Source organism: Streptomyces violens (assembly GCF_000717745.1).
GTDB classification, from domain to species: Bacteria; Actinomycetota; Actinomycetes; order Streptomycetales; family Streptomycetaceae; genus Streptomyces; species Streptomyces violens.
The window spans coordinates 281,842-392,761 of record NZ_JOBH01000006.1 but is presented as its reverse complement, the minus strand read 5'-3'; the positions used below and the strand labels follow the sequence as shown (position 1 = coordinate 392,761).

The following is a 110,920-nucleotide window of genomic DNA, read 5'->3' as shown; positions in this document are numbered from 1 at the left end:
GGCTGCCGGTCCTGGCCTTCGTACGGCTGCGGTATCCGGACGCCGACTACAAACCGCTCCACGACCTGCTGGGGAACACGCCGGAGATCCTGGAGGCGCACCACGTCACGGGCGACGACTGCTTCGTCATCAAGGTCGCGGCGCGGTCGATGCGACACCTGGAGGAGGTGGCGGGGCGGATCGGCGCGCTCGGCGCGGTGACGACCAATGTGGTGTACTCGTCGCCGCTGCCGGGCCGGCCGTTCAGCCCCTGACGCACTGTCAGCCGGCGCTCTCGGGGGTGCGGAGGCGGACGGACGAGCCCGCGCGGTTCTTGACGACCTCCAGCTGGGCCGGGATGCGTTGGCGCAGGTCGGCCACGTGGCTGACGATGCCGACGCTGCGGTCGCGCTCGCGGAGCGAGTCCAGTACGTCCAGGACCTCGTCGAGGGTCTGTTCGTCGAGGCTGCCGAAGCCCTCGTCGATGAAGAGGGTGTCCAGGCGGGTGCCGCCGGCCTCGTCGGTGACGACATCGGCGAGGCCGAGCGCGAGGGAGAGCGAGGCGAAGAAGGTCTCGCCGCCGGAGAGCCCGGCCGTGTCGCGTTCCTGGCCTGTCCAGGCGTCGATGACATGCAGGCCGAGGCCGGAGCGGCGGGCGCCGCCGGCCCGTTCGTCGGAGTGCACGAGCGTGTAGCGGCCACCCGACATGCGGGTGAGGCGGGCGCTGGCGGCGGCCGCCACCTGTTCGAGGCGCGCTGCCAGTACGTACGACTCCAGGCGCATCTTGCGTTCGTTGTCCGCCGAGGTGCCCGCGGTGAGCGAGGCGAGGCGGGCGACGCGGTCGTACTCGGCGCGCAGCGGGGCCAGTTCGCGGGCGTCGTGCTCGGCGCGCGCGGAGAGCCGGTCCAGTTCGGCGCAGCGTTCGCGGGCGGTGACGTGGGCGGTGGCGGCCTCGCGGAGCCGACGGGCCGTCAATTCCGCTTGGAAACGGGCCTGTTCGGTGTCGGCGGGCGGCAGGGCAGCGGCGTCCGCGGTGCGCGGGTCGGCGAGCTCCGCCGCGACCGCGGTCTCCTCGGCCTGCCAGGCATCCAACTGCCCCTGCACGCGCCGCCATTCGTCGTCACTCAGCAGGGCAGCGGCGGCGTCCCGTGGGGTGTCGAAGCCCGCCTTGTACGCGGCGTCGGCGAGGGCCGCGTCGGCTTCCTTCAGGCGCTCGGCGGCGGTCTCGGCGTCCCGTACCGCGGTCACCGCCTCGGCGAGCAGCGCGGTCTGCCGTTCCAGGCGGTGGGCGCGCTCGGCGACGCTCGCGCTGTCGCCGCGTGCCCGGCGCAGCCCTTCGGTCAGCGCGTTCTCCTCGCGGTCCAGGGCCTCGCGGCGGGAGTCGCGGGCCGCGGTGCGCTGCTGGGCGGCCTGCTGTTCGGCGCGGCGCCGCTCGTACTCGCGCTCGGCGCGGGCGAGGGCTTCGCGGGCGGCGTGCAGCCCGGCGCCGGTGGCGTGCGCGGCCTTGTGTTCCGCCCGCAGCTCCTCCAGTTCCTGGGCGAGCGCGGCGACCGGCGCGTTGCCGGCGCCCGCGGTGGCGGCGGCCAGCTCCTCCTTCACGGACTGCCCGGCCCGCTCGGCCTCCTCGCGGGCGGAGACAGCACACTCGTACGCGGCGAACGCGGCCTCCTCCCGGTCGCGGTCCACGTGATCGGCTTCGGTACGGGCGGGTGCCGGGTGTTCGGTCGCGCCGCAGACGGCGCACGGCGCGCCGGCCTCCAGGTTCTTGGCCAGTTCGGCGGCGATGCCGTGCAGCCGCGCTTCCCGGAGCTTCAGCCACTCCTCGTGGGCCGCGGTCGCAGCCTCCCTGGCCCGCAGCAACTCCCGCTCGGCGTCGGCCAGTTCGGCGGTGGCACGGTCGCGGCGGCGGGCGGCGGCCAGCCGGGCTTCGGCCGGTTCGAGGCGGGCGCCGAGCTGTTCGGCGCGGGCCGCCGCCTCCTGGGCGGTTTCGATGCGGTGCTGGTGCTCGGTGCGGGTGGCTTCCCAGCCGGTCAGCCAGTCGTCGGCGTCCAGGAGGGTCTGTTCGTCGGCGCGGGCCTCGCGGTCCAGTGCGGCGCGTTCGGTGGCGATCTCGGCGGCGCGGCGCTCGTCGCGGCGGGCTGCATCGAGGGAGCCGAGCTCGCCTCTCAACCGGTGTTCCAGCGCGGCCAGTTGGTCGCTGCCCGCGTCCACGAGGTCGGGGCGCAGCCGCTCGCGGGAGCGGCGTTCGGCGGCCTGCGCCGCTTCGTGGTCGCGCCAGGCGGCGTCGCGCAGGGCGAGCCCGGGGGCGACGCGCTGGGCCTTGCGGGCGCGGTCCAGCCGCTGCCGGGCCCGGTCGCGGTCGGCCGTCTGCGCGTCGAGGGCGTCGGCGCGGCGGCGGGCCTCGGCGTGCCGCTGCTGGAGCCGGGCGCGTTCGAGGGTCTCCTCCAGGGTGCGGGCCGCCTCGGTCGCCGCGGTCTCGGCCGTGGCGGCGGCCGCCTCGGCGATCTCCAGCCGCTCGCGTGCGCCGGCCCGGGCGACGGCCGCCCAGGCCAGGACGGTGGCGGCGAAGCCCGGTTCGCCGGGCGCGGGCGCGGCGTCCGTCCGTACGGCCGGCTTCACGGCGGGCTTCTTCGCCCGCGTACGGGAGCCGCGAGCCGTCCCGGTAGCGGAGCCACGACCCGTACCGGTGGCGGGCTCCTCCCCCGCCCCCGGCGCCGGCACCGACGCATCACGCAGGTCCGGAGTGTCGCCCGCCGCCTGCGCCATCCGGTGGGCGAGCGCGAGCAGCCGGTCGTCGGCGGCGGTGACCCGGTCGGCCGCCGTCTTCCGCAGCCCGGCGAGCCGTTCCTCCAGGGCGGCGAAGCGCCGGGTGTCGAAGAGCCGGCCGAGCAGCTTGGCGCGGGCCTCGGCGTCGGCCCGCAGGAACTTCGCGAACTCGCCCTGCGGCAACAGCACGACCTGGCAGAACTGCTCCTTGCTCATGCCGAGCAGCTGCTGGATCTCCTCGCCGATCTCCTGGTGGGACCGGCTGAGCGCCTTCCACTCCCCCGCCGCCGGGTCGTACTCGCGCAGCGCGCTGTACGCCTTCTCCATCGTCGTGCCCGTGCCGCGCTTCTTCAGGCGGGGCTGCTCGGGCCGCCGGGTGATCTCCAGCCGGCGGTCGGCGACGGTCAGGTCGAGGACGACCTCGGTGGACGTGCCGGGGGCCGCGAGGGCGCTGCGCAGGGACTGCCCGCCGGGGCGCGCGCCGGGCACGGAGCCGTACAGTGCGAAGCAGACGGCGTCCAGGACGGAGGTCTTGCCGGCGCCGGTCGGGCCGTGCAGCAGGAAGAGTCCGGCGCCGGAGAGCCGGTCGAAGTCGACGGTCTGGGCGGCGCCGAACGGCCCGAAGGCGGTGAGCGTCAACCGGTGCAGCTTCACGCAGACTCCTTCGCCGCCTGGTCGGTCCGTACCTCGTCGAGCGCGGCGCCGAGCAGGGCGCGTTCGGCCGCGTCGGCGGCGCGGCCCGGCCGTACGTGGGCCACGAAGTCCTCGGCGATCTCCTGGTCGCTGCGGCCGCGCAGCCGCTGCGCGTAGGAGACCTCGGGCCCGCCGTCACGCGCTTCGGGCTCGAAGGCGAGGGCAAGGGTGTGCGGGAAGCGCTCGGTGAGCCGGGCCATCGGCTCGTGCGGGCGCGCGGGGTCGGTGAGGGTGGCCTCGATCCAGGACTCCTCGTGCTCGGCGAGGTCCGGGTCGGCGAGCAGGTCCTCCAGGCGGCCGCGGAGGCGGGCGAGCGGGCGCGGCACGGGGCACGGCAGCCGCTCGGCCTCCACGGCGCCGTCCGCGCCCAGGTCGATCAGCCACATCGACTTGCGGTGGTGCACCTCGGAGAAGGAGTACGCGAGCGGGGAGCCGGAGTACCGCACCCGCTCGGTGATCGTCTGGCAGCCGTGCAGATGGCCGAGGGCCGCGTAGTGCACGCCGTCGAAGACCTCGGCCGGTACGGAGGCGACGCCGCCGATGGTGATGTCGCGCTCGCTGTCGCTGGGTGCGCCGCCGGTGACGAAGGCGTGCGCGAGGACGACGGAGCGGGTGCCGTCGGGGCGGGTGGCGAGGTCGGCCCGTACCCGGTCCATGGCCGCGCGCAGCACCTGGGTGTGGCGGGCCTTCTCGGCGCCGAGGGTGTCGCGGACCAGCGCCGGCTCCAGGTACGGCAGGCCGTAGAAGGCCACGTCGCCGTGGTCGTCGGCGAGCACGACGGGGGTGCCGCAGCCGGCCGGGTCGGTGCGCAGGTGGATGCCGGCCTTCGCCATGAGGCGGGCGCCGACGCCGAGCCGGCGGGCCGAGTCGTGGTTCCCGGAGATCATGACGGTGGGCACGCCGAGGTCGGCGAGGCGGTGCAGCGCGTCGTCGAAGAGCTCGACGGCGGCGAGCGGCGGGACGGCCCGGTCGTACACGTCGCCCGCGACGAGCACCGCGTCGACCTGCTGGTCACGGACGGTCTCGATGAGGTGGTCGAGGAAGGCGCGCTGGTGACCGAGCATGTTCACGCGGTGGAACGAGCGCCCGAGGTGCCAGTCGGAGGTGTGCAAGATTCTCAAAGATCCGCTCCGGCCTGCACGTCGTCCCCTTCACGAGCCCCTGGGCCACCCCGCCCCTCACCGGCCTCATTCTTGCATCAGCGGAGTGCGCGGGGGGACGGGGGCGGCAGGTGCGTACAGGTCCGTACAGGCGCGGTCAGCGGCGGTCAGCGCTGCGGGAAGACCTTGCCGGGGTTGAGGATGCCGTGCGGATCCAGCGCGGCCTTGATCGCGTGGTGCATGTCCAGGACGGGCGGGGACAGCTCCTGTGCCAGGCCGTCGCGCTTGAGGAGTCCGACGCCGTGCTCGCCGGTGACCGTGCCGCCGAGGTCGATCGCGTCCGCGATGATCTCGTGGAAGGCGGCCTGGGCGCGCTCCGGGGCCGCGGTGTCGCCGGGCGGGGTGATCAGCAGCGGGTGGAGGTTGCCGTCGCCTGCGTGCGCGATGTTGGCGATGAGGGTGTCGTGGCGGGCGGCGGCACGCTCGATGCGGGCGAGCATCTCCGGTACCGCGGCCTTGGGGACGCAGACGTCCTCGGTGAGGACCGGGCCGAGGCGTTCCAGCGCCGGGTAGGCGAGCCGCCGGGCGGCGAACAGCGCGTCGGCCTCCTCCTGGTCGGTGGACTGTGCGGCCCACGTGGCGCCCGCCTCCTCGAAGCAGGCCAGCATGTGCGCGGCCTCCTGCTCGCCCGCCGGCCCGGGCGCGTCCGTACGGCCGAGCAGCACCACGTCCGCGTCGACCGACAGGCCCATGTTCTTCCACTTGTCGACGGCGGCCAGGCAGTGCCGGTCGATCAGCTCCAGCGCCGAGGGGGTGAGCCCGGCGGCGCCGACCGCGGCGACGGCGCGGCCGGCGTCCACGACGGAGGAGAAGTACCCGGCGACCGTGCGCTCCGGCTCGCGCTGCGGGCGCAGCCGTACGGTGATCTCGGTGATCACGCCGAGCGTGCCCTCGGAGCCGACGAGGAGCCCGGCGAGGTCGTACCCGGCGACGCCCTTGGCGGTCCGCCGCCCCAGCCGGACCAGCTCGCCGGTGCCGGTGACGGCCTCCAGCCCGAGTACGTAGTCCCGCGTGACGCCGTACTTCACGCAGCACAGGCCGCCCGCGTTGGTCGCGACGTTGCCGCCGATGGTGGACCAGGGGGCGCTGGCCGGGTCCGGCGGGTACCAGAGGCCGTGCTCGGCGCAGGCGGCGCGCAGGTCGTCGTTGACGACGCCGGGCCCGACGACCGCGAGCCGTTCCACGGGGTCGATCTCATGGATCGTGTTCATGTGCTCCGTCGACAGCACGACACAGCCCTCCACGGCGTTGGCGCCGCCGGAGAGGCCGGTGCCGGCGCCGCGGGTGACGAGGGGGACGCCGTGCCGCAGACAGGCGCGGACCACGGTGCGTACTTCCTCCGCCGTGCGCGGCCGGACGACGGCGCGGGGCGTGCCGTGCGGCGCCCACTCCGCCTCGTCGTGCACGAACCCGGCGGCGACCTCCGGGTCCTCCACCAGCCGCCCGTCCGGCAGTTCCTGCCGCAGTTCATCGGTCAGCACGCCAAAACCCCCTTGCCCGCGCGCCACTCCGGGGCGAGGACCGACCAGACCTCCATGTCGTGCCGCTTGCCGCGGTAGGGGTAGCTCTCGCGCAGGACGCCGTCCTTGGTCATGCCGAGCCGCCGGGCCACGGCGATGCTGGGCGCGTTCGCCGAGGAGACGTGCCACTCCACGCGGTGGATGCCGCGCTCCTCGACTGCCCAGTCGATGAGCACGCGAGCGGCCCTGGTCACCAGTCCCCTGCCCGCCGCCGACGGCTCCAGCCAGCAGCCCGCCTCGGCGGTGCCGCTCGCGAGGTCCATCGTCCGGAGGAGGACCCCGCCGACCAGCTTGCCGTCCGTCCAAATGCCGTGGATACGCCCGGTGTCGGCCGCGGCCTTCTCCGCGTACGAACGGAGGTACGCGCGGCTCGACTCCAGGTCCGTGACGACGTCCGGCAGGCCGACGTACTGCCCGATGAACTCCCGCCCCCGCTCGATGTGGGCGAGGAACTCCTCGGCCTGCCACGGTTCGAGCGGGCACAGCTCCGCGCCGTCGTCCCCCAGGGACCTCGCGTACATCGTCATCCTCCCCATTACCCGCGGTTCACGGCCGGGAGAGCTGTCTGCTGATCACCAGCCGCTGGATCTGGTTCGTCCCCTCGAAGATCTGCATGATCTTGGCTTCGCGCATGTAACGCTCGACCGGGAAGTCCCGCGTGTAACCGTAACCGCCGTAGACCTGCACCGCGTCAGTGGTGACCTTCATCGCGGCGTCGGTGGCGATGAGCTTGGCGACGCTGGCCTGGCGGCTGTAGGGGTGGCCCGCGTCGCGGCGGCGGGCCGCGTCGAGGTACGTGGCGCGTGCCGAGTCGACGGCAGCGGCCATGTCGGCGAGGACGAAGCCGAGGCCCTGATGGTCGATGATCTTCCGGCCGAAGGCGGTGCGTTCGTTGGCGTAGGTGACGGCCGCGTCCAGGGCCGCCTGCGCGACGCCGGTGGCGCAGGCCGCGATGCCCAGCCGCCCGGAGTCCAGCGCGGACAGGGCGATCTGCAGGCCCTGGCCCTCGCTGCCGATCAGCCGGTCCGCCTCGATGAGCGCGCCGTCCCAGTGCGCCGCGGTGGTCGGGATCGCGTGCAGGCCCATCTTCTCCTCGGGCCGTCCGAAGGTCAGTCCTTCGGTGGCGCCGGGCGCGAGGAAGCAGGAGATGCCGCGGCTGCCGGCGGCGGTGCGGGCGAAGAGCGTGTAGAAGTCGGCCTTGCCGCCGTGGGTGATCCACGCCTTGCTGCCGGTGATCCGGTAACCGCCCGTCTCCCGCACGGCCTTGCAGGTCAGCGCGGCGGCGTCGGAGCCGGCCTGCGGCTCGGAGAGGCTGTAGCCGCCGACCAGGCCGCCGCCGAGGATGTCCGGCGCCCAGCGTTGCCGCTGCTCCTCGGTGCCGTAGGTCATCAGCGCGTACGCGGACATGGTGTGCACGCTGGTGGCCACCGCGACGGCCGCCCAGCGGGCCGCCAGTTCCTCGATGACCTGGAGGTACACCTCGTACGGCTGACCCCCGCCGTCGTACTCCTCCGGGTAGGGCAGGCCGAGCAGCCCGGCCGCGCCCAGGGTGGCGAACAGGCCCTCCGGGTACCGCTCTTCGCGCTCGTGTTTGTCGACGTGGGGCGCGAGCTCCTTGTCGGCGATGTCGCGGGTGAGGTCGAGCAGATCCTCGGCCTCCTGGGTGGGCAGCAGCCGGTCGACGGTCATCGTGCCTCCGTGTGCGTGCCCGCTGAGGCGCGGGCGGGGGTGGTACCGAGCGCCGCGAGCGCGGCGCGGGCCTGCTCGCGGAAGTCCGCGACGCGCGCGAGCTTGATGTCCTCGTACCCGCGTACGAGGTCCGGCAGTTCCGCGACGGCGCGCACGGCGTCGGTGTTCTCCGGCGTGAGCTGGGCGAGCGCGCCGCGCACCAACTGGCGGTACTCGCCGATCAGGGCGCGCTCCACGCGGCGGACCTCGGCGTATCCGAAGAGGTCCAGGGAGGTGCCGCGCAGCACGCGGCCGGCGCGCAGGGCCCGGAAGGCGGCCGGCGCGGTGCGGCGCAGCCGGATCTTGCGCTTCATGCCGAGGGCGCGCAGGACGGGCGGGTGGAGGAGGACGGAGACGGCCGATCCGGCGCCGAACTCGTCGCGCAGTTTGGCCTGTTCGGTGGCGTCGAGGTGCAGCCGGGCGACCTCGTACTCGTCCTTGTACGCCATGAGCTTGTGCAGGCCGCGGGCGTAGGCGAGGGCGATGGAGGTACCGGCTTCGGCGCCGGCGCGCTCCTGGGCGAGAGCCGCGACGCGGGCGACGTCGTCGGCGTACCGGCGGGCGTAGCGCTCGTCCTGGTAGTCGATGAGGTCGGCGGTGCGGGTGGCGACGGCCTTGCGCAGCTCCTCGTCGGAGGTGTGCGCGGCGGCGATCGACGCGGCAGCCGGGGTGATCTCGACGACCGGGCGTTCGGGGGTGGCCAGTGCGGCGGTGACGGCTGCGCGGTCGAGTACCGCGGCGCGGCCCCAGCGGAAGGCGGCGAGGTTCTTCTCGACGGCGGCGCCGTTGAGGCGGATGGCGTCCTCGACGGCCTCGGCGGTCAGCGGGAGGCAGCCGTGCTGGTAGGCGGCGCCGATGAGCACCATGTTGGCGGGCATGTGGTCGGCGAAGAGGGCTTCGGACAGGCCCTGCGCGTCGAGGTAGAGGTTGTCGTCGCGGCGGGTGACCGACTCGATGCGTTCGAGGGCGTCGTCGGGCGAGCCGGGGAGCACGACGCGGCCGGTGACCATGGCGGCGGTCGGTACGACGGCGGTGTTGACGACGGCGACGGTGTGACCGGCGCGCGCCACCGCCATGTTGCTGTCGGAGGCGGCGCCGAGCAGGTCGAAGCCGACCAGCACGTCGGCGGTGGAGCGCGAGGCGCGCAGCGAGCCGGTCACCGGCGTCTTGTCGATCCGCAGATCGCTGAGGACGGGGCCGCCCTTCTGCGCGAGGCCGGTCTGCTCCAGCCCGGCCGCGTACAGGCCGTCCAAGCGGGCCGCCATCTGGAGGATCTGGGAGACGGTGACCACGCCGGTGCCGCCGACGCCGGGCATCCGCAGCAGGGTGCCGCCGGGGCCGAACCGGCGGGCGGGTTCGCGCAGTTCCACCGGCAGGTCGGGGATCTTCCGGGGCTCCTTGCGGCCGGGCTCGACGAGCAGGAAGGACGGACAGTCGCCCTTGAGGCAGCTGAGGTCGGTGTTGCAGGACGCCTGGTGGATGCGGGTCTTGCGGCCGAACTCGGTCTCGACGGGCTGGACGGACAGACACGTCGACTTCTCGCCGCAGTCGCCGCATCCTTCGCAGACCCGCTCGTTGATGGCGACCTTCTCCACCGGGGTGGGCAGTTGGCCGCGCTTGCGCAGCCGCCGCTCCTCGGCGGCGCACCGGTCGTCGTGCAGCAGCACCGTCACACCTTCGACGGCGGACAACTCCCGCTCCACATCGGGTAGTTCATCGCGGTGCCGCACGGTCGCGATCGGGTCCAGCCGCACGCCACGGTAGCTGCCGGGGTCCGCGGTGGTGACGACGACCTTGCGTACGCCCTCGATGGCGAGCAGCCGGATGACGGCGGGGATGTCGAGGCGGCCTTCGGCGCGCTGGCCGCCGGTCATGGCGACGGCGTCGTTGTAGAGCAGCTTGTACGTCATGGTGACGCCGGCGGCGACGGCGGCGCGCACGGCGAGCGAGCCGGAGTGGTGGAACGTGCCGTCGCCGAGGTTCTGCACGAAGTGCGCGTCGTCGGTGAAGGGCGCGATGCCGATCCACTGGGCGCCCTCGCCGCCCATCTGGGTGAGGCCGATCTGCGTACCGCGCCCGGCGCCGTCCAGCGCGATCATCGCGTGGCAGCCGATGCCGACGCCGACCAGCGTGCCGTCGTCGGTGCGGGTGGAGGTGTTGTGCGGGCAGCCGGAGCAGAAGTACGGGGTGCGGGCCGCGACGGTGGGCAGGGCGATGCGGGCGGGGCGGGCCGGGGCGAGTGCCTCCAGGTGCGCGCGGGCCCCGTCGGGCAGCCGGTCGGCGCCGATGCGGCGGGCCAGCGCCCGGGCCACGTCCTCCGCGCCCAATGTGGAGCGCGCGGTGAGCAGCGGCCGCCCGTCCTCCTCCCGGCGCCCGACGACGACGGGCGCGTCCGCCGTCCGGTACAGCGCCTCCTTGAGCAGACCTTCCAGGAAGGGCACCTTGTCCTCCACCACGAGGACCTGCTCCAGGTCGCCGGTCATGGCCACCAGGTCCTCGTCCGCGACGGGGAACGGCATGCCCATCCGGATCAGCCGGAGGCCCAGCGCCTCCATGGCCGCCTCGTCCAGGCCCAGGTCGTCCAGGGCGCGCTGCACGACGGCATAGGAGGTACCGGAGGCGAGCACGCCGAGGGTGGCACGGCGGGCGCTGAAGGTCACCTTGTTGAGCCCTGCCGTACGGGCGTACGCGCGGGCCAGATCGAGGCGGCGGGTGAGCATATCGTGCTCCGCGTCGAGCGCGGCGGGGCCCACGAGGGCCGGGGCCGTGGGGCGCGCGGCGCGGTCCGGCTCGGGGATGCCCTGGCGCACCGCGTCGAAGTCGACGGTCGCCGAGGCGTCGGCGATATCGGCGACGATCTTCAGGCCGGTCCACAGTCCGGAGGCGCGGGACAGCGCGACGGCGTGCAGCCCGAATTCGATGATCTCCGCGACGGACCCGGGCGCGAGGACGGGCATCGCCAGGCTCTGGCACATCCGCTCGCAGGAGCTGGGCACCGTGGAGGACTTGCTGCCCGGGTCGTCGCCGATCCAGGCCACCGCCCCGCCGAGCGGCGCGGTGCCGGCGAGGGTGGCGTGCCGGATGGCGTCGGCCGCGCGGTCCAGGCCGGGATTCTTGCCGTACCAGTAGCCGGTCACGCCTTCGTGCCGGCGCCCCGGCACCTGACCGAGCATCTGGGTGCCGGCCACCGCCGTGGCGGCCAGCTCCTCATTGACGCCCGCCCGGAAGACCACGCCCGCCTCGTCCAGGAAGCGGGCCGCGCGCCCCATCTCCAGGTCGACGCCGCCCAGCGGCGATCCCTGGTACCCGCTGACGAAGGCCCGGGTGTCGAGGCCGCGGGCCTCGTCCAGCCGGCGCTGCTCCAGCGTCAGCCGTACCAGGGCCTGAACGCCCGAGATCAGCGCGCGGCCGTCGGTGGCCGTGTACCTGTCGTCGAGCGACACCGCAGCGGGTGAGGTGCTCACGCAAGCCTCCTCGACATCGTTGTGAAGGGACCGGAAACCCGGAAACAGGGAGCGGAAATGAGGTGGTGACGAACGGCCCACAGCACAGCAACAGGAAGCGGAACACACAAGACTCGAAAGGAAACTCGCCGCCAAGCCGCAAACTATTTACGAATGACAGCCTCCGACATACATTCCTTTGCATGACTGAGGTCGACGACATCGATCACCGCCTGCTGCGGCTGCTGCGCGAGGACGGCCGCCGGACCTTCTCCGAGATGTCCGCCGAGGTGGGTCTTTCGGTCGCCGCGGTCAAGCGGCGCGTGGACCGGCTCAAGGACATCGGGGTGATCACCGGCTTCGCCGCGCAGATCGACCAGAGCAAGCTCGGCTGGGGCATCGAAGCCTTCGTGGAGCTGCGCTACGCCGGCACGACGCGGGTCAACGAGATCGTGCGCTCGGCCTACAACGTCCCCGAAGTACAGGCGGTCTTCACCATCGCCGGCGATCCCGACGCCCTCATCCAGGTACGGGTGCGCGACATCGCCCATCTGCAGCAGGTCATCGACGGGCTGCGCAGCGCGGGCCGGGTCACGGGCACGAAGACGCTGATGGTCCTGGGGTCGTGGAGCCGGACCTGAGCGCCGCTGTCACGTCTCGCCGCAGAGCCGCTGTACGACGTCGCGTGCGCACTGTGCCACCTCACGGGATCGTTCGGCCTGGCGCCGGTGGTCGTCCGCGGCGTCCGGGTCCTCCGCCATGAGGCAGTCGTGGCGGCGGGCGACCTCGTCCTCGGCGTCGGCCAGCCCGACCGCCGCCGCGAGGAACTGCGCACGCAGCCGGGCCACCGCCTCGTCGGGACTCGTCCCCTCGCCGAGGACCCCCTCGTCCGCCTCGTCGGAGAGGTCCGCCCCCGGTGGCTGTTCGCCGCCGCCGGTTGCCGCCTGCCGCTCCGAAGCCCTGAGCTCACGGTCGACGGATTTCTGGTCGCGGTCGTCGCTGGCGTCCGCGCGGCGCAGCGCCGCGCGGCTCCGGTCGAGGCCCGCGGCGGTCGCGTCGAGCAGGGCGCGGGATCGCTCCACCGCCTCGTACGACCGCTGCCGGCTGCCGGCCGTCATCACCCCCATCTGCTGTGCGCGGTGGTCCAGCCGGCGTTCCAGCTCGGAGAGGCGCAGCTCCCGGTCGTCCAGGGCACGCTCCCGGTCGTCGGCGAGGCGTTCCCGTTCATCGGCCAGGCGCTCGCGCTCGTCCGCGGCGCGGTCCCGCTCATCGGCCAGGCGGTCGCGTTCCTCCGCTGTGCGGTACCGCTGCTCGGCCTCGTGCTCGCATGCGTACCCGTCGCCCCGGTCGGCGCCTGATGTGTCCGACGGCTCGCTGTCCATGCCGCCAGTATGCGTCGCTCCACCGCCCGCCGGGCTTACGTTCAAGCGCGTTCGGGGGAGCCTGTCTCGTTACCGCTCAGGGCATATGCCCGGATTGACGTCACCCGCCCGCGGGAAGCCGTGGGTACATGGCACAGGATCACACGCAGGCCCCGGTTCTCGAAGCGCTCGCCGACTACCGCGAGCTCGGGCGGCTCTCCTTCACGCCGCCCGGACACAAGCAGGCCCGCGGCGCCGACCCCCGGGTCCGCGAGGTGCTGGGCGACGCCGTCTTCCGCGACGACGTGCTGGCCAGCGGGGGCCTGGACGACCGGCGGACGTCGGGCCGGGTGCTGGAGCGCGCCGAGAACCTGATGGCCGAGGCCGTACACGCGTCGCACACCTTCTTCTCCACCTGCGGCAGTTCGCTGTCCGTCAAGGCGGCGATGCTGGCCGTCGCGGGGCCGCACGAGAAGCTGCTGATCGGCCGGGACGCGCACAAGTCCGTGGTGTCCGGCCTCATCCTCTCGGGCGTCAACCCGGTCTGGGTGGAACCGCAGTGGGACGCGGAGCGGCACCTGGCGCACGCGCCCTCGGCCGAGGCGTACGAAGCCGCCTTCGACGCCTGCCCGGACGCCCGCGGCGCGCTGGTCACCAGCCCCACACCGTACGGAAGCTGCGCCGACATCGCGGCCATCGCCGAGGTCTGCCACCGCCGCGGCCGGCCGCTGATCGTGGACGAGGCGTGGGGCGCGCATCTGCCCTTCCATCCCGATCTGCCGTCCTGGGCCATGGACGCGGGCGCCGATGTCTGCGTGACCAGCATCCACAAGATGGGCAGCGGTCTGGAGCAGGGTTCGGTGTTCCATCTGGGCGGCGACCTGATCGACCCGGCGCTGCTGAAGTCCCGCGCCGACCTGCTCGGCACGACCAGTCCCTCGGTACTGCTGTACGCGGGCATGGACGGCTGGCGGCGGCAGATGATGCTGCACGGCGAGGAGCTGCTCGGCCACGCGCTGGAGCTGGCGGCGGAGGTCCGGACCGGGATCGAGAAGATCGACGGGCTGCACGTCAACGACCGTGCCGACTTCTGCGGGCCCGGGCTCGGGCACGACTTCGACCCGCTGCCCGTGGTGATCGACGTCAGCGAGCTGGGCACGACGGGGTACTGCTGCGCCGACTGGCTGCGCGCGCACCGTGGCATCGACGCCCACCTCTCCGACCACCGCCGGATCAGCACACAGATCACGCACGCCGACGACCGCTCCACCGCCGACCGGCTGCTTGCCGCGCTGCAGGATCTCAGCCGGGCGGCGCCGGAGCTGCGCCCGGCGCCGGAGATCGAGATCCCGCCGCCGGCCACGCTGCGGCTGGAGCAGGCGTGCCTGCCGCGGGACGGGTTCTTCGGGGCGACGGAGGACGTGCCGGTGGCCAGGGCGGCCGGGCGGATCGCGGCGGAGATGCTGACCCCGTACCCGCCGGGCATCCCCGCGGCGCTGCCCGGCGAACGGCTCACCGCGCCCGTACTGCACTACCTGCGGACCGGCATCGAGGCGGGCATGAACCTGCCGGACGCCAGGGACACCACGCTCGGCACGGTCCGGGTACTGCTGGAGGAGACGCACCCGTAAACGTGTGGGTGCATCCGTGAACGCGCTCGCGTGCGTCCTCAGATGCCTTCCGTGACCGTGAAGAGCCCGCCCTCCGGGTCGCGGAGGGTGGAGCGGTGGCCGCCGCCCTCGGTCTCCACCGGCGGGGAGACGACCGCGCCCCCGGTCTCGGTGGCGGCCTCGGCGGCCGCCTTCACGTCCGGTACGCAGAAGTGCACGTGCCAGCGGGGCCGGACGTGCGGGTCGGGCGCCGACTCGATCGCTCCCCCGCGCAGCTCGGCCACCGTGTGGTCGCCTTCGCGCACGATCACGCGCTCCTGCTCGTACGCCACGTCGCAGCCCTTGCCCTCCTCGGCCGCCCACTGCAGGACCTCGGCGTAGAAGATGGCGGCGTCGAACGCGTCCCGCGTCCGCAGCTCCAGCCAGGCCGGCGCGCTGCCCTGGCCGACGGACCAGCCGGCGGGGACGCGCCCCTCCCAGATCCCGAAGGTGGCACCGTCCCGGTCGGCGGAGATCGCGGCGCGGCCGGGCCCGAAGGACCGGGGGCCGACGGCGACCGTGCCGCCGCGCTCCCTGATCCGGGCGGCGCAGTCGTTCGCGTTCGCGACGGCGAAATAGGGGGTCCAGGCGACGGCGACGTGCAGGGCGCCCGCGAGCTCGCCCAGGCCCGCGACCGGGTTGCCGTCCATGAAGGCGACGGAGAACTCCTCGCCCAGCGCCCCGGGCCGGAAGGTCCAGCCCAGTACCGCGCCGTAGAACTCCTCGGCCCCCTTCAGGTCGCGCGCGCTCAGGCTGACCCAGCACGGAACTCCTGGCACAGGTTCGGTCGACGCCATGCTGGACGTCACTCCTTTCGCTCCGGCCGGGCTGCCCCGCACCGGCCTCCCGCTCCGCGGCGCACGGGGCCCGGGCCCGGCCTGATCCGTTCGCCCCACAGTGTCATCCGTGGGCCGGGAACACGCGTGGACGACACCCCGGTACCTCCCGTCCGAAACCGCCGGAAGTACGGACCGCGGGACGGATCCCGTGCGCGGCCGCTCAGCGCACCGGCACTCCCGAGGCTACGCCTGCGAACGGAAAGTGGCAGGCCACGCGGTGTCCGGGCTTCGTCGACGCGGCGGTCTGGGTCGAGTACGCATGGGCACGCGGCGCCGTACGAACCGACCGGTACGGTCACGGCGTTGGAGGTGCAGCCGCGCGGGACCGCGCTCAGCGGTCGCCGTTGCGCCGGGAGCCGCACAGCGCGCACACCGGCAGCACGAACCAGCACAGGATGAACCACACGAACACGCCGCCCACCAGCCACAACGCACCGGTGCCATGCAGCGCGACCCGCAGGATGAGCAGCATGGCCGACACCATCGTGCACAGCAGCAGCACCAGCCCGAGCACGGTGAGGCGGGAGGCCCACGTCACGGTCTGCGGCTTGAGGCGGTGCCCGGTCACCAGCCGGTGCAGTGACACCGGGCCGATGAGGGAACCGGTCGTCGCGGCGCCGAGCACGACCGTGACGATGTAGATGTCCCGGCCGATGTCGTCCAGGCGCGCGAAGCCGGGCTGGAAGACGACCGTGAGCAGGAAGCCGAAGAGGATCTGTACGCCCGTCTGCGCGACACGCAGTTCCTGGAGCAGCTCGGCCCATCGCCGGTCCGCCCGCTCCTCGGGGGTCTCGCGCCGGCCTCTGGCCACGCCGTCCGGCCCACCACCCTCGGTCATCAGTCCGGCGGCTCCGGCGCGGGGGCGCCGGGCGGGGTCTCCGGCTGCTCGTCCGGAGGCGCGTCGGGCGCGCCCGGCCCGGGGGCGGGCGCCGGCTCGTCGGGGGTCTGCTCGGGCGGTTCGGGGTCGCGCGGTACGGGTTCCGGGTCGCGCGGAGCGGACCCGGGCGCGGGCCCGTACCCGTCGGTTTTCGGTGCAGCGGTGCTGGTCATCGCACCTCCTCACTAAAAGGTGTGCCGTGACCGGTTACCCCGCACCGCAGGGCTCAATCAGGACAGCCGCCGGGCACCGCTCTCCGGCTAGAGGCGTTCTAGCCCTCGCCGTACGCCTCGCCGCCCAGCTCCAGCGTGGCGGTCCCGGCCGTGGCGTCGGCGAGCCAGGCGCGGAAGGCGGGCAGCTCGCTCTCCGGGAGGCCGATCTCGATCGTGACGGCCTCGGCGTAGCGGACGTCCCGGACGTCGCGCCCGGTGGCCCGCAGGTCGTTCTCGACCTTGCCGGCCCGCTGGTGGTCGACGGTAACCGTGACCAGCCGGAACCGGCGGCGGGTGACCGTGCCCAGCGCGTCCAGGGCCTCCCCGACCACCCCGCCGTACGCCCTGATCAGCCCGCCGGCGCCGAGCTTGATGCCGCCGAAGTAGCGGGTGACGACGGCGACGACGTACCGCATCTCGCGCCGCACGAGCATCTGGAGCATGGGGACGCCCGCCGTGCCGCCCGGCTCACCGTCGTCGCTCGCCTTCTGGACGCCGCCGTCGGCGCCGATGACGTACGCGAAGCAGTTGTGCCGGGCGGTGGGGTGCTCCTTGCGGATGCGGGCGATGAACTCCTGCGCCTCGGCCTCGGTCGCCACCGGCGCGAGCGCGCAGATGAAGCGAGACTTGTTGATCTCGATCTCGTGGACGCCTTCGGCGGCGAGGGTGACGTACTGCTCCTGCATCACGCCACCCTAATGGGCGCCACGGGCCCTCCTGCAGGCGGACGGACGGCACGGGCCCTACAGGCGAACCGGCAGGGCGGTCAGCCGCCAGCTCCCCGGTACCGCCGCCCGCTGCAGGTCAGCGGGGTCGACGGCGAGGGAGAGACCGGGATACCGGGCGAGCAGCCGGCCGAACGCGACCTCGCCCTCCTGGCGGGCGAGCGAGGCACCCAGGCAGTAGTGCATGCCGTGGCCGAAGCCGACGTGGTCCTCGCCGCGCCCCGTCGGCTGGCGGGTCAGGTCGAGCCGTTCGGGGTCGGCGTAGTGGCGGGGATCGCGGTTGGCGGCGACCAGGAGCAGCTGCACGGCCTCCCCCTTACGGATCAAGGTGCCGCCGATCTCCGCGTCCTCGGCGGCGTACCGCAGCTGGGTCATGTGCACCGGCCCGGCCCAGCGCAGCAGCTCGTGGACGGCGGACGGGAGCAGCGCCGGGTCCGACCGGAGCAGATCGAGCTGGTCGGGGTGGGTGAGCAGCGCGGCCGTGCCGTTGGTGATGAGGTGCGCGGTGGTCTCGTGCCCGGCCAGCACCAGGGTGAGGATCATGGTGACCATCTCGACGTCGCTGAGCCGGCCGCCGTCGTCGTCATGGGCCCGGATCAGCTCGCTGATGAGGTCGTCGGTGAGCGCGCCGCGCCGCTCGCTCACCAGCGCATGTATGTGCTCGATCATGGCGGGGAACACCCTCCCCACCCGCTCCGGGTCCATCGTGATGAGGTCGGCGCCCCAGGTCCGCCACTGCGGGCGGTCCTCCTCCTCGATGCCGACCAGCTCGCAGATGACGGTGATCGGCAACGGGTACGCGAAGTGCTCGAGCAGGTCGACGACGCCGTCCTCGGCGTGCTCGGGGAGGCGGTTCAGCAGGTCGTCGGCTATCTCCTCGACCCGCGGCCGCAGATTCGTGATCTTGCGCGCCGTGAACGCCCGCGACACCAGGCGACGGAGCCGGGTGTGGTCGGGGGCGTCGTTGTTCAGGATGGAGCCGCGCATGTAGACGTGCAGGTGCTCGGGCATGCCGAGCATGTCCAGCAGCCTGGCCAGCGGGTCTTCGCGCGTGCCGTCCGCCGACACCACCGCCGGGTTGTTCACGAACCGCTGGTCCCGCAGGACTTCCCGTACCTCGTCGAAGCGGGTCACGAACCACACGGGCGAGTCGTCCACGAACCGGCCGCGGACGACGGGCCCCTGCTCACGGAGCGCGCCGTAGCCGGCGAACGGGTCGGCGAGGAGCGCCGGGTCGGCGACGTTCGGCTCGCCGGGGTGCTTGCCGACGTTAGCGGTTATCGGGGAGGTCTGGGTGGCGGGTGCTTCGGTCATCGTGCGTTCCTCCAGGTCGTGGGGGGTCGGTCACGTCAATGACGCAATTGCCGCCGCATTTCCTGCTCGCTGAGCTCTTCGAGGCGCTCGTAGAGCGGGATGATCTCCAACGCGGCGGCTTCCGCGGCCGCGCGGGTACGGACGGCGGCGGTACCAGTACTGGCGGTACCAGTACTGGTGGCGGGGTCGGCTGAGGTCTCCAGCGCGCTCCGCAGGGTGTGGGCGAGGATGCGGGCCCGTTCCTCCGCGGCGTGCGGGGCACGGTCCTGGAGCAGCGCTTCGGTCAGGAAGAAACCGGAGGCCGTGGCCAGCAGCGCGTACTGCTGCTGCACGACGTCCATGTCCAGCCGTATGAGCCCGTGTTCGCGCAGCACTTCGAGCCAGCGGCGCACCACCTGATCTCCGTACGACGTGAGTTCGGCGAGCTCCTTCTTGGCGATGTCGTTGAACCGGCCGAGGATGTCGGCGTCGTCGTTGTAGAAGGCGCGCAGTACGGGGTCCGCCAGGAAGTCCTGGTACAACCCGCTCATCATGCGGCTCGGCAGGACCTCCAGCGGGTCGGTCCGCATACGGGCCAGCTGGGAGCGGTGGCTGCGGAGTTTGGACCGCAGGACGACGGCGAGGAAGAGCGCGTCCTTGGTCTTCCAGTGCAGATAGACCGTGCCCTTGCCTACCTGGGCGCGGCGGGCGATCTCGTCGATGGTGACGCGCCGGTACCCCCATGCGACCAGCAGCTCCCCCGCCGCCTCCAGAATCCGCTCGCCACGCTCCACGTGTTCGCCGCCCCCATGCTGCTCGTCCTGGCCGTCTGACTCCATGACCAATTTCGAAATCTGGTCACGAGGTCAACGTAGAGCGGCCGGAAAGCTGTCCGTAAGGCGCTTTCCGGCCACGAACCGGGAGCCGGGAGCCGGGAGCCGTAAAAAACGAGGTGCCCGTACCTCCCGGTACGGGCACCTCGTCATGTCATCTCATGCCATCACTGGCTCAGAGCGCGCGGACATCCACGGCCTGCGGGCCCTTGGGGCCCTGGACGACGTCGAACTCGACCTGCTGGTTCTCATCGAGGCTGCGGAAGCCCGCGCCGTCGATCTCCGAGTAGTGCACGAAGACGTCCGGGCCGTCGGCCTGGGCGATGAAGCCGAAGCCCTTCTCGGCGTTGAACCACTTCACGGTTCCCTGAGTCATTTGCTGCTCCTTACAGGGGCTGTGTCGGAACTCGCACCGTGCGAGATCCCGGCCGCCTCACGACGCGACTGCTCCTGGAAGGAAAGCTCCGCGCTCGCAACATCGTTTCTCTGCGAGCATGCGACTGCACAAACACAAGCAAAAACTGCGACCGCTCTCTTCAACGAACGCCCTGGGAGAATCATTCCCGACCGGAAAACCCCCTGGTCAGCGAGGGGCAATCATGAGGAGGGGCAATCATGAGGGGGGCAACCGTGAGGCAGGCACCGCACGACAACCGCCAGGAGGCACCCATGTACGGCGATGACGACTCGGCGACCATTCGCAGGATCCTGACGGAGCTCGGGGACACCTGGGCCATCGTCGGCCTGTCCTCGAACCAGCGGCGGGCCGCGTACGGCGTCGCGGAAGTACTGCAGCGATTCGGCAAACGCATCGTCCCCGTGCACCCGAAGGCCGAGCCGGTGCACGGGGAGCAGGGCTACCCCTCCCTCGACGCCATCCCCTTCGAGGTCGACGTCGTCGACACCTTCGTGAACAGCTCCCTTGCGGGCCAGGTCGCCGACGAGGCCGTCGCCATCGGCGCCAAGGCGGTCTGGTTCCAGCTCGGCGTCATCGACGAGGCGGCCTACGAGCGCACCCGCGCCGCCGGACTCGACATGGTCATGGACCGCTGCCCCGCGATCGAGATCCCCCGGCTGGGCTGACAGCCGTCCGCGCCCCGGCCTGGAGGGGCCGGGGCGCGGACAGCGGACGGGACTTTGGGTGGTCGACGGGCTTACGGGTGGTCGGGGCGCTGATCAGCAGGTACACCGCCGCCCGGGCCACCGCCCTTGCGGCCCTTGTCGGTACCGTGTGCGTGCTCGGCGCCGCCGGGGCCCACCTTCCGGTCGGAGCCCGCCTTGGCTTCCGCCGCGTCCTGTACGGCCGCGCTCTTGCCACTGCGGCGCAGTTCGTTCGACTGCGGGTTCTTGCTCTTGCTCACCGCGTCCTCCTCAGGAGTTCGCCGGCTCAGGGGTTCCGCCGGCTCAGGACTTCCGCTGGTCGTCGCGCTCGTTGCGCTGCCCCTTCGGGCCGAGCCCACGCTCCGTCCGGGGGCCGTGGGTCTGCCACTGCGGATCGTCCTCGAGCCGCCCCTTCGCGTCCTCGTTCGCGTGCTTGTCCGGGATTCCCTGGTCCTCGGCTTCCCGACGGAGCTGCGCCCGTCGCCTGTCGAACTTCTTGCTCCCTGGTTCGGGCATGGTTTCCACACCTCCACTGGACCGGTTCTCCGCTCCCAGCGTCCCAAAACACCCAAAAAGCCGCTAATGGCCAGTGCGCCGCGCTGCATGACACACGCGACAACACACGCGCGTGCTCGCGCGCACGTGCGCTAGCGTCCGGCCATGATCGAGATACGACAGGCAGGCCCCGAGGACGCCGAGGAACTGGTACGGCTGCGTCGGCTGATGTTCGCGTCGATGAACGGCTCCGACGAGCCCGGCAGCTGGGAAAAGACCGCCGCGGAGATCGCCCGCCGGCAGCTCTCGGGCCCCGACCCGGTACTGGGCGCCTTCGTCGTGGACGCGGACGGCGCGGCGGACGAAGGCGCCGCTCCCCGGCTGGCCGCCTGCGCGGTGGGCACGGTCGAGCAGCGGCTCCCCGCACCGCAGCACCCCACGGGACGCTTCGCCTTCATCTTCAACGTGTGCACGGATCCGGAGTACCGCGGCCGCGGCTACGCCCGCGCGACCACCGAAGCGCTGCTGACCTGGCTGGCCGAACAGGGCGTGTCCCGCGTCGACTTGCACGCCACCGACGAGGCGGAGGCCCTGTACCGCGCCCTCGGCTTCGCGGAGCACTCGACGCCGTTGTCCTTGGACGTACGTACCTACGCCGCCACGCGACGCCCCTGACCTGCCAGTTCGGCCATACACTGCCACCAGTTCCCGTTCCGGCACCACCTGAAGGAATCCACCACCGTGGCCGACTCCCCTGCTGCCTCGCCTTCCCGCGCCGATCAGGCGCACCGTACGTCCGTCGTCATCATCGGCGCCGGCCCCGCCGGGCTGACGCTCGCGAACGTCCTGCACGCCGCGGGCGTCGACTGTGTCGTACTGGAGGCGGAGAGCCGGGAGTTCATCGAACAGCGGCCGCGGGCCGGCTTCATCGAGGAGTGGGTGGTACACGCCCTGGACCGGCACGGGCTGGCCGGCGGACTGCTGGAACGGGCCGAGCGGCAGCGGACGTTCGAGTTCCGGTGGGACGGCGAGCGCCACGTGGTGGAGCCGGGCCGGTTCTCCGGGCAGAGTCATTTCGTCTACCCGCAGCCGCTGTTGGTGACCGACCTGGTCGCCGCCTACGCGGACGCGGCCCGCGGCGACATCCGCTTCGGCGTACGGGACGTCCGGCCGGCCGACATCGACACGGACCGGCCGTCCGTCTCGTACACCGATCCGGAGACGGGCGAACGGCACCGCATCGACTGCGCGTACATAGCCGGCTGCGACGGCGCGCGGAGCGTGGCGCGCGCCGCGATACCCGCCGATCAACTCCGCATCTCCCGCCTGGACTACGGCATCGGCTGGCTCGCGCTGCTCGCCGAGGCCCCGCCGTCCGCCGAGGGCGTCGTCTTCGGCATCCACGAGCGCGGCTTCAGCGCCCACATGGCGCGCACGCCCGAGGTCACCCGGTACTACCTGGAGTGCCCGCCGGGCGACGACCCCGCGAACTGGCCGCACGAACGGATCTGGAGCGAGCTGCGCACCCGCCTCGCCGCGACCGGCGCGCAGCCGCTCACCGAGGGCCGGATCATCGAGAAGACGGTCCTGGACATGCACAACTACGTGGTCGAGCCGATGGGTTACGGCCGCGTGTACCTCGCCGGCGAGTCGGCCCACCTGGTCGCGCCGATCGCGGCCAAGGGCATGAACCTGGCAGTGCACGACGCGCTGCTGCTCGCCCAGGCACTCATCGCGGCCTGCACGTCCGGGGACGAACAGCCGCTCGCCCGCTACTCGGACGCCTGCCTGGGAAAGATCTGGCAGTACCAGGAGTTCTCCCAGTGGCTGTCCGAGGTCATGCACGGGGCTTCGTCCGGCGACCCCTTCCGCGCGGGCACGGCGGCGGCCCGGATGCGGCAGCTCCTCGCGTCGGACGCCGCGGCGGCGGCCTTCGGCGAGACGTACCTCGGCACGGCCACGGACATCGCAGCGCTCTGAGAGCCTGTGGCTACGTCCCTGCCGGGCGCCCCAGTCCCTCCAGTACCCGCGCCCCCAGCAGGTTCGCGAGCGCCTCGCCCGGGACGATGAGCTTGCCGCGCCGGGCGCCGCTGCCGATCAAAAGGTACGGGGCCTCGGCGACGGCCGCGTCCACCAGGAGCGGCCAGTCGGCGGGCAGCCCGATGGGCGTGATGCCGCCGTACTCCATGCCGCTGCGGCCGACCGCGGTGTCCATCGGGGCGAACGACGCCTTGCGGGAGCCCAGTTCGCGGCGTACGACGCCATTGACATCCACGCGGGTCGTGGAGAGCACCACGCAGCCGGCGAGGGTGACGGTGTCGCCGCGCTTGCCCGCCACCACGACGCAGTTCGCGGACTGTTCGAGCAGCCAGGAGCCGTAGTGCTCGACGAGCAGCGCGGTGTCGGCGATGGCCGGATCGGTGTCCACGTGCAGGAGCTGCTTGACGTCCACCGGCCCCTGCCAGTCGCGGATCGCGGCAGCGACGGGCTCGGGCAGCAGATCCAAACACTCAACGGCGGGCCGGACCTCCTCGAAAGCGTCCATGGGCGTGGCAGCGGACGAAGAGGAGGAGGGGGTGGGCGAAGGTGTTGATGTCGGCATGCCCGTCAAGCTAACAGGATCATGAGCACGGCTGACTCCTGTCACGGCCCCTGTCTCACTTTCCGGACTCAGCGGCCGGACCCAACGCCCGGGCTCAGCGGCCGGACGGGACAATCACCGCCATCGTCATCTCCACGACCTCCTCGCCGTCATTGCGGTACGCGTGCGCGGCCGACGCCTCGAAGGTGGCCGAAGCACCCTCCGGTATCGCATGCTCGTCCCCGTCCACGACGAGGATCAGCTCCCCGCGGCGCACATGGAGCAGCTCCTTCGTCCCCGCCGGATGCGGGTCCGACTCACTGTGCTCACCGGGCATCAGCCGCCAGTCCCACATCTCGAACGGGCCGGGCGCCTCCGTACCGACGAGCAGCGAGGTGTGACTGCCGGCCTCGGTCGACCACATCCGTACCGCGTCGCCGGGCGCGACCGTCCGCACCTGCGGCCCCTGGTCGTACTCCAGGAGCGTGGTGATGCTGATGCCGAGGGCATCGGCGAGCTTCACGGTCGTCCCCACGCTCGGGTTCGTCCGCGCCTGCTCGATCTGGATGATCATGCCGCGGCTCACGCCCGCACGGGCGGCCAGGGCATCGAGCGTATAGCCCCTGTCGGCGCGCCAGTGCTTGAGATTGCGCGCCAACGACTGCGTGAGCTGATCGAGATCCGTCACCGTTCCGTTCCGTTCCGTCCGTCGTCCGTCCAGCCCGCTGGAGAAGGCAGCGAGGCAGCGATGGCATCGAGGTCAAATATATTGGATGACGCGGTGCACCATCCTGAACTACGCTGTCCTGTACTACATCGTTCATCACACTGTACTTGCGAGGACTGACACCATGACCGCGGTATTCGCCCTGGCCAGCAGTTTTCTGTGGGGAGCCGCCGACTTCGGCGGCGGACTGCTCACCCGCCGCATGCAGGCACTGACCGTCGTGGTCGTCTCGCAGGTGATCGCCGCGGCGGTGCTCGGCGCGATCGTCGTCGCCACCGGCGCCTGGCACGCGGCAGCGCCGGAGCTGTGGTTCGCCGTCGCGGCCGGCGTCATCGGCCCGGCGGCGATGCTGTGCTTCTACCGTGCGCTCGCGCTCGGCCCGATGGGCGTGATCTCACCGCTCGCCTCGCTGGGCACCGTCCTCGTGCCGCTCGGCGTGGGCTTCATAGGCGGCGAACGGCCGGGCGTGGTGCAGATCGCGGGCATGGTGGTGGCCGTCGTCGGCGTGGTGCTGGCCGGTGGACCGCAGCGCGGCGGCGGCGCGGTCACGCGCGAGGCCATCGTCCTCACGCTGATAGCGGCGTTCGGCTTCGGCGCGGTGATGGCGTTCATCTCCGAGGCGTCCACGAACGTCACCGGGCTCTTCCTCGCCCTGTTCGTACAGCGCGTGTGCAACGTCGCGGTCGGCGGCGCGGCCCTGTACGTGGCGACCCGGCGCGGCACCCCCGCGCTGCCCGAAGGCGGCATGGCCGTCATCCGCGCCGCCCTCCCGGCGCTGGCATTCGTCGGCATCGCCGACGTCGCGGCCAACGGCACGTACGCGATCGCCACCCGGAGCGGCCCGGTCACCATCGCCGCCGTACTCGCCTCCCTCTACCCCGTCGTCACCGCGGTCGCCGCGATGGGCGTACTCAAGGAGCGCCTGCGCGCCATCCAAACGGCAGGCGCCTCACTGGCCCTCGCGGGAACGGCCCTGCTGGCTGCCAGCGGGTGAGGCGACGGAGGTAGCGGGGACTGATGGAGGTAGCGGGGACTGTCGTGGCGGTCTAAGGCTCGGTCACGCCGGTCGCTCCTGCCTACCGGGCGTGCCCGACCCCGCCCCGGACTCCGTCAGCGCCTCCGACTCCGGCTCCGTCTCCGACTTCGACTCCGCCAGCGCCAACAGCTGGTCCGGGGTGACGCCTTCGGGGATCGGTACCGGCGGCGGCGTACGCAACGGGGGCTGCCAGCCCGCCGCCGGGTCCCACGTGCGGACGACCTTGGCGGGCGCCCCGGCGACCACCGCGTGGTCGGGCACCTCGCCACGCACGACCGCACCAGCCGCGACCACGACGTTCCGGCCCAGCCGCGCGCCCGGCAGGATCACCGCGCCCGCGCCCAGCCAGGACCCGCTGCCGATCTCGACGGGCGCGGTCCGCGGCCACTGCTTGCCCACAGGCTGCGCCGGATCGTCGTACGAATGGTTGTCGCTGGTGATGTAGACGTACGGGCCGCAGTAGACCTCGTCGCCGATGGTCACGGTCTGCGAGGCGACGACGTGGCTGCCCCGGCCCAGCACGACCCCGTTGCCCAGCCGCAGTACGGACTCCGGGCCGAGATCGAGCCCCGGCATCATCCCGGCGGTCAGCGTGACCTGCTCGCCGATGATGCAGTACTCGCCCAGCTCGATCCACCGCTCACCGAACACCGTGCCCTGGGGATAGGCGAGCCGGGTTCCGCCCCCAATACGGCGGAAACGGTACGGCCCGGGCCGCTCGGCCGTCACCGCGCCGGCCTCCTGGACCCAACGCGTACCCCGGTGCACGACCCACGACGCGGCCCGGCGCCGCCAGGCCCCGACAGATGAGAACACGTTCTTCTTCGCACGCACCCGCTCACCGTACTCACGAGTAAGACCAACGCACCCCGCCCCGACCTGTGATCTTCACCCCATGAGCGGGCGGCGGTGTGATCGGCAGGGGAAGCGCTAGGCCATAGGGCAGATGACGTGGGGTGGGTGCGGGATGGGACGAGCGGGATATGGCACGGTGCAGGTGCGTCTCATAGCTGGGACCGCCCGTGCGGTGCCCGAGCCGCGGGACGTGAACACAAGCACAACGAGGAGGAGAGTCCATGTCGAATCCCCCGCTTCCCGAGGCCGCTGTCACCATGCTGAGGAAGCCGAATCCGGCTGTCATCACCACGCTCCGGTCCGACGGCCAGCCGGTGTCCACGGCCACCTGGTACCTCTGGGACGACGGACGGGTGCTGGTCAACATGGACGAGGGCCGTAAGCGGCTGAGCCATGTGCGTAAGGACCCGCGAGTGACGCTCACCGTGCTCGACGAGGAGAGCTGGTACACGCACATCAGCATCATCGGGCGCGTCGTCGAACTGCGCGACGACGAGGGGCTCGCCGACATCGACCGGCTGGCCCAGCACTACATGGGAAAGGAGTACCCGCAGCGGGACCGCAAGCGGGTCAGCGCCTGGATCGAGATCGACCGCTGGCACGGCTGGGGCACCCTGAAGGACAGCAGCCAGCCGGGCTGAATCACTCGGTCGGGAGGCCCTCGCCCGTCGTGCGTCGGGTCGGCCCCGTCAGCAGTACCCGCCCGGTCCGCGGTAGCGGCCCGGGCCGGGCCCCTGCCGGAGTCACGGTTCGGCGCCCGTCACCGACGGCTGCAGCTGCGTCTACAGCTACACCTACAGCGACAGCTACGCCTCGCCAGTCTCTGCCGACTTGCCCGGGCCGTTGCCCGGCCGGACCGTCTCACGGTGGCGGATGGCGAGGTCGACATAGACCGCGGCGTTCAGCTTGATGGACTCGCGTTCTTCGTCGGTCAGCTCGCGCTTGACCTTGGCCGGTACTCCGGCGACCAGCGAACCGGGCGGCACCTGCATCCCCTGCGGTACCAGCGCCTGCGCGGCTACGAGGGAGCCGGCGCCGATGCGGGCGCCGTTCAGTACCGTGGCGCCCATGCCGACCAGGACGTCGTCCTCGATGGTGCAGCCGTGCAGCACCGCGTTGTGACCGACCGACACGCGCTCGCCGACCGAGACCGGGAAGCCCGGGTCGACGTGGACGGTGCAGTTGTCCTGGATGTTGCTCTCGGCACCGATGGCGATGGAGCCGCCGTCGGCCCGCAGAACGCTCTGGTACCAGACGCTCGAACCGGCAGCCATGGTGACCTCGCCGAGTACGACGGAGGTGGGAGCGGTGAACGCCTCGGGGTCGATCGTCGGCTCCGGCCCGCCGACCCCGGAAATCAATGCCTGTTCCGCCATCGCTGTCTCCTCATCGCGTGTCGTCGCGCCTCGACGCCTACACGGCAGTCGCCGATCGTGCTGCGCCGAGAGCACCGTAGGCGACGTACGCCAGGGCCTCGCCTCACTGGGGCGAAGATCACAACAAGAAGATCGCCGTGTCATGTGAGGCGCGCGAGGCGCGTACGCAAAAAGGAGGCGCGCACGCAAAGAAACGAGCCGGGGTGATCCGCGACAGCGATCAGTCCGTTGCCGCGACAGCGATCAGTCCGTTGCCGCGGCGGTCGCCGGCTGACGGTCCTGCTGGTCGGCCGTGGCCGTGGCCGTCGCCTTGGCCGCGCGGCGCTTCATGACGATCAGCGAGCCGAGGCCGAAGAGGACCGCGGCGACCAGGCCCAGCCAGGAGAAGCGCTTCAGCCAGGGCTCCGCGACGATGCCGACGCTGTAGATCAGCGCGGTGGTACCGCCTGCCCAGACGATGCCGCCCAGGATGTTGGCGATCAGGAACTTCCAGTACGGCATCCGCAGTACGCCCGACAGCGGCCCGGCGAAGATCCGCAGCAGGGCGATGAAGCGCCCGAAGAAGACCGCCCACATGCCCCACTTGGCGAACTTCGCCTCGGCCATCGCGACGTGCTCGGGCCCGAAGTGGCGCGGGAATTTCCGCCCGGCCCAGTCCAGCAGCGGCTGGCCGCCCTTGCGGCCGATGACGTACCCGATGGAGTCGCCGACGATCGCGCCGACCGTCGCGCACGTGCCCAGCACGACCGGGTTGATGTGGTCCTGCGTCGCGGCCAGCAGCGACGCGCTGACGAGAACGATCTCGCCCGGCAGCGGAATGCCCAGGCTCTCCAGCCCGATGATCACCCCCACCAGGAGGTAGACGCTCACTGCCGGTACGGACTCGAGCCACTCCTGGACGTGCAACGCGGCTTCCTCCACCTCATATCGGGCCCATCCACGGGCCGCCCCCTGACGCGCGACGCCGCACGTCAGGGAAGGGTACTCGATGACCTGGTCACGCATGCGGCCGCCGCGCGTGGCGCGCGGCAGCCGGCAGTCGCTGTTCAGCGGCCTCGGCCACTGTTCATCAGAGGGTGGGACGCAACGTGGAGCACATCAGTTGCCCACGGCCGCCGGCAGATTCTCCAGCGCCGTTCCCCAGCGCCATCTATTTGCCGTCCCCAGCACTATCGATTTATCGATTAGCCGTCGCGGATCAGTGCCTGAGCAGCCGCCCGAGGCAGAGGCTCACCCGGTCCACGATGGTGTCGGAGACCGCTGCGTTACCCGTCCCTGCCCAGGACCATCCACTGTGCGGGAAGGTCGATGCGCGAACCGTCCGCGCGGTGTTCGGTCATCACCAGGTCGGTTTCCCCGCTCGCCAGTACCGTCAGGCCGAGCGAGCGGAAGAGTTCGGGTATCAATGCGTCGTCCGCCTCGGCCGGGGTGAGGCCGTGGTCGAAGATGCTGGCCAATTTGGGTGGCGGGCCGGACGGCCCCTGTGCCGCCTGCGCCAGCACACTCTTGCTCCGGGACAGCAATTCGACCACGAACGCCCGGCCACGGGAGCCGATCAGTGTCGCGACCGCGGCGGCGATCGCCGGGCGTGCCGACGGTTCGCTCTGATGGACCACCGCACGCATGTAGACGTTGGCGTCGCCGAGGTTGTTGTGGAGTTCGTCCACCGCTGCCGGATCGGCGGCGTTGAGCTGCCTGAACTCTGCCACCTTGCCGGCGTCTGCCCGCCGGGCGTGGGCGACGGCTTCCTGTGACAGGTCCACTCCGACGGCCCGGTTGAAGTGCGCTGCCAGGTACCGCGTTTGGGTGCCGGTGCCGCAGCCGATGTCCACGATCGGCAGCGTGGCGTCGGCGAAGGGCTGGAGCAGCGGCAGGTGGGTTCCCGCGGCGAGTTCGGCGTCACAATCGAAGATGGCCGCGCCCGGGCCCTCGGGAGTGTCGCGCCAAAAACCTTCCCACGCTTCGCAGTACGCCGTTGACACGCTCATCCGCACTCCCGGAACCCGGCCGTCCGCCATCTTCCCTCCTTGCTACCGTCCGGCCAGGTCATGCGGCAAGTGGTGTGATCAGGGTTACCGGGCGTCGGCTCGCGACAGCAACTGCTCGAACCAGACCGTTTTACCGAGCGACTCGAGGTTCGTCCCCCACTTGTGGGCCAGGCGGTCCACGATGCGCAGCCCGCGCCCGTACTCCGACTCCGGTCCGCGATCGAGGAGGACCGGGGCTGCCGGGTCGTCGTCGCTCACCTGGCACAGCAGCGTGTCCGTCCGCACCAGCCGCAGCTCGATGCGCTCAGTACGGGCATGGCGTACCGCGTTGGTGACGAGCTCGCCGACGAGCAACTCGGCGGTCGGCGCGCGGTCTGCCGCTCCCCAACGGTGCATCACCTCGCGGACCAGGGCACGTGCCCGCGCCGCCTCCCCCGGCTGAGGGGCAAGACGCCAAGTGACAACGTCGGAACGTGGAATGCCATTCAGGCGGGCCATCAGCAAGGCCACGTCGTCCTTGCGGCCGCCTGCGGGGTTGAGCGTGCGGATGATGGCGTCACAGGCGTCGTCCATGGAGGCGGCCGGGTGGGCGGCGCTCTCGCACAGGGCGGCGAGGCCGGCGCCGATGTCCTGGCCGCGCACCTCCACCAGACCATCGGTGCACAGCACCACACGGTCGCCCGGCGCCACCGGGTACGAGACCTCTTCGAAGGCCACTCCCCCGACGCCGATCGGCGCGCCGCTGGGAACCGCGAGCAGCTCGCTGCTTCCGTCCACGGCTCGTACCACCACCGGTGGGATGTGGCCGGCGTTGGCGATGCGCAGCGTCGACGCAACCGGGTCGTAGACCGCGTACAGGCATGTCGCGAGGTAGTTCTCGCCGAGCCGTTGCGCGAGGTCGTCGACGCGACGCAGCAGTTGGGCGGGCGACAGGTCCAGTGAGGCCAGGGTCTGCACGGCGGTACGCAACTGGCCCATGATGACAGCCGAGTTCAGTCCGTGGCCCATGACGTCGCCCACCACGAGCGCCAGCCGGGATCCGGGCAGGGTGATGGTGTCGAACCAGTCGCCGCCGACCTTGCCGAGCCTGGTGCCCGGCAGATAGCGGGTGGTGACGTCGCAGCCGGGCATGCGCGGACTGACGCGCGGGAGCATCTCCTCCTGGAGGGTCTCCGCGACGTTCTCCTGGCGGGTGTACATGCGCGCGTTGTCGAGTACCAGGCCGGCCCGGGCGGCGAGTTCGGCTCCGGTGGTGCGGTCCATGTCGTTGAACGGCTGACGGCCCGGGCGGCGCAGCAGCACCATGAAGCCGAGGACGACCTGACGTGCCTTCAGCGGGACGATGAGGATCGAGCGGCCGTTGATGAGGGGGCGCAGGTCCCGCTTTTCGAACTGGCCGGCGATGCGGTCGCCCAGCTCGTCGCTGATGTGCGGGATGAGCACGGGCTCGCCGGTAACCATGCACTGGAAGAAAGGCGTGTGTTCGGGGAAGGCGATGGCTTCGCCGACCGGGACGGTGTCGTCCCAGCGGCCCGGCTCGTCGTTGTGCTCGACCCAGACGCGGTGCCAGACGGTGGTGACGTCGGGCGGCCCGTCGGGAAAGCTGTCACCCGCGAGCACTTGGGCTCGCAGATGGGTACCGGCGAAATCGGCGAATCGTGGCACGGCCGCGCTGGTCACTTCACGGATGGTCACCTCCAGGTCCAGGGAGGTGCCGATGTGCCCGGAGACCTCGTTGAGGAATTCCAGGCGTTCCCGTACCGCGGAGTGCTCCAGGTCGAGTGCCTCTTGGGCCGCCATGTCCGTCGCCGCGGAAGCACCCGCATCGAGGCCGACGCGCTGCGGAGTCCGGCGCTTACGTGCCAGATACTTCGGTACGCCCCAGTCCGGCGTCACCGGAATCCGCTCATGGCTCCTGAGCTCGAGGACCGGGTAGCCCATGTCCAGGACCTGCGCGACGATCCGGGCGCCGGCGGCGGGGCCGGTGTTGGGCAGGATGTCCGGCAGCCGCCGGGCGAGCAGATCCGCTTCGGGGAACTCGGTGTACCCGGCGAAGCCGGGGCATGCCTGCTCGCGGGCCGCGTTGCCACCCCGGTGCTCGGCTTCGGCCCGGGCAGCATCGGCCACCAGTACCAGCAGGCGCTCGGGCCCCGGACCGATCAACGGGTACGCCCACCACAGCACGTCGAGGGAGTCGTTGCCCGGCCCGGGCAGACGGGCGCGGCCGGCGGCCGGTTCCGGCGTCGCATCCGTGAGCCAGGTATCCAGCTCCCGGTCCGACAACGGGCCGTCGGCTGCCGGCCCGCTCTCCTCCGGCGTGGGCAGTGCGCCGAAGACGGGAAGCAGATCGAGCACCGGGCTGCCGAGGGCGTCCTCGCGCGGAACGCCGAACAAGTGGCTCGCGCGACTGCTCCAGTGAGACACCAGGCCGCCTGCGCCCGCGATGACCACAGCCAACGGCAGCCGCCCGGACACGGCGGCACCGGCGCCGGATGGCAGGCAATCGTCCATCGTCCGCAGAACTCCTCACTCTCGTGCCGGCGGCCGGACCGGTCGCTCACGAGAGCCCTCCGCACCAGCGCTACGCGACCACGGTACGACTCAGAGACAGAAAGCGACTGCACAGTCACATATTTCCCACTGCGCACAAGGAAGACCGGGCGCCCCAGAGGTGAACGAAGCCGGCCGCCCTGCTTCCCCAGTGCCTCGAGGTCTACCTGAGAGCGGCGGCGACCAACCCTTCGAGGGCTTCGCGCCGTACATCGCCGCCGTTCACCAACTGGCGGCGGCGGCCCTCGCCGCTGAGCCGGCGCCCGGCGAGCAGCGCCATGCCGTCGACCAATTCTTCGGCGGTGCGCAGCGCAGTTCCGCGTGGTCGAGCTGTACGAGACGGGTGACGAACGCGGTGAGCAGTGCGGCTCGTGTGCGGAAGTACGCCGACGTGGTGCCGCGACTGGCAGCCGCGATCGGTCTGCACACGGTCGACCCGGGCAGCGACTTCGAGCTGACCTGGGGGCGCGGGGCCGAGTTCGGGCACATCGGACTCCAAGACGGGCGGGCCGAGTGGCACGCCGTTCTCAACGTGCCTGCCGGTACGCGGTTCGCTGATCCGCTTGCCGAACTGCGGAGGCGCTTCCGTACCTGGCACGATCCGATTCCGGCCCGGCTCGATGCGACTCGTGCCGACGCCGTGCTGCACCACGACGTCAACGAACTCCGCACGCCGCTTTCCCATCCACTGGCCGTCGGTCTGCGCAACACGGCGATGCGGCTGCCCCCCCGCCCGGGCCACCATGCGCATGCTCCTACGGCACCACAGCTGGGTGCCGCCTCAGGTGAGCCTCAGCCGTTCAGCCGCAGCGTCCACACCACGGTCATCTCGCCCGAGACGGCCTCGTCCTCGCGCTGGATGGCGATGCTGACCGGGAACTCCGGGCGGCCGCCCGCATCAAGTTCGGCGACGACCTCGGACACCGGGCGGCCCAGGGTCGCCGTGGCCGTCACCGTCCCCTTGGCGACCTTCTTGTAGTCGATCTCCGCCCGCACCGCGAGCGGCACCGCGCGCGAGAGCTGGTCGCCGAAAGCCTTGAGGACGATGGCACCGCTGGCGGACTCGGCCAGGGTGAACATGGCGCCCGCGTGGGGGCCGCCGATGTGATTGTGGAAGTCCGGCTGGTCCGGGAGCCGGAGTACCGCACGTTCCGAGGTGACCTCGACGAACTCCAGATTCAGGGTCCGCACCATCGGGACCGCGGCGGCCAGCATTTCACCCATCGAGGCGTTCTCAACTGTCATGAGCGGAGATGTTACCGATGAGTAGCCCAGTTGGCCACCCTGGTCACACCCCGCCCCCGGCTCGGAAGAAGCCCCTTGAGTCGCCGCCAAGTACATGCCAAACTCCCCCGAAGTACCCGCGAACGGCATGAGCGAACGTCAGGGTTCTGTCACGCTCCCTGGGGCAGCTGTGACACCTCCCACCTCGGACCTTTATCGTTAGCGCCCATGTGGCCAGGACAGCAGCCGCCCGGGGGCGAGCAGAACCCGCAGGATCAGAATCCGTATCAGCAGCCGGGTTACCAGCAGCCGAATCCGTACCAACAGCCGGGTTATCAGCAGCCGGGCTACCAGCAGCCCAATCCGTTCCAGGGCCAGCAGCCCATGCAGCCTCCGCCACCGCAGTGGCCGGCGCCGGGCGGACCGCAGTCCCCCAAGGGCGGCGGCAACAACAACGAGAAGAAGACCACCGTGACGATCGCCGTCGTCGCGGCGGTCGCGGTCGTGGCGGCCGCCGTGGTCACCGGTGTCTTCGTCCTCCAGGGCGACAAGGACGACAAGGTCGTCGCCAAGGACGACCCGAAGCCCACCCACTCCCGGTCCGCGACGGCCGAGCCGACGGAGTCGGCGAGCGGTGGCGCGGGTCCCGGTGGCGATCCGAACGCTCCCGATCAGCCGGTGATCAAGGGCTGGCAGACGGTGGTCAATGCCAAGCGGCACGTGGCATTCGACGTCCCCACCAAGGACTGGACGACCACCTCCGCGGACACCTACACGGGGTTCCAGGACGAGAAGGACAAGTCCGGTTTCCCCAAGACCCTGATCTCGATGACCGCGCCGGCCTACCTCAAGGAGGACTGGTGCACCATCAAGGACAAGGACGGCAATGAGTCCACCGCGGCGCTGGCCGGCACCGGCGTCAAGGGCGCGCAGGGCGCGAAGAGCCAGTCCGAGGCCGCCCAGAACGAGGCTCTGAACTGGGTCTGGGCCGGTTACGATCAGAAGAAGACCGGTACGTTCAAGGGCACCAAGGCGAAGTCCTTCAAGAGCGATCACGGCATCACCGGAAAGCTGTCAACGGCGACCGTGACCGGCGTGAAGAAGGACAACAAGTGCGACTCGGACGGCAAGGCGTATGCGGTCACGTACACCGACACCACCGGTGAGTACGCGACCTGGATCCTCTACGCCGCCAAGGACGTCAAGGGCGAGATCGACGAGGCCACGGTCAAGAAGATCATGAGCTCCCTCCGGCCGCTCGAATAACCCCTCGAACAATGGAATGACGCCTCCGGGCAAGAACGCGAGGCTGCTGTGATGAAGATGCTGCTGTGATGAAGATGAAGCGCCCTGCCTGGGCGGGGCGCAATTACACGCTGCTGACGGCCGCCGCCGTGGTCACGGGTCTCGGAAGTTCCGGGGCCCTGATCGCGGCGGCGTTCGCCGTGCTGGCAGCCGGCGGTTCGGCGACCGACGTCGGTCTGGTCGCCGCCGCCCGTACGATCCCCCTGGTGATCTTCCTCCTCGTCGGAGGAGCGATCGCCGACCGGCTGCCGCGGCACCGCGTCATGGTCGCCGCCAACGCCCTGAACTGTGTTTCCCAGGGCGCGTTCGCGCTGCTGGTACTCACCGGCGAACCCCGGCTGTGGCAGATGGCGCTGCTGTCCGCGCTGGGCGGCACCGGCCAGGCGTTCTTCGCGCCCGCCGCCGAGGGCATGGTCCTCGCCAGCGTCTCCGGCGAGCATTCGGGACGCGCCTTCGCGTTCTTCCGTATGGGCATGAACGGCGCGAACATCGGCGGCGCGGCACTGGGCGGCGCGCTGATCGCGGCGGTCGGGCCCGGCTGGGTACTGGCCATCGACGCCGTTGCCTTCGCGCTCGCGGGTTTGCTGCGGGCATTCCTCGACGTACGGGGCGTGCCGCCGCGCGAGCCGGGCCACGGCCTGATCGCCGACCTCCGGGACGGCTGGCGGGAGGTGGTCTCCCGGCCCTGGCTGTGGGCGATCGTCCTGCAGTTCGCCGTCGTCAACGCGGTGGTGGCGGCCGCCGAGGCGGTGTACGGACCGCTGGTCGCGCAGGATCATCTCGGCGGTCCGGGCCCGTGGGGGCTGGCGCTGGCGGCGTTCGGTGCCGGTACGGTCTGCGGCGCGCTGCTGATGACCCGGTACAAGCCGCGCTACCTGCTGCGCGTGGGCGCGCTGTGTGTCTTCCCGCTCGCCCTGCCGTCCGCCGCGCTGGCGGTGCCGGTGCCGGCCGGTGCGCTGACGGGCGTGATGTTCGGTGCGGGCATCGCGGTCGAGGTGTTCGCGGTGACGTGGATGATGGCGCTGCACCAGGAGATACCGGAGGAGAAGTTCTCCCGGGTCTCGTCGTACGACTGGCTCGGCTCCCTCGCCATGGTGCCGCTGGCCACGGCGCTGGCGGGCCCGGTCCAGGATCTGGTGGGCCGTACGACCGCGCTGTGGGGGTGCTCTGCGCTGGTCGCGCTGCTGACGGCGGCGGTGCTGTGCGTACGGGATGTGCGGTGGCTGCGGCGGCGGACGGAAACGGTGCCGACGGGGTCGTCGCCGGGGACCTCCCCGGCGCGGGCCGCTGACCAGGCTTCGGCCGAGGCACCCGGCCAGGTTCCGGTGACCGGTCTTCCGGCCCCCACCGCGCCCGACGACGTCACCCCACGCTGAACGCGCCCGCCGGCGGCTCCGGCGACGGGACCGACTCCGCGTCCCGTACCGGCTGCGCGTCGCCGATGAGCTGCCGCAGCCGGTGGCCGTGCTCGACGCGGGCCGGGAAGGCATCGGCCGTCACCCGCCGCGCGATGTCGGCCAGCGGCAGCTCTTCCTGGGACGCGACCAGGACGGCGTTGCCGAACCGGCGCCCGCGCAGCATCGACGGCTCCGCGATCAGGCAGAGCCGCGCGAAGACCGCGGTGAAGTTGGCGAGCTGACCGCGCAGGAAGGCGAAGGGCGCGCTGTCGGCGAGGTTCGCGACGTAACAGCCGCCCGGGCGCAGCACGCGGCCGGCGGCCCGCGCGTACTCCGCCGAGGTCAGATGCGCCGGCACCCGCGATCCGCCGAAGACGTCCGCCACCACGATGTCCACGGAGGCCGCCGGCGCCGCTTCCAGTGCGGTACGGGCGTCGGCGGCGTGCACCGATATCCCGCTGTCCAGGGGCAGTGGGAGATACCGGCGTACGAGATCGAGCAGGCCGCGGTCGGCCTCGATCACCTGTTGCCGGGAGCCGGGGCGGGTCGCGGCGAGGTAGCGCGGCAGGGCCAGTGCGCCGCCTCCCAGATGCAGCGCGTCGAGCGGGCGGCCGGGCTCCGCGGCCGCGTCCAGGACGTGGGCGATCCGGCGGGCGTACTCGAATTCCAGGTACGTGGGCTCGTCGAGGTCCACATACGACTGCGGAGCGCCGTCGACGGTGAGCAGCACGGCGCGCGGCCGGTCCACGTCGGGCAGCAACTTGGCGGTGCCGCAGTCCACTTCCTGGGTGACGGGCACGAGGGCTGCGGGTGCAAACGAACTCGGGACGTCGGGTCGGTGGTCTGCCACCGTCCCATTGTGCGGTGCGCAGGCGGTGAACCGTACCGCTCGCCGCCCGCCGATGCCGCCCTTCATCCGCCATCCGTCCACACCCGGGCCGCCTCCGCGGCGTGGGCGGTCGCCTGAATGCGGCCGGCGCGGGCCGCGGCGGCGCGCTTGGACGGGTCCAGGACGTTGCGGCCGAAGGCGGCCCGCGCGGCACGGTCGGGCGTGATGACCAGTACCTCCGCTCCTTCCGCCGCGAGCCGCGCGGCCTGCGAGCGCGGGGTCGCGACGGGGCCGCCGCCCGACGCCATCGGCGCGATCACGACGACGCGCCCGTATCCGGCGGCGAGGTCCGCGTTCGCGCACGAGTGGACGCCGCCGTCGATCCAGCGGCGGTCGCCGATCGTCACCGGCGGCCAGACGCCGGGCACCGCGCAACTCGCGGCGACCGCGTCGGCGAGCTTCACCCCGCTCCCGCCGTCGAACGCGCTGCGCTCCCCCGTGAGCGCGTCCACCGCCGTGATCATCAGCCGCCGGGCAGGCCACTCCTGCGAGAGCAGCCGTCCGGCGATCACGGCCCGCTGGGTGTTCTCGGGACCCGTACGGGCGGCCAGCGCCAGCCGCCCCATCCGTGCGCCGAAGCTCACCGCGTCCCGCGACCGCAGCGCTATGGCCGCGAACCGGGCCATCGACACGGCACCCATCCGCGCCGGCGCGCCACCCCCCTGCGCGATGCCGACGCCGCCTGCGGATGCACCGACCGACGGGCCGCCCGAAGGCCCGGCCAGCTGCCGCTCGTACAGCTCCTCCAACGTCAGCTGCCCGGAGGTGAGTTGCGCGCCGACCAGGGAACCCGCCGACGTGCCGATGACGACGTCGGCCGTGGAGAGATTCACCCCCGCCTCGGCCAGTCCGGCGAGCATCCCGATCTCCCAGCCGATGCCCGTCAGCCCGCCACCGCCCAGCACCAACGCCGTACCCGCCATGCGTGCCGCTCTCCCATTAGTCGATGGTTCAACGTTCCTCGATGGTCCGGCGTCCCCCATGCTCCAAGACTCCAAGGGTCCGCCGGACGTGCAGTCTTCCATCGAGAACGCGCCGCCGACAGGCCCCATCCGGACCCCGCCCGCACGCCCTGACACCCGCGTCCTCGCACAAGAAACTGCACGTGAACGCGGGTGTGCAGGTGCACGTGTGGCCGCACGGTACGGACTTCCGGAACATGTCCCAACGGCCTCCGGAACTCGTCCGAACGGCCCTCGGCCCGGTCCCTCAGCCCGCGTCCGTGACCACCTCACGGACCGTCCCGGCGCCCACCGTGCGCCCGCCCTCGCGGACGGCGAAGCCGAGGCCCGGCTCCAGCGGCGTGCCGCGGCCCAGCCGTACCGTGACGTGGACGGTCTCGCCGGGACGGGCGGTGCCGCGCTCGCCGAGGTCCAGCTCGCCGACCACGTCGGCCGTGCGGATGTAGAACTGCGGCCGGTACCCGGTCGACAGCGGGGTGCGCCGGCCGCCCTCCTCGGCGGACAGCACGTACACATCGGCGGTGAACGCGCGGCGCGGCGTGACGCTGCCCGGCGCGGCGATCACCTGCCCGCGGCGGACCGCGTCCCGGGGTACGCCGCGCAGCAGCAGCGCCACGTTGTCGCCCGCCTCCGCGTGCTCCATCGGCTTCCCGAAGGTCTCCAGGCCGGTGACCACGGCCGTGACGCCGTCGCCCGTCTCGCCCACGATCTGCACGCGGTCGCCCATGCGTACGGTTCCGCGCTCGACCGCCCCGGTGACGACCGTCCCCCGGCCCGTGATCGTCAGGACGTTCTCGACGGGGAGGAGGAACGGCGCGTCCACGTAGCGCTCGGGCGTCGGGACGTATGTGTCGACGGCGTCCAGCAGCGCTTCGATGGCCGCCGTCCAGCGCGGGTCGCCCTCCAGGGCGCGCAGCCCGGAGACGCGGACGACCGGAACGTGCTCGCCGTCGTAGCCATGCGCGTGCAGCAGCTCGCGGACCTCCAGCTCCACCAGGTCGGTGAGCTCGGGGTCCCCGGCGTCGGCCTTGTTGAGGGCGACGACGAGGTGCCGCACGCCGACCTGCTTGGCGAGCAGCACGTGCTCGGAGGTCTGCGGCATGACGCCGTCGAGCGCGGAGACGACCAGGATCGCGCCGTCGAGCTGCGCCGCCCCGGTGACCATGTTCTTGATGAAGTCGGCGTGGCCCGGCATGTCCACGTGCGCGTAGTGCCGCGTGCTCGTCTCGTACTCGACGTGCGAGATGTTGATGGTGATGCCGCGGGCGCTCTCCTCCGGGGCCCGGTCGATGCGGTCGAACGGGACGTACGTGCCGCTGCCGCGGTCGCTGAGGACCTTGGTGAGGGCCGCGGTCAGGGTCGTCTTGCCGTGGTCGACGTGCCCGATCGTGCCGATGTTGAGGTGCGGCTTGGTGCGGACGTAGGCCGTCTTGGGGCTGTGGGACATGGGTGTCTGTCTCCCTCGCGCGGGCCGCGGCGGACGGCGTGCGTCGGCTGCGGTGCGCGGTGCGGAAGCGCTGGAGCAGGTGCGGCACCCAGGCGGTACTCACCTGCTGCTGCAGCGCTGTGCTGATCACGGCGGCTCGGCGCCGTACGGACCCCTCGACCGGCCCGACCCTCCCCCTGCGGGGCCCGCCGGACGATCCGGGGAGGGTCAGCTTCGGACGCCGTCGAATGCGGCGGTGGCCCTGGTGGGGGCGGTGACGGCAGCCTTCGGCGCGTCCGCGGCGGCGGACGTGAGCGCGAAGAAGGCGAACCGGGTCATGGGGAAAGGATCGCGGGCGGACGGCGCCGCGTCGACCGATTTACCGGGCCCGCGGCGAGCGGCGAGCAACCGGCAGGCCCCTCCCCGTACCCCGTTTATTACACCGCTATTACATCGCTCCGACGCCCAGTCGGTTAGGCTCCCCTGATGCTCGACTCCGCTACCCCGCCCGACGCCCTCGCCGTGCGCTGTACGCGGCTCCTCCTGTCGCCCTGGTCGCGGCTGGCGCTGCTGGTCGCGCTGCTCGCGTGCGCCGCGACCGCCATGTTCGTATGGGAACCGCAGCGGCTGCTCGCCAACGGCTGGCCGCCGCACCTCTCCGGTGGCGTGGCCGTGGTGCTCTTCACGGTCGCGTACGGGCTGTGCACGACCGCGTTCGTCCCGCGCCCCGTACTGAACGCCGCGGCGGGCGCCCTCTTCGGAGCCCAGATCGGGGTACCGGCCGCGCTGCTGGGAACGGTACTCGGCTCCGCGCTCGCCTTCGGTCTCGGCCGGCTGCTGGGCCAGGACGCCCTGCGGCCGCTGCTCCGTACCCGCTGGCTCTCCGCTGCCGACCAGCAGTTGAGCAGGCACGGCTTCCGCTCGATGCTGGCCATCCGGCTCTTCCCCGGCCTGCCCTTCGCGGCCACCAACTACTGTGCCGCGGTGTCCCGTATGCGGTGGCCCGCGTTCCTCCTCGCGACCGCGCTCGGCAGCATTCCCAACACCGCCGCGTACGTCGTGGCCGGCGCCCGCGCGTCCACGCCCACGTCACCGGCATTCCTGATCTCGATGGGCTTCATCGCCGTCACGGGACTCGCGGCGGTCGCCGTCGCATGGTGGAAACGCGGTGCACTGCGCGGCGGTTCGGATTCTTGAGCGCGTTGGATTGCTGAGCGCGTTGGATTGCTCAGCGCAATCGCATACGCGTTTGCCGATGCACCTGCACAGGTATCTGCATCCGCACGTGCATACGAGGTTTCCTTTACCGTCCCCGCATAGCGGCGGTAACGGGGTTGAGGGATATCAGGAGACAAGAAGAGCGACCGCGTGCTGCGGGGGCCAGGCAGCACCAGTCGCGCTTTCCCATTCACCGTCATCGACGGCGACGGTCATTCCCCTGACCGATACTGAGCAGTAGAACTCGACCTCAATCAATTCCGGTCAAGTGCCTGCCCGGTACGAGCCATTCCCTTTATCGTCCGCGCGGCGTCGCCGACGTGCCCTCAGACACAGCGCAGTGGAACGCGTGCGCCGGCGAGGTGCGCCGCTGCGCCGCCTCCGGCCGGAGCGGTCGTACGTGGCGTCCAGCTGACCGCGAGCTCCGCCCAGCACCGCTTGCCCGTTGGCGTGCGCTCGGCTCCGTGGTCGACGGATAACGCCGCGACGAGGAACAACCCTCGCCCGCCCTCGTCGTCCATGTCCGCGAAGCACGCGCTCGGAAGCTCGGTACTGGAGTCGGAAACCTCGATCAGCAGGGTCGCGCCGTTCAGTCGCGCGCTGACGGCGACGGGGCCGCCGCCCGCGTGCTGGACCGCGTTGGTGATCAATTCGCTGGTTACCAGTTCGACGTTATCGAGTGACTGGGCGTCGAATTGCACGCTCCAGCCCCGTAAGTCGCTCACTACCCGGCGCCGCGCTGCTGCTGCGGCGGCGGGCGTACCAGGCACGGAGAAGGTGAGCCCGTGCGCTTGCATGAGTGGCCTCCTGACTGAGTGGGCACCTCAGGCAAGCAGCGATACGGCCGCGATGGCCAGATCGGACGCGGCGGCTGCATGACTCATGCAGGAGTTGCATCACTCTCGATTATGGTTTCATTACGCTCGGTTGAGCAGTCAGGATCGGCGACGGCAAAGGGGCCGTGGCACACATGGTCGACGCACAAAGTGAAGCGAAGAGGCTGGGCGAAGTGATCCGCCGGGCGCGAGTGCTGAAGAAGCGCTCGCAAGCGGATGTCGCCAAAGCCCTTGGCTATCACCAGTCGAAGGTGAGCCGCCTTGAAGGCGGCCGGGGTACCGAAGACACCCGCCTGTTGCGTGAAGTCGCACAGGTGCTCGGTATTCCGTTGGACAGTCTCGGCCTTGCTGCCTCCCCGGATGTAAGCACCGCCGACCCTGAGGCAGAGGACATGTACCGCCGCACCTTCCTCGCCGCGAGCATTGCTGCGCTCGCGACACCGGACGTACCGGCCCCCGTCGCCCATGACGACCTGGTCCGTTCGCTTCTTCCCGGACCGGGCAGGACAGCCGCCCGGCCGACCCTGAAATTCGCCGAGCTGCGCGAGCGGGTGGCCACCGTGCGCCGGCTGTTCAACCACTGCAGCTACAAGGAACTGGAGGGTGCGCTCCCCGATGTGATCGCCGATCTCCGGCATGCCACCGACGGCAATTCGGCCGAGCTTTCGCAGATTTCCGGCCTCCTTGCCACCGCGTACCAGACCGCTGCCGGGCTGCTTCTGAAGCAGAGCGACCACGGGAACGCCTGGCTCGCGGTCGGCCGCGCGATGGCGGAGGCGGAGCGCTCGGAGGACCCGGTGGTCCTGGCGTCCAGCGTCCGCGTCCATGCGCACGTCCTGGTCCGCGAGAAGCACGCCGCGCAGGCCGTGGCGATCGTCCGGCACACCGCCGACCAGCTGTCGGGCTCCTACGACCGCCGTTCGCCGCGCTATCTGGCCGCGTTCGGGCTGATGCTGCTGCGCGGGGTCACCGCCGCCAGCAGCAGCGGAGACCGGGCCGCGACGCGCGAAATGCTCGACGAGGCACGGGAGGTCGCGCGGTACGTCTCGCACGACCGGCCGGACGCCTGGGCCAACTTCAGCCCCACCAACGTGGAGCTGCATACGGTCAGCGCGTCCGTCTCACTCGGTGACGCGGGGCAGGCGCTGGAGGCCGCGCGCCCCCTCATGCGCCGGCACATCCCCGTACCGGAGCGCCGCGCCGGTCTGTGGGTGGACGTGGCCCGGGCGTACAGCCAGCAGGGCAAGCTCGCCGACGCCTTCCAGGCACTGCGGATCGCGGAGCGCTGCGCGTCCCAGGACATCCGCCGGCCCGCGGTACGCGAGATGGTCGCCGACATGGCCGCCCGCGACCGCCACCGCGCCCTCCCGGAACTGCACCTCTTCAGCCGCCGCCTGGGAGCCCCGGCGTGAACGGTCCGGCCGTTCCTGATGGGGTCGCGGACGCGGAGGTGTCCGGCAGTCGGCGCCAGAAGCCGTTCCTGTACGTCGTGCTCTGCGCGGCGGGCATCGCCGACGACGTGGACAAGCTGATCGCCTCCGCGCAGCAACGCACCTGGCATGTCGGCGTCATCGCCACGCCGCGCGGTCTGGAGTACATCGACGCCTCCGCGATCGAGGCCCAGACCGGCTATCCCGTGCAGTCGGCCTGGCGCGCGCCGGGCGAGCCGCGCCCGCTGCCGCCCGCCGACGCGATCGCGGTCGCCCCGGCGACCTTCAACACGATCAACAAATGGGCCCAGGGCATCGCCGACACCCTGGCGCTCGGCATCCTGTGCGAGGCGCACGGCTTCGGCATCCCCGTCGCCGCGCTGCCCTACCTGAACGCCGCGCAGGCCGCGCACCCCGCCTATGCACAGAGCCTGGCCCGGCTGCGCCGCATGGGCGTCCTGCTCGGCGACTACGTCCCGCACCCGCCCCGGACGGGCGGCGGCCGCATCCGCTTCCGCTGGGAACAGGCACTCGACCTGCTGGCCCCGGCGCTCAAGCGAGGCTAGGCGCGGAGCGAGGCACAGCCCCGGCTCGGGCCCCGGCTCGGGCTCGGGTCCCGGCGCCGGGCCGGGGCCCGCCCCCTCACCCGTACCGGGCAGGGGCAAAACCGGGCCAGAACCGGGCCGATCGCCTGTCGGTCACTTCGGGACGCTACGCTGCCCTACGACCGGCGCAAGATCGCGCCGCAGCCCACCCACGAGCCACCGGATTCACCAGCTGTGCCATCAGTGTTCCGCACGTGCGTCTGCACGCGTTCGCGCCCAGCGTCCCGTGTCGTACGCCTCGCGCCCTGCGCGTGATGCCCGAGGATCGCTTGATGCGACATCAGCTCCGCCCGCCCCCGCCAGCAAACGGCCGAGCCCAAGGACGACGACCACGACGCCGACCCAGATCCCGATCCACTCCCCCGAACCGGCACGCACCGCGGCCGCACGCATGACGGCCGCCACCCCGAATTCCCTGCCGACCTGCACGTTTGCTGGTAGCGGCAAAATCACCTTCCGGATGGCGTACTACCCATGTCTTGGTTTGAATCATTCATCCTTGGACTTGTCCAAGGCCTGACCGAATTCCTTCCGATCTCTTCCAGCGCGCATCTGCGCCTGACCGCGGCCTTCGCCGGCTGGCACGACCCCGGCGCCGCGTTCACCGCGATCACCCAGATCGGTACCGAGACGGCCGTACTGATCTACTTCCGCAAGGACATCGTCCGGATCATCTCGGCCTGGGCCCGCTCTCTGGGGAACAAGGCGATGCGGCAGGACCACGACGCCCAGATGGGCTGGCTGGTCATCATCGGCTCCATCCCGATCGGCGTCCTCGGCATCACCCTCAAGGACGCGATCGAGGGCCCGTTCCGCGACCTCCGCCTGATCGCCACCACGCTCATCGTGCTGGGCATCGTCCTCGGCATCGCCGACCGCCTGGCGGCACGCGACGAGACCGGCGGCCGCCACCGGGCCGCCAAGCAGCGCAAGACGCTCACCGACCTCAGCGTCAAGGACGGCCTGCTCTTCGGCGTCTGCCAGGCGATGGCCCTGGTCCCCGGCGTCTCGCGCTCGGGCGCCACGATCAGCGGCGGCCTGCTCATGGGGTACACCCGGGAGGCCGCCGCACGGTACTCCTTCCTGCTGGCCATCCCCGCCGTACTGGCCTCCGGCGTCTACGAGCTCAAGGACGCCGGCAAGGGCCACGTGTCCTGGCCCCCCACCATCTTCGCCACGATCATCGCCTTCGTCGTCGGCTATGCGGTCATCGCGTGGTTCATGAAGTTCATCACCACCAAGTGCTTCATGCCGTTCGTCATCTACCGGGTCCTGCTGGGCATCGCCCTCTTCGCCCTGATCGCAGCGGGCGTACTGAGCCCCCACGCGGGAGAGTCGGCCGGCTGACCCCGACCGAGGCCTGAGCCCCCCCGCCAGCCTCCTCCCCCACCCCGATACGCCCCGCCCGGCCCCGCCCGAGGCGGGGCGTCGGCGTCAGAGGCGGGACGTCGGCGTCAGGAGACGACCGGTGGCGCCCACCGTCGACCAGGCGCCCACCGGTCCAACGCTCGCCATCGCCCTGCTTGGGCGGGAGCTGCGGACCGGTCGACTCCGGTGGCCTGTCGAGCCTCGTGGCCGTACTGACTCCGGACGACACCAACCGTGCACGTGCGTATGCACTGGACGCCGCGGTCACGGTCCTCCCCCTGCACCACACACCGGGGCGGCGGCCTGCTGATGACCGTCTTCGCGGTCGGCGCGCTCGCGGGGTCACTGCTCCTCGCCCACCGCAAGCCGGCCTTCCCGCCACAGCGTCGCGTCACCTACAGCCTCGTCGGCACCGGACTCGCTGAGACCGGCGCGGCGACCGCGCTGCCGGATCCAGTACTCCTCCTGATCATCGCTGCCCTCCAACTCTGCGCTGCCGCGGCTTACATCGTCATGCGATCGCGGACCCCCGTGGCCCCGCGATCGACCGTTCCCGGTGGCCCCACTCCCCGCGCTGTCAGGGAGTGGGGCCGGTCCGAGTAGCGCCAGCAGCTCGGATAGGAACATTGCTCACGGTAGCGGGGGCCACTGACAATCGCGGGCGCGCTGCCGGCCGGCGAACCGTTTCCGACCGCTCAGGTCACCGCGTCCGCCCCGCAATTCCAAGGTCTCGGCCGCCGGCAATTCGCCCGTAGGAGTGAACTCGCCACGCCCCCTCGCTCCTTGACGCCCAAGTCCCCGCTCGGGAAACGTAGCCGCAGCCCGACCCGACCCCGGCCCGGGCTCCGGGACCTGCCGACCGAAGCCTTCCGCATTCCTACCGAAGGAGCCCCGTGGCCGAGCACAAGGACCGCATGCTGGCCGGTGACTGGTACATCCCCGATGACCCCGAGCTCCTCGCGGACACCGAGCGCCGCATCGAACTCTGCGCGGCCTTCAACGCGGCCGCCGGACACATGCCCGGCACGTACGACCCGGCCCGGCGCGACGCGGTCCTGGCGAAGCTGCTCGGTTCGGTGGGTACGGACGTACGGATCCGCCCGCCCTTCCACTGCGACTACGGATACCTCATCAGCATCGGCTCCGGCACATTCATCAACTTCGGGGCGGTCTTCCTCGATGCCGCGCCCATCACCATCGGCGCCCACGTCCAGATCGGCCCCAATGTGCAGCTGCTGACCCCGACCCACGAGCTCGACGCCGAGCGACGCCGGGCCGGCTGGGAGAAGGCCCTGCCCGTGACGATCGGCGACAACGTCTGGCTCGGGGGCGGGGTGATCGTCTGCCCGGGCGTGACCATCGGTGAGAACACCGTGGTGGGCGCCGGTGCGGTGGTCACCAAGGACCTGCCGCCGGGCGTTCTCGCCGTCGGCAACCCCGCCCGCGTGCTGCGCAAGCTGGACGAGCCGACGAACTGACGGCCCCGGGAGCCCGGCAGCCCAGCCGTCCGCCCCCGGGACATAACTCGCGGTCGATTGTCAGTGCCTCCCCCTAATATGTGTTCCATGTCCGCAACTCATCTCCTTCCGGGCCAAGTCCGCCCCTCTGCCGCCGAAGTGAACGACTCCATACGGCGGTTCGTCCGGGCTCGGCGAGGCTGCGCCTGGACGGCCGAGGACCGCGAGGAGTACGCACACCTTCTCGCGGCATGGACCTCGGCGATGCGGGACGAGATCGTCACGGCGGCCTGAGCCGGGACGCCCCCGGACGGGACGAGCCGGCGACGTACACGACGACAGGCACGGGGATGGGCACGACGACGGGCACAGGACGACACATACGGACACAGGTCGACGACACCGCACGTCGCGCGCCCGGCCGGGTGACGAGGGAGACTGGCCCCATGTGCCGCAGTATCAAGACGCTCCGCCCACCGACCACCCCTGACGTGACAGAGGAGGACATCCGCGCGGCGGCCTTGCAGTACGTACGCAAGGTCTCCGGATTCCGCACGCCCGCCGCACACAACCGCGAGGTGTTCGACCAGGCCGTGGACGCCGTAACCGCCGCGACCCGTGACCTCCTCGCGAACCTCCACGTACGCGGCAGCAGCCCGACCCCGCCCTCACACCCGACGGCCTGAGCCCCTCACTCGCCAGTCACCAATTGGTCACCACTCCAGGTCTGCCTGTACCGGCAAGTGATCGCTCGGATACTGTCCGTCCTTCGCGAAGATGTTGATCTCGGCGCGCAGCGTCCGCACCGACGGGGAAGTGAGCAGCCAGTCCACGCGGTCGCCGTTCGGGACGAGCGGCCGGTAGCCGTGGAACGTGGCGTACTGCGCGCTGCGCTCCTCCGCCGCGTCCCAGGAGTCCACGAGCGAGCCGACGCGCAGCATCGTCTCGTACACCGGATTCTCGTGTGCGGCTACATTGAAATCGCCGGTCACGATCCGAGGCAGCCCCGTCTCCAGGCCGCGCAGCCGGTCGGTGATGAGCCCGGCGGAGCGTTCGCGCGAGCCCTGGTGCGCGTGATCGAGATGCGTGTTGAGGGCGTAGAAGTCCGTACCGGTCAGCAGGTCGCGGAAGCGCACCCACGTCACCATGCGGATGACGGTATTTCCCCAGGTCGCCGAGCCGATCACGTACGGCGTATCGGACAGCCAGAAGTGGTCGTACTCGACAGGCCGCAGTCGCCGCGTGTCATAAAAGATCGCCGCGAACTCGTCCCGACTGCCACCCGCACGCCCGGTCCCCAGCCAGGAGTACCGCGCTCCCAGGTCCTCCGCGATCTCCTGCAGCTGCCCGTACAGTCCCTCCTGCGTCCCCAGCAGGTGCGGCGCCTCCCACCGCAGCAGCTCGCGCATGACCGGACGGCGTCGGCCCCAGGAGTTCGGCTCCTCATCCGAGGCGTACCGCAGGTTGAACGTCATCACCCGCAGCCGCCGCCCGGCGCCCCCTTCCGAGGCGGCCCGCCGTTCCGGAGCCACCGCCTGAGCGGCCCCGCCGGCCCCCACGACGGGCACCGCCGCCGCGGCAACCACCCCCGCAGCCCGCAGGGCCAGCCGCCGCCCCACCCAGTCACTGCCGACCCCGGCGACAGACACACTTGCACGTGCGGATGCAGTTGCGTTCACATCTCCTCCAGCCGGCCGCCCGAGCCCTTCCGCGCTCCCACCCTTCCCCTCCAGCACACCGGAGAGTCTCAGCCCTCCCCGTTATACGGAAGTGGCCACCGCCCGACGCCCTCCGGAATTCGCCATGACGCCTGACGCGATGAGTCGCTGACGCCGTCCTTAGCCACCGTCGTCCTCAGTCACCGCTGCCGCTCGACGGCCCCTCCCAGTCCGCGTACCGAATGCGCGAGATCTCCCGTACCTCCCCCACCGTCCCCCACTCATCCCTGCCCAGCCGGGACAGCGGGCGCAGCTTACGAATGTCCGGATGCCCATCGGTCATGACGTCCTCGGCGACCACGGCATGCACGACCTGCCCGAAGACGACCGTGGAGTCCCCGAAGCGCAGCGTGCTGTGCAGCCGGCACTCCAGCGCCACCGGAGAAGCGGCCACCCGCGGCGGCTTCACACACCGACTCGGCTCCGTAGCAATCCCCACCTCCTCGAACTCACTCACTCCGTGCGGAAAATCCGTCGCCGTCTCATTGATCTGCTCAAAAAGCCCCTCAGGCGCGAGGTTCACGACGAACTCCCCGCTGGCTTCCACATTGAGCAGCGAGTCCTTCCGCCCCACGGAAGTGAACTGCACGATCGGCGGCGAGACGGCGGAGATGGTGAAGAAGGAGTGCGGGGCGAGGTTCGCGGCGCCGCCGTCCGCGGCGATCGTCGACACCCAGGCGATGGGGCGCGGCACCACCGTCGCGGTCAGCAGCCGGTAGAAGTCGTTGCGGGACGTGGTCCGGGGATCGATCTCGATACGCATGATCGCCAGTATCCACGGAGCCAAACCCGGCAGGCTAACCGCAGATCGACGGCATCACCCAACCCCTGTTCTCGGCAGACAGTGCCCGGTATCGGACTCGTCCAGCACCATCAGGAGCCGACACCGTGCCAGCCGTCCAACCCCGCTGGGAGGACTCGCGCAAGCGCCTGCGCTGGGGACCGTTCGCCAAGGCCTACTAAGGAGAACGACACCTCCGCCTCAAAAAGCGCAAGGTCATCCGCCCGACGGAACGATCGACTGGATCGTCCTGCGCCCGGAGTTCCGGCAGCTCCTCGCCGCCCTGTCAGCCGGCGTCATCGACGGGGTCATCTTCTACGACCTCGACCGCCTCGTACGCCAGCCCCGCGACCTCGAAGACCTCATCGACATCGTCGAGTACGTCAAGCGGCCGGTCACCGGCGCCACCGGCGGCCGCATGAACCTGATCAACGACAGCGACCGCCACATGGCCCGGATGATCGAGGGCGAGTTTGCCCTCGGGAACCAAGGGCGTACGGTACTTGCGGCGGCTGCGGGGCGGCGGGCACCGTACATTGATGGGCGATCACGTTCGGGTGCGGGCAGTCGGCGCGGTGACTTGGGCCGGACCACACCAGGTCGGGCCCGTGCGATCTGGCGTGTAGGCGCCAGTCGAGGCGGTTCGGTGCGGTGCCGGGCCCACAGACCCGGCAAGATCCAATCGAGTGGCCGTACCATCTCCGGCATGTCTATTTACGAAGTCCACATCGACGCTCTCCAGGGCGGTCCCGCGGACCTCGCCCAGTACCGGGGCAAGGCGGTCCTCGTCGTCAACGTCGCCTCCAAGTGCGGCCTCACCCGGCAGTACACCGAGCTGGAACAGCTCCAGAAGAAGTACGCGGCACGGGGGTTCACCGTCCTCGGCGTCCCGTGCAACCAGTTCGCGGAGGAGGAGCCCGGAACACCCGAGGAGATCGCCAAGTTCTGCTCGTCCACGTACGGGGTCACCTTCCCGCTGACCGAGAAGGTCGAGGTGAACGGCCCCCGGCGGCACCCGCTGTACGCGAAGCTCGTGCGCACCGCGGATGCGGACGGACACAAGGGCGACATCCGCTGGAACTTCGAGAAGTTCCTCCTCGCCCCCGACGGCACCGTCGCCGCCCGCTTCTCCCCACAGACCACCCCGGACTCCTTCGAGGTCGTAGAAGCCCTGGAGGAAATCCTTCCCGCCTGACGCGCCTGCTGGTCGGGGGCGGCCGCGCAGCCGACCGCCGGGCCGACGCCCGCTCCCGCCGCCGTCGCGCGCCGCCTGCCGTCGGAGGACCGACGCCAGGCGCTTACCACTGTGCATCCTTCAGCAGCTCGCCCATGTCCACGTCCCCGTTCTCGTCTGTCCAGCCCTCGTCCTTCATCGTCTGGCTCATCACAAGGGCGGTGTAGTCCTTGCGCCTGAGCGAGGCATGCCCGGGGCGCCAGTGACGGGGGCGCGGTGGTTCGCCGTACGCGAGGCGCTACGTGGACGGCACTGCCCACTCCAGCACGTCGCCGTCCTGCGGTGCGTACACCACTCGCTCCGGACGCTGATCACCTGGGACCGGGAACACGATCTTCCCACGTACGCAGTCGCCCGCCCGCACCAGCGTGTCGCCGATCGGGTACTCCGGCTTGGGGAAGTCGCTGTAGGTGGTGCCTGAGGGCTGGACGCGGGCGCCGTCGGCGTACGCCAGCGACCACGGTGTGTCGTTGACGTGTACGTCGGCGCCTTCCTTGTTGCACACCTTGACCTCTAGCGCTACCCATACGTAGTCCGCATTGTCAGTCCCGAATTCCTCGTCGGGCTGTACGGAGCCTTTGGCAACGGGTTGTGCGTAAGTGGCGGCGGTGGTGGTGACGGAGGTCTTTCTCCCCTCGAATTCGCCCTCCCACTTGCTGACCTTGCCCAGTGCCAGCGGCCTGGGTGGCGTGGCGGTCGGCTTGGTTTGGCTGCTGTTGCTTGCCTTGCTGCGCTCGGGCTTCGCGACATTGCTGGAGCAGGCGGTGAGCAGTGCGACGAGCGCGGCCAGTGCGGTGGCGAATGTGCGTGAGTACGGTGATGGAAAGGGCTGCGCTAAGCGGAGGGCAATGCCCACTCCAACATCAAATAGCCGGGCTGCGGGGCATACACCGTCTGCTCTGGGCGCTGATCTCCCGGCACGGGGCAAACGTTCTCCCCACGCACGCAGTTGAACGCGGGCACCGTGGGCCGAATGTCTCCTCTGGCTGGGGCGACCACAGCGCGAACCGGTTGTTCGTAGCCGCGAACAGTGGTGGTTCCGACAACTCGGCCGCCGGCTCCGGCGCGAACTCATCGGAACGCGGTGCCGAGGAGGAGAGGGGGCGGCGAAGGCGGGGGTTGTCGTGGTGGCTGTCGCCTTAGCTGGTTTTGGCGCGGTCTGGGCGGTGGTCGTCTTTTCTGGCTGCGGTGTGGTGTTGATGCCGGTGCCGTTGTCGGTACAGGCGGTGAGAAGTAGGGCGGCAAGTGAGGCGGTGTTCGTGATGGCGCGGACGCGGATGGTCCCTCTGGGGTGGTGTTGGGGAGCATCATCGGGCCCGTAGGGGTTACGTGAAGCGAGAGTGACGAAATAGTGACACGAGGCTTTACGGCGCGGCCGGGTGGCAGGGGGCAGTCCACCAGTCATCGGTGACCTGGACCCACCGGCATTGATTCTCCCGTCCTGTTGGGCGCGGCTGTCGATGACGAAGCAGCAGGCACGACTAATACGTCGGCAGCAGGCATCCGCTCAGTCGCCACTGACTTCAGTTGGTGGATCTGCGGTAGCTGATGAGAGCTGCGGCGATGTCGACGGAGGCGAGGACTGAGCCGGTTCGGCGCCGTGCGGCGCTTGGACGCCAACGCTGGGGAGAGGGGCCCCCAGTGCACGGGAGATTCCCCGAGCGGCCACCTGGACGGGGGGGATCAAGACGTGGGCGTGGGCGGTGTCGGCATGCGCGACGATCGAGACCGCCGCGACCACACCACCTCCTGGGCCGTACACGGGCGCGGCGACCGACATGCTGTCCATCGTGATCTGCCGGTCGCTGACGGCGACGCCGGTTTGCCTCACCTCGGCGAGGACACGCCGCACCTGGGCGGGAGAGCAGAGAGTCTTTTCCGTGTAGCGAGTCAGGGGCTGGCTGAGGACCTGTTCCTGCATCGCAGCGGGGGCATGCGCGAGGAGCACCAGTCCGACCCCGGTGGGGGGAAGAGAGAAACGGCCGCCTACCCGGGTCAGTACCGGCACGGCTCCTCGTCCGGCAAGCCGCTCCACGTACACGACCGACAGATCCTCGCGCACGGCCAGCTGGACGTTCTCCCGTGTGAACTGATTCAAGTCCGCGAGATAGGGCAGGGCCAGCTCGCGCAGTCCCAGCCCACGTGGTGCCAGTGCCGCTGTCTCCCAAAGTCTGAGGCCGATGCGGTAGCCACCGCTCTCCTCACGCTCCAGTGCGCCCCAGCATGTGAGCTCTTTGACGAGGCGGTGCGTAGTAGTCAGAGGCAGGCCGCTGTACCGGGAGATGTCCGTGAGACAGAGCACCGGGTGGGCGCTCGTAAAGGCCTCCAGCACCCGCAGCGCCCTTCCCGTTACCGTGCCGGTCGTCCGCTGTCCGTCTTGCATGCGGCTCTCCTCGTCTCGGGCGCCTCGCTGCATTCAACCGGACCCCGGACCCGGTGGTTTGCCGGCCGCGTCGCACACGCATCAGCCACCACGGGATGGGAAGGCAGTCGGTTCCGGCGATGAGGCGACGACGGCCCGGAACAGAGTGCGCGACGGTCTCGGAGCGGGGCCGACTGCGGCTCATGACCGCAACCGCACCGTCCCTCCTCGATGTCTGCTCCGGCCATACCCGCCGCATCCTGATTCGCCGAACCGATGGATCACACCAGCTCTTCGTGAGAAAGACCGGCAGTTTTTGGAGCACACACCTCACATCAGACAGTACGGCCAGTGGTTTCCACTGATGCCGCTCCCTGACGCATTCCCTGAAGTTAGGCACCGGAGACACGCGCGTCAACGGCTTGTTAACCCTTCATGGCGGCTGGGACTGCCACGAGATGTGGAGGGAGCCGACAGCGACTCGGGGGCTGCTCATGAGATTCCGCAACGCAGGAGTCCCGAAGTCGTCGGCCGGACAGTGCGGTTGTCGAGGAACGGGAAGAGGGCCGGGCACGGACTCACGGGAATCTCTGGAAGCAGCTGGAGAAGCCCACCCACGACGCTTTCGACGAGCCGGCCGGTCCGGAGCGCTAGACCGGCGTCACGCGGACCGGGATGCTTGCCCAGCCCTTGAGGGTGTTGTTGAGCTTCGGCACCGGCTCGCCGGCGAGTTCGATCCCGCGGATCCGGGTGGCGAGTGCGGTGAGCACGAGATCCGCTTCGAGGCGGGCGATGGGCTGGCCGACGCACTGGTGCACCCCCATGCCGAAAGCCACGTGACCGCCTGCCTGGTGGGTGATGTCGAAGCTGTCCGCGTTCTCCCCCCAGTGCCGCGGGTCCCGGTTGGCCGACCCGAGGAAGAGCAGCACCTTGGTGCCCTCCGGGATGCGGACCCCGGCGATCTCGGTGTCGTGGGAGGTGGTGCGGAAGAACGTCTGCACCGGCGATTCGAAGCGCAGCGCTTCGTCGAAGGCGAACTTGGCAAGGGGCGGCTCGGCGTGCAGGCGCTGCCACTGCTCGGGGTGCGTGGCCAGTGCGTACAGGGAGTTGGCGATGCCGTACACGGTGGTGTCGACGCCGGCGCTGAGCAGGGAGCGTACGAGCAGCGGCGCCTGCTCGTGGGTGATCTCACCGCGGTCGGCGGCCTCCCAGATCCGGGCACCGAGTCCACCGGGGGCCAGCGACTCCCGGCGGCAGCTGTTCATGATCCATTCCTGGACCGGGGCCGCCGTCGCCAGTGCGGCTTCGAGCAGGTCGTTGTGCGGACCGAAGGCGTTGAACGCCAGCGCGCCGTAGGGCAGCAGGTTCTCCCGGCCGCGCTCGGGCAGGCCGACGGCGTCGGGGAACACCTTCAGCGGGTAGACCTCGGCGAGGTCGGTGACCGCGTCGAACGTGCCGCGCGCCACCAGCCGATCGGCCAGTTCCTCTGCGAAGGGCCGGAAAGCTGCCCGCAGTTCGCGCACGGCGCGGGGCGAGATGACCCCGGCCATCGCTCCGCGTGCCGCGGTGTGCTCCGGCGGGTCGGCCTCCAGCAGCAGGCTCGGCGCCCGCCAGGGCTTCTCCTTCTTGAAGTCGGACAGCCCTGCCCCTCGGCTGGAGACGAAGGTTTCCCAGTTCTGCAAGGAGGCGTGGACCTCGGCGTACCGGCCCATCGCGAGCACGCCGTAACGGGGCAGGCCGACCACGGGTCCGGTGTCCCGCAGTCGCGCATGGAATGCGTACGGGTCGGTCAGGATGTCGTGCCCGAAGGGATCGTCGTCCAGGGCGGGTGTCTTGGCATCGGCCATGGTGTCGCTGTTCATGTCGTGGGTCTCCCCGGGGTCAGAGGTCGAGGACGAGGCGCGGGCAGGCGGCGCGCGAGACGCAGATCAACATGGTGTCCATGGCGGCCTGTTCGGCGGTGGTCAGGAGAGAGTCCCGGTGGTCGACCGTCCCGGCCAGGACCGGTGTTTCGCAGGTGCCGCACGTGCCCTCCTGGCAGGAGGACAGGACCTGCACGCCGGCCTCCTCGACCGCCTGCAGGACCGTCTTCTGCGGAGGCACCGTCACCGTGACACCGGACTGGGCGAGTTGCACCTCGAAGGGCTCGCCCAGAACCGGGGCGTCGGGTCCCTTGGGCGCGAAGCGCTCCACATGCAGCGCCCCGGCAGGCCACGCCGCACAGTGCTCGTCGACGGCCGTCAACAACGGTTCGGGGCCGCAGCAGTAGACCAGGGTGCTCTCGTCCGGCGTGCCGAGCAGGGTTCCGAGATCGAGGAGCCCGTACTCGTCCTGCGGACGGAGCGCCACGCGCTCTCCGTACGTCGCCGCGAGGTGGCCGCTGAAGGCCATGGTGGCCCGGCTGCGGCCACCGTAGGCGAGGGTCCACTCCGCTCCGGCCGCCTCGGCTGCGGCGACCATGGGCATGATCGGCGTGATACCGATGCCTCCGGCGATGAAGACGTAGCGCTCGGCCTCGGCCAGCGTGAAGTGGTTGCGCGGTCCGCGGACCCGTACGGCACTCCCTTCCCACAGCTCGTCGTGGACCCGCCGGGACCCGCCGCGGCTGTCCGGCTCGCGCAGGACGGCGACCCGCCACACGGAGCGGTCCGCGGGATCGGAGCACAGTGAGTACTGCCGCACCAGATCCGGGGCGAGAACCACGTCGAGATGGGCGCCCGGGGTCCAGGCAGGGAGGTCTGCGCCCTTCGGGTCGCGCAGCTCCAGGGAGATGACGCCGTCCGCCTCAGCGGTTCTGTGGGTGACCACCAGGTCGAGTTCGGCCTCCTCGTACGTGCCGTTCATGACTCGGATCGTCTCCTCGCAGATCTCGGGGCTGATGTGGGCGAGCGGTCGGCGGGGCTGAGATGAGCCCCGCTCCCCGTGCCGGCCGAACTGTCGGCATGAGTGTCGGGATGGGTGTCGGGGTGGGCGAGCAGCCACTCCCACAACTCGACCGGCCCCTCGGTTTCGTGGGACGTGCCGCACCAGCACCAGCCCCGCAGGCGGTCCGTGCCGGGGACCCAGACGACGCGGTGGACGGTGGCGCCGGTGAGCATGGCGGTGGGGGCAGGGTGGGACGTGTTCATGACGCCGTGAGGGCTTGCCGCCCGGCTGCGCCCGCCTCCGCACCGGCCTCCACCAGCCGCTTGAGGATGCGACGGGCGGCCAGCCCACCGGTGTCGATGTTGATGCTGAGCTCCTGCGCTCCGGCCGGCTCGGAGGCGATGACCTGCTCGAGCTTGTCGAGGGCCACGACGTCCTGGAGAACCACGGTGCGGTTGTTCTCCCGCAGGAAGTCGGAGACCTCCTGGTCCTCCAGGGCGAAGTCGCGGGCCACGGCCCAGAAGTCGTGCGTACTGTGCTCGGTCTCGGGGGTGATGGCGTAGACGACCTCGACGTGGAAGGCGTGCGGGTCGGTGCCGTCCGGGTTCGGGCCGGGCGCACCGACGGGGGCGATCCGGGAGTGCAGCAGGTACAGGCACGGGGCGTGGTACTCGATGTCCTGCCAGCGGGTGATGCGGCCCTCGATGCCGGTGGACTTGGCATAGAAGGGCGGGCACGCCGCGTCGTCCATGTGCCGGCTGACGTAGACGACACCGGCCGCCTCGTCGACCTCGGTGGTGATGGGGGTCTCCGCGACCTCGGGGGTGCCGATGTAGCCGCCGTGCAGGTACGTCTCGTGGGACAGGTCCAACAGGTTGTCGACGAGGAGTCCGTACCGGGCCGCCAACGGCTCCATGCCGCAGACGGTGGTGTAACCCGGCGAGTCCAGCCAGGGACTACGGGGGATCAGGGCCTCGTCGGCCTTCTCGCGCTCACCGATCCAGACCCACACGAAGGAGTCCTGCTCCTTGACGGGGTAGGTGGTCAACCGGGCCGTGCGCGGCACGCGGGCCTGGCCGGGAACCGCCGTGCACACGCCGTCCGCGCCGTAGGTGAAGCCGTGGTAGCCGCAGACGACGGTGTCACCGACCAGCCGGCTCGGCGCCTCCGACAACGGGAAGCGCCGGTGAACACAGCGGTCGGCCATCGCGGCGACCTCGCCGGCTTCCGTACGCCACAGGAGGACCGACTCCCCGCAGACCGTGCGGGTGAACAGCTCGCGGCCCACCTCATGGGCGTACGCGGCGACGTACCACTGATTGCGGGGAAAGGGTGACACGGCTCCTCCAACAAGGCGGCGTGAACAGCTTGTGGCGCGGGCAGCCCACAATGCCGTCCGCCGCCACGCCGAAGCAGCGCCGCTTCCGGATAACGGAAGCAGTGGGGGGATCTCATGCGCGGATGCAGCTCGATACGCTTGCGTCTTGCGGCTAGACGAGAGTCTAGCCAAGGCGGTACAACGATGTGCGCCACGACGATCGAATAGGGCGCGGCCCGGGCCGGAATGCCACTCGCATTTCCGCCAACGGCGACGCCCCCCAGCGAAAGCAGCTGCCCATGAAGAACCACGCCTGGATCGTTGCCGAGCCAGCCTTGGGGGCATACGACCCCAAGTGCCTGCAATGGGAGGAACGCGAGGTTCCCGAAGTCAGGGAGGGGCACGTCCTCATCAGGACCAAGCTGCTCTCCATCGATCCCACATCCCGCAACTGGCTGAAGCTGGACCCGGCCACGACGTACATCCCCATCGCAGTGGGCGATGTCATGATCGGTGCCGCAGTGGGTGAAGTGGTGGAGTCCCGTGCCGAGGGCTTCGAGCCCGGCGATCTGGTGAGTGGCATGTGGGGTTGGGAGGAGTACTCACTCGCCACACCCGAGTACCTCCAACGCCATGACCGCGACGACCGGATCCCGGACGAGGCGTACGTGTCCGTCTTCTCTCACATCGGGAGGGCCGCCGCGTTCGGCCTCATGGAGATCGGCCGTCTGAAATCCTCCGATACGGTCGTCGTCTCCGCGGCGGCGGGAGCGACAGGCTCGATCGCGGTGCAGCTCGCCAAGGCGAAGGGCTGCCGGGTCATCGGAATCGCCGGCGGCGAGCACAAGTGCCGTTATGTCGTGGAGGACTTGGGCGCCGACGACGCCATCGACTACCGGGCGGTGGACGTACGGGAAGCACTCGCCGAGAAGTGCCCCCAAGGAGTGGATCTCTTCTTCGACAACGTCGGCGGCGCCGTGCTCGACGCGGTGCTGGCGAACATGGCCTGGAACTGCCGGATCGTCGTCTGCGGCGCGATGTCGCAGTACGACCTCCCGAATCCGGACGCGGCGTACGGCTGCACCAACCTGCATCTGCTGATGTACAAGTGCGCGCGGATGGAGGGGTTCGTCGCGGGTGCCTACACCGGCCGGTACGCGGAGTTCGACGACATCCTCCGCCCCCTCTACATCGACGGCTCCATCGTCGCGCGCTCGCACATTGTCGACGGGCTGGACAAGGCGCCGGAGTCCATCTCGCTCCTGCTCGACGGAAAGAACAACGGAAAGTTGATGGTGCGGGTGTAGGCGCACGGACGATGGGGTGCGGCCGAGGGAGGTCCCTGAGGGAGGTGTCCGGCGTCTCAACTCGTCGGCACAGGAGCCTCATTGACTCCCCGCCCTTGCCGCACTCGCCTGACCGGATCGCAGTGCGACCCGGTCATGACTGCTTCAGTACGGCCCACCACTGCTCGGTGAGTACGTCCACCAGCTGCTCGCGGTCGTGCGGAGCCTGACGTACAGCCGTGAAGTACATGGTCCTCTCCATCTGAGTGATCAGCGTGACGAGGCGCAGGTGCGCCCGGTCGCGGTCCGCCCCTTCCGCGAACGCGGCCAGATGCCTTGTCATGGCATCCGCCGCACGGTAGACACTCTCGAACCAGCGGGCCGCCACCTTGGGCTCGACGGCCACGGCCTGCTCGAAGGCTTCGAAGCGGAGCCGGTCGCGCTCCCACCAGCCGACAGCGCGTTCAACCCACTCACGGACCGACTCCAGGGAAGGCTCCGCGATCTCATCGAGGCTGCGGTGGAACGCCACCACCGTGGGCTCGATGCGTTCCAGCAGGGCGATGACCACTTCGGCCTTGCTCGGGAAGTGCAGGTAGAACGTGGCCCGGCTGGCTCCCGCCGCCGAGGCGATGTGTGCCGTACTCACCGCCGCGTAGCCCCTGTCACGGAATGCCTCGAAGGCCGCATCGACGAGCCGCTCCCGCGTGAGTCGTTTCTGGGCCTCCCGCAGGGACTCACCGGCCGACCGACCCGCTTCGCTTGCTTCCGTCACTTGTGTCCCGCCCCTGCGTCCGCCGACTGCCCGCTCCGGCGAGGGTACGGCGTCGCCCCACCTGCCGAAGTCGCGATCATGCCAGCAAATTTACCACTGGACCCTCGCCTCTTCACTAGACAGTCGTCTAGTCGAATGGCATGGTGGCCCGCACCACACCAGTCCTGCCGCTTTCCGGCAGGGGGCTCTAGGAGGAGTCGGATGAAGCTGGAAGGAAAGGTCGCTTTCGTCACCGGAGCGGCTTCGGGGATCGGGGCCGCGACGGTCCGACTGTTCGCCGCCGAGGGAGCTACGGTCATCGGAGCGGACCTGTCCGCCGAGAAGGTCAAGGACGCGCTCAAGGGCGTCGACGGGGCCAACGGCATCGCTCTGGACGTCAGCGACAGTGCCGCGGTGAACGCCGCATTCGCCGAGGTGGAACGCGAGCACGGGCGTCTCGACGTCCTGGTCAACGCTGCGGGCGTCAACGCACCGACCAAGAAGGCCAACGACCGTCTGGTCGAGATCAACGTAGCGGCGTTCCAGGCCGCGGGCCGCGGGGAGGCCTACCACCCCGACTTCCTGAGCGAGACCACGGACGAGGACTTCGCCAAGGTCCTGGCGGTCAACCTGGTCGGGCCGTTCTACTGTCTGCGCGCGGCGGCTCCACTGATGCGCAGGAGCGGCGGCGGATCGGTCGTCAACATCGCCAGCGTGGCCGCCCTGGTGGGCGCGCCCATGCCGCTGTACTACCCGGCGTCCAAGGCGGGAGTCCTGGGGCTCACCCGGGCCGCGGCCGGCGAACTGGCCCCGCACAACATCCGGGTCAACGCAGTCGCCCCCGGCGCGGTGGACACCCCGCTCCTGAACGCACAGCCGCCCGAGATCGTGGCCGGCCTCGTTTCGATGCAGCCCATCAAGCGGCCCGCCACGCCCGACGAGCTGGCCCGCACCATGCTCTTCCTCGCGTCCGACGACGGCGCCTACTACACGGGCCAGACGCTTTCGCCGTCCGGCGGCCTGCACATGTGACCGAGCGGTCTTCTCGTCATGAACCTTCTACACAGGAAAGGCAGAAGCGTGATCAACGAAGACCACAGCGGACTGGACGCCGCAGCCCTGCGCAGGATCCAGACCGCCATCGAGAGCGACATCGAAGCCGGGCGGTACGACGGCGCCAACATCATCGTCTCGCGTCGCGGTGAGATCGGTCTGCAGGCCTCGATCGGCTGGTCCGACCGGAAGGCGGGACGCACCGCCGCTCCCGAAGACATATACCGGATCTTCTCGATGACCAAGGCGTTCACCAACGTCCTCGCCCTGCAGGCGATCGACCGCGGCGAACTGGCGCTCACCACCCGGGTCGTCGACGTCATACCCGAGTTCTACGGCCGCGACCGCTTCCGCACGGCGCGCAAGGACAGGGTCAACCTGGCCCATCTGCTCACCCACCGCGCGGGCCTCGTGACCACGCCGACGCCCCTGCCGTACGACGAGCTGGGCGACCTCGGCGAAGTCGTCGACGCCATCTGCCAGCTCGACGTCGTGGGCGAACCCGGTACGACCCTCAACTACTCCCCGGCGCTCAACCACGCGCTGATCGCCGAGATGGTCCGCCGCGCCACCGGAGCCGAATGCGTGCGTGACCTGATGAAGCGGGAGATCTTCGAGCCCCTCGGCATGGACAGCACGGCGCTCGGCGCCCCCCGGAAGTGGGCCGAGCACTACGTGCCCGTCCGCGCGAGCTTCCCGGACGGCGGCTGGCTGTCCACCGCGGACATCGAGGTGATGGAGGAGATCATCACCGAGGAAGCCGAGATGCCCTGGGTCGGTGCCGTGTCCACGGTCGAGGACATCCACTCCTTCGCCGAGATGCTGCGCCGGCGCGGTGAGTACGACGGCAAGCGCGTCCTCTCCCCCGCGATCCTGGATCTGGCCACCACCAACCAGACCGGCGACCTGCCCAACGACCTCTACCGGGGGCTGGCCGAGGCGCGCGGCTGGGACGTGCCGCCGGGCAACTTCGGACTCGGCTTCGCCCTGTCCGGAACCGGCACACACGCGTCCTTCTTCGGCTCGGCCACCAGCCCGCGTACACACGGCAACTACGGTGCCGGCTCCACTCTGTTCTGGGTGGACCCCGAAAGGGACCTGACCTTCGCCTGCCTGACCGCGGGCGTCATGGAGGAGAGCGAAAACGTCCTCCGCTTCCAGCGACTGTCGACCTTGGCCGCGGCCGCCGCGCTCTGACCCGGTCGCTCCCTGCCGACCTCTCCCCCGGCGGGTCGGCGGGAAGTGCCCCCTTCCTCTGCCGGGGAGCTCGGCGCCCATGCCGATGAGCCCCTCCTTCCCCTCATCCCTCGGAGTGATCAACAGATGACTCAGATCGCCGGCCGACCGGCCCCACCGCCGGAGTTCGACCTGTTCAGCGACGCGTATCTGCGCGACCCGGCCTCGGCCTTCGTCCGTGCCCGTGAAGAAGCCCCGGTCTTCTGGAACGAAGCGCTCGGCACCTGGGTGGTCACCCGCCGCGCCGACATCGACGCCGTCCTCATGGACTGGGAGACCTGGTCCTGCCAGGCCAACGGCGGACGACTTCCCGTACCCGACGAGTACGCCGATGTCGTACCGCCGGAGCTGGTGGCCGAAATCATGATCGGTATGGATCCGCCGAAGCACACGGCGGCCCGCAAGGTCGCCCAGCGCGGATTCCTCAAGCCGGTCATCGAGGCCCTCGCCCCGGAGATCGAGGCCCGCGCGCACCGGATCCTCGACGGCTTCGCCCACCTCGGCGCCGCCGAGCTGATGGAGACGTACTGCCTGGAGCTGACGACCCAGACGCTGATGGCTCTGCTCGGCCTGTCCGCCGAGGACGAGCCGATGATGCGCCAGCTGCGCGACGATCACTTCCGGGTGCTGGCCAGCGGCCGCGAGCCGATGCCGGAGCCCGAGCGCAGCGAGGTCTGGACCCGCTACGTCGCCGCCCAGCTGCGTCTGCGGCAGCTCGCGCAGGAGCGCCGGGACGGTGACGGCGGCGACATCATCACCCTGATGGCCCGGGCGAAGGACCGGGAAGGCAACCATGCGCTGTCCGTGGAGCGCATCGCCATGCACCTCACGGAGTTCGCCGCGGCCGGCACCGACACCACGGCGCAGGCCATGGCCAACGCGATCCTCTTCCTGTCGGACGCCCCCGAGCAACGTGCCGAAGCGCAGGCCGATCCGACCCTGTGGGCCCGGGTGTTCGAGGAGACCGTACGGCGTCGCCCCTCCGCGCCGTTCGCGTCCCGCGTGGCCACCCAGGACGCGGAGATCGCCGGAGTGACCATCCCCGAAGGGGACATGGTATGGCTGGCGCTGGCCAGTGCCAACACCGACCCGGCCGCGGTCGTGGACCCGCTGCGCTTCGACATCCACCGCGACGGGCTCGATGACCACGATCACTACGCCTTCACCAAGGGCCGCCACACCTGCCTGGGCGCGCCCCTCGGCCGTACCCAGGGCGCCATCGGCCTGCGCGTGGCCTACGAGCGGCTGCCCGGTCTGCGCGCCGTGCCCGACCAGAAGCAGGACTTCCTCCCCCTGGCCATGCTGCCCATCCGCCGCATCCTCCAGGTCACTTGGGCCCCGAGCGACGCCAAGGCCCCCGAGAGCAAGGAGCACTGAGATGACCGCCTTCGTCCGCAACCAGTGGTACGTCGCCGCCTACGGCCGTGAAGTGGGCCGCGAGCTGCTGGGCCGCACCATCCTGGGCGAGCCGATCCTGCTGTACCGCACCGAGGACGGCCGCGCCGTGGCCATGTCCGACCGCTGTGTGCACCGGCGCTTCCCGCTCTCGCAGGCGCCGAGCCGCCTGGACGGTGACCGGGTGGTCTGCGGCTACCACGGCTTCACGTACGGCACCGACGGCGGGTGCGTGTACGTTCCCGGGCAGCAGCGCATCCCCCGTACGGCCCGGCTGAACACCTACCCGGTGATCGAGCAGGACTCCTTCGTCTGGGTGTGGATCGGCGACCGGGAGCCGGGTGACACGGTGCCGCCGCGCGCACCGTGGATGGACTCGCCCGACTACACCGTCGTCTCCGGTATGGAGCCCATCGACGGCGACTACGGGCTGCTGGTCGACAACCTCATGGACCTCTCCCACGAGACGTACCTGCACGGCGGCTACATCGGCACCCCCGAGGTCGCGGAGACCCCCATCACCACCGAGGTCGACGAGGCGGCCGGCGTCGTCTACGTCAGCCGGCACATGCACGACGCGGAATGCCCGCCGTTCTACGCCAAGTCCACCGGCATCGAGGGCCGCATCACCCGCTGGCAGGACATCGAGTACCACGCGCCGGGCCTGTACCTGCTGCACTCCCGCATCGCGCCGGTCGGCGCACCCGGCCCGAACCCGGACGGCACCGACCCGCACGCCTTCCACACCGAGGTCGTCTACGCCATCACACCATCGACGGAGACGACCACGTACGACTTCTGGGCGGTGGCCCGCGACTTCGCCCTCGGCGACCAGCAGGTCACCGACTTCCTGCGGGAGAACAACCACACCGTGGTCATGCAGGACGTCGTCGCCCTCAATGTGCTCCAGCAGTCCCTGAACACCGAGAAGGCCGGCTACCAGGAGCTGTCCATCAACATCGACACCGGCGGCCTGGCCGCCCGCCGCATCCTCGCCCGCCTGGCGCAGGCCAACACCGAGCAGACTTCGGCGACGACGACCCGATGAACCCGCTGCACCCGGCCGTTCTCAACGGCGACAGCGTCTTCCGTATCCACTGGATCCTCGGCACCGACAGACTCCTCGCCGTCTGCCACTGCGGCGCCGAGCGCGAATTCGACGATCCGGTCCCGCTGTGGGACTGGCTCCTGGGCCACTCCGACGACCACCAGGCCGGTCCGGAGTCCGGGCCCGCCGTCACCCCCCAGCCCCTCCACGAGGTCTTCGCCTGAAGACCGCCCGGCTCAGCAAGGAAAGCACCATGACCACCACGACGTCTGCGCGCACCGAGGTCGAACTCGACCTGCGCCTGGAGCGCAAGGAGACCCTCGCCGACGGGGTCGTTCGTCTCACCCTGAACCACCCCGCGGGCGAGCCGCTCCCCTCCTGGGAACCCGGCGCCCACATCGACCTGCTCCTCGGCCCGGACCTCGTCCGCCAGTACTCCCTGTGCGGCGACCCCGCCAACCGCTCCGTCCTCCAGGTGGCCGTCCTGCGCGAGGCAGCGGGCCGCGGAGGCTCCCGCCATGTGCACGACGCGCTCAACGAGGGCGCCACGGTGCGGATACGCGGGCCGCGCAACAACTTTCCGCTGGTCGACTCCCCGCGCTACCTGTTCATCGCGGGCGGCATCGGCATCACCCCCATCATCCCGATGATCGCCGAGGCCGAACGGCGAGGAGCGGGCTGGCGGTTGGTCTACGGCGGACGCACCCGCACGACCATGGCCTTCGCCGGCCAACTGGCCCAGACCTACCCCGACCGAGTGGAACTCTGTCCCCAGGACGAGACCGGCCACCTCGACCTCCAGGCGCTGCTCGGGGCGCCTCGGCAGGACACGGCGGTGTACTGCTGCGGCCCCGAGCCGCTGCTCAACGCGGTCGAGGAAGCGTGCGCCGACTGGCCCGAAGGCGCCCTGCACATTGAGCGGTTCGTCCCGAAGGCACGCACGGACGAGGCGGAGGACACCGCCTTCGAGGTCGAACTCGCCCAGTCCGGCGTGACCCTGACGGTGCCGGCCGAGCGCTCCATCCTGGAAGTGGTCCAGGAAGCAGGAGCCGACGTCCTGTCCTCCTGCCAGGAGGGCACCTGCGGCAGCTGCGAGACCGCCGTGCTGGCAGGCGAGCCCGACCACCGCGACTCGCTGCTCAGCGAGAAGGAGCGAGCGGCCGGAGACGTCATGTTCCTGTGCGTCTCCCGGTCCCACTCCCGCCGCCTGGTCCTCGACCTGTGATTCCACCGTCACCGCGCGGCCCGGGCCCGGCAGAGCCAAAACCTGATGCCGCGCGGTGACGGTCCACAGGATGGAGACCATCGTGGTGCCCGACCCCGGGCCGGGCGAAGCCGTGGTGCGCGTCCAGGCCTGCGGCGTCTGCCACACCGATCTCCACTACCGCGAAGGCGGGATCAATGACGACTCCCCCTTCCTCCTCGGCCACGAGGCCGCCGGAGTGGTCGAGTCGGTCGGCGACGGCGTCACCGTGATCTCACCCGGCGGCGTCACCGACCACCGCAGGGCTGCGGCGTGATGGCCGGGCTTGGAGCGGCCATCAACACCGGCGAGGTCGGCCGGGGCGACTCGGTCGCCGTCATCGGCTGCGGTGGCGTCGGAAACGCCGCTGTCGCCGGCGCCCGCCTCGCCGGAGCATCGAAGATCATCGCCCTCGACCTCGACGACCGCAAGCTCGCCTCCGCACGGAAATTCGGCGCCACGCACACCGTCAACTCCGGCACCACCGACCCGGTCGCGGCCGTGCGGGAACTCACGGGCGGATTCGGGGCCGACGTGGTCATCGACGCCGTCGGCCGACCGGATTCTCCTGCACCCGGAGGATCACGTCCTGTGGAGACAGGAGCACCCGGAGCGGCTACCGGGCGGTCGGCTCACCGACGGCCGCGGCTTCACCGTCGCCGGGACCGAACTCGTCGTGCTCCACACACCAGGGCACAGCCCCGGTGGCGTCTGCCTCTACATCCTTCGCTCGATCCGGGACCGGCTGCTGGTCCTGCCCCCGGAAACCGCGGTGCGTACCGGGCACGGCGAGACCACCACGATCGGGGCGGAGGCGGCCCACCTGGAAGGCAGCACCACGAACAGCTGGCGTCCTTCAGTCGACGTGACTGTGCGCAACGGCCCGCTCTGCGGAAGCGGGCCCCGTCGCCTCGTATGCACGGGTCTGACGGCGCGTCTCGGCTGTGTAGGTGTCGACATCGCCGCGTTGGCGAGCGATGAGCCGGCGGCGCGCCCGGGGTGCTACATGACACAGACCGGGGAAGACTCGGAAACCCTGAGCGGTTCCGCTACGGGGTCAGGTACTCCAGCCCGGCGCTGCCGTGCACGGCGGTCGCGCCGCCGCGGTGACGGGCAGCCACTGCTGGAGGCCACGCTCGGTGGACCGGGTGACCTGCTCCTCGGTGATGACCGCCGCACCCTGCACGGGGTGTCGCCCATCCGCACGCTCGACGGCCACCAGCCGGCCCGTCGGGGACGTCCTGGTGACGTCCTGGTGACCACGCTCGTCCCGGCCGAGAACTGAGTCGCCCCATACGGTCTCCCCGCAGGGTCTGGGCGGAAAGACCGCTGGCCCCCAGGGGCGTAGGAGCCACGAAAGCGCATATATCCGCGCGAAGGAACGGTCCTGCGCCGCGCCACCCGAACGGAGGACGCGAAACCCCCGCAATCCGGACCGGCCGAGCCCGCGCTGCCTACCGGATGTCGGCTGAGTCGGCCGCCCATCGTCTCAACGTGCGGGTGGATGGACTGTTCGTTCTCCTCAACCGAACCTGCACAGCCCTGGGGTGGAGGGTGCCGGCCGGCGCGGACTGAAGTTCGGCTCGACGGAGTCAAGATGGCGGATGTGCTGCCGTGGCGCTGGCGCTGGCGCTGGTCGGCGCGCTCGCCACCGACTTTCTGCCTTCACTGTGGGTCCCGGCCGTGGTGGGCGGCGAGTACGGACAGCATCTGCCGGGTCTCCACCAGCAGTTCCCCGCTGACCGCGGCGGCGGGGCCGGTCTCCTGGCCGAAGGCGTCGGCCAGGCTGTCGTAGTAGCGCCAGGCATCCTGCGCAGCCTGTTTCTGCCGGTCCCGGGCCGACGCCTCGTCCTCGCTCTGATCGAACAGGTCGGCTTCGGCCGCGCAGACCTCGGCCGTCCGTTCGGCCAGTACCGCGTACCGGTCGAGGAAGGCGGGGGTGGGACGGGCGAGGTCGCTGTCCTCGCCCGTTGTCCTGGCCAGTGTCCGGGCGATGACCGTCAGGTGCTCGGCGATGTCGTGCCAGCGAACGTCCTCCGACTCCGGCGGGGGCTGCGGGCTCCTCCGGCGGAGATTCCAGGCCGGGTTGAGGCGCAGGCTCTCGTTGGTCCACTGCCGCGCGTCGGCCAGCGAGCGCAGGATCGGCTGGAGGCGCCGGGCGCGGTCCCGCCACTCCTCGGCCTCGGCGGAGCCCCAGTCCTCACGCAGGCCGTCGGCCATGTGCCGCAGCAGGTCGGCACTGTCGCGCGGCAGGCGCTGCAACTGGTCGTACACTGACCGCAGATGGATGGGCGGGAAGACGAACGCGTTCACGCTTATGCCGATGACGGCGCCGATGCAGGTCTCCAGCAACCGGTGCCCCACCTCGGTGAGCGAGTAGGCGCCGTACGTGATGACGAACAGCGCCGTTGTCGAGCCGTAGACGCCCTGCGCGCCGAAGCGGCGGTAGGTGCCCACCAGTGCCAGCACCGGCAAGGCGATGATCATGGCGCCCAGCGTGCTGCCGCCCGCCAGGGCCATCGCCAGGGACGCCCACACGGCACCGATGACAATCACGGAGATCTGCTGCAGGCCGGAGCGCAGGGAACGGTAGACCGTGGCATCGACCAGGGCGAGCGCCGTCCACGGCGCCATCAGCGCCAGTGGCGCCTTCAGCCACCACCCGGCCAGCGCCCACGCGGCAATCGCGGCACCGGCCATCTTCAGCGCCTGCACCATCGTGTCGCGCTCCGGGCCCGTACCGCGTATCGCGTACCGGACCGTCCGCCCGACCGCGGCCGCCTCCCACCCCAGCCATCGCCACCCCACCCAGAGCTGCTCCCACACCGTCAACCACCCATTTCTCGCCGTACCCGGCCGGTCACCGTGCCTGCGTCAGCACGTGCTGAATGCCGCTGTTGAGTACCCGAATGCGTGCTGTGACACCAGTGAAGCCAGCCACCTCGCACGACAAGCGGCCTCCAACGCCCGTGATGGGGCGGTGATTATGCTGGTGACCGTCGGCTGACGGGGCGCCGTAGTGCCGCTCTTCTCGGGTGGTTTCGGCGCGAGTGACGCTCTGCGAGACGGGAGGAGCCTGATGGCGAGCGGACCTGGACCTTATGTTTCTCCTGCGCTGGGCGCGCCCTGCTGGGTGAGTCTGGCCGCCCGCGACCTGCCGGCCACGGAAGAGTTCTACGCCGCGGTGCTGGGCTGGAGCTTCCGCCCCAGCAGCTTCGGGGACGGATTCCGGATCGCGCTCTCCGACGGGCAGCCTGTCGCCGGTATCGGACCCCTCGCCGGGCAGTGGCAGATGGCGGTTGCTTGGATGCCGTACTTTGCCGTGCCCGATGCGGATGAGACCGCGGCGCGTATCCGCGAACGCGGCGCGACGGTCGCGATCGGGCCCCTCACCCTGGGCCACGGCCGCGCCGCGCACGCCGCCGACCGTGACGGAGCCGCCTTCGGCATCTGGGAAGGGCAGACCCTGGCCTGGCCTGTGGGCCACGACGACGCACCCGCCCACTTGGAGCTGCGCACCCGCGACGTCTTCGACTCCGCCGTGTTCTACGCGGAGGTCTTCGGATGGGCGGCCGACCACAGCGCGTGCTCCGTGGCGTATGAGAGAGACGAGGTGATCGTCCGCCAGGGCGGTCACACCGTGGCAGCCCTCCACGGCGGTGGTGTCGAGGCGGCGCCGGACCCCAGGGTGCGGCCTCGGTGGCATGTCCACTTCCACGTGGGCGATGTAGAGAAGGCCAGCGCTGCGGCCGTCGCCGCCGGCGGAACGGTCACCCCCGGCACTTCGGCCTCCGGCGCGCCCGCAGCGCATGTGATCATCCGCGACCCGGACGGCGGCCTTTTCACCGTCACCGAGCCGTAGGGCACCTGGCCACCAGCTCGTTCCTCTCGACTGGCTGCGGCCCCACCCGGCTGCGATCTCGGGGTGTCAGTGTCAGCAGGGTGGCTGGGTCTCGGGGTGGCAACAGGGTGCCTGCCGAGTCCTGGGTACCCGTGCGGGCATGATCGAGCGCGCACTCTCGAGCGCGCACTGCGGCAGGGCACGCCCGCCGACGCCGCAAGGCACGACGAAAGGACGGAAGCGCTGTGGCGAGTAACGGTGGCCTGCCCACCCTCCATACGCTCACCGAGCTGGCCGGGCTCGTGGAAGACCGCGATCAGTTGTATGTGAGGTGGTCGCGCGGACCCGAGACCGACCTCAGGGCAGTCTCCAGCACCGACGACCTCACCGGCATCTCCTTGCCCGGCCTGTCCGCCAACCCGCTCGACGTCGCACCGTGGTGGCAGGACCGTTCCGTACGCGTATGGGTCGCCCGACGCCTGTACGACTACTCCCACCTGCCGCGGGAGAAGGGGCCGGGCGTCCGGGCGTGGGTGTTGCGCGGCACCGAAGCCGACCGCGGTCCCGACAACGAACCACTGGTCACGGACGTCGAGCCCCTCGGCTGGATCCACTCCCGCGTCCTGGAGGAAGCCGAGGAAGAAGTGAAACGACACAAGGAACAGTGGGGCCCGCTGCGCCGCGAAGGCTGAGGAAACAAGGGTGGTTCGCGTGGATGGGCTGTGACGTGCCACGCATCACACTCCAAAGATCCGTTTTGGCCCGCATGCCCCCGATCGGCTCGGGCACTCGCGAGGTGCAAGGCACTCAGCAAGACGAGATGGAGGGAGCAGTGATGACTGCGTCCAACAACTCGGGCAATTTCGCTGACGACCCGCAGCGCGCCTCCCAGGCCGGCCAGAAGGGCGGCCAGGAGAGCGGCGGCAACTTCGCGAACGATCCCCAGCGTGCTGCCGAGGCCGGCCAGAAGGGCGGTCACGAGAGCGGCGGTAACTTCGCGAACGATCCCCAGCGTGCTGCCGAGGCCGGTCAGAAGGGCGGCCAGGAGAGCGGCGGCGGGCAGCGCTGAGCGCAAGGACGCGTGGGCCCGACGAGCAACTGCTCGTCGGGCCCACGCGTTTGTGGGTGGCGGGGCGGGGCCGGCGAAGGCGCGCCCGCCCCGCCCTGACGGGCTTACGCATCGCGTTCCCAGCTCAGGCCCGCCCGCGCGCCCGCACGGTCTCGGCTCGCGCTCGGGTGCTGGCCAGGCGGTAGGAGTCGGTGCCGGTCTCGATGATGGTGTCGTTGAACGACAAGCGACGCCACTACTGCTCGATAGAGCACCTGTACCAGGCGCAGGTCCCGGTAGCGTCGGCGGGCCCAGGTCGGCGAGTGCGGGTTGGAGTGTGAGCGATGGCTGATGGCCTTGCCCTCGAAGGGGCGCTGACCCGGCTTGTCCCCACGAGCGAGGAGGATCTGGATCTGCTGGCCGCATGGTTCGCGACCCCGGACTTCGTCGAGCACTGGGGAGGAGCGCCGAAATCGCGTGAAGAGGTGGCCGAGAAGTACCTGGGGCGGCGCCGGCCCCGTGTGGAGTCCTTCCTCGTGCTGGCCCATGGAACACCGATGGGATACGCGCAGTACTGGCACGCCGGCAAGGCCGAAGGTGGCATCGACATGGTGCTGACAGCCCAGGCACGCGGCCGCGGCCTGGGACCGGACGCTCCTCGCCCCCTCCTCGCGCACCTCAGCGGAAACCTCGGATGGCGGCGCGTGACGGTGGACCCGGCGAGAGGCAACCTCCGCGCCGTACGGGCATGGCAGAAGGCCGGCTTCCGGCAGGTCTCGTGCGAGGGCGAGACACTCCTCATGGAGCGCCGCTTCCTCACAGAATGACAGGGCGCACCGTCACCGTCGTGCACCTCCCCGGCCACACCGCAGGGCACAGCGGTATCCTGATCGAGCCCGAGGGCTTCCTCTTCATCGCGGACATCGACCTGACGTCGTTCGGCCCGTACTACGGCGACGTGGGCAGCAGCCTCGTGGATTTCCAGGCGTCGATGCGCCGGTGCCGGGAGATCGACGCGCGCTGGTACGGCACCTCCCACCAGAAGGGCGTGATCGAGGGCGCGGCGGAGTTCCGGCGCCGGCTCGACGCCTTCGCCGGAGTAGTGGAGAAGCGGGAGGCGACGCTGCTGGCCTTCCTCGGCGAACCCCGCACCGTCGAGGAGATCGTCGAGCATCGGCTGGTCTACCGGCCACACGTCGAATTGCCACAGGTGGGGCCCGTGGAGCGGAGAACGGCGGTACAGCACCTGGACCGCTTGATGACCGAAGGGCGGGTCGCGGAGGCGCTTCCGCGCTACGTAGAGCCGCGACGGCCGCACAGCACTTGGCGGCGGCGGGATGCGGCGTCGGCGGTCAGGCGTTGGGCCGTGCTTCGAGGAATGTGAGGGCCCTGGTCACGAACTCGTCGTGGAACTGGAAGATCCCGCCGTGTCCGGCGTCCGGGTAGAGAGGGACGAGTTCGCCTCGGGGCAGCCGTGCGGCGAGGTCGAGGGTGTTCTCGCTCGGCACCATCCGGTCGCTCTCGCCGTTGGCCACCAGGACCGGCTGGTGGATGCGGGACAGATCGGCCGGTGCCTGCCGGCCCCATCGGTTGATGGCCTTGAGCTGGGCGCGGAACGACGTCAGCGAGATGGTTTTGTCGCGGTCGTCCGTGCGCTCCTTCAGCCGTTCCACGAAGGCGCGTGCTTCGCGTCGGCCGTGTTCGGTGCGGGTGAAGAAGAGGAACTGCTTGGGGTCCTTGCGGCTCAGGAGTCCCTTGAGTGTGTCGCGAAGGGTGAGTGCGGTGACCTTGTCGATGCCGGGGCCTCCGGCGGGGCCGGTGCCCGCGAGGATGACCCTGCGCACCAGTTGCGGTTCCTGTGCCGCGATGACCTGGGCGATGAAGCCGCCCATCGACAGGCCGAGCAGGTCGACCCGCTCGAAGCCCAGGGCGCGGATGAACAGCACCGCGTCGCGCGCCATCGCCTCGATGGTGTCGGGTGCGGCGCCGTCCGACGCGCCCACTCCGCGGTTGTCGAAGGCGATCACCCGGCGCCGGGCGGCGAGTCCGTCGACGACGCGGGGGTCCCAGTTGTCCAGGACCGCAGCCAGGTGGTGGAGCAGGATCAGCGGTACGCCGTCTCCTTCCGGGCCGAGTTGCCGGTAGACGAAGTCGACGCCGTGCACGGACACCGAACGGGTCGGCGCGTCCTTGTACGACGGCGACGGGGCGGGCGTGGGGCGGGGGGAACTGCGCGGTGAGCTCATGACCGGTTCCTGTGGGGGGGGCGACGCAACGGTGGTGGGGGCCGGCGCTCACACCATCGCAATGACGACCTTGCCGGCCTTGGCTCGGCCCTTCTCGGCGTACTCCATGGCCTGACGGGTCTGGTCGAAGGGGAAGACGCGGTCGACGACGGGGCGGATCTCTCCGGCGTCGATGAGTCGGGTGAGTTCGCGCAACTGGCCGCCTCCGGCCTTCATGAACAGGAAGGAGTAGGTGACGCCCAGGCGTTTGGCGTGGCGCCGGGTCTTGAAGCTCAGCGCGTTCATGGCCTGGCGGAGAAGCGGGTTGGCGCCCAGTTCACGGGCGAAGTCCGCGTCGGGGGGCCCGGCGATGCTGATGACCTTCCCGCCGGGCTTGAGGACCCGCAGGGACTTCTCGAGGGTCTTGCCGCCGAGGGTGTCCAGGACGACGTCGTAGCCGTCCAGGACCTCCTCGAAGTCCTGCGTGCGGTAGTCGATGACGACGTCTGCACCGAGTTCCTCGACCAGGTCGGCGTTGGCCACGCTCGCGGTGGTGGCCGCATGTGCGCCCAGGTGCCTGGCCAGCTGGAGGGCGACGGTGCCCACCCCGCCGGAGCCCGCGTGGATCAGCACCTTCTGGCCCGGCTGGACCTGCGCCCTCTCGACCAGCACCTGCCATGAGGTGAGGGCAACCAGGGGAAGGGAGGCGGCCTCAGCCATGGTGAGGGTCGCCGGCTTGGGGGCCAGGTCGTCCTGGTGGACGGCGATGAGTTCGGCGAAGGTGCCGATCCGGTTCTTGTCGGGCCGGGCGTAGACCTCGTCGCCCACCGCGAATCGGGTGACGGCCGAGCCGACCTGGACCACCACGCCGGCGAGGTCATTGCCCAGGACGAGAGGGAGGCGGTGAGGCAGGATCATCTTGAAGTCGCCGTCGCGGATCTTGAAGTCCAGCGGGTTGACGCTCGCCGCGTGGATCCTGACCAGGACATCGTGGGCGCCCGGCTCCGGATCGGGCATCTCGGCGGCGCGCACCGCTGACTGATCACCGTACTTCTCGATCAGGTAGGTCTTCATCGCCGTCTCCGCTTCTCGTCCGCAGTGGACGGGATCTCCGCTCGCGCCGGTCGTGACCGGGTGCGAGATATTTTTTGGCACTCACTACTGGTTCATGGCGTGCCGCGCCGTTGCGGCGGACGACAGGCCGGATGAGGCGGGGCGCACCTCACGCCGCGTTCGGCGGGGCAGCCAGACTCCGCTTCACGTACCGGGTGGTCTCGTCGGCGAGGATCTCGGACAGGCCCGTCTCGATGCCGGACAGGGCCTGGGCGGCGACCTCAGCGGGGTCGGCCTTCTGGTCGGCCGGAACGCCGGAGGCCATGTCGGTGTCCATGTATCCGACGTGCAGCGCCGTGACGGTGATGCCGCGGGGCGCCAACTCTTCTCGGGCCGCGCCGGTCAGCGCCCATGCGGCGGCCTTCGACGCGGCGTAGGAACCGAGGCCGGCCGGGTGCAGCCAGGACAGGACCGACAGCACGTTGAGCACGGCGCCGCCGCCGTTGGACTCGATGACCGGGGCGAAAGCCCGCGTCACGGCGAGCGGGCCGAAGAAGTTCACCTCCATCTCCCGGCGCACCGCGTCCGGGCTGCCCGCGATCAGCGGCGCTCCGGTGGAGATGCCTGCGTTGTTGATCAGGAGTGTCGCGTCGGAGGCGATGCGGGCCGCCGCCCGGATCGACTCCGCGTCCGTCACATCCAGCCGCAGCGGGACGGCACCCGGGACGTCCACCGTCTCGGGGCGGCGAGCCGCCGCGTACACCTTGGCCCCGCGCTCCACGAGCTGGGCGGCCAGCTGCCCCCCGAGCCCCCGGTTGGCACCGGTGACCACCGCGACCGCGTTCTTCAGTTCCATGAGCACTCCCAACGTTGCGGGCAGCACCCGGCCGCCCGACGATAGATTACATCTAACATCTAAATCTCAGTCTAGAATAGATGCCACTCGACATCCAACTGGGAAGGTGACCCATGGGCCGCGTATCGCAGGCACAGGCACAGGAGAACCGCCGACGGGTCGTGGAAACCGCCTCCCGGCTGCTCCGGGAACAGGGGGTCCATATCAGCGTCGCCGACCTCATGAAGGCAGCCGGTCTGACCCACGGCGGCTTCTACAAGCAGTTCGCCTCCAAGGAGGAGCTCGTCGACGAAGCCACCGCCCACGCCTTCGCCGAACTCACCCGGCGCCACAGCGACGGGCTCGATCAGTACGCCGGGCAGCGCGACGCCGCCCAGCGAGCGGTGATCGACACCTACCTCTCCACCGAGCACCGCGACAGTCCGGCCGACGGGTGCCCCGTCGCCGCACTCGCCACCGACATCGCCCGCGAAGGCGCGGGCGATGAGGCCCGCCGCGTCTATACCCAGGGGGTGGGCGACTTCGCCGACTGGCTCGCCACCGAGGACCAGGACGGCATTACCCGGCTGTGCACCATGCTCGGCGCGCTCGTCCTGTCCCGGGCCACCAAGGGCTCCCCGCTCTCCGAGGAGATCCTCACCACCGCACGCGAGGCGCTGACGGCCACCAAGTGACCGGAGGCACGGTGCAGACTGACCTGGCACCTATGCCGAGGCCTCAGCTATGCCGAGGTCTCAGCGCGTGGGTCGACTCCGCGCGCAGGGCGGAGGGTCCACGTGAGCCGTTCGAGGTGTGCTCGGGTGCCCGCCAACAGGTCGGTGCGTCCGCCGGAGAGCACCCACTGCAGCTGAAGGCCGTCCGAGACGGCGACGCACTCCCGCGCGACGGCGTCGTAGTCGATGTCCGTGCGGAAGGAGCCGTTGCGAGCGCATGACTGGAACCGTGCACTGAGTTCGCCGACCGTGCGCTCGTAGCGGGCCGCGAAGAGCTCATGCGCGGCGCTGGAGGGGTCGGCGGCCTCGGCGCTCAGCGTGACGAAGAGCTCGATGAGGCCCGGTTCGTCGACGAACCTCTTGGTGATCGCGAGCAGGGTTTCGATCAGCGAGTCGCCGTCCGCCTCGGTCGAGGCGTCCATCAGCGCGGTCGCGACGTCGAGGCGGTGCTCGGCGACCGCGAGCAACAGATGCTGCTTCGTCGGGAAGTAGTGCAGCAGTCCGGTCGTGGAGATGCCGACGTCCTGCGCGACTCGCGCCATGGAGGTCCGTGCGTATCCGGCCGTCGAGAACAGATCTGTGGCGGCTTTGACGATGCGTTCGCGCCGCTCGCGCCCCACGGCGTAGCTACCCCGGACTCGCGACTTGCTCATGGCTTCAGCGTACGAGCAGACGGGGCTGCTGAAAACCGAACGCGTTGGCTTTTTGCTGAAAGCCGAGTACCTTCGGTTTTCGTTCTCGCCACGCGGCGGGGAGGAGCCGCGAAGGAGTACCTGTGGGCGCAGCACCCGTCACCGGCCTGACCGTCGAGTACCAGCCGTCTCCCCCGGCCGTGGCGACGCCGCGTCCGCGCCTGTCCTGGATACCCGGGCGAGTGCAGTCCGCCTACGAGATCGAGATCCGCACAGGCGACGACGTCGTAGCACACACCGGCCGGGTACCGAGCCGGGAGAGCCATCTCGTCGAGGTTCCCGGCCTCGACCTCGGCTCCGACTCCGATTACGAGTGGCGCGTGCGGGTCTGGGACGAGGACGGCGCGGTGAGCGACTGGGCCTCCGCCGGCTTCGGGACCGCACTGCTGAACCCGGCTGACTGGACGGCCGGTTGGGTCCTCCCCAAGGCCCGTGGCACCGAGGTCGAGCGGTGGACGCTGCTCGACTGGATCCAAGGGCACCGCCCCGAGCGCGCCGTGAGCGAGCGCCTGCGTCCGGTCCAGCTGCTCCGGCAGCGTTTCACACCGGAAGCATCGGTCGCGCGGGCCCGGCTGTTCATCACCGCACGGGGCGTCTACACCGCCGAGATCAACGGCGTGACCGTCGGCGACCAGGTGCTCGCGCCGGGCTTCGACAGCTACGCCTCCCGCCTGTCCGTGCAGTGTTACGACGTGACGGACCTGCTCGAAGACGGTGAGAACGTCCTGGGGGTGGCACTGGCGGACGGCTGGTGGGCCGGACGCATCGGGCTCACCGGATCAAGCGCCCAGTTCGGAACCACCACCGGTGCGATCTGGCAGTTGCATCTCGAGACCGAGGACGGACGACGACGCCGTATCGCCTCGGACGGCGACGTGGTGTCGGCCGAGGGGCCGTGGGCGTACGCGGACCTGTTCATCGGAGAGCGCTTCGACATGCGTCTCCACGACCCCGCATGGAGCACGCCGGCCTTCGACGACACCGCCTGGCACCCGGTCGAGGTCGAGACCGCCGACCCCGCGGTCCTCGTCCCCTTCGCCGGGGAACCGGTGCGCCGTGTCGCCGAACTGCCCGCGCTCTCCGTCATCGCCGACCCCGACGACGGCTGGATCATCGACTTCGGCCAGGTCATCGCCGGACGCGTACGAATGACGCTGCGCGCACCGCGCGAGGGCGATGTCGTCACGCTCGAACACACCGAGACCCTGGACGCGGACGGACGGTGGTTCGTCAACATCGAGGGCATCAACAAGGACCAGCTCGACACCTACGTCGCCGCCGGCCGGCCCACCGAGGCCTGGGAGCCCGGCTTCACCTTCCACGGCTTCCGCTACGTGCGGGTGCGCGGGCTCCAAGTCCCGCCGGAACCAGACGACTTCGTAGCGGTCGTCCTCTCCAGCGATCTACGGCAGACGGGATCGCTGCACCTCTCCGACCAACGCCTCGACCGACTGCACCGCAACGTGGTGTGGAGCCAGCGCACGAACTTCCTCTCCGTCCCGATGGACTGCCCGCAGCGCGAACGCGCCGGCTGGACCGGTGACATCCAGGTCTTCGCCCCATCGGCGACGAACAACGCCCTCGTGGCGCCCTTCCTGACGCGGTGGCTGGAGAACCTCCGCGCGGACCAGGACGCCGACGGACGCGTTCCGATCCTCTCGCCCCGCTCGGCCTACGACGACGAACTCGCGGTGAACGGGACCGGTTTCGGCTCCATCGTGGCCTGCGCGGGGTGGAGCGACGCCATCGCGCTGGTGCCCTGGGTGCTCTACGAACGGTACGGTGACCGCCGTGTCCTGGCCGACACACTCGACGCCGCGCTGCGGTGGATCGAGTACCAGCGCACGGCGGCCGCCGAACTCCCCGAGCGGTTGCGCGACGTGCCTCTCACTCCCGAGCGGCGACGGCGCCAAGCCCTCCTGTACAACGCCGGCGAGCACTTCGGCGACTGGCTGACGCCGAGCACCCTGGAAGGACGCCCGCTCCACGAGGCCATCGGGATCGCTCCGCAGCTGACGGCCGAACTCGTCGCACCGATGTTCCAGGCGTGGACGCTCACGATCACCGCCCGGTCGGCCGACGCACTCGGCGACACCGGCCTCGCCGAAAGGCTCCGCGACCGCGCCGCACAGGTACGCGCGGCCTTCGCCGCCGAGTACGTCGACGCCGAGGGCCGCCTGCCGGTCGCCCTGCAGGGCCCCTACGTCCTGGCCCTTGCCTTCGACATGGTGCCGGCCCGGCTGCGTCCTCTCCTCGTCCAGCACCTCGTCGACCTCATCGCCGCACGCGGCGACCGGCTCGACACCGGATTCCTCTCCGTTCCCCACCTGCTCGATGTGCTCTGGGACTCGGGCCACGCGGAGCTCGCCCGACGACTGCTGTGGCAGGACGAGTGCCCGTCCTGGCTGTACGAGGTCGATCGCGGCGCCACCACCATCTGGGAGTCGTGGGACGCGATCGCACCCGACGGCTCGGTTCGTGCCGTCTCCTTCAACCACTATGCCTTCGGCTGCGTGGACGACGTGCTCTACCGGCGCATAGCCGGAATCCGGGCCACGGCGCCGGGATTCCGGTCCGTCGTGATCGAACCCGATCTCGCCGGACAGTTGGATCACGCCGACGCCGAGGTCTGGACACCGTACGGCCCGCTCCGCGTCGCGTGGACCCGCACCGGCGACGATGCCGCGATCCACGCCGATGTACCGCACGGTGTCGACGCCGTCCTCGTCGTCGGCGGGCGTTCCACTTCTCTCACCCCCGGTGCCCACGACCTCCGCGTCGCCCTGCCGACGCCGGAGCCTGTGGTGAAGTGACACCGGACAGCGTTGAAGGGATCATTACCGCGCCTGACGGTGCGTCACCCGGAAGTCCGCGTGGAGCCGGCGGCGGTGGTTCACCGGGCGGACCGGGCCGGTGAGTTCCAGCCGGGCCGTCAGCCGGACGTCCGTGCTGGACGCGCTGAACCGCAGTTCCAGCTCGCCCGGTTCGACGATGCGGTGGCCCTCGCGGCCGGTGAAGGACGCGAGGTCGGCGGGGACGATGGCCCGCACCTCCGCCGCCTCCCCGGGCGCCAGGCCGACGCGTACGTAACCGATGAGGCGCTGCACGGGCTGGACGACGGAGGCGACGGGGTCGTGCAGATACAGCTGGACGACCTCGGTGCCCCGGCGCGTTCCGGTATTGCGTACGGTGCAGGCCAGCTCGAACTCCCCGTCGGTACCGGCTGCTTCGTTCTCCACGACGAGGTGTGACCAGTCGAAGGTGGTGTACGTCAGTCCGTGGCCGAAGCCGAAGGCGGGGGCCGGGTCGATGTCCGATACCTCGGTGGCGTGGCCCAAGCGGGCCGCGAGGTACGTGGACGGCTGGGCCCCCGGGAGGCGCGGCACGCTGACGGGGAGTCGGCCCGTGGGGGCGACACGTCCGCTGAGGACGGAGGCGAGGGCCGTCGTCCCCTCCTCGCCGGGGAAGAACGTCTGGACGATGGCGGCGGCCTCGGCCGCGGCACGGCCCAGGGCGTAGGGACGGCCGGCGAGCAGGGTGACGACCAGCGGCGTGCCGGTGTCCAGCAGCGTGTCGAGCAGCTGCTCCTGCACCCCGGGCAGGGCCAGCGACTCGGCGTCGCAGCCCTCGCCACTGGTCCCGCGGCCGAAGAGCCCGGCCCGGTCGCCGAGTACGGCGATCACCAGGTCGGCGCCGCGTGCCAGCTCGGCGGCCTCGGCGAAGCCGTCGGTGCCGGTGCCGTCGACGGTGGTGCCGGACGCGGTGACGATCTCACTGTCCGGGAACTCGGCGGCCAACGCCTCGCGGAGGGTGGGCAGTTCGATGCCCGCGGGCACCTCCGGGTGCTGGCTGCCCACGTGTACGGGGAAGGAGTAGCAGCCGAGGACCGCCGTCGGTGTGTCGGCGTTGGGTCCGACCAGCGCGATGCGCGCCGGGGCGCGGCCGGCCGCGAGGGGCAGTGTGCCGTCGTTGCGGAGGAGGACGACGGCCTGTTCCGCGACGCGGCGGGCCAGGGCGCGGTTGTCCGCCGTATCGAGGTCGACCGTGCCGCGCAGGTCCGCCGTGTCCGCGTCCGCGTCCGTGTCCGCGTCCGTTCCGGCGAGGGCTGGCGGTGTCGGGTCCCAGTCGGCGTCGAGCAGCCCCAGCTGGGCCTTCTGGACCAGGACCCGGCGGACGGCGCGGTCCACGGCCGCTTCGGGAACCAGCCCCCGGGCGAGCGCGTCGCGCAGCGGCGCACCGAACGCCTTCACCGTGGGGAGCTCCACGTCCACGCCCGCGGTGAGTGCGACGGCCGCGGCCTCGCCGAGGCTTCCGGCGACACCGTGCAGGCTCTGCAGGAAGGCGATCCCGAAGTAGTCGGCGACCACCGTCCCCTCGAAGCCCCAGGTGTCGCGGAGCAGTCCGGTCAGCAGTCGTTCGTCGGCCGCGGAGGGGATGCCGTCGGTGTCGGTGTACGCGTGCATCACCGACCGGACGCCGCCCTCGCGTACGGCCATCTCGAAGGGGGGCAGGATGACGTCGGCACGCTCGCGCGGGCCCATGCCGACGGGGGCCAGGTTGCGTCCCGCGCGGGAGGCGGAGTATCCGGCGAAGTGTTTGAGGGTGGCGACGACGCCGGCGGATTCCAGGCCGCGTACGTAGGCCGTGCCGATGGTGCCGACGAGGTAGGGGTCCTCGCCGATGGTTTCCTCGACCCGGCCCCAGCGGGCGTCGCGTACGACGTCGAGGACCGGGGCGAGGCCCTGGTGGACGCCGACCGCGCGCAGGTCGCGGCCGATCGCCGCGGCCATCTCCCGGATCAGCTCGGGGTGGAAGGTGGCACCCCAGGAGAGGGGCACGGGGTAGGCGGTCGCGCCCCAGGCGGCGAAGCCCGCGAGGCACTCCTCATGGGCCAGCGCCGGGATCCCGAAACGGTTCGCGCCGGCGATCCTGCGCTGGGTGCGGAGCAGTGACAGCGCGCCGAGAGCGGGATCGACGGGGGTCGTCCCGAAGGGCCGGGTCAGCTGGCCGAGGCCGTGGGGCAGCAGGTCGTCGAGGGGTACCGGCTCCTCCATGTCGTGCTGGTGCGGGGCGACTTCGGCGCCCTCGTCGGAAGCCCCGACCCACACTCCGAAGAGCTGGGCGGTCTTCTCCTGGAGGGTCATCCCGGCGAGCAGGGCGTCGGCCCGCTCCCCCGGGTCGCGGGCCGGGTCCCGCCACAGCGGGACGCGGCCCCCTTCGGGCTGTTCGGTCTGTACGGACACGTGGCCGGTCACTTTCCTCCGACGCCCATCAGGCCCTGGACCAGGGCGCGGCGGGCGAACAGATAAACGAGCAGGATGGGGAGCATGGACAGGACGACCGCGGCGAGCATGCCCGGGATGTCGACCCCGTGTTCGGTCTGGAAGTCGTAGAGGCCCATGGTGATGACCTTGGTGCCGGCGGACTGCGTGAGCACCAGGGGGAAGAGGAATCCGTTCCATGCCTGCAGGGCGGAGAAGACGACGATCGTCGAGAGGCCGCTGCGGGAGAGCGGCAGGACGAGCTGGAAGAAGACCCGCCGGGGTGAGGCGCCGTCCACCGTCATCGCCTCGTACAGCTCCGGCGTGATGTCACGCATCACCCCGCTGAGGATCAGGGCGCACACCGGCATGGCGAAGGCCGCGGTCGGCAGGACGACACCGACGAGGTTGTCGTAGAGGCCGGCCTCGCTCATCACGTAGAACATGGGAACGATGACGGCCTGGGAGGGGATGGCGAGACCGAGCAGGAAGAGCCGGAAGACCGTGTTCGTCAGCCGGCTGCGGCTCCGCACGATGGCGTACGACAGCGGCGGCACGAGGAGCACGACGATGCCCACCACACATACGGTGACGATGGCCGTGTTGAGGAAGTACTGCCCGAACCCGCTGTTGAAGTCCTTGATGTAGTTGTCGAAGGTGAGGTTCTCCGGGAAGGACAGCGGTCCGTTCGCCGCGTAGTCGGCCCGCGACTGGAGCGTGGCGACGAGCATCACGTACAGCGGCAGGCCGACCAGGAAGAGCCAGATCAGCGAGCCGAAGCCGGCGAGGTAGTTGGGGCGGCGCTTGCTCACAGGCCCTCCATCGTGCTGCGCATCCTGTCGTAGCCCGAGAGGCGCACCACGATCAGCGAGATGACCGTGGCGACCAGGACGAGCAGCACGCCGATCGCCGAGGCCATCCCGTAGTCGAAGTTCTTGAACGCCTTTTGATACATGTAGTAGGCGCTGATCGTGGTGTCCGTTCCCGGGCCGCCCTGCGTGAGGATGAGGACGGTGTCGAAGGTCGTCAGGCCGCCCACCACCATCAGGATCATGGACGTGATGATGCTGTTGCGCAGCTGCGGCAGGGTGATGTGGAAGAACTGCCGGACCTTGCCCGCGCCGTCGATCTGCGCCGCCTGGTAGAGGACCTGGGGCACCGCGCGCGCCGCTCCCTGATGGATGAGCGTGTGCAGTGGTGTGAACTGCCAGGCGCTCACGAAGGCGAGGACGCCGATGGCGCTGCTCTGTGTACCGAAGAGGTTGCCGTTGCCGAAGAGCCACTCGGCGTGCGCCGGCACACCGAAGTTGGGGTCGAGGACGGCACGCCACAGTACGGACACGGCGGCCGCCGACAGCAGCAGCGGGACGAAGTAGATCGCCGAGAGGACGGCGCGGTTGCGCTGGTGGCCGGCGGCCCAGACGCCGAGCAGGATGCTCAGTGGGGTCTGTACGACGACGCCGAGCACGGTGAGCAGGACGCTCAGCCAGAGGCTCTTGAGCATGACGGGGTCGTCGAACAGCCGCTGCCAGTTGCCGAGTCCGGAGAACCGCGGGCCGCTCAGTCCGTTCCACTCGGCGAAGGAGAGCACGACGACCAGGACGAGCGGCAGCAACGCGAAGAGACCGAAGAAGACGGCGGCGGGTACCGCCCAGACGGAACCCGGGCGGCTGACGCCGGTACCGGAACGAGTGGTCATGAGAGGGGATCCAAGTCAGGTGGCCGGCGTGGTCAGGACGTGGGCAGGGCCTGCATGGCCTTGATGAAGCCGTCCTCGTCGAGCCCGCCGTTGAGGAACTGCTGCACGGCCTGGTGCATGCCGACCGTCGCCGTCTGCGGGTATGCCTGGTCCCACGACAGCTGGAAGGCGGGGGCCTTCTCGACCATCTTCAGCTGGGAACGGGCGAAGTCCGGGTCGGCGGCGGCGTCGAGATGCTTCTCGGTGTCCGTGGTGGTGGGTACGTTGCCGATGGCGAGCTGCGCCTTGATGAACTCGTCCGAGTACTGCAGCTTCAGGAACTCCGCGACCGCCTCGGGATGCTTCGTCTTCTTCAGTACGGAGTAGAAGTTGTTGGTGTTGCCGACGAGGTCGGCCGGATCGCCCTTGCCGCCGTCGACCGCCGGGAACGCACTGTGGCCGAGGTCGCGCTCGGCGAACTCCGGGTGGCTGTCCTGCTGGGTGGAGTACTCCCACGAGCCCATCAGCTCGAAGCCGGCCTTGCCGGTGGCCAGCAGGGTGGGCGAGCCCTGGTCGGTGAACTTCACCGAGTCGTAGTTGGTGCCGAACGCGCCGGCGTCCGCCAGCTCTCCGATCATGCCGAGGGCCTTTCTGCTGTCGGCGCTCGCCCAGACGTCCTTGTCCCCGGCCAGCGCCTTCTGGAGCAGCCCGGGCCCGGCCACCCGATCGTAGAGGTACGCGAACCACATGAGGGTGGGCCACTTGTCGCCGCCGCCCAGCGCGATCGGCGTGACACCCTTCGCCTTGAGCTTCTCTACCACTGCCAGCATGTCGTCCCAGGTCTTCGGCGGCTCGACACCGGCCTCCCTGAGCACCTTCTTGTTGTGGAACAGCAGCACGGGCTGGGTGCCGCGCATCGGGATTCCGTACGGCTTCCCGTCCACCTCCGCGCTCTCGAACACCGTGGGCAGGAACTTGTTCTTCAGGTCCGGGTCCTTGGCGATGAAGTCGTCGAGCGGCATGAGCAGCCCGGCGTCGACGAACGGCTTGATGCTGCCGCCGCCCCAGTTGAAGAAGACGTCGGGTGCCTGCTCGCTGTTGATGATGGTCTGCAGCTTGGCCTGGTAGTCGGCGCCCGGGATGGTGTCCAGGACCGCCTTCACCTCGGACGTCTTGTTGAAGGTGGCGATGATCCGCTTCTCCACCTTGTTCGCGCTGTCGCCGTAGACCAGGACGTGGATCCTGCCGTCGTCCCCGCCCGCGGAGTCCGGGCCGCCCCCTCCGCATGCCGACAGGGCGAGTACCAGGGTCAGAGCCGCACCGCCGACAGCGGTGTTCCGCAGAAACCGTGCGCGTTGCCTCATCGCCACACCTCTCGAAACTGTTTCGGCGTGATTACCGAAACTTCATGCGTCGGGACGCTAGGACTCTCCACTGAGGCGGGTCAACCCTTGGGGACCGAGTTACCAACTCGTGATGCTGCGCCCGGAGTTACCGGTGCTCTATGCTCCTCACCATGCGCGACGATCAGGAGTTGGGCCGTATCACCCTGGCCCAGGTGGCCAAGAAGGCCGGCGTTTCCCTCTCGACAGTTTCGAAAGTGCTCAACGGGCGGCAGGACGTCGCCGCACCGACCAGGCTCAAGGTGGAACGCCTGCTGGAGGCGCATGCCTACCGGCGCACGACGCGCTCGGCGCAGGAGGCGCCGCTCATCGAGCTCGTCTTCCACGAACTGGACAGCATCTGGGCGATGGAGCTGATCCGGGGCGTGGAGAACGTCGCCAAGGCCCACCAGGCCGGCGTCGTCCTCACCGAGAGCGGGACCCGGCAGGCCCCCGGCCCCGACTGGATCGAAGGGGTCCTGCAACGCCGGCCGCTCGGCGTGGTGCTCGTCTTCTCCGCCCTGCCGGCAGAGGTCAAGCAGCAGCTGCGCTCGCGCTCCATCCCCTTCGTCATCGTCGACCCGGCCGGCGACCCCGACCCCGACGTGCCCTCGGTGGGCTCGGCCAACTGGAGCGGCGGGCTCGCGGCGACGCGCCATCTCATCGAGTCCGGGCACCGCCGCATCGGCATCATCACCGGCCCCGACGACATGCTCTGCTCGCTGGCGCGCCTGGACGGCTACCGCTCGGCGATGAGCATGGCGGGCCTGGAGACCGACCCCGATCTCGTCCTGTACGGCGACTTCCACGTGGAGGGCGGTTACGAAGGAACGCGGAAACTGCTCGGACTCCCCCGGCCACCGACCGCGATCTTCGCGGGCAGCGATCTCCAGGCACTGGGCGCCCTGGAGGCTGCCCGCGTCAGCGGTCTGCGTGTCCCGCACGACCTGTCCGTGGTCGGCTACGACGACGTACCGGTCGCGCGCTGGTCCAGCCCGGCACTCACCACCGTGCACCAGCCACTGCGGCAGATGGCCGAGGAGGCGACCCAGATGCTGCTGCGCATGCGGGCGCAGGAACCCGTGACGACCAGGCTCGAACTGGCCACCAGCCTCGTCGTCAGGAAGAGCACGGCCCCGCCCCGCGACTGACTGCCGGTCGAGAACGCCTTACTGCGCGTTCCCGACCGGTACTCGCTGATCTGTTGATCACGGCGCCAGGTCGAGAAATTCCCAGCGCGCTTCGGGTTGTGCACCGCTGAGCCATTTCCCGCAGTTCTGCAGGACCGTCGGGCTCGAGGTGATGTGCTGGGTACCTGTGGCGAGATCACGCAGGAAGCGGTCGATCGGCCCGCGCCGGATCGCCGCCGTCCCCGCCCATCGGTGCACCGTCTGACCCACGTCCTGCACGGTCCACGTCGCATGGTTGAGCGCCAGCCTGAGCAGCGTGTCCTGCTTAGTACTCAGCAACTCTCCTGCGTCCAGAGTGGCTTCGATGCCTTGCCATACCTCCATCGCCCACGCCCGCGCCGAACGGAGCTTGGCTTCGGCGGTCGCGTACTCCGCGTGGAAATGCGCGGTGTCGACGGCGGCGTTGCGCGTGCCGGACTTGGCCGCGGCGACCGACTTCAGTTCATCGAGCAGGCGCCGCCCGGCACCGAGCGCCCAGCCGGTGTGCCCGATTGCGGCCATGTTGACCAGGCCTAGGCGGTAGACCGCGCCACCGTTGGCGGGGGTCGTCGTCGTGGCGAGATAGGTGTGCGTCGCCGGGACGTACACGTCGGCGCAGTGGTAGTCGATACTGTGCGTCGCACGCAGCCCGAGTACATCCCAGTTGTCGACGAGTTCCACCTGCGACTTCGGCATCGCCAGCACCCGCAGCTCCCCGGTGCCCTCGACCTGGATCGCACTGTGGATATGGGTGGCGTGCGCCATACCGGAGGCGAACTGCCAAGAGCCGCTCACCAGATAGCCACCCTCCACCGGGACGGCCCGGCCGGGCCGGGTGCCGTGCCCGGCCAACAACGCGTACTCCCCGCCCGCGACATCCGGGAACAAGTCGGCGGCCGCAACGCCGTCGAGATAGGCCGCAGTGGTGCCGGTCACCAACTGCAGCGCCAGCATCGTCCAACCGGCCGCGGCATCGTGGTAGCTGACCCGCTCGACCGTTTCGATCAGTTGGCGCGGGGAGAACTCGTAGCCGCCGAGGTTCCGCGGCAGTGCGGCCCGGACGACCCCGGCGTCCAGCAACGCCCGCGCGGTGTCCTCGGTGAGCCTGCCGAGTTCCTCGGCCGCGTCCGCACCCGCGTCAAGTGCCCCGCCGAGTACGTCGATTCGCTCGAGCATTGCGGGAAATTCCGGGCTGACATGTAATCCGGCCGAGACCGCCATGGATGGTCGCTCCTCGCTGTCAGTACCAGTACTGATTCAGCGTCACTTTAGCGAGGAGCCGTACCGTTCGGGCGCGTCGGTCGGTTCATGACGTCAGCCGGTGCTTTCGCGTGGGAGCAGTTGGTGGCGGGCGACCACTTGGCGGGAGGAGCGGTGGGTGAGGCGGCCGTAGATGCGATCGGCGAGGAGTTGCAGTGCGCTCTCCGCGATCTGTTGTTTGTCGGGCGCCACCGTGCTGAGGCTGGGTGTGCCGTACCGGCCGTCCTCGATGTCGTCGAAGCCGATGATCCGCAAGTCCTGCGGGACATCGAGGCCGCGTGACCGAGCGGCGCGCACGGCGCCGAGGGCCAGCTCGTCGGTGAAGCAGAAGACGGCATCCGGCGGCTGTGCCAGGTCCAGCAGGGCTTCCATCGCCCGGTGGCCCTCCGCCCGGTGCAGTGAGGCAACTGTCTGCTCGAGCTCGGACCGCGGGGGAAGGCCGGCGGTCTGCAGCGCCTGCCGGTACCCGTGGAGGCGCAGTTCGGCGGTGCGGTTGTGCAGGTGCGGCTGCAGGCCGAGCGCGGCGGGGCGGCGGGCACCCTGGGTCAGCAGGTGGCAGGTGGCCTCGCGTGCGGCGGTGACGTTGTCGATGGCGACGTGGTCGGCGGTGCCCTCGGGATCGATCTCGCCGAGCACCACGACCGGCATGGTGCTGACGTAGTTGCCGATGTCGGCGGGGGACAGCGCCCATGGACTGACGATCAGACCGTCCACGGCGTGTCCTTCCACGCCGGAGAGCAGTCGGCGTTCCCGGTCGGCCCGGCCTGCGGTCTGGTCGATGAGGACGGTCCAGCCACGTTCCTGGGCCGCCTCGATCAGGAGTCCGGCCAGTTCGCCGAAGTAGGGGGAGCCGACTTCCGGTATGGCGAGCCCGATCAGGCCGGTGCGTCCTTGCCGCAGGTTGCGGGCGGCGAGGTTGGGGCGGTAACCGGTCTGCTCGATGGCGGCCAGGACCCGCTGCCGGGTCGCCGGTGCCACGTGGGTGGCGTCGTTGACGACGTTGGAGACCGTGCGGACGGAGACCCCGGCGAGGGCGGCCACGTCTTTGAGTTTTGCTCCCATTCGTGCCTCCTCCAGCCCACCCGCGGTCGCGAGCGAGGTGATCATCTCACGTCCGCCGATGACTCGGAAAAAGTTTGCCGCCAGCTATTGCATCGTTGCATGCCACGTTGCAAAAGTAGCGCGCAGTCGCCTCTCACCGACGCGAGGAGCTGTATCTCGATGACGACTGAAACCATGCCCTCCCTGCCGCTGCCCGCCGCCTCCGCCTCGGCGCCGCCCACCGCTGTGGAAGTCGGAAACGCCGTACGCGACCTGTACACCGACGGCATCACCGCCCGCCGCTCAGCGTTCCAGCCGGAGTTTGCCGACCGGCTGCGCGAGGACATCGAGCGGGCCTTCGAGGAGGCGCGCGGCCGTCCCGGTGGCGCCGTGGGCCGCGGCCCCAACCGGTACTACGTCGAGATCCATCCCGAGCAGCTGCGCGACTTCGTCGAGCTGGTGGATCACCCCTGGGTCCGCTCGGTGTGTGAGGCCGTGCTCGGCCCCGACTACCGCATCGTGGAGCTGGGCTTCGATGTGCCCATGGAAGGCGCCGTCAACCAGCCGTGGCACCGGGACTTCCCCTCCCCGCCGGAAACCCGCGAGAATCACCGGCTGACCTCCCTCGCATTCAACGTCACAGCCGTCGACACGGCCGAGGACATGGGGCCCTTCGAGATCGCCCTGGGCACCCAGTGGGAGAGCGGCAGCGACTTCAAGCACGAAATGTTCCCGGACCGGGCCGACTACCCGCGCTACGAGGCCCGGGCGGTGCGCAAGTATCCGCGCCGTGGTGACATCTCCGCCCGCTCCGCGCTGACCATCCACCGCGGCACGACCAGCCACTCGGCCATCGCCCGACCGGTTCTCGTCCTCGGCGTGGATGCCCCCGGCGCCGGCAACGACGCCCACCACGACATGGCCGTCACCCGCGGTTACTGGTCGGCGCTGCCCGCCCGGGTCCGGGATCACCTGCAGGCCCGCGTCGTGGACGAACTGCGGCCGGTGGAGCAGCAGCACACCATCGAGGGGCTGGTCATGGGTGACGCCTGAGCTGTCGCGCCACTCCGCCGCCGCACCGGCCCGCACCCGCCGGCGCCCTGCCCCCGTTCCGACCGACTGATCAAGGAACTCTCCGTGACCGTGCTCGAACCGGCCGGCAACGCGGCCGACCGGCGTACCTCTCCGCCCGCCCGGCCGCCTGCGCTGCTCTATGCCGTGGCCGCGATCTCGGCTCTGGGCGGCCTGCTCTTCGGCTACGACACCGGCATCATCTCCAGCGCCCTGCTGGACCTCGGCCGCGACCTGCAGCTGTCCACCGGGGACCGGGAGGTGGTCGTCAGCGCCATCCTCGTCGGCGCCATGGCGGGCGCCCCCGTGTCCGGAGTGCTCAGTGCGCGCTGGGGCCGCCGCCCGGTGATCATCGCCGTGGCGGTTGTCTTCGCCCTCGGCGCGCTGGCCTCCGCCCTCGCCCCGACCGCCTTCACGCTCACCCTGGCGCGCCTTGTGCTCGGCCTCGCCGTCGGCGCCGCCTCCAACACGGTGCCGGTCTACATCGCCGAGACCGCGCCGCCGGCGGTGCGCGGCCGGCTGATGGTGCTCTTCCAGCTCATGGTCGCCATCGGCCAGCTCGTCTCCTACCTGGTCGGTTACGCACTGGCCGGCCCGAATGGCTGGCGCTGGATGTTCGGGCTGGCCGCTGTGCCCGCGGTGATCCTCGCCCTGGGCATGCTGCCGCTGCCGGAGAGCCCCCGATGGCTCGTCGGACGCGGAGCGGACAAGGCCGCCCACACCGTCCTGGCTCGCCTCCGCCCCCGCGCCCATGACGTCACTGCCGAGGTCGCCGACATCGCCGCCGTGTGCCGGGCCGAGAGCCGAGCCCCGCGCGGTCTGCGCGCCACGGCACGCGTCCTGCGCTCCTCCTGGCTGCGCCCCGCCCTCGTCATCGCCCTTGGCATCGCGGCGTTCTCGCAGCTCACCGGCATCAACGCCATGGTCTACTACGCTCCCACGCTGCTGGCCGACGCGGGCTTCGGCGGCTCCGTCGCGCTGCTCACCGGTATCGGTATCGGCGTCATGCTGGTCCTCGCCGGCATCACCGGCGCGCTGTGCGTGGACCGGGTCGGGCGCCGTCGGCTGCTGCTGTGGCTGATGCCCGCCTCCGGCGTGGCCATGGCCATCGTGGCTCTCGCCTTCCTGCTGCCCGCCTCGGATGTGCAGCGATGGATGGTTGTCCTGGCGCTGTTCGCTTACATCTTCCTCAACGGCGCCGGCATGCAGACCGTTGTGTGGCTGCTTGCCCCCGAAGTGCTGCCGCTGGCGGTCCGCGGGCCGGCAACCAGCCTGGCGACCACCACGGTATGGGGCTTCGACCTGCTCATCGCCGTCACCGCACTGACCGCCGTCCAGACATTCGGCCTGACGGCGACCCTGCTGGTGTACGCCGTGATGAACGGAATGTGCTGGGTGTTCGTGCTGCGCCGCGTGCCGGAGACTCGTGGCCGCACACTGGAGGACATCGAGCGCCAGTTGCGACGCTCCACCTGACGAGATCCCCGTTCGGCAATCGAGCCGGTCTCACCAACATGGCGTGGGATATCAGCCGCGTGCGGTGGTGCGTCGGTTGGCGGCCAGGATGCCGAGAGGCAGCAGGGCCATCAGGAGGAGGGCGAGGCCCGTTGCGGAGAGGCCCTTCAGGCCCAGCGCGGAGCCGAGGGCGGCACCGCCGAGCCAGGAGCCGACAGCAATGCCGACCTGGAAGGAGGAGGTGGCCAGTGCCATGGACAGCGCACGTCCGGGTCCGGCAATGCGGACCACCTCCCCACCAGGATCGGGTTGGTGGACATGCGGACGCCAATCCCGCCTGCGAGGAACTGGGCATCGGCTTCGTCCCCTTCAGCCCGCTCGCCAGGGCTTCCTCTCCGGCAAAGTCACCACGCAGGACACCTACACCGGAGACGACGTGCGCCGGGTCATCACCCGCTTCGAGGCGCACAACATCCGCGCCAACCAGCCCCTCCTCGGCCTGCTCACACGCTTCGCGCAGCAGAAGAGCGCCACCCCGGCACAGCCGGCCTACGACGGGCTGGTGCCCAAGGACGTCGCCCCGCGGTGGCGCCGCCGCGGCCCTGGCACGTTCCGCAATCGTGTGTGCCGACCGCTCAGCCGCTGAACGTCCACGACACCGAGTCGTCGGTGGCGACGAGGGTGCCGTACACGACCAGGTCGCAGAGTCCGAGTCCGAGCCCTGCCAGCGCGGGGAAGCGGCGGGCGGTGGAGCGGGACAGGGCGAGGCTCGCCAGGACGATGGCGGCCGGTCCCAGGATCAGGTTCATGACCAGCAATCCGATGAGGCCCATGACGAGCGAGGCGACGGCCATGCCGTCGGCGTCGCGCAGCCCGGTCCGCCTGCGGGCGGAAGCGGTGACCTCCATCATGAAGCGGTGACCTCCATCGTTCGCCTCCTTCGGGTCATTTTCGGCTCCTCCGGGTCATTGGTGCCGGTGGCGGACACGCTCGCGTACGGCGACCACGAGCAGGCAGCCGCCGATGACGACGGCGGCCGGCAACGTGGCGGAGGGCGGCGCGTGCGCCGAAGCGCCCATCAGACCTTCCGTCAGCAGGAGGCCGAGAAAGGGAAGAAGCATGCCGTGCCTCTCATCGCGGACTTCGATGTCGTGAGTACCGTTCGTGCTCTGTCGGCCCGCGGGTACCCATCCGTCTCGGTTTCACCGCACCACGGTTGTGGCCGCGCGTCGCAGCCGCGCCGAGAGATGGTGCTGCAGCGGCCGGCCGACCGCCGCCAGGTCGTGGACGAAGTCGAGGGTGTCCGCGTCGGTCAGGGTGTAGCGCCGGCGGGTGGCGTCGACCTCCTTGGCGGTGGGTGTGAGCGCCACCTGGTGGGTGGCGAGGTCGACCGTTCGGCCGTCCACCCGGCCCACCAGCATCTCCGCGATCCCGGTGGGCTGGGTGATCAGCGCCTCCACCCGCCCCTCGGGCTGCAGCCGCCACCAGCCGCTCTCCCGGGCCGCCGGCCGCAGCGGTGCGCCGTCGGCGTCCAGCAGCCAGGCCCGGGCCTCGTAAGCGAGGAAGGGCCGGCCGTCGTGGCTGAAGGTGACCTCCTGCGCGTACGTGAAGTCCTCGGCGAGCGTCGGATACTCACCGCTCCCCCGCCCGGCCCAGGTGCCCAACAGCCCGGCCACCGGGGCGAGCAGCGGGTGCGGCGCAGGGGTGCCGTCCGGGTCGAGGGCGTCGGGGTACGGAAGCTGCCGGGTGGGGTCGGACATGAGGAGTGCTCCTGGGTCGAGGCCGGTGCCGGGTGGCAGCCTAGGGGGTCGGCGGGCGGCAGACCGCGCTGATCTGCTGCGCCGCCGGCCGAAGCGGTGCGCGAGGAGCGTGGTGACCGGCGGTTTACTGCACCCCGAGCGCGCTGAGTGCTGCTTCCATGGCGAAGACGCCGCCGAGGCCCAGGACTGCGAGGACCGTTGTGTAGGTGGTGCGGGCCTTGATGGCGTCCAGGACCGAGAGGTTGAAGTACTCCTTGAACATCCAGAAGCCCGGGTCGTTGACATGGGAGAAGGCGATGGAGCCGCAGGACACCGCCAGGACCATCAGTTCCGGGTGGATGCCGCTGCCGGCGACGAGCGGGGCCGCGATGCCCGCCGCGGTGGTCACCGCGACCGTCGCCGAGCCGAGCGCGATGCGCAGGATGGCGGCGATCAGCCAGGACAGGAGGATCGGGGAGACGCTCCAGCCGTGCGTGAGCTCCTTGATGTAGTCGGCGATGCCGCCTTCGACCAGGACGTTCTTGAAGGCTCCGCCGGCGCCGATGACCAGCAGGATCATCGCCATGGCCTTGGCCGCGTCACCGCAGGAGGCCGCCACGTCACCCAGCGAGCGGCCGATGCGGGGGCCGAACGCCCAGGCCGCCAGTACCAGGGTGAGCAGCAGGGCGACCGGGGCCGAACCGAGGAAGGCGACCAGCTTCATTCCGGCGTGGTGTTCGCCGAGCACCATCTCGGCCACTGATGCACCCGCGATGAGCACCACCGGGAAGAGCGCGACCGAGAGGGACCAGCCCATGCCGGGCATTTCCTCTTCGGTGAACCGGCGGTCGCTGACGAGTCCGGTGGGGATGGACGGGTTCATCCGGCGGACGAAGGCCAGTCGGGGCCATACCAGCGCGATGAGCGCACCGGCCGGGACCGCGATGAACAGGCCGAAGAAGAGGGTCTTGCCGATGGAGGCGTCGAACATGGCCGCGACGGCGGTCGGGCCGGGGTGCGGGGGCAGGAAGCTGTGCATCGTGGACAGCGCGATCGACATCGGCAGACCGATCCACAGCAGGTTCTTGCCGGTCACCCGGACCAGCGTGAACGCCACCGGCACGATGATCACGAAGGCCACTTCGTAGAACATGGTGACGCCGATGAGCATGGCCGTGACCACCATGGCGACCTGGACCCAACGGTCGCCGAACCGGTCGGCCATCGTCGTCGCGATCCGCTGGGCCGCGCCGGAGTCGCCCATCACCCGGCCGACCATCGCGCCGAGCCCGATGACGAGCATGGTGTCGCCTATCTGGCCGCCGACGCCTTCACTGAGTACGTCGGGGATCTTCTCCAGGTCTATTCCCCGGATGACTGCCACGGCCACCGCGACCAGCAGCAGGGCGATGAACCCGTTGAGCTTGAGCCGGGTCATCAGGAAGAGCAGCGCCACCACGCTGAGCGCCACGACGAGCAGGGGCATATCACTTCTCCCTTGAAGTGATGCCGGGATGCGCGCCGCCGGAGCCGGTGTCCCGGCGGCCCGGCATCCCGGGTGGTGAGTGGAGGGGGGCGGTGCGCGTGCGGCGCGTCAGCGGACGAGCGCCGGCCGCTTCGGGTCGAACTCCCAGCCGGGCAGGAGGTACTGCATGCCCGCGGCGTCGTCGCGGCCACCGAGACCGAGGCTGAAGTAGAGTTCCTCGGCCGCCTCGACGCGTGCCATGTCCAGGTCGATGCCGAGGCCGGGGCGGTCGGGCAGTGCGATGGCACCGTCGCGGATGGCGAGCGGCTCGCGGGTCAGGTGTTGTCCGTCCTGCCAGATCCAGTGCGTGTCGATCGCCGTGATGTTCCCGGGCGCGGCGGCGGCGACGTGGGTGAACATCGCCAGCGACACATCGAAGTGGTTGTTGGAGTGCGAACCCCAGGTCAGTCCCCAGGCGTCGCAGAGCTGGGCCACGCGCACCGAGCCGTTCATGGTCCAGAAGTGCGGGTCGGCGAGCGGGATGTCGACGGCGTCGGCCTTGACCGCGTGCCCGAGCTGCCGCCAGTCCGTTGCGATCATGTTGGTCGCGGTGGGCAGACCGGTGGCGCGGCGGAATTCCGCCATCGTCTCGCGTCCGGAGTAGCCGCCCTCGCCGCCACAGGGGTCCTCGGCGTACGCCAGTACTTCGCGCAGGCCGCGTCCGATCCCGATGGCGTCCCGCAGCAGCCAGGCGCCGTTGGGGTCGAGGGTGATGCGTGCCTCGGGGAAGCGCTCGGCCAGGGCGGTGACGGCGGCGGCCTCGGAGGGCCCGTCCAGTACGCCGCCCTTGAGCTTGAAGTCCTGGAAGCCGTACCGCTCCTGGGCCGCCTCGGCGAGCCGGACAACGGCCTCGGGGGTGAGGGCCTCCTCGTCGCGCAGCCGCAGCCAGTCGTCCTTGGCGTCCGGGTCGCTGCGGTACGGGAGGTCGGTGCGCGTGCGGTCGCCGACGTAGAAGAGGTAGCCGAGGACGGGGACGCTGGTGCGCTGTACGCCTTCGCCGAGCAGTGCGGCGGTCGGCACACCGAGGTGCTGGCCGAGCAGGTCGAGCAGCGCCGACTCGACGGCGGTCACCGCGTGCACGGTGACGCGCAGGTCGAAGGTCTGGGCACCGCGGCCGCCCGCGTCGCGGTCGCCGAAGCGTTCGCGTATCGCCCGCAGCACGGCGTGCGGGTCACCGACGGACCGGCCGACGACCAGGTCGCGGGCCTCCTCCAGAGTGGTGCGGATGCCCTCTCCGCCGGGCACCTCGCCGACGCCGGTACGGCCCTCGGAGTCGGTGAGCAGCACCAGGTTGCGGGTGAAGTGGGGGGCGTGCGCGCCGCTGAGGTTCAGCAGCATGCTGTCCTGGCCGGCGACCGGGATGACGCGCATCGCGGAGACGAGGGGGGTGCCGGCAGGGGGTGTGGTGGTGGTCATGAAGCGGTGCCTTTCATGAGCGGGTGCGGCGGGCGGACCCGGCGGCGGGACACTGCGCGGAGGGAATGCCGGAAATGCCGGATGGGCGTCGGCGGTGGCTCAGCCGCCGAGCCCCTGGATCAGCTCGGTGAGCTGATCCATTTCTTCCGGCTCCAGGTCGGTCAGCGGCGGCCGGACCGGTCCTGCCGAGTGACCGGTGAGCTGCATGCCGGCCTTGACGATGCTCACCGCGTAGCCCGCCTTGCGGTCGCGGATCCGGGTGTACGGCAGGACGAAGTCGTCGAGCATGCGCAGTACGTCGGCGCGGCGGCGCGCGCGGACCGCGGTGTAGAAGTCGAGCGCGAACTCGGGCACGAAGTTGAAGAGGGCCGAGGAGTAGGTGGTGACGCCGAGTTCGAGGAGGGGCAGGGCGTAGGTCTCGGCCGTCGGCAGGCCGCCGATGTAGGTCAGGCGGTCGCCCATGCGGGCGTAGAGGCGGGTGAGGGGGTCGATGTCGCCGACGCCGTCCTTGAAGCCGATCAGGTTCGGGCAGCGCTCGGCGAGGCGGGCGACGGTGTCCGGGGCGTAGACGGCGTTGGCCCGGCTGTACACGATGACGCCGAGGCGGGTGGCCCGGCAGACAGCCTCGACGTGGGCGGCGAGACCGTCCTGTGAGGCCTCGGTGAGGTACGGCGGGAAGAGGAGCACGCCGTCGGCGCCGGCCCGCTCGGCCGCCTCGGCGTACTCGACCGCGGTCGCCGTGCCGTATCCGGCGGGGGCGATGATCGGTGTGCCCTCGGGCGCGCTGTCGACGGCGGCGGTGACGACGCGTTCCACCTCTGCCGGGGTGAGCGAGAAGAACTCACCGGTGCCGCCGGCCGCGAAGAGCCCCGCGACGTCGTACTTTCCGAGCCGGGTGATGTTCGTGCGGTACGCGTCCTCGTCGAACGAGAGGTCCTCGGGCCGGAAGTGTGTCACCGGGAAGGACAGCAGGCCGGAACCGAGGCGGCGGCCCAGTTCGGCAGGGGTGTGATCGGTCATGGCAGGAGGCTCCTGGGTTGCGCGGAGAGGTGCGGCTCACGCGGCTTCCCGGTTCCGGGCGTGGCCTGCCCACGACTTCCGGAACTTCCGGGCGGGCGGCGGACGATGGCCCGTGCCCCGGACGGAAGCCGCTTCGATTGCTGGCCGGAACGTTAAGAGCCTGTTGCGATGCGGGTCCAACACCATTTCGGCATGCTGTGATACCCGGGGCGCATCATTCGGAACGCCTGCTCGGACGGTGTTTCACAAGGTCGGGCGCCTAGGGGCCGGGCGCTTTGCTCACAGGTGCCGGAGCAGCGCGTGCAGGGCCGGGTTGTCGTTGGCCTTGCGCCATACCAGGTGCAGCTCGACGGGGGTGGGGTCGGGCAGGTCGAGGGGCCGGAAGGTGATGCCCGGGAAACGCATCTGGGCGGCCGCCTCGGGAACGAAGGCGATGCCCCAGCCCGCGTTGACCATCGCCAGGAGGCTGTGGACCTGGCTGAGGTACTGGGTGAAGCGTGGGGTGACCCGGGCGGCCCGGAAGATGCTGACCAGCAGTTCGTGGAAGTAGCGGGCCTCCACCGGGGAGTACATGAGGACGTCCTGCCCGTCGGACTCGCTGATGCGCAGCGGGCCGTCCTCCGCGCCGAGCGGATGGTCGCGGGGCACGGCGGCCAGCAGGGCTTCGCGGATGGCGGGGCGGGTCGCCAGGTCGGGGCCGGTGCCGGCGGGGCGGATCATGCCGAGGTCGAGCGAGCCCTCGGTGATCGCTTCGAGCTGGTCGCGGGTCACCTTCTCGCGCAGCACTATCTCCGTGCCGGGCATGGTGGAGCGCGCGACGTCGAGCAGTGTGCCGAGCGCGGAGTAGGCGCTGGCCGCGGTGAAGCCGATGGCGATCGCCCCGGCCTGCCCGGCGGAGACCTGCTTGGCGGAGAGAGTGGCCGCTTCCGCCTGGCGCAGGATGTTCCGGGCTTCGTTGAGGAAGGCCCGGCCGGCGGGGGTGAGGCGTACGGTGCGGTTGGTGCGGTCCAGTAGTTGCACGCCCAGTTCGTGCTCCAGCAGTTGTATCTGGCGGCTCAGCGGAGGCTGGGTCATGCGGAGGCGTTCGGCAGCCCTGGTGAAGTGCAGCTCCTCGGCCACCGCGACGAAGCTCACGAGCTGCACGAGTGTGAACACCGATACCCTCCAGGTATTGAATCATCCAAAAACAGAGTTGGACGTGGATCAATCGCCGACCTTAGCGTCAGGGAAAACCACGGCGAGCCGCCCCTCCCCGCCCCACGACCCCAGGGACACGAAGTGGTGACCATGACGCACACAGCCACCTCCGCAGCCGGCCGGCACGGCGAGGCGACGCTCGACACCATCGCCTGGATCGAACTCTCCTCGGTCACCCTGCCGCTGGCCACTCCCATCAGCGACGCCAAGGTGCTGACCGGGCGGCAGAAGCCGATGACCGAAGTGGCTCTCCTGTTCGTGGAGATCGAGACCGAGCAGGGGCACCGGGGCATCGGCTTCAGCTACTCCAAGCGCGCCGGCGGCCCGGCCCAGTACGCCCACGCCAAGGAGATCGCCGACGAGTTGATCGGCGAGGACCCGAGCGACATCGGCAAGCTGTGGACCAAGCTCGTGTGGGCCGGGGCGTCGGTGGGCCGCAGCGGTGTCGCCACGCAGGCCATCGCCGCCGTCGACGTCGCGCTGTGGGACCTGAAGGCGAAGCGGGCCGGACTGCCGCTGGCCAAGCTGCTGGGCTCCCACCGCGACTCGGTGCGCTGTTACAACACCTCCGGCGGCTTCCTGCACACCCCCACCGAGCAGGTCCTCGACAACGCCACCGCGTCCATGGCCAGCGGTATCGGCGGCATCAAGATCAAGGTCGGGCACCCGGACGGCAAGCAGGACCTGCGCCGCCTGACCGCCGTACGCGAGCACATCGGGGACGACGTACCGCTGATGGTCGACGCCAACCAGCAGTGGGACCGCCCCACCGCCCAGCGCATGGGGCGCGCCATGGAGGACTTCGGCCTGGTCTGGATCGAGGAGCCGCTGGACGCGTACGACACGCAGGGGCACGCCGCGCTCGCGGCCTCGCTGGACACTCCGGTCGCCACCGGCGAGATGCTGGCCAGTGTGGCCGAACACTACGAGCTGATCCGCCTGAACGCCACCGACGTCATCCAGCCCGACGCCCCGCGCATCGGCGGCATCACTCAGTTCCTCAAGCTCGCCGCGCTCGCCGAGCACCACCACCTTCAGCTGGCACCGCATTTCGCCATGGAGATCCACCTCCACCTCGCCGCCGCCTACCCCATCGAGCCGTGGGTGGAGCACTTCGACTGGCTGGAGCCGCTGTTCAACGAGCGCCTCACGATCAACGACGGACGGATGCACGTGCCCGCGCGCCCCGGTCTGGGCATCACACTCAGCGAGCAGGCCCGTGCCTGGACGCAGGCCACCCACGAGGCGGGCAAGCGCGCCTGATCCTTCCACCCGCGCCACTGACGCGCCGGCCGGCAGCGATGTGCCGGCCGGCGCGTCAGTCGTGCGGGCGGCACCGGTGAGTTCTAAAGACCAAGGTCAACCTCTTGACCCCGGTGGCCGCGGCCACTACTTTGCGACGGAAGCAGACCCACAACCACCCGAAGGAGGCGACCAGCAGATGTGCACCTGCTCTGATCTGGGCCGCCTCGCCCGCCGTACGGTCTGGGTTCCGGGTCGGGTCGCGCACGGCTGCTGAGCACGCCGTTCCCATGTGCCCGTTTGCGGCACATTTTGTGCCCGTTCGTGGCACATTCTCGGGTTTCCCCTTATCACTTTCCGGCATGCCGTTGTTGCGCGCCGATGTGTGCCCGCTTCTCTTACGTGGCGTGTCTGAACCTAGAAAGCTGCCTGAAATTGGCGAACATGATGAATCAACCTGCCCCGCACCGAAACGAAGGCCCGTCATGGTAGCGGCACGGATAACGGTCAACGGGAAAGAAACACCGATCGCGCCGGCCGCACCCCACACCACGGTGCTGGATTTTCTGCGCGAGCGTGGCCTCACCGGTACCAAGGAGGGCTGCGCCGAGGGTGAATGCGGCGCCTGTTCGGTCCTGGTGGCCCGTCCAGGGGTGAACAAGCCCACCGACTGGGTGGCGGTCAACGCCTGCCTGGTCCCCGCCGCGGCGCTCGACGGCCAGGAGGTCATCACCTCCGAAGGTCTCGCCACTGCCGGCGAGCCCGGCGTGCCGCCCGCCCTGCACCCGGTACAGGAGGAGATGGCGGTCCGCGGCGGCTCTCAATGCGGTTACTGCACACCGGGATTCATCTGCAGCATGGCCGCCGAGTACTACCGACCCGACCGCTGCACGCACGCGGACTCGGGTCACGGCGCGGACCCGGCCGACAGCACCGACGCCGAGCACGGACCGAACGGTTTCGACCTGCACGCGCTGAGTGGCAACCTGTGCCGCTGCACCGGTTACCGCCCGATTCGCGACGCCGCGTTCGCCGTTGGGGAGCCCACCGACGACGATCCACTGGCGCAGCGTCGCGAGCAGTCGCCGCCCACCCCGGTTGCCACCGAATACCACCAGGACGACAGCGCGTTCCTGCGGAAGAGCACCCTGGCCGAGACGCTTCAGTTGCTACGTGAGCGGCCCGACGCGGTGGTGGTCGCCGGATCCACCGACTATGGCGTCGAGGTGAACATCCGCTCCCGCAGGGCGGATTGCGTGGTCGCCATCGACCGGCTGCCCGAACTGCGGGAGCTGCGCGTCGAATCCGACTGCATCGAGATCGGGGCGGCGCTGACGCTCACCGAGATCGAACGCCGCCTCGACGGCGACGTCCCGCTCCTCGCAGAACTGTTCCCGCAGTTCGCGTCCCGGCTCATCCGTAATGGCGCGACCCTCGGCGGCAACCTGGGCACCGGCTCCCCCATCGGTGACAGCCCGCCGGTGCTGCTCGCCCTTGAGGCATCGGTGGTACTCGCCGACGCCGACGGTGAGCGTGTGGTCCCGCTGGCGGACTACTTCACCGGCTACCGGCAGAGCGTGCGCCGTCCCGGCGAGCTGATCCGCTCGGTGCGCATCCCGCTGCCGCTGTCGCCGGTCGTGGCCTTCCACAAGATCGCCAAGCGGCGCTTCGACGACATCTCCAGCGTCGCCGTCGCCTTCGCGCTCGACATCGAGGACGGCATCGTCCGCAAGGCGCGCATCGGTCTGGGCGGCGTGGCCGCCACCCCGATCCGCTCCCTCGCCACCGAGGCCGCCCTGGAGGGCGAGCCGTGGACGGCGAGTACCGTCGAGGCAGCGGCCCGGGTGCTGCGGGGCGAGGGCACGCCGATGGACGACCATCGCGCCAGCTCCCTCTACCGTTCCGCGATGCTCGGCCAGAGCCTGTTGAAGCTGTACGCGCAGACCACCGAGAAGGTGTCGTCATGAGCCATTTGTCCGAGCGTCCCGAAAAGCCCGTCGTCGGCGTCTCGATGCCGCACGAGAGTGCCTACCTGCATGTCACCGGAACCGCGCTCTACACCGACGACCTGGTCCAGCGCACCAAGGACGTGCTGCACGCGTATCCGGTACAGGTCCTGAAGGCCCACGGCCGGATCACCGCGCTGCGCACCGAGCCCGCGCTCGCCGTGCCCGGCGTGGTCCGCGTGCTGACCGGTGCCGACGTGCCCGGCGTCAACGACGCCGGGATGAAGCACGACGAGCCGCTCTTCCCCGACGAGGTCATGTTTTACGGCCACGCGGTCGCCTGGGTGCTCGGTGAGACCCTGGAGGCGGCCCGGCTCGGTGCGGAGGCCGTCGAGGTGGAACTCGATGAACAGCCCTCTCTGATCACGCTGCAGGACGCGATCGAGGCTGGCAGCTATCACGGCGCCCGGCCCGTGATGGTGCACGGCGACATCGACGCCGGCTTCGCCGAGTCCGCGCATGTGTTCACCGGCGAGTTCCAGTTCGCCGGTCAGGAGCACTTCTATCTCGAGACGCACGCGGCGCTGGCCCAGATCGACGAGAACGGGCAGGTGTTCATCCAGAGCAGCACCCAGCACCCTTCGGAGACCCAGGAAATCGTCTCGCACGTGCTCGGTGTGCCCAGCCACGAGGTGACGGTGCAGTGCCTGCGGATGGGCGGCGGCTTCGGCGGCAAGGAGATGCAGCCGCACGGCTTCGCGGCCGTCGCCGCGCTCGGCGCCAAGCTGACCGGCCGGCCGGTCCGGTTCCGGCTCAACCGGACCCAGGACATGACCATGTCCGGCAAGCGCCACGGGTTCCACGCCACGTGGAAGATCGGCTTCGACGCCGACGGCCGCATCCAGGCCCTCGACGCCACCTTGACGGCGGACGGCGGCTGGAGCCTGGACCTGTCCGAGCCGGTCCTCGCCCGCGCGTTGTGCCACATCGACAACACCTACTGGATCCCCAACGCACGCGTCGCCGGTCGCATCGCCAAAACCAACACGGTCTCCAACACCGCCTTCCGCGGCTTCGGCGGGCCGCAGGGCATGCTGGTGATCGAGGACATCCTGGGCCGCTGTGCGCCGCAACTCGGCCTGGATCCCATGGAGTTGCGGGAACGCAACTTCTACCGGCCGGATCAGGGCCAGACGACACCGTACGGCCAGCCGGTCACGCAGCCCGAACGGATCTCCACCGTCTGGCAGCGGGTGCAGGACGACGCCGGCATCGCCGATCGCAAGCGCGAGATCGCTGCCTTCAACGCCGCGCACCCGCACACCAAGCGGGCACTTGCGATCACCGGCATCAAGTTCGGCATTTCGTTCAACCTCACCGCCTTCAACCAGGGCGGCGCGCTGGTGCTGATCTACAAGGACGGTTCCGTCCTGATCAACCACGGCGGCACGGAGATGGGCCAGGGCCTGCACACCAAGATGCTGCAGGTGGCCGCGACCACGCTGGGCATCCCGCTGCACAAGGTCCGGCTGGCCCCGACCCGTACCGACAAGGTGCCCAACACCTCTGCCACCGCCGCCAGTTCGGGAGCGGACCTGAACGGCGGGGCGGTGAAGAACGCCTGCGAGCAGCTGCGTGCGCGGCTGTTGCAGGTGGCCGCCTCTCAACTCGGCGCGAACGCCTCGGACGTGCGCATTGTCGAGGGGGTCGCGCGTGCCCTGGGCAACGACACGGAGCTCGCCTGGGACGACCTGGTCCGCACCGCGTACTTCCAGCGGGTCCAGCTCTCCGCGGCCGGCTACTACCGCACCGAGGGCCTGCACTGGGACGCGAAGTCCTTCCGGGGCTCCCCGTTCAAGTACTTCGCCTACGGCGCTGCCGCCACCGAGGTGGAGGTCGACGGCTTCACCGGCGCCTACCGCATCCGGCGGGTGGACATCGTGCACGATGTCGGCGACAGCCTCTCCCCGATGATCGACATCGGTCAGGTGGAAGGCGGCTTCGTGCAGGGGGCGGGTTGGCTGACGCTGGAAGACCCGCGCTGGGACACCAGCGGCGGCCCGAACCGCGGCCGCTTCCTGACCCAGGCCGCCAGCACCTACAAGCTGCCGAGCTTCTCCGAGATGCCGGAGGAGTTCAATGTCACGCTGCTGGAGAACGCCACCGAGGAGGGCGCGGTATTCGGCTCCAAGGCGGTGGGTGAGCCTCCGCTGATGCTGGCGTTCTCGGTGCGCGAAGCGCTGCGGCAGGCCGCCGCCGCGTTCGGGCCCGCCGGAGTCGGCGTGGAGCTCGCCTCGCCCGCGACACCGGAGGCGGTGTACTGGGCGATCGAGGCGGCCCGCAGCGGAGCCGCGGGGAACAGCGGCATCGAGGCCCCCACCACCGCAAGCGCCTTGAGCAATGCCTGACATGACCTGGGTGGCCGCGGTCGCGCGGTTGCGAGCCCGCCGGGAGACCGGCGTGCTCGTGACCGTCGCGACCGTGCGCGGCCACGCACCCCGCAAGGCCGGCGCCAAACTCGTCGTGGGACAGACCGGGACGTGGGGCTCGATCGGCGGCGGCAACATCGAGGCCGTCGCGATCGACCGGGCCCGGGAGCTGATCGGCTCGGCCGATCCGGAGCCGGAGCTGATGGACTTCGCCCTCAACGACAAGGTCACCGGCCGGCACGGCGTGCAGTGCTGCGGCGGAGCCGTCAGCGTGCTGCTCGAACCGCTGCCGGTGGTACCGGCGGTGGCGATCTTCGGCGTCGGGCACGTCGGCCACGAGCTGGCGCGCATCCTGGCCCGCCACGACCTCGATCTGCACCTGATCGACACCCGCCCCGACATGCTCACCGACGAGCGGCTCGACGTGCTCGCGGACGCGGTGGCGCAGGTCCACGTGCATCACACCCCGCTGCTGCCGGAGGAGGTGCTCGAGGAGCTGGCACCCGGTACCCACGTCCTGATCATGACCCATGACCACGCCGAGGACGCCGCGCTGTGCGACGCCGCCCTGCGCACCACCGGTCTCGGCTCGATCGGACTGATCGGCTCGGCCGCCAAGTGGGCGCGCTTCCGCAAGCGCCTGGCCACCGAGGGCGGTCACGACGACGCCACCATCGATCGGATCAAGACGCCGATCGGCCTGGCCGACATCACCGGCAAGGAACCCGCGACGATCGCCGTGAGCGTTGCGGCCGATTTGCTGCGCACCTTCGAATCAGGCGAACCGCCCCTCGTCCGACGTTGAGCTGACCGGGCGGTGTGCGGGTTACCTGTCGATTTGGCGTTCCAGGTGCTCGGGATATCGGGCACCCTGGATATCGATCCTGTCGACGGCGCTGTGGATCCGGGCGAGGTCGTCCTCGGTGAGTTCGACCTCGGCGGCGGCGAGGTTCTCCGCCAGCCGCGGGAGCCGGCGCGTGCCGGGGATCGGCACGATCCAGGGCTGCTGGGCCAGCAGCCAGGCCAGGGCGATCTGGGCGGGAGTGGTGTGCCGGCTCTGGGCGATGGTGCCGAGCAGGTCGGCCAGTGCCTGGTTCGCCCGGCGGGCTTCGGCGCTGAAGCGCGGGATGCCGGCGCGGATGTCGGAGCTGTCGAAGGTGGTGTCGGTGTCGACCTTGCCGGTGAGGAATCCCTTGCCCAGGGGGCTGAACGGGACGAAGCCGATGCCGAGTTCCTCCAGGGTGGGCAGGATCTCGGTCTCGGGACCGCGCCACCACAGGGAGTACTCGCTCTGCAGCGCGGTGACCGGCTGGACGGCGTGGGCGCGGCGGATGGTGCGGGCGGCGGCTTCGGACAGGCCGAAGTGTCGTACCTTGCCCTCGTCGATGAGTTCCTTGACCGCGCCGGCGACCTCCTCGATCGGCACCTCCGGGTCGACGCGGTGCTGGTAGTACAGGTCGATCGCATCGACACCGAGGCGGCGCAGCGAGCCCTCGGTGGCCTTGCGGATGTGCTCGGGCCGGCTGCACAGCCCGGTCTGCTTGCCCTCGTCGTCGAAGGCGAACCCGAACTTGGTCGCGATGACGACCTGGTCGCGGACGGGGGCGAGGGCCTCGCCGACCAGTTCCTCGTTGACATACGGGCCGTAGACCTCGGCGGTGTCGAAGAAGGTGACGCCGCGCTCCACGGCGGCCCGGATGAGCGAGATCATCTCGTCCCGCCCGCCGGGGTTGGGTCCGTAACTCTGGCTCATCCCCATGCAGCCCAGGCCGATCGCCGAGACTTCGAGGTGCTGTCCGAGGGTGCGCTTGTCCATCGTGGTCTCCTGCCGTTGGCAAACGTGCGGGGCGTGCGGGGACGGTCGTCAGCCGTTGGCGGTGGCGAGGGCAGCGGCGTACTGCTCGTCGGTGACCGGCTCCAGCCAGGTGGTGCCGTCACCGGCTCCGTCGCCGACGACGAGGGCGAGGTGGGCCATGAGGTGGGTATCGGTGGCGCCGTGCCAGTGCTCCTCCCCGGCCGGGCACTTGACGGTCTCGCCGGCGCTGACGCGTACGACGTTGCCGTCACGGGTGCCGACCAGGCCGACGCCATCGGTGATGTGGAGGACCTGGCCCAGGGCGTGGGAGTGCCAGTTGGTGCGGGCGCCGGGGGTGAAACGCACCAGGCCTGCGGCCAGGCGGGCCGGCTCGGTGGGAGTCTCGATCAGATTGAGGTAGACGTCGCCCGTGAAGCGCTCGGCCGGGGCCTTGAGAGTGGGGGTGTCGGTGAGGTGTTCCATGGCTCGTTTCCTTGGTCCAGGACGGTGACGGTGTACGTGATGCGGATATCGGTCGGCCGGCTGTCTGCCGGCAGGGTCAGGCGGCGCCGCGCTCCTCGGCGATCTTCTTGAGCCGGGTGATCGCGGTCATGGCGTTGGGCCAGCCGGCGTAGAAGGCCAGGTGGGTGATGGCCTCGGACAGTTCCTCGACGCTAAGGCCGTTGTCCAGGGCCACGCCCAGGTGGTAGCCGAGCTGCTCGCTGCGGTACAGCGCGGCCAGCACACTGACGGTGACCAGGCTCCGGTCCCGCGGGGACAGGCCGGGCCGCTCCCAGATGTCGGCGAACAGCACGTCATTGGTGACGTCCACGAGCTTCGGCGCGATCTCGGCGAGCTCCTGGGGCGCGGACTGCTTCGGCATGGGTCAAACTCCTCGGTACGACGTGCGGGGACCGGCCCGTAACACTCTGTAGCACGCTGTGCTGCATGGGGCCGTCCGGCACCCGACTCGCCACGGATTTCCGGAGGTGCCGGGGCGCGGTCGGCTGCCGCTGTCCAGGAAAGAGCAGGTCAACGAGGTGAGGAAGGGTCTGCCGTGCCAGGTACTGACAGGACCCCCCACCCGTGCGCCGACCGGCTTAGCCTGGAATGCGTGAGTACTCAGAGCGACATCCGCGAGTTCCTGGCCTCCCGCCGCGCCAAGATCACCCCTCAGCAGGCCGGGCTGCCCGCCTACGGCGGCAACCGGCGCGTTCCGGGCCTGCGCCGGGAGGAAGTCGCCCTGCTCGCCGGCGTCAGCATCGACTACTACGTCCGCCTCGAGCGCGGCCGCCTCGCCGGAGCCTCCGAGGAAGTCCTCGACGCCATCGCGAACGCACTCCAGCTCGACGACGCCGAACGCGCCCACCTCCACGACCTGGCCCGCGCCGCGGCCAAACGCCCCGTCCGCCGCACCAAGCGCGCCCGCGGCCCGCTGCCGGACAGCGTCCTGCGCGTCCTCAATTCCATGAGCGACTCCCCCGCCTTCGTACGCAACGGCCGCCTGGACATCCTCGCGACCAACCGCCTCGGCCGGGCCCTGTACTCCCCGCTGTACGCCGACAACGCCCCCGAGCCCGTCAACATCGCCCGCTACCAGTTCCTCCACCCACACGGCCGTGACTTCTTCCCCGACTGGGAGGAGTCCCTCAACACCACCGTCTCCCTGCTGCGCACCGAGGCCGGCCGTGCCCCGCACGACAGTGACCTGACCGGACTCATCGGTGAACTGGTCACCCGTAGCGAGGAGTTCCGCACCGCCTGGGCCAAACACAACGTGCGCCTGCATCACACCGGCCGCAAATCTTTCCGGCACCCCGCCGTCGGCGTCCTCGCCCTCGACTTCGACGCGATGGAACTGCCGGCCCAGCCCGGCCTCACCCTCACCGCGTACAGTGCCGAACCCGGCACCCCCGGCCACGACGCCCTGGCCCTCCTGGCCAGTTGGTCCGCCACCACAGCCCACGAAGAGGCTCGCCACGAACACCACGGTCCTCGCGCACAACTCGGCGAACCATAGGCGCCACAGCGCTAGTCGGGAAGGTCCAGGCCCTCGTGGACGATGGCGTGGGCGAGGTCGCTGAGATCGAGGCCATGGCTGTGGGCGTGGCCGCGCAGCCGATCGAGTGCGTGGTCGGCGGAGACGTTGTGTCGCTGGATGATCACGCCGATTGCCTGGTGGACGACTGCCTGGGGCGGTGCGAAGTGGAAGAAGGGGGGATCGTCCTCGGGCGCGGGGGTACAGGCGGCCTGGAGGAGGAGTTGGGCGGCTTCCAGGTGGATGCGGGCGGTGTGCTGGTCGGCCGGGGACAGCGGGCCGGACCGGTCGCGGTAGAGGGACAGGACGATGCCCGCCCGGTCCGCGAAGCGGGGGTGGGATGCGGCGGGCAGGGCGAAGGCCGCGTAGATGCCACTGGCCTGGGCTTGATCGGCGAAGACGGGCCACAGCCGCACGGTGCCGGGGTCGGTCAGATCTGCCGCGAGTACCGTGGCCCGCTGCTGAAGGGCTTGCACGCACGGCCCCTCGCCAAGGTTGATCTGCAGTGTCTCGCCCGCGTCGGCCAGCGGGCCGTCGCAGCACAGCGAGATCCGGCGGGCCAGGGCGGCGTCCGCAGCCAGTGTCAGCCCTACGGAGCACGGAGCCCGCAGCGCCGTCCGGCACGCGGCGGCGATGGAGCCCGGCCCGTCGCGGTGGCGGGCAAGGTAATAGGCCAGTCGCGCGGCCTCCGGCCGCGTGCGCCTCACGGGAGGCTCAGAACACAGTTGTTCAGAACACAGTTGTCGGGGCCGCCAGCGGCCCAGCGTGCGTCCATCAGTACGGATCCGGTCTCCGGCACTCACCGCCGATACTGCCCGATCGGAAGCCAATGTCAGGATAGCCGTGGGAGAAACAGCGTCATGCGCGGGCAGCTGTCTCCAGCCTACGCCCGACCCCCACCGGAATGGCCGTGTGGAGGCGCGGGCTCAAGGTCCCCGGACCGCGAGGCACCTCGCGGCGAGGCGGGTATACGGGCGTTCGGCCGGACTCACGGAGCCGCGCTCGGGCGTAGTCTGGCCACAGGGCAGCGCTGGTATTCCGGGTGGTCTCCACCCAGCCCCCGTGCATGACGTTTCCGGTCCGGTCGCTGACATCGACAACCGGAGGCTGCTGTGCCCATTCCGCCCTTACCAGAGCCAGGGCCACCCGCACCTGATGGGCCTGCACCCCCCCCGTCCCGTGAAATGCGGGTGACGGCCGCGCTGATCGACGTTGCCGACACCCTGGTCGCCGACTTCGACCCCGCCGACTTCCTGTACCGCGTCGCCGAACACTGCATGGACCTCTTGGACATCGGCGACGCCGGGGTGATGCTGGCCGCGCCCGGCGGCCCGCTGCGCCTGGTCGCCACCACCTCCGAACAGGTACGTCTCGTAGAACTCTTCGAACTCGACGCCCGCGAGGGCCCCTGCCTCAGCGCCTACCGCAAGGGCGCCGCCGTCGACCACTCGGACCTGGCCCTCCATTCCCGCTGGCCGGACTTCAGCGCCCGCGCCCAACGCGCCGGCTACCGCTCCGTGCACGCCAGCCCGATCCGGCTGCGAGAGGAGACCATCGGCGTGCTGAACCTCTTCCGCCACGCCACCGGCCCGCTGTGCGAAGCCGACCAGCGCCTCGCCCGAGCCCTGGCCGATGCCACCGCCATCTCCCTGCTCCAGCAGACCGTCCTGGACCATCACCGCACACTGAGCACACAGCTCCAAGGAGCCCTGAATACCCGCACGGTCATCGAACAGGCCAAGGGCTATCTCTCCTCCCACCACGCCATCGATCCCGCCACCGCCTTCCAACGCCTGCGGGCCCACGCCCGCCACCACCAGATCCGCATCGCCGACCTGGCCCGCGACGTCATCGACGGCACCGTCACCCTTCCTCTCCCGCCCAACGAGGAGAGCCCCCGGCAGGACGGAAGAGCACCCTGAGCGGAAAGCCCGTTACTCGGTCCCGGGGTCGGGGCGGGTGGCGACGAGGATCTGTGCGGCCGGGGTGATGTTGTCGGCGCGGACGGCGCGGGCCATCGCTTCGCGGGCGGCGTCGGCGGTGGCGTCCGGAGGGACCACCAGCAGGGCGAAGTGGTCCTTGTCGCCGCGGGTGATGAGAACGGTGTCGTCGCCGACCGGATCGGAGTCGAGGTGTACGACGCGGTCGTCGATGACCAGACGGGTCGGGAGGCTCTCCCAGGCGGATGCGTCGAGTCCTACGCGGGTGATCGGCCCGAGGTGCTCGGTCAACACACTGATCAGCTCGGGCAGCTCGGTTTCGATGTTCCTCGTGCGCGGCCACCACGCACCGTCCAGGACTCCCTGCCGGGACCGTGTGGTCTCCAGCCGCAGCAGTGCGACACCGGGTTTCACCGCCTGGTGGATCGCGTCCGGCAGGAGCAGCAGGGGTGTCTGGGGAGTGTCGGAGTCAGCCATGAGGGTCCGCCCGTCTACGGGGTACGGCCGTCACCTCGTCGCAGGGCCGGCACCGATGCGGGTGCCCGGTCGCCTGAGGTGCACGAGCATGCCGTCATTACACGGTACTCCCGCCGCCCGCGCCGCCGCTCACCACAGCGAACCGGCCACTCCCCCAGTCGGAAAACACCTGGTCACACGGGTCAGAGTCAGCCGAACGGGTGTACAGTCAAAGTACTGGGAGTATTTCGCACACCGGCTTCCACGCGGGTGTCATTTCCGGTGACCATAAAAAGCCGGATTGCCGTCGGCCGCCGGGACCTGCTGGTGATCCCGCCCGAGACCGAGCCCTCGGCCGCGGCCCGGCTGATGGCCGCCGCCGCGATCCCGGGCAGCGTCCTGACCGCAGGCGCGCTGATGGCGGACGAAGCCGTCATCGGGCAAGGCATCTCGGCCTTCTGACGCGAACCGTCGGTGCAGCGATTCCGGTCAAAGGCTAGGCCGGCGTTGCAGCGCGCTTCGGCGGATTACCGCCCTGCCGCTTTGCCTCCTGCCCCCTGGGCTCGTAAGAGTGGACGGGTCGAGGAGAGGACATCCGGAGCATGGCCCGTCTCTTGCATCGCAGTGCCCTGTCCGAGAGGGTCGTCCGCCTGGTACTGGGAGCAGCGGGGCGGCTGACCACGCCCCTGCTCCCGGACGACTACCTGGCGATGGCCGATCCACTGCTGTCGCGGCGGTGGCCCGCCGGGCGGGTCGAGGAGGTACGGGCGGAGACCTCGGACGCGACGACCCTGGTCATCCGTCCCGGCCACGGCTGGCGGCCCGCTCGCAGAGCCGGGCAGTACGTCCCGGTGGGCGTGCGGATCGGCGGGGTCCTGCACTGGCGCACCTACTCGCTCACCGCCCCGCCCGGCAGGCCCGGAGACCCGTTCACGATCACGGTCAGGGCCCTGCCGGACGGCCGCGTCTCCCGTCACCTGGCCCACCGCCTCCAGCCCGGGGAGGTACTGCGCCTCGGCCCGGCCCAGGGCGACTTCCATCTGCCCGACGCGCCTCCCCGGCGACTGCTGCTGCTCACCGCCGGGATCGGCATCACCCCGGTCATGGCCATACTGCGCGCCCTCGACAGTGATGACCGGCCGGCAGAGGGCACCGACGTACTGTTGGTGCACTCCGCTCCCGATCCCGCCCGCACCGTCTTCGGCCCGGAACTGCGGGCGATGGCCGAGGACTTGCCGTGGTTCCGGCTGTACGAGCACCACACCCGCGCCGGCGCCCGCCCGGCCGGCCACCTCACCCCGGAGCAACTGCCCGCCCTCTGCCCGGACTGGCGCGAGCGCGACACCTGGGCCTGCGGCCCCGCCGCGCTGCTGGAATCCGCCGAACGGCTCTGGGCCGCCGAAGGACTCGCCGAGCGCCTGCACATCGAGCGGTTCCGGCCCCCACCGCTGTTGCCGTCCGATGCCACCGGCAGTGCCGCCCCGGGCGTACCCGTGCAGTTCGCCGCGAGCGGCGTGGAGACGGCCGCAGGCACCGGTACCCCGCTGCTCCACGTCGGGGAGGCCGCCGGGGTGGCCATGCCGAGCGGCTGCCGCATGGGCATCTGCTTCGGCTGCGTCAGCCCGCTGCTGCACGGCCGCGTCCGCGACCTGCGCACCGGCGAAGTGCACGGAGAGCCGGGCGACCTGATCCAGACCTGTGTCTCGGCCGCCAGCGGCCCCGTCGCCCTCGACCTGTGAATGCCCGCACCGTCCTGAGCACCCCGCGAGCCTCACCGGAGGAGCCACCACCATGAGCACAGCCGTTACGACCCGTCCGACCGTTCCGGCCCTGCCCGCCCCGTCCGACCGGCCCGACCCGTCCGCCGCGCCTCCGCACGGTACGGACACCGAAGCCCTGGGCCGTGAGCTCGACCGTATCCGCGCCGACGTCCTCGCCCGCCGCGGCGATGAAGACGCCCGCTACATCCATACCGTCGTGGCCGTCCACCGCCGCTTGGAGATCGCCGGGCGGGCCGCTCTGGCGGTGTCCCTGCTGCCGCCGGCTTGGCTCGCCGGCACGGCCGCCCTCAGCACCGCCAAGATCCTGGAGAACCTCGAACTCGGGCACAACATCATGCACGGCCAGTGGGACTGGATGCGTGACCCGGCGATCCACTCCACCAGCTGGGAATGGGACAACCCCACCCCGGCCTACGCCTGGAAACACACCCACAACCACATCCACCACACCTGGACCAATGTCGTCGGCCGCGACCGCGACCTCGGATTCACCGTCCTGCGGATGAGCAAGGACCAGCGCTGGCACCCCGCCCATCTCTTCCAGCCCGTTCTCGCGGCCCTGGGCGCGCCCTTCTTCGAGTGGATGGCTGCCTTGTACGACCTGGAGGCCGACGCCGTACTCCAGCGCCGCAAATCCCTGCGGTCCTTCCTCCGCGACACCGCCAACACCGTGCGCAAGGGAGCCCGCCAAGCCGCCAAGGACTACCTGCTCTTTCCGCTGCTCGCCGGCCCGTCCGCCGTGCCCTGCCTGCTCGGCAACTTCACCGCCAACACCGTGCGCAGCCTGTGGGCCCACACCGTGATCTTCTGCGGCCATTTCCCCGACGGCGTCCGATCCTTCACCGAGGAAGAGATCGAGGACGAGACCCGGGGTCAGTGGTACCTGCGCCAGGCCCTCGGCTCGGCCAACCTCGAGGGCGGTGCCGTCTTCCACGTCCTCACCGGCAACCTCAGCCACCAGATCGAACACCACCTCTTCCCGGACCTGCCCAGCAACCGCTACGCCGAGATCGCCCCCCGCGTCCGCGAGGTCCTCACCGCGCACGACGTCCCGTACACCACCGGCCCCCTCCTCAAGCAGTACGCCTCCACCTGGGCCCGCATCTGCCGCATGGCCCTGCCGGATCTGCCCATCACTTCGGTAGCGCGCCGGGTGCTGGCGGCGGCTTCTTGACCCCTACGCCTTGAGCGCGGGGACAAAGGCAAGGAGCGAACGGGCGGACGCGGAGCGGGGGCTGACGTGAGCCCGCGTCCGCCAGTGGACCGGGGCCGGTGTCGGGTGGTTGTCGGCGGTGGTCGGTGATCTGTCGGGGATCTGTCGATGGCTGCCGGGACAGTGGATCCGGTCGGCGCCACCCAACACCGGCACCGGCAGCGGTCCACATCACGAAGGAAGCCCCCCATGACCACTGACGTCACGATCATCGGCGCCGGGCTCGGCGGCCTCACGCTCG

At 70.5% G+C, this 110,920-nt stretch carries 108 protein-coding genes and 5 pseudogenes (2 of these 113 running past the window's edge); 52 read left to right on the top strand and 61 right to left on the bottom strand.

Features of this window, described 5'->3' with window-relative positions:
- Nucleotides 1-254 carry the 3' portion of an Lrp/AsnC family transcriptional regulator gene (locus tag IF04_RS0114265; RefSeq protein ID WP_030255915.1) on the top strand. The gene continues 202 nt to the left of window position 1, outside the view, so only the last 254 of its 456 coding nucleotides appear in the window; the start codon falls outside the window, past its left edge; its stop codon occupies nt 252-254.
- A gap of 7 nt (nt 255-261) precedes the next feature.
- Here the strand turns inward: IF04_RS0114265 and IF04_RS0114260 are convergent, their stop codons facing one another.
- From IF04_RS0114260 to IF04_RS0114235, 6 genes are all read right to left on the bottom strand, one after another.
- Nucleotides 262-3,399 carry an AAA family ATPase gene (locus IF04_RS0114260; protein WP_030255911.1) on the bottom strand — a complete coding sequence of 1,046 codons (3,138 nt, stop codon included), beginning with the start codon at nt 3,397-3,399 and terminating at the stop codon, nt 262-264.
- Complete coding sequence (locus IF04_RS0114255; RefSeq protein ID WP_030255910.1) at nt 3,396-4,559, bottom strand: exonuclease SbcCD subunit D; 1,164 nt, start codon at nt 4,557-4,559, stop codon at nt 3,396-3,398. Before IF04_RS0114255 ends, IF04_RS0114260 begins: the two co-directional genes overlap by 4 nt.
- A gap of 146 nt (nt 4,560-4,705) precedes the next feature.
- Nucleotides 4,706-6,064, bottom strand: a complete 1,359-nt coding sequence (locus IF04_RS0114250) for an FAD-binding oxidoreductase (protein ID WP_425428416.1) — start codon at nt 6,062-6,064, stop codon at nt 4,706-4,708.
- 8 nt (nt 6,065-6,072) lie between these two features.
- Nucleotides 6,073-6,639 (bottom strand): GNAT family N-acetyltransferase, encoded by a 567-nt coding sequence (locus IF04_RS0114245; protein ID WP_030255906.1) that lies wholly within the window; start codon nt 6,637-6,639, stop codon nt 6,073-6,075.
- Between the two features lie 25 nt (nt 6,640-6,664).
- Nucleotides 6,665-7,807: an acyl-CoA dehydrogenase family protein gene (locus IF04_RS0114240; protein WP_030255904.1), complete on the bottom strand. Its 1,143-nt coding sequence runs from the start codon at nt 7,805-7,807 to the stop codon at nt 6,665-6,667.
- Nucleotides 7,804-11,310 carry an indolepyruvate ferredoxin oxidoreductase family protein gene (locus tag IF04_RS0114235; RefSeq protein ID WP_030255901.1) on the bottom strand — a complete coding sequence of 1,169 codons (3,507 nt, stop codon included), beginning with the start codon at nt 11,308-11,310 and terminating at the stop codon, nt 7,804-7,806. The genes IF04_RS0114240 and IF04_RS0114235 overlap by 4 nt, the downstream gene beginning before the upstream one ends.
- 182 nt (nt 11,311-11,492) lie before the next feature.
- Between IF04_RS0114235 and IF04_RS0114230 the strand changes: the two genes are divergently transcribed.
- Nucleotides 11,493-11,930 carry an Lrp/AsnC family transcriptional regulator gene (locus IF04_RS0114230; protein ID WP_030255899.1) on the top strand — a complete coding sequence of 146 codons (438 nt, stop codon included), beginning with the start codon at nt 11,493-11,495 and terminating at the stop codon, nt 11,928-11,930.
- A gap of 9 nt (nt 11,931-11,939) precedes the next feature.
- Here IF04_RS0114230 and IF04_RS36600 read toward each other — a convergent pair whose 3' ends face one another.
- Complete coding sequence (locus IF04_RS36600) at nt 11,940-12,671, bottom strand: hypothetical protein (RefSeq protein WP_051831230.1); 732 nt, start codon at nt 12,669-12,671, stop codon at nt 11,940-11,942.
- 128 nt (nt 12,672-12,799) lie between these two features.
- Between IF04_RS36600 and IF04_RS0114220 the strand changes: the two genes are divergently transcribed.
- The gene (locus IF04_RS0114220; protein ID WP_030255894.1) at nt 12,800-14,281 is read left to right on the top strand and encodes an aminotransferase class I/II-fold pyridoxal phosphate-dependent enzyme; all 1,482 of its coding nucleotides are present in this window, start codon (nt 12,800-12,802) and stop codon (nt 14,279-14,281) included.
- 38 nt (nt 14,282-14,319) lie between these two features.
- Here the strand turns inward: IF04_RS0114220 and IF04_RS0114215 are convergent, their stop codons facing one another.
- The 7 genes from IF04_RS0114215 to IF04_RS0114185 form a co-directional block, all read right to left on the bottom strand.
- Nucleotides 14,320-15,096: a VOC family protein gene (locus IF04_RS0114215; protein WP_037959325.1), complete on the bottom strand. Its 777-nt coding sequence runs from the start codon at nt 15,094-15,096 to the stop codon at nt 14,320-14,322.
- Nucleotides 15,097-15,469: 373 nt separating this feature from the next.
- On the bottom strand, nt 15,470-15,976 hold the full coding sequence (locus tag IF04_RS0114210; RefSeq protein ID WP_030255888.1) for a DUF6328 family protein: 507 nt from the start codon (nt 15,974-15,976) through the stop codon (nt 15,470-15,472).
- Nucleotides 15,976-16,188, bottom strand: a complete 213-nt coding sequence (locus IF04_RS0114205) for a hypothetical protein (RefSeq protein WP_030255884.1) — start codon at nt 16,186-16,188, stop codon at nt 15,976-15,978. The genes IF04_RS0114210 and IF04_RS0114205 overlap by 1 nt, the downstream gene beginning before the upstream one ends.
- 98 nt (nt 16,189-16,286) lie before the next feature.
- A complete protein-coding gene (locus IF04_RS0114200; protein ID WP_030255881.1) occupies nt 16,287-16,913 on the bottom strand; it encodes a YigZ family protein in 627 nt (208 codons plus the stop codon).
- A 57-nt stretch (nt 16,914-16,970) separates the two neighbouring features.
- The gene (locus IF04_RS0114195; RefSeq protein ID WP_030255878.1) at nt 16,971-18,266 is read right to left on the bottom strand and encodes a cytochrome P450 family protein; all 1,296 of its coding nucleotides are present in this window, start codon (nt 18,264-18,266) and stop codon (nt 16,971-16,973) included.
- Between the two features lie 35 nt (nt 18,267-18,301).
- Nucleotides 18,302-19,084, bottom strand: a complete 783-nt coding sequence (locus tag IF04_RS0114190) for a TetR/AcrR family transcriptional regulator (RefSeq protein ID WP_051831229.1) — start codon at nt 19,082-19,084, stop codon at nt 18,302-18,304.
- 169 nt (nt 19,085-19,253) lie between these two features.
- Nucleotides 19,254-19,454 (bottom strand): cold-shock protein, encoded by a 201-nt coding sequence (locus IF04_RS0114185; protein WP_030255872.1) that lies wholly within the window; start codon nt 19,452-19,454, stop codon nt 19,254-19,256.
- Nucleotides 19,455-19,747: 293 nt separating this feature from the next.
- Here IF04_RS0114185 and IF04_RS0114180 point away from each other — a divergent pair, with 293 nt between their 5' ends.
- Nucleotides 19,748-20,161 carry a CoA-binding protein gene (locus IF04_RS0114180; protein WP_030255869.1) on the top strand — a complete coding sequence of 138 codons (414 nt, stop codon included), beginning with the start codon at nt 19,748-19,750 and terminating at the stop codon, nt 20,159-20,161.
- Between the two features lie 71 nt (nt 20,162-20,232).
- On the opposite strand, the gene IF04_RS0114175 is transcribed toward IF04_RS0114180, so the two are convergent.
- Nucleotides 20,233-20,439, bottom strand: a complete 207-nt coding sequence (locus IF04_RS0114175; protein WP_030255866.1) for a hypothetical protein — start codon at nt 20,437-20,439, stop codon at nt 20,233-20,235.
- 43 nt (nt 20,440-20,482) lie between these two features.
- Nucleotides 20,483-20,695, bottom strand: a complete 213-nt coding sequence (locus IF04_RS0114170; RefSeq protein WP_030255863.1) for a hypothetical protein — start codon at nt 20,693-20,695, stop codon at nt 20,483-20,485.
- 144 nt (nt 20,696-20,839) lie between these two features.
- Here IF04_RS0114170 and IF04_RS0114165 point away from each other — a divergent pair, with 144 nt between their 5' ends.
- On the top strand, nt 20,840-21,349 hold the full coding sequence (locus tag IF04_RS0114165) for a GNAT family N-acetyltransferase (RefSeq protein ID WP_030255859.1): 510 nt from the start codon (nt 20,840-20,842) through the stop codon (nt 21,347-21,349).
- Nucleotides 21,350-21,415: 66 nt separating this feature from the next.
- Nucleotides 21,416-22,654 (top strand): 4-hydroxybenzoate 3-monooxygenase, encoded by a 1,239-nt coding sequence (locus IF04_RS0114160; protein ID WP_030255857.1) that lies wholly within the window; start codon nt 21,416-21,418, stop codon nt 22,652-22,654.
- Nucleotides 22,655-22,664: 10 nt separating this feature from the next.
- Here IF04_RS0114160 and IF04_RS0114155 read toward each other — a convergent pair whose 3' ends face one another.
- Together IF04_RS0114155 and IF04_RS0114150 are read right to left on the bottom strand one after the other, a co-directional pair.
- Nucleotides 22,665-23,219: a YbaK/EbsC family protein gene (locus IF04_RS0114155; RefSeq protein WP_030255853.1), complete on the bottom strand. Its 555-nt coding sequence runs from the start codon at nt 23,217-23,219 to the stop codon at nt 22,665-22,667.
- A gap of 151 nt (nt 23,220-23,370) precedes the next feature.
- Complete coding sequence (locus tag IF04_RS0114150; protein WP_030255850.1) at nt 23,371-23,943, bottom strand: helix-turn-helix domain-containing protein; 573 nt, start codon at nt 23,941-23,943, stop codon at nt 23,371-23,373.
- A gap of 163 nt (nt 23,944-24,106) precedes the next feature.
- Between IF04_RS0114150 and IF04_RS0114145 the strand changes: the two genes are divergently transcribed.
- Nucleotides 24,107-24,976: an EamA family transporter gene (locus IF04_RS0114145; protein ID WP_030255847.1), complete on the top strand. Its 870-nt coding sequence runs from the start codon at nt 24,107-24,109 to the stop codon at nt 24,974-24,976.
- A gap of 63 nt (nt 24,977-25,039) precedes the next feature.
- Here IF04_RS0114145 and IF04_RS0114140 read toward each other — a convergent pair whose 3' ends face one another.
- Nucleotides 25,040-25,834, bottom strand: coding sequence for an acyltransferase (locus tag IF04_RS0114140; RefSeq protein WP_425428412.1), 795 nt, complete (start codon nt 25,832-25,834; stop codon nt 25,040-25,042).
- A 260-nt stretch (nt 25,835-26,094) separates the two neighbouring features.
- Between IF04_RS0114140 and IF04_RS0114135 the strand changes: the two genes are divergently transcribed.
- A complete protein-coding gene (locus IF04_RS0114135) occupies nt 26,095-26,514 on the top strand; it encodes a PPOX class F420-dependent oxidoreductase (protein WP_030255841.1) in 420 nt (139 codons plus the stop codon).
- 165 nt (nt 26,515-26,679) lie between these two features.
- On the opposite strand, the gene IF04_RS0114130 is transcribed toward IF04_RS0114135, so the two are convergent.
- The 4 genes from IF04_RS0114130 to IF04_RS0114115 form a co-directional block, all read right to left on the bottom strand.
- Nucleotides 26,680-27,249, bottom strand: coding sequence for a gamma carbonic anhydrase family protein (locus IF04_RS0114130; RefSeq protein WP_037959321.1), 570 nt, complete (start codon nt 27,247-27,249; stop codon nt 26,680-26,682).
- A gap of 243 nt (nt 27,250-27,492) precedes the next feature.
- The gene (locus IF04_RS0114125) at nt 27,493-28,155 is read right to left on the bottom strand and encodes a DedA family protein (RefSeq protein ID WP_030255836.1); all 663 of its coding nucleotides are present in this window, start codon (nt 28,153-28,155) and stop codon (nt 27,493-27,495) included.
- A 359-nt stretch (nt 28,156-28,514) separates the two neighbouring features.
- Nucleotides 28,515-29,237 carry a class I SAM-dependent methyltransferase gene (locus IF04_RS0114120; RefSeq protein ID WP_030255834.1) on the bottom strand — a complete coding sequence of 241 codons (723 nt, stop codon included), beginning with the start codon at nt 29,235-29,237 and terminating at the stop codon, nt 28,515-28,517.
- An 84-nt stretch (nt 29,238-29,321) separates the two neighbouring features.
- Complete coding sequence (locus tag IF04_RS0114115) at nt 29,322-31,748, bottom strand: SpoIIE family protein phosphatase (RefSeq protein ID WP_030255831.1); 2,427 nt, start codon at nt 31,746-31,748, stop codon at nt 29,322-29,324.
- A gap of 451 nt (nt 31,749-32,199) precedes the next feature.
- Here IF04_RS0114115 and IF04_RS39725 point away from each other — a divergent pair.
- Nucleotides 32,200-32,578: pseudogene (locus tag IF04_RS39725) on the top strand (hypothetical protein); the annotation flags it as partial.
- Between the two features lies 1 nt (nt 32,579).
- Here IF04_RS39725 and IF04_RS0114105 read toward each other — a convergent pair.
- A complete protein-coding gene (locus IF04_RS0114105; RefSeq protein WP_030255829.1) occupies nt 32,580-33,032 on the bottom strand; it encodes a DUF4442 domain-containing protein in 453 nt (150 codons plus the stop codon).
- Nucleotides 33,033-33,239: 207 nt separating this feature from the next.
- Here IF04_RS0114105 and IF04_RS0114100 point away from each other — a divergent pair, with 207 nt between their 5' ends.
- Both IF04_RS0114100 and IF04_RS0114095 read left to right on the top strand, forming a co-directional pair.
- A complete protein-coding gene (locus IF04_RS0114100) occupies nt 33,240-34,277 on the top strand; it encodes a DUF8017 domain-containing protein (protein WP_030255826.1) in 1,038 nt (345 codons plus the stop codon).
- Between the two features lie 68 nt (nt 34,278-34,345).
- Nucleotides 34,346-35,692 (top strand): MFS transporter, encoded by a 1,347-nt coding sequence (locus IF04_RS0114095; protein ID WP_106975596.1) that lies wholly within the window; start codon nt 34,346-34,348, stop codon nt 35,690-35,692.
- On the opposite strand, the gene IF04_RS38260 is transcribed toward IF04_RS0114095, so the two are convergent.
- The 3 genes from IF04_RS38260 to tuf all read right to left on the bottom strand — a co-directional run bounded on the left by IF04_RS38260 (nt 35,679) and on the right by tuf (nt 39,011).
- Complete coding sequence (locus tag IF04_RS38260) at nt 35,679-36,563, bottom strand: spermidine synthase (protein ID WP_245654397.1); 885 nt, start codon at nt 36,561-36,563, stop codon at nt 35,679-35,681. The two genes, IF04_RS0114095 and IF04_RS38260, sit on opposite strands and share 14 nt — an antisense overlap.
- A gap of 62 nt (nt 36,564-36,625) precedes the next feature.
- A complete protein-coding gene (locus IF04_RS0114085) occupies nt 36,626-37,525 on the bottom strand; it encodes a patatin-like phospholipase family protein (RefSeq protein ID WP_030255820.1) in 900 nt (299 codons plus the stop codon).
- A gap of 286 nt (nt 37,526-37,811) precedes the next feature.
- On the bottom strand, nt 37,812-39,011 hold the full coding sequence (gene tuf, locus IF04_RS0114080; RefSeq protein WP_030255817.1) for an elongation factor Tu: 1,200 nt from the start codon (nt 39,009-39,011) through the stop codon (nt 37,812-37,814).
- A 465-nt stretch (nt 39,012-39,476) separates the two neighbouring features.
- Between tuf and IF04_RS0114070 the strand changes: the two genes are divergently transcribed.
- Nucleotides 39,477-40,187, top strand: coding sequence for a TVP38/TMEM64 family protein (locus tag IF04_RS0114070; RefSeq protein WP_030255813.1), 711 nt, complete (start codon nt 39,477-39,479; stop codon nt 40,185-40,187).
- Nucleotides 40,188-40,534: 347 nt separating this feature from the next.
- On the opposite strand, the gene IF04_RS0114065 is transcribed toward IF04_RS0114070, so the two are convergent.
- The gene (locus IF04_RS0114065) at nt 40,535-41,005 is read right to left on the bottom strand and encodes an ATP-binding protein (RefSeq protein ID WP_063829478.1); all 471 of its coding nucleotides are present in this window, start codon (nt 41,003-41,005) and stop codon (nt 40,535-40,537) included.
- A 173-nt stretch (nt 41,006-41,178) separates the two neighbouring features.
- On the opposite strand from IF04_RS0114065, the gene IF04_RS0114060 reads away from it, so the two are divergent.
- The 7 genes from IF04_RS0114060 to IF04_RS0114030 all read left to right on the top strand — a co-directional run bounded on the left by IF04_RS0114060 (nt 41,179) and on the right by IF04_RS0114030 (nt 46,590).
- On the top strand, nt 41,179-42,456 hold the full coding sequence (locus IF04_RS0114060) for a helix-turn-helix domain-containing protein (protein ID WP_030255806.1): 1,278 nt from the start codon (nt 41,179-41,181) through the stop codon (nt 42,454-42,456).
- Nucleotides 42,453-43,040 carry a flavoprotein gene (locus IF04_RS0114055; protein ID WP_425428411.1) on the top strand — a complete coding sequence of 196 codons (588 nt, stop codon included), beginning with the start codon at nt 42,453-42,455 and terminating at the stop codon, nt 43,038-43,040. The genes IF04_RS0114060 and IF04_RS0114055 overlap by 4 nt, the downstream gene beginning before the upstream one ends.
- A 513-nt stretch (nt 43,041-43,553) precedes the next feature.
- The gene (locus IF04_RS0114050; RefSeq protein ID WP_030255800.1) at nt 43,554-44,426 is read left to right on the top strand and encodes an undecaprenyl-diphosphate phosphatase; all 873 of its coding nucleotides are present in this window, start codon (nt 43,554-43,556) and stop codon (nt 44,424-44,426) included.
- Between the two features lie 330 nt (nt 44,427-44,756).
- On the top strand, nt 44,757-45,050 hold the full coding sequence (locus tag IF04_RS38710; RefSeq protein WP_157847648.1) for a hypothetical protein: 294 nt from the start codon (nt 44,757-44,759) through the stop codon (nt 45,048-45,050).
- A gap of 290 nt (nt 45,051-45,340) precedes the next feature.
- On the top strand, nt 45,341-45,925 hold the full coding sequence (locus IF04_RS0114040) for a sugar O-acetyltransferase (protein ID WP_030255794.1): 585 nt from the start codon (nt 45,341-45,343) through the stop codon (nt 45,923-45,925).
- A gap of 87 nt (nt 45,926-46,012) precedes the next feature.
- Entirely contained in the window at nt 46,013-46,198 is a 186-nt protein-coding gene (locus IF04_RS38255) for a hypothetical protein (protein ID WP_106975595.1), read from the top strand.
- Nucleotides 46,199-46,350: 152 nt separating this feature from the next.
- Nucleotides 46,351-46,590 (top strand): DUF2277 domain-containing protein, encoded by a 240-nt coding sequence (locus IF04_RS0114030; RefSeq protein WP_030255792.1) that lies wholly within the window; start codon nt 46,351-46,353, stop codon nt 46,588-46,590.
- 27 nt (nt 46,591-46,617) lie between these two features.
- On the opposite strand, the gene IF04_RS0114025 is transcribed toward IF04_RS0114030, so the two are convergent.
- Complete coding sequence (locus IF04_RS0114025; RefSeq protein ID WP_030255788.1) at nt 46,618-47,553, bottom strand: endonuclease/exonuclease/phosphatase family protein; 936 nt, start codon at nt 47,551-47,553, stop codon at nt 46,618-46,620.
- Between the two features lie 205 nt (nt 47,554-47,758).
- Nucleotides 47,759-48,385 carry a flavin reductase family protein gene (locus IF04_RS0114020; protein WP_030255786.1) on the bottom strand — a complete coding sequence of 209 codons (627 nt, stop codon included), beginning with the start codon at nt 48,383-48,385 and terminating at the stop codon, nt 47,759-47,761.
- Between IF04_RS0114020 and IF04_RS40370 the strand changes: the two are divergent.
- Both IF04_RS40370 and IF04_RS39715 read left to right on the top strand, forming a co-directional pair.
- A pseudogene (locus tag IF04_RS40370) lies at nt 48,384-48,806 on the top strand (recombinase family protein); the annotation flags it as partial. The gene IF04_RS0114020 and the pseudogene IF04_RS40370 sit on opposite strands and share 2 nt — an antisense overlap.
- Before the next feature lie 303 nt (nt 48,807-49,109).
- Entirely contained in the window at nt 49,110-49,598 is a 489-nt protein-coding gene (locus tag IF04_RS39715; RefSeq protein ID WP_030255783.1) for a glutathione peroxidase, read from the top strand.
- Nucleotides 49,599-49,875: 277 nt separating this feature from the next.
- Here the strand turns inward: IF04_RS39715 and IF04_RS38705 are convergent, their stop codons facing one another.
- The 5 genes from IF04_RS38705 to IF04_RS0113975 all read right to left on the bottom strand — a co-directional run bounded on the left by IF04_RS38705 (nt 49,876) and on the right by IF04_RS0113975 (nt 56,203).
- Nucleotides 49,876-50,493 (bottom strand): DUF4352 domain-containing protein, encoded by a 618-nt coding sequence (locus IF04_RS38705; RefSeq protein WP_051831226.1) that lies wholly within the window; start codon nt 50,491-50,493, stop codon nt 49,876-49,878.
- Nucleotides 50,494-51,144: 651 nt separating this feature from the next.
- The gene (locus IF04_RS0113995; protein WP_063829477.1) at nt 51,145-52,020 is read right to left on the bottom strand and encodes an IclR family transcriptional regulator; all 876 of its coding nucleotides are present in this window, start codon (nt 52,018-52,020) and stop codon (nt 51,145-51,147) included.
- A gap of 629 nt (nt 52,021-52,649) precedes the next feature.
- Entirely contained in the window at nt 52,650-53,861 is a 1,212-nt protein-coding gene (locus IF04_RS0113990) for a cytochrome P450 (protein ID WP_030255775.1), read from the bottom strand.
- Between the two features lie 19 nt (nt 53,862-53,880).
- Nucleotides 53,881-54,843 (bottom strand): PDR/VanB family oxidoreductase, encoded by a 963-nt coding sequence (locus IF04_RS0113985; protein ID WP_030255772.1) that lies wholly within the window; start codon nt 54,841-54,843, stop codon nt 53,881-53,883.
- Nucleotides 54,844-55,123: 280 nt separating this feature from the next.
- The gene (locus IF04_RS0113975; protein ID WP_030255767.1) at nt 55,124-56,203 is read right to left on the bottom strand and encodes an aromatic ring-hydroxylating oxygenase subunit alpha; all 1,080 of its coding nucleotides are present in this window, start codon (nt 56,201-56,203) and stop codon (nt 55,124-55,126) included.
- A 278-nt stretch (nt 56,204-56,481) separates the two neighbouring features.
- On the opposite strand from IF04_RS0113975, the gene IF04_RS0113970 reads away from it, so the two are divergent.
- A complete protein-coding gene (locus IF04_RS0113970; RefSeq protein ID WP_030255764.1) occupies nt 56,482-57,489 on the top strand; it encodes an NADP-dependent oxidoreductase in 1,008 nt (335 codons plus the stop codon).
- Between the two features lie 133 nt (nt 57,490-57,622).
- Here the strand turns inward: IF04_RS0113970 and IF04_RS0113965 are convergent, their stop codons facing one another.
- Nucleotides 57,623-58,243: a TetR/AcrR family transcriptional regulator gene (locus tag IF04_RS0113965; protein WP_051831225.1), complete on the bottom strand. Its 621-nt coding sequence runs from the start codon at nt 58,241-58,243 to the stop codon at nt 57,623-57,625.
- Nucleotides 58,244-58,444: 201 nt separating this feature from the next.
- Here IF04_RS0113965 and IF04_RS0113960 point away from each other — a divergent pair, with 201 nt between their 5' ends.
- From IF04_RS0113960 to IF04_RS38695, 9 genes and pseudogenes are all read left to right on the top strand, one after another.
- Nucleotides 58,445-59,254, top strand: a complete 810-nt coding sequence (locus IF04_RS0113960; protein ID WP_030255758.1) for an SDR family NAD(P)-dependent oxidoreductase — start codon at nt 58,445-58,447, stop codon at nt 59,252-59,254.
- Nucleotides 59,255-59,302: 48 nt separating this feature from the next.
- On the top strand, nt 59,303-60,472 hold the full coding sequence (locus IF04_RS0113955; RefSeq protein ID WP_245654394.1) for a serine hydrolase domain-containing protein: 1,170 nt from the start codon (nt 59,303-59,305) through the stop codon (nt 60,470-60,472).
- A gap of 126 nt (nt 60,473-60,598) precedes the next feature.
- Nucleotides 60,599-61,888, top strand: a complete 1,290-nt coding sequence (locus tag IF04_RS0113950) for a cytochrome P450 (RefSeq protein WP_037959317.1) — start codon at nt 60,599-60,601, stop codon at nt 61,886-61,888.
- Between the two features lies 1 nt (nt 61,889).
- Complete coding sequence (locus tag IF04_RS0113945; RefSeq protein WP_030255749.1) at nt 61,890-62,954, top strand: aromatic ring-hydroxylating oxygenase subunit alpha; 1,065 nt, start codon at nt 61,890-61,892, stop codon at nt 62,952-62,954.
- Nucleotides 62,951-63,178 (top strand): hypothetical protein, encoded by a 228-nt coding sequence (locus IF04_RS0113940; RefSeq protein WP_030255746.1) that lies wholly within the window; start codon nt 62,951-62,953, stop codon nt 63,176-63,178. The genes IF04_RS0113945 and IF04_RS0113940 overlap by 4 nt, the downstream gene beginning before the upstream one ends.
- Before the next feature lie 29 nt (nt 63,179-63,207).
- Complete coding sequence (locus IF04_RS0113935) at nt 63,208-64,179, top strand: PDR/VanB family oxidoreductase (protein ID WP_030255744.1); 972 nt, start codon at nt 63,208-63,210, stop codon at nt 64,177-64,179.
- 70 nt (nt 64,180-64,249) lie between these two features.
- A pseudogene (locus tag IF04_RS37365) lies at nt 64,250-64,764 on the top strand (zinc-binding dehydrogenase); the annotation flags it as partial.
- Nucleotides 64,706-65,026: pseudogene (locus IF04_RS39710) on the top strand (MBL fold metallo-hydrolase); the annotation flags it as partial. The pseudogenes IF04_RS37365 and IF04_RS39710, both read left to right, overlap by 59 nt.
- Nucleotides 65,027-65,203: 177 nt before the next feature.
- Complete coding sequence (locus IF04_RS38695; protein WP_157847652.1) at nt 65,204-65,482, top strand: 2OG-Fe dioxygenase family protein; 279 nt, start codon at nt 65,204-65,206, stop codon at nt 65,480-65,482.
- A 380-nt stretch (nt 65,483-65,862) separates the two neighbouring features.
- On the opposite strand, the gene IF04_RS0113920 is transcribed toward IF04_RS38695, so the two are convergent.
- Nucleotides 65,863-67,023: an FUSC family protein gene (locus IF04_RS0113920; RefSeq protein WP_245654405.1), complete on the bottom strand. Its 1,161-nt coding sequence runs from the start codon at nt 67,021-67,023 to the stop codon at nt 65,863-65,865.
- Between the two features lie 253 nt (nt 67,024-67,276).
- Between IF04_RS0113920 and IF04_RS0113915 the strand changes: the two genes are divergently transcribed.
- The 3 genes from IF04_RS0113915 to IF04_RS40245 all read left to right on the top strand — a co-directional run bounded on the left by IF04_RS0113915 (nt 67,277) and on the right by IF04_RS40245 (nt 69,107).
- Nucleotides 67,277-68,059 (top strand): VOC family protein, encoded by a 783-nt coding sequence (locus tag IF04_RS0113915; RefSeq protein WP_030255739.1) that lies wholly within the window; start codon nt 67,277-67,279, stop codon nt 68,057-68,059.
- Nucleotides 68,060-68,283: 224 nt separating this feature from the next.
- Nucleotides 68,284-68,730, top strand: a complete 447-nt coding sequence (locus IF04_RS0113910; RefSeq protein WP_030255735.1) for a DUF6098 family protein — start codon at nt 68,284-68,286, stop codon at nt 68,728-68,730.
- A 143-nt stretch (nt 68,731-68,873) separates the two neighbouring features.
- A complete protein-coding gene (locus IF04_RS40245; RefSeq protein ID WP_211259803.1) occupies nt 68,874-69,107 on the top strand; it encodes a con-10 family general stress protein in 234 nt (77 codons plus the stop codon).
- A gap of 124 nt (nt 69,108-69,231) precedes the next feature.
- Here the strand turns inward: IF04_RS40245 and IF04_RS0113900 are convergent, their stop codons facing one another.
- A complete protein-coding gene (locus IF04_RS0113900; RefSeq protein WP_030255728.1) occupies nt 69,232-69,333 on the bottom strand; it encodes a hypothetical protein in 102 nt (33 codons plus the stop codon).
- Between the two features lie 97 nt (nt 69,334-69,430).
- Here IF04_RS0113900 and IF04_RS0113895 point away from each other — a divergent pair, with 97 nt between their 5' ends.
- Together IF04_RS0113895 and IF04_RS0113890 are read left to right on the top strand one after the other, a co-directional pair.
- Nucleotides 69,431-69,913, top strand: a complete 483-nt coding sequence (locus IF04_RS0113895) for a GNAT family N-acetyltransferase (protein WP_030255724.1) — start codon at nt 69,431-69,433, stop codon at nt 69,911-69,913.
- A complete protein-coding gene (locus tag IF04_RS0113890; RefSeq protein ID WP_245654393.1) occupies nt 69,910-70,470 on the top strand; it encodes an MBL fold metallo-hydrolase in 561 nt (186 codons plus the stop codon). The genes IF04_RS0113895 and IF04_RS0113890 overlap by 4 nt, the downstream gene beginning before the upstream one ends.
- Here the strand turns inward: IF04_RS0113890 and IF04_RS0113885 are convergent.
- From IF04_RS0113885 to IF04_RS0113875, 3 genes are all read right to left on the bottom strand, one after another.
- Entirely contained in the window at nt 70,439-71,332 is an 894-nt protein-coding gene (locus IF04_RS0113885; RefSeq protein ID WP_037959314.1) for an alpha/beta fold hydrolase, read from the bottom strand. The two genes, IF04_RS0113890 and IF04_RS0113885, sit on opposite strands and share 32 nt — an antisense overlap.
- A 48-nt stretch (nt 71,333-71,380) precedes the next feature.
- Nucleotides 71,381-72,385: an NADP-dependent oxidoreductase gene (locus IF04_RS0113880; RefSeq protein ID WP_030255712.1), complete on the bottom strand. Its 1,005-nt coding sequence runs from the start codon at nt 72,383-72,385 to the stop codon at nt 71,381-71,383.
- Between the two features lie 148 nt (nt 72,386-72,533).
- A complete protein-coding gene (locus tag IF04_RS0113875; RefSeq protein ID WP_030255708.1) occupies nt 72,534-73,220 on the bottom strand; it encodes an SDR family oxidoreductase in 687 nt (228 codons plus the stop codon).
- A gap of 113 nt (nt 73,221-73,333) precedes the next feature.
- Here IF04_RS0113875 and IF04_RS0113870 point away from each other — a divergent pair, with 113 nt between their 5' ends.
- The gene (locus IF04_RS0113870; protein WP_030255704.1) at nt 73,334-73,894 is read left to right on the top strand and encodes a TetR/AcrR family transcriptional regulator; all 561 of its coding nucleotides are present in this window, start codon (nt 73,334-73,336) and stop codon (nt 73,892-73,894) included.
- 47 nt (nt 73,895-73,941) lie between these two features.
- Here the strand turns inward: IF04_RS0113870 and IF04_RS0113865 are convergent, their stop codons facing one another.
- Nucleotides 73,942-74,586 carry a TetR/AcrR family transcriptional regulator gene (locus IF04_RS0113865; protein WP_037959311.1) on the bottom strand — a complete coding sequence of 215 codons (645 nt, stop codon included), beginning with the start codon at nt 74,584-74,586 and terminating at the stop codon, nt 73,942-73,944.
- 122 nt (nt 74,587-74,708) lie between these two features.
- Between IF04_RS0113865 and IF04_RS0113860 the strand changes: the two genes are divergently transcribed.
- The gene (locus IF04_RS0113860; RefSeq protein ID WP_051831222.1) at nt 74,709-77,438 is read left to right on the top strand and encodes an alpha-L-rhamnosidase; all 2,730 of its coding nucleotides are present in this window, start codon (nt 74,709-74,711) and stop codon (nt 77,436-77,438) included.
- Nucleotides 77,439-77,462: 24 nt separating this feature from the next.
- Here the strand turns inward: IF04_RS0113860 and IF04_RS0113855 are convergent, their stop codons facing one another.
- The 4 genes from IF04_RS0113855 to IF04_RS0113840 are packed head-to-tail and all read right to left on the bottom strand — an operon-like array spanning nt 77,463 to nt 82,928.
- Entirely contained in the window at nt 77,463-79,826 is a 2,364-nt protein-coding gene (locus IF04_RS0113855; protein WP_425428415.1) for a beta-xylosidase/alpha-l-arabinosidase, read from the bottom strand.
- 50 nt (nt 79,827-79,876) lie between these two features.
- Nucleotides 79,877-80,698: a carbohydrate ABC transporter permease gene (locus tag IF04_RS0113850; protein ID WP_030255693.1), complete on the bottom strand. Its 822-nt coding sequence runs from the start codon at nt 80,696-80,698 to the stop codon at nt 79,877-79,879.
- Nucleotides 80,695-81,585: a carbohydrate ABC transporter permease gene (locus tag IF04_RS0113845; protein WP_030255691.1), complete on the bottom strand. Its 891-nt coding sequence runs from the start codon at nt 81,583-81,585 to the stop codon at nt 80,695-80,697. The genes IF04_RS0113850 and IF04_RS0113845 overlap by 4 nt, the downstream gene beginning before the upstream one ends.
- Before the next feature lie 32 nt (nt 81,586-81,617).
- The gene (locus IF04_RS0113840; protein WP_030255685.1) at nt 81,618-82,928 is read right to left on the bottom strand and encodes an ABC transporter substrate-binding protein; all 1,311 of its coding nucleotides are present in this window, start codon (nt 82,926-82,928) and stop codon (nt 81,618-81,620) included.
- 140 nt (nt 82,929-83,068) lie between these two features.
- Between IF04_RS0113840 and IF04_RS0113835 the strand changes: the two genes are divergently transcribed.
- Nucleotides 83,069-84,097, top strand: coding sequence for a LacI family DNA-binding transcriptional regulator (locus IF04_RS0113835; RefSeq protein ID WP_030255684.1), 1,029 nt, complete (start codon nt 83,069-83,071; stop codon nt 84,095-84,097).
- Nucleotides 84,098-84,154: 57 nt separating this feature from the next.
- Here IF04_RS0113835 and IF04_RS0113830 read toward each other — a convergent pair whose 3' ends face one another.
- On the bottom strand, nt 84,155-85,336 hold the full coding sequence (locus tag IF04_RS0113830; RefSeq protein ID WP_030255682.1) for an acyl-CoA dehydrogenase family protein: 1,182 nt from the start codon (nt 85,334-85,336) through the stop codon (nt 84,155-84,157).
- Nucleotides 85,337-85,429: 93 nt separating this feature from the next.
- On the bottom strand, nt 85,430-86,437 hold the full coding sequence (locus tag IF04_RS0113825) for a LacI family DNA-binding transcriptional regulator (protein ID WP_030255681.1): 1,008 nt from the start codon (nt 86,435-86,437) through the stop codon (nt 85,430-85,432).
- Nucleotides 86,438-86,596: 159 nt separating this feature from the next.
- Here IF04_RS0113825 and IF04_RS0113820 point away from each other — a divergent pair, with 159 nt between their 5' ends.
- Nucleotides 86,597-87,469, top strand: coding sequence for a phytanoyl-CoA dioxygenase family protein (locus IF04_RS0113820; protein ID WP_245654392.1), 873 nt, complete (start codon nt 86,597-86,599; stop codon nt 87,467-87,469).
- 84 nt (nt 87,470-87,553) lie between these two features.
- Nucleotides 87,554-88,963: a sugar porter family MFS transporter gene (locus tag IF04_RS0113815; RefSeq protein ID WP_051831221.1), complete on the top strand. Its 1,410-nt coding sequence runs from the start codon at nt 87,554-87,556 to the stop codon at nt 88,961-88,963.
- Nucleotides 88,964-89,014: 51 nt separating this feature from the next.
- Here IF04_RS0113815 and IF04_RS38690 read toward each other — a convergent pair whose 3' ends face one another.
- Nucleotides 89,015-89,197 (bottom strand): hypothetical protein, encoded by a 183-nt coding sequence (locus IF04_RS38690; protein ID WP_030255673.1) that lies wholly within the window; start codon nt 89,195-89,197, stop codon nt 89,015-89,017.
- Nucleotides 89,198-89,378: 181 nt separating this feature from the next.
- On the opposite strand from IF04_RS38690, the gene IF04_RS39280 reads away from it, so the two are divergent.
- Nucleotides 89,379-89,588: a hypothetical protein gene (locus IF04_RS39280; RefSeq protein ID WP_030255671.1), complete on the top strand. Its 210-nt coding sequence runs from the start codon at nt 89,379-89,381 to the stop codon at nt 89,586-89,588.
- Here the strand turns inward: IF04_RS39280 and IF04_RS0113800 are convergent.
- The 7 genes from IF04_RS0113800 to IF04_RS0113770 form a co-directional block, all read right to left on the bottom strand.
- On the bottom strand, nt 89,578-89,850 hold the full coding sequence (locus IF04_RS0113800; RefSeq protein ID WP_030255667.1) for a hypothetical protein: 273 nt from the start codon (nt 89,848-89,850) through the stop codon (nt 89,578-89,580). The two genes, IF04_RS39280 and IF04_RS0113800, sit on opposite strands and share 11 nt — an antisense overlap.
- 57 nt (nt 89,851-89,907) lie before the next feature.
- Nucleotides 89,908-90,063 carry a hypothetical protein gene (locus tag IF04_RS39060; protein ID WP_169746130.1) on the bottom strand — a complete coding sequence of 52 codons (156 nt, stop codon included), beginning with the start codon at nt 90,061-90,063 and terminating at the stop codon, nt 89,908-89,910.
- Between the two features lie 81 nt (nt 90,064-90,144).
- A complete protein-coding gene (locus tag IF04_RS0113790; protein ID WP_030255663.1) occupies nt 90,145-90,702 on the bottom strand; it encodes a nitrobindin family protein in 558 nt (185 codons plus the stop codon).
- 124 nt (nt 90,703-90,826) lie between these two features.
- A complete protein-coding gene (locus IF04_RS0113785; protein ID WP_030255660.1) occupies nt 90,827-92,167 on the bottom strand; it encodes a gluconate:H+ symporter in 1,341 nt (446 codons plus the stop codon).
- A gap of 108 nt (nt 92,168-92,275) precedes the next feature.
- On the bottom strand, nt 92,276-93,622 hold the full coding sequence (gene gudD, locus IF04_RS0113780; RefSeq protein ID WP_030255658.1) for a glucarate dehydratase: 1,347 nt from the start codon (nt 93,620-93,622) through the stop codon (nt 92,276-92,278).
- Between the two features lie 99 nt (nt 93,623-93,721).
- Nucleotides 93,722-94,642, bottom strand: coding sequence for a 5-dehydro-4-deoxyglucarate dehydratase (kdgD, locus tag IF04_RS0113775; RefSeq protein WP_030255655.1), 921 nt, complete (start codon nt 94,640-94,642; stop codon nt 93,722-93,724).
- Between the two features lie 279 nt (nt 94,643-94,921).
- On the bottom strand, nt 94,922-95,797 hold the full coding sequence (locus tag IF04_RS0113770; protein WP_030255652.1) for a LysR substrate-binding domain-containing protein: 876 nt from the start codon (nt 95,795-95,797) through the stop codon (nt 94,922-94,924).
- Nucleotides 95,798-95,929: 132 nt separating this feature from the next.
- Between IF04_RS0113770 and IF04_RS0113765 the strand changes: the two genes are divergently transcribed.
- From IF04_RS0113765 to xdhC, 4 genes are all read left to right on the top strand, one after another.
- Entirely contained in the window at nt 95,930-97,102 is a 1,173-nt protein-coding gene (locus tag IF04_RS0113765) for an L-talarate/galactarate dehydratase (protein WP_106975592.1), read from the top strand.
- Between the two features lie 464 nt (nt 97,103-97,566).
- The gene (locus tag IF04_RS0113760; RefSeq protein WP_030255650.1) at nt 97,567-99,048 is read left to right on the top strand and encodes a xanthine dehydrogenase small subunit; all 1,482 of its coding nucleotides are present in this window, start codon (nt 97,567-97,569) and stop codon (nt 99,046-99,048) included.
- On the top strand, nt 99,045-101,435 hold the full coding sequence (gene xdhB / locus IF04_RS0113755) for a xanthine dehydrogenase molybdopterin binding subunit (RefSeq protein ID WP_030255649.1): 2,391 nt from the start codon (nt 99,045-99,047) through the stop codon (nt 101,433-101,435). Before IF04_RS0113760 ends, xdhB begins: the two co-directional genes overlap by 4 nt.
- A gap of 1 nt (nt 101,436) precedes the next feature.
- Complete coding sequence (gene xdhC / locus IF04_RS0113750; RefSeq protein WP_030255644.1) at nt 101,437-102,261, top strand: xanthine dehydrogenase accessory protein XdhC; 825 nt, start codon at nt 101,437-101,439, stop codon at nt 102,259-102,261.
- Nucleotides 102,262-102,282: 21 nt separating this feature from the next.
- On the opposite strand, the gene IF04_RS0113745 is transcribed toward xdhC, so the two are convergent.
- From IF04_RS0113745 to IF04_RS0113735, 3 genes are all read right to left on the bottom strand, one after another.
- Nucleotides 102,283-103,272 (bottom strand): aldo/keto reductase, encoded by a 990-nt coding sequence (locus IF04_RS0113745; protein ID WP_030255639.1) that lies wholly within the window; start codon nt 103,270-103,272, stop codon nt 102,283-102,285.
- 48 nt (nt 103,273-103,320) lie between these two features.
- Complete coding sequence (locus IF04_RS0113740; protein ID WP_030255636.1) at nt 103,321-103,734, bottom strand: (R)-mandelonitrile lyase; 414 nt, start codon at nt 103,732-103,734, stop codon at nt 103,321-103,323.
- Nucleotides 103,735-103,810: 76 nt separating this feature from the next.
- Nucleotides 103,811-104,134: a carboxymuconolactone decarboxylase family protein gene (locus IF04_RS0113735; protein ID WP_030255633.1), complete on the bottom strand. Its 324-nt coding sequence runs from the start codon at nt 104,132-104,134 to the stop codon at nt 103,811-103,813.
- Nucleotides 104,135-104,356: 222 nt separating this feature from the next.
- Here IF04_RS0113735 and IF04_RS0113730 point away from each other — a divergent pair, with 222 nt between their 5' ends.
- Nucleotides 104,357-105,271 carry a helix-turn-helix transcriptional regulator gene (locus IF04_RS0113730; RefSeq protein WP_425428414.1) on the top strand — a complete coding sequence of 305 codons (915 nt, stop codon included), beginning with the start codon at nt 104,357-104,359 and terminating at the stop codon, nt 105,269-105,271.
- Between the two features lie 11 nt (nt 105,272-105,282).
- On the opposite strand, the gene IF04_RS36590 is transcribed toward IF04_RS0113730, so the two are convergent.
- Nucleotides 105,283-105,996: an ANTAR domain-containing protein gene (locus IF04_RS36590; protein ID WP_051831219.1), complete on the bottom strand. Its 714-nt coding sequence runs from the start codon at nt 105,994-105,996 to the stop codon at nt 105,283-105,285.
- A gap of 477 nt (nt 105,997-106,473) precedes the next feature.
- Here IF04_RS36590 and IF04_RS0113720 point away from each other — a divergent pair, with 477 nt between their 5' ends.
- Entirely contained in the window at nt 106,474-107,211 is a 738-nt protein-coding gene (locus IF04_RS0113720; protein ID WP_037959303.1) for a GAF and ANTAR domain-containing protein, read from the top strand.
- A gap of 12 nt (nt 107,212-107,223) precedes the next feature.
- Here IF04_RS0113720 and IF04_RS0113715 read toward each other — a convergent pair whose 3' ends face one another.
- Nucleotides 107,224-107,706: a DUF5994 family protein gene (locus IF04_RS0113715; protein WP_030255622.1), complete on the bottom strand. Its 483-nt coding sequence runs from the start codon at nt 107,704-107,706 to the stop codon at nt 107,224-107,226.
- Nucleotides 107,707-107,991: 285 nt separating this feature from the next.
- Here IF04_RS0113715 and IF04_RS37355 point away from each other — a divergent pair.
- The 4 genes and pseudogenes from IF04_RS37355 to IF04_RS0113695 all read left to right on the top strand — a co-directional run.
- Nucleotides 107,992-108,129 (top strand): annotated as a pseudogene (locus tag IF04_RS37355) (DUF5994 family protein); the annotation flags it as partial.
- A 266-nt stretch (nt 108,130-108,395) separates the two neighbouring features.
- Nucleotides 108,396-109,424, top strand: coding sequence for a ferredoxin reductase (locus IF04_RS0113705; RefSeq protein ID WP_051831248.1), 1,029 nt, complete (start codon nt 108,396-108,398; stop codon nt 109,422-109,424).
- A 52-nt stretch (nt 109,425-109,476) separates the two neighbouring features.
- Nucleotides 109,477-110,640, top strand: coding sequence for a fatty acid desaturase family protein (locus IF04_RS0113700; RefSeq protein WP_078600268.1), 1,164 nt, complete (start codon nt 109,477-109,479; stop codon nt 110,638-110,640).
- A 228-nt stretch (nt 110,641-110,868) separates the two neighbouring features.
- Nucleotides 110,869-110,920 carry the start of an FAD-dependent oxidoreductase gene (locus tag IF04_RS0113695; RefSeq protein ID WP_030255612.1) on the top strand. 1,085 nt of this gene lie beyond the right edge of the window, so only the first 52 of its 1,137 coding nucleotides appear in the window; it begins with the start codon at nt 110,869-110,871; its stop codon lies beyond the right edge, outside the window.

Bases quoted from the DNA above. Each gene is read 5' to 3' on its own strand.
- IF04_RS0114030 (WP_030255792.1), top strand. From the start codon at position 46,351: ATGTGCCGCAGTATCAAGACGCTCCGCCCACCGACCACCCCTGACGTG.
- IF04_RS0114060 (WP_030255806.1), top strand. From the start codon at position 41,179: ATGGTCGACGCACAAAGTGAAGCGAAGAGGCTGGGCGAAGTGATCCGC.
- IF04_RS38695 (WP_157847652.1), top strand. From the start codon at position 65,204: ATGACACAGACCGGGGAAGACTCGGAAACCCTGAGCGGTTCCGCTACG.
- IF04_RS38690 (WP_030255673.1), bottom strand. From the start codon at position 89,197: ATGGCACTGGCCACCTCCTCCTTCCAGGTCGGCATTGCTGTCGGCTCC.
- IF04_RS0114245 (WP_030255906.1), bottom strand. From the start codon at position 6,639: ATGTACGCGAGGTCCCTGGGGGACGACGGCGCGGAGCTGTGCCCGCTC.
- IF04_RS0114230 (WP_030255899.1), top strand. From the start codon at position 11,493: ATGACTGAGGTCGACGACATCGATCACCGCCTGCTGCGGCTGCTGCGC.
- IF04_RS0113915 (WP_030255739.1), top strand. From the start codon at position 67,277: ATGGCGAGCGGACCTGGACCTTATGTTTCTCCTGCGCTGGGCGCGCCC.
- IF04_RS0114135 (WP_030255841.1), top strand. From the start codon at position 26,095: ATGTCGAATCCCCCGCTTCCCGAGGCCGCTGTCACCATGCTGAGGAAG.
- IF04_RS0114065 (WP_063829478.1), bottom strand. From the start codon at position 41,005: ATGCAAGCGCACGGGCTCACCTTCTCCGTGCCTGGTACGCCCGCCGCC.
- IF04_RS0113935 (WP_030255744.1), top strand. From the start codon at position 63,208: ATGACCACCACGACGTCTGCGCGCACCGAGGTCGAACTCGACCTGCGC.
- IF04_RS0114180 (WP_030255869.1), top strand. From the start codon at position 19,748: ATGTACGGCGATGACGACTCGGCGACCATTCGCAGGATCCTGACGGAG.
- IF04_RS0113865 (WP_037959311.1), bottom strand. From the start codon at position 74,586: ATGAGCAAGTCGCGAGTCCGGGGTAGCTACGCCGTGGGGCGCGAGCGG.
- IF04_RS0114220 (WP_030255894.1), top strand. From the start codon at position 12,800: ATGGCACAGGATCACACGCAGGCCCCGGTTCTCGAAGCGCTCGCCGAC.
- IF04_RS0113875 (WP_030255708.1), bottom strand. From the start codon at position 73,220: ATGGAACTGAAGAACGCGGTCGCGGTGGTCACCGGTGCCAACCGGGGG.
- tuf (WP_030255817.1), bottom strand. From the start codon at position 39,011: ATGTCCCACAGCCCCAAGACGGCCTACGTCCGCACCAAGCCGCACCTC.
- IF04_RS0114145 (WP_030255847.1), top strand. From the start codon at position 24,107: ATGACCGCGGTATTCGCCCTGGCCAGCAGTTTTCTGTGGGGAGCCGCC.
- IF04_RS0113885 (WP_037959314.1), bottom strand. From the start codon at position 71,332: ATGAGCTCACCGCGCAGTTCCCCCCGCCCCACGCCCGCCCCGTCGCCG.
- IF04_RS0113790 (WP_030255663.1), bottom strand. From the start codon at position 90,702: ATGTCCGACCCCACCCGGCAGCTTCCGTACCCCGACGCCCTCGACCCG.
- xdhB (WP_030255649.1), top strand. From the start codon at position 99,045: ATGAGCCATTTGTCCGAGCGTCCCGAAAAGCCCGTCGTCGGCGTCTCG.
- IF04_RS0113820 (WP_245654392.1), top strand. From the start codon at position 86,597: ATGACGACTGAAACCATGCCCTCCCTGCCGCTGCCCGCCGCCTCCGCC.
- IF04_RS0113745 (WP_030255639.1), bottom strand. From the start codon at position 103,272: ATGGACAAGCGCACCCTCGGACAGCACCTCGAAGTCTCGGCGATCGGC.
- IF04_RS0114165 (WP_030255859.1), top strand. From the start codon at position 20,840: ATGATCGAGATACGACAGGCAGGCCCCGAGGACGCCGAGGAACTGGTA.
- IF04_RS0113765 (WP_106975592.1), top strand. From the start codon at position 95,930: ATGACGCACACAGCCACCTCCGCAGCCGGCCGGCACGGCGAGGCGACG.
- IF04_RS0113880 (WP_030255712.1), bottom strand. From the start codon at position 72,385: ATGAAGACCTACCTGATCGAGAAGTACGGTGATCAGTCAGCGGTGCGC.
- IF04_RS0114085 (WP_030255820.1), bottom strand. From the start codon at position 37,525: ATGGCGGGTACGGCGTTGGTGCTGGGCGGTGGCGGGCTGACGGGCATC.
- IF04_RS0113715 (WP_030255622.1), bottom strand. From the start codon at position 107,706: ATGGCTGACTCCGACACTCCCCAGACACCCCTGCTGCTCCTGCCGGAC.
- IF04_RS0113895 (WP_030255724.1), top strand. From the start codon at position 69,431: ATGGCTGATGGCCTTGCCCTCGAAGGGGCGCTGACCCGGCTTGTCCCC.
- IF04_RS0113985 (WP_030255772.1), bottom strand. From the start codon at position 54,843: ATGAACGGCACGTACGAGGAGGCCGAACTCGACCTGGTGGTCACCCAC.
- IF04_RS0113940 (WP_030255746.1), top strand. From the start codon at position 62,951: ATGAACCCGCTGCACCCGGCCGTTCTCAACGGCGACAGCGTCTTCCGT.
- IF04_RS0114100 (WP_030255826.1), top strand. From the start codon at position 33,240: ATGTGGCCAGGACAGCAGCCGCCCGGGGGCGAGCAGAACCCGCAGGAT.
- IF04_RS0114115 (WP_030255831.1), bottom strand. From the start codon at position 31,748: ATGGACGATTGCCTGCCATCCGGCGCCGGTGCCGCCGTGTCCGGGCGG.
- IF04_RS0114190 (WP_051831229.1), bottom strand. From the start codon at position 19,084: ATGGAGTCAGACGGCCAGGACGAGCAGCATGGGGGCGGCGAACACGTG.
- IF04_RS0114195 (WP_030255878.1), bottom strand. From the start codon at position 18,266: ATGACCGAAGCACCCGCCACCCAGACCTCCCCGATAACCGCTAACGTC.
- IF04_RS0113840 (WP_030255685.1), bottom strand. From the start codon at position 82,928: ATGAGGCAACGCGCACGGTTTCTGCGGAACACCGCTGTCGGCGGTGCG.
- IF04_RS0114155 (WP_030255853.1), bottom strand. From the start codon at position 23,219: ATGGACGCTTTCGAGGAGGTCCGGCCCGCCGTTGAGTGTTTGGATCTG.
- IF04_RS0113970 (WP_030255764.1), top strand. From the start codon at position 56,482: ATGAAGAACCACGCCTGGATCGTTGCCGAGCCAGCCTTGGGGGCATAC.
- IF04_RS0113785 (WP_030255660.1), bottom strand. From the start codon at position 92,167: ATGCCCCTGCTCGTCGTGGCGCTCAGCGTGGTGGCGCTGCTCTTCCTG.
- IF04_RS0114070 (WP_030255813.1), top strand. From the start codon at position 39,477: ATGCTCGACTCCGCTACCCCGCCCGACGCCCTCGCCGTGCGCTGTACG.
- IF04_RS0114240 (WP_030255904.1), bottom strand. From the start codon at position 7,807: ATGACCGTCGACCGGCTGCTGCCCACCCAGGAGGCCGAGGATCTGCTC.
- IF04_RS0114205 (WP_030255884.1), bottom strand. From the start codon at position 16,188: ATGACCAGCACCGCTGCACCGAAAACCGACGGGTACGGGCCCGCGCCC.
- IF04_RS0114185 (WP_030255872.1), bottom strand. From the start codon at position 19,454: ATGACTCAGGGAACCGTGAAGTGGTTCAACGCCGAGAAGGGCTTCGGC.
- IF04_RS0113735 (WP_030255633.1), bottom strand. From the start codon at position 104,134: ATGCCGAAGCAGTCCGCGCCCCAGGAGCTCGCCGAGATCGCGCCGAAG.
- IF04_RS0113950 (WP_037959317.1), top strand. From the start codon at position 60,599: ATGACTCAGATCGCCGGCCGACCGGCCCCACCGCCGGAGTTCGACCTG.
- IF04_RS0114120 (WP_030255834.1), bottom strand. From the start codon at position 29,237: ATGAGCGTGTCAACGGCGTACTGCGAAGCGTGGGAAGGTTTTTGGCGC.
- IF04_RS0113740 (WP_030255636.1), bottom strand. From the start codon at position 103,734: ATGGAACACCTCACCGACACCCCCACTCTCAAGGCCCCGGCCGAGCGC.
- IF04_RS0113700 (WP_078600268.1), top strand. From the start codon at position 109,477: ATGAGCACAGCCGTTACGACCCGTCCGACCGTTCCGGCCCTGCCCGCC.
- IF04_RS38710 (WP_157847648.1), top strand. From the start codon at position 44,757: ATGACCGTCTTCGCGGTCGGCGCGCTCGCGGGGTCACTGCTCCTCGCC.
- IF04_RS0113705 (WP_051831248.1), top strand. From the start codon at position 108,396: ATGGCCGATCCACTGCTGTCGCGGCGGTGGCCCGCCGGGCGGGTCGAG.
- IF04_RS0114105 (WP_030255829.1), bottom strand. From the start codon at position 33,032: ATGACAGTTGAGAACGCCTCGATGGGTGAAATGCTGGCCGCCGCGGTC.
- xdhC (WP_030255644.1), top strand. From the start codon at position 101,437: ATGACCTGGGTGGCCGCGGTCGCGCGGTTGCGAGCCCGCCGGGAGACC.
- IF04_RS38255 (WP_106975595.1), top strand. From the start codon at position 46,013: ATGTCCGCAACTCATCTCCTTCCGGGCCAAGTCCGCCCCTCTGCCGCC.
- IF04_RS0113890 (WP_245654393.1), top strand. From the start codon at position 69,910: ATGACAGGGCGCACCGTCACCGTCGTGCACCTCCCCGGCCACACCGCA.
- IF04_RS40245 (WP_211259803.1), top strand. From the start codon at position 68,874: ATGACTGCGTCCAACAACTCGGGCAATTTCGCTGACGACCCGCAGCGC.
- IF04_RS0113825 (WP_030255681.1), bottom strand. From the start codon at position 86,437: ATGGGAGCAAAACTCAAAGACGTGGCCGCCCTCGCCGGGGTCTCCGTC.
- kdgD (WP_030255655.1), bottom strand. From the start codon at position 94,642: ATGACCGATCACACCCCTGCCGAACTGGGCCGCCGCCTCGGTTCCGGC.
- IF04_RS0113960 (WP_030255758.1), top strand. From the start codon at position 58,445: ATGAAGCTGGAAGGAAAGGTCGCTTTCGTCACCGGAGCGGCTTCGGGG.
- IF04_RS0113835 (WP_030255684.1), top strand. From the start codon at position 83,069: ATGCTCCTCACCATGCGCGACGATCAGGAGTTGGGCCGTATCACCCTG.
- IF04_RS39060 (WP_169746130.1), bottom strand. From the start codon at position 90,063: ATGCTTCTTCCCTTTCTCGGCCTCCTGCTGACGGAAGGTCTGATGGGC.
- IF04_RS0114130 (WP_037959321.1), bottom strand. From the start codon at position 27,249: ATGGCGGAACAGGCATTGATTTCCGGGGTCGGCGGGCCGGAGCCGACG.
- IF04_RS0113845 (WP_030255691.1), bottom strand. From the start codon at position 81,585: ATGACCACTCGTTCCGGTACCGGCGTCAGCCGCCCGGGTTCCGTCTGG.
- IF04_RS0113760 (WP_030255650.1), top strand. From the start codon at position 97,567: ATGGTAGCGGCACGGATAACGGTCAACGGGAAAGAAACACCGATCGCG.
- IF04_RS36600 (WP_051831230.1), bottom strand. From the start codon at position 12,671: ATGGACAGCGAGCCGTCGGACACATCAGGCGCCGACCGGGGCGACGGG.
- IF04_RS0113945 (WP_030255749.1), top strand. From the start codon at position 61,890: ATGACCGCCTTCGTCCGCAACCAGTGGTACGTCGCCGCCTACGGCCGT.
- IF04_RS0113720 (WP_037959303.1), top strand. From the start codon at position 106,474: ATGCGGGTGACGGCCGCGCTGATCGACGTTGCCGACACCCTGGTCGCC.
- gudD (WP_030255658.1), bottom strand. From the start codon at position 93,622: ATGACCACCACCACACCCCCTGCCGGCACCCCCCTCGTCTCCGCGATG.
- IF04_RS0113870 (WP_030255704.1), top strand. From the start codon at position 73,334: ATGGGCCGCGTATCGCAGGCACAGGCACAGGAGAACCGCCGACGGGTC.
- IF04_RS0114215 (WP_037959325.1), bottom strand. From the start codon at position 15,096: ATGGCGTCGACCGAACCTGTGCCAGGAGTTCCGTGCTGGGTCAGCCTG.
- IF04_RS0113990 (WP_030255775.1), bottom strand. From the start codon at position 53,861: ATGAACAGCGACACCATGGCCGATGCCAAGACACCCGCCCTGGACGAC.
- IF04_RS39715 (WP_030255783.1), top strand. From the start codon at position 49,110: ATGTCTATTTACGAAGTCCACATCGACGCTCTCCAGGGCGGTCCCGCG.
- IF04_RS0114050 (WP_030255800.1), top strand. From the start codon at position 43,554: ATGTCTTGGTTTGAATCATTCATCCTTGGACTTGTCCAAGGCCTGACC.
- IF04_RS0113800 (WP_030255667.1), bottom strand. From the start codon at position 89,850: ATGGAGGTCACCGCTTCCGCCCGCAGGCGGACCGGGCTGCGCGACGCC.
- IF04_RS0114210 (WP_030255888.1), bottom strand. From the start codon at position 15,976: ATGACCGAGGGTGGTGGGCCGGACGGCGTGGCCAGAGGCCGGCGCGAG.
- IF04_RS0113995 (WP_063829477.1), bottom strand. From the start codon at position 52,020: ATGCAAGACGGACAGCGGACGACCGGCACGGTAACGGGAAGGGCGCTG.
- IF04_RS0113830 (WP_030255682.1), bottom strand. From the start codon at position 85,336: ATGGCGGTCTCGGCCGGATTACATGTCAGCCCGGAATTTCCCGCAATG.
- IF04_RS0114095 (WP_106975596.1), top strand. From the start codon at position 34,346: ATGAAGATGAAGCGCCCTGCCTGGGCGGGGCGCAATTACACGCTGCTG.
- IF04_RS0114170 (WP_030255863.1), bottom strand. From the start codon at position 20,695: ATGCCCGAACCAGGGAGCAAGAAGTTCGACAGGCGACGGGCGCAGCTC.
- IF04_RS0114200 (WP_030255881.1), bottom strand. From the start codon at position 16,913: ATGCAGGAGCAGTACGTCACCCTCGCCGCCGAAGGCGTCCACGAGATC.
- IF04_RS0114020 (WP_030255786.1), bottom strand. From the start codon at position 48,385: ATGCGTATCGAGATCGATCCCCGGACCACGTCCCGCAACGACTTCTAC.